Origin of the sequence: Halomonas sp. MCCC 1A11062, assembly GCF_021404355.1 — a bacterium.
Taxonomy (GTDB): domain Bacteria; phylum Pseudomonadota; class Gammaproteobacteria; order Pseudomonadales; family Halomonadaceae; genus Halomonas; species Halomonas aerodenitrificans.
In genome coordinates this window covers 1-112,033 of the sequence record NZ_JABFTW010000004.1, presented here as the reverse complement: position 1 = coordinate 112,033, position 112,033 = coordinate 1, and the positions used below count along the sequence as shown (strand labels likewise).

Annotated in this window: 112 protein-coding genes, 1 tRNA gene and 1 other RNA gene (1 of these 114 cut by a window edge); 45 read left to right on the top strand and 69 right to left on the bottom strand. The window is 65.2% G+C overall.

Features of this window, described 5'->3' with window-relative positions:
- The 4 genes from prmA to purH form a co-directional block, all read left to right on the top strand.
- Positions 1-272 carry the final stretch of a 50S ribosomal protein L11 methyltransferase gene (prmA, locus tag HOP58_RS05970; protein WP_010629117.1) on the top strand. Its footprint begins 643 nt before the window's first position, so the window shows 272 of its 915 coding nt (coding positions 644-915); the start codon falls outside the window, past its left edge; the stop codon is at positions 270-272.
- A gap of 98 nt (positions 273-370) precedes the next feature.
- Positions 371-1,414, top strand: a complete 1,044-nt coding sequence (dusB, locus tag HOP58_RS05965; RefSeq protein WP_010629118.1) for a tRNA dihydrouridine synthase DusB — start codon at positions 371-373, stop codon at positions 1,412-1,414.
- The gene (fis, locus tag HOP58_RS05960; protein WP_010629119.1) at positions 1,411-1,749 is read left to right on the top strand and encodes a DNA-binding transcriptional regulator Fis; all 339 of its coding nucleotides are present in this window, start codon (positions 1,411-1,413) and stop codon (positions 1,747-1,749) included. Before dusB ends, fis begins: the two co-directional genes overlap by 4 nt.
- A gap of 73 nt (positions 1,750-1,822) precedes the next feature.
- Positions 1,823-3,403: a bifunctional phosphoribosylaminoimidazolecarboxamide formyltransferase/IMP cyclohydrolase gene (gene purH, locus HOP58_RS05955; protein WP_010629120.1), complete on the top strand. Its 1,581-nt coding sequence runs from the start codon at positions 1,823-1,825 to the stop codon at positions 3,401-3,403.
- Between the two features lie 108 nt (positions 3,404-3,511).
- Here purH and HOP58_RS05950 read toward each other — a convergent pair whose 3' ends face one another.
- The 6 genes from HOP58_RS05950 to folE form a co-directional block, all read right to left on the bottom strand.
- Positions 3,512-4,195 (bottom strand): penicillin-insensitive murein endopeptidase, encoded by a 684-nt coding sequence (locus tag HOP58_RS05950; RefSeq protein ID WP_202949105.1) that lies wholly within the window; start codon positions 4,193-4,195, stop codon positions 3,512-3,514.
- Positions 4,196-4,281: 86 nt separating this feature from the next.
- Positions 4,282-5,070, bottom strand: a complete 789-nt coding sequence (locus HOP58_RS05945) for a DUF2071 domain-containing protein (protein WP_234259805.1) — start codon at positions 5,068-5,070, stop codon at positions 4,282-4,284.
- Positions 5,071-5,346: 276 nt separating this feature from the next.
- The gene (locus HOP58_RS05940; RefSeq protein WP_010629123.1) at positions 5,347-6,804 is read right to left on the bottom strand and encodes an NAD-dependent succinate-semialdehyde dehydrogenase; all 1,458 of its coding nucleotides are present in this window, start codon (positions 6,802-6,804) and stop codon (positions 5,347-5,349) included.
- Positions 6,805-6,874: 70 nt separating this feature from the next.
- Positions 6,875-7,192, bottom strand: coding sequence for a DUF4190 domain-containing protein (locus HOP58_RS05935; RefSeq protein ID WP_010629124.1), 318 nt, complete (start codon positions 7,190-7,192; stop codon positions 6,875-6,877).
- 96 nt (positions 7,193-7,288) lie between these two features.
- On the bottom strand, positions 7,289-7,699 hold the full coding sequence (folX, locus tag HOP58_RS05930) for a dihydroneopterin triphosphate 2'-epimerase (protein WP_010629125.1): 411 nt from the start codon (positions 7,697-7,699) through the stop codon (positions 7,289-7,291).
- Between the two features lie 46 nt (positions 7,700-7,745).
- Positions 7,746-8,303, bottom strand: coding sequence for a GTP cyclohydrolase I FolE (gene folE, locus HOP58_RS05925; protein WP_010629126.1), 558 nt, complete (start codon positions 8,301-8,303; stop codon positions 7,746-7,748).
- A gap of 271 nt (positions 8,304-8,574) precedes the next feature.
- On the opposite strand from folE, the gene HOP58_RS05920 reads away from it, so the two are divergent.
- Positions 8,575-9,138 carry a hypothetical protein gene (locus tag HOP58_RS05920; protein ID WP_010629127.1) on the top strand — a complete coding sequence of 188 codons (564 nt, stop codon included), beginning with the start codon at positions 8,575-8,577 and terminating at the stop codon, positions 9,136-9,138.
- Between the two features lie 91 nt (positions 9,139-9,229).
- On the opposite strand, the gene HOP58_RS05915 is transcribed toward HOP58_RS05920, so the two are convergent.
- Positions 9,230-10,216: a serine/threonine protein kinase gene (locus tag HOP58_RS05915; protein WP_010629128.1), complete on the bottom strand. Its 987-nt coding sequence runs from the start codon at positions 10,214-10,216 to the stop codon at positions 9,230-9,232.
- Between the two features lie 69 nt (positions 10,217-10,285).
- Positions 10,286-11,023, bottom strand: coding sequence for a ComF family protein (locus HOP58_RS05910; RefSeq protein WP_010629129.1), 738 nt, complete (start codon positions 11,021-11,023; stop codon positions 10,286-10,288).
- Between the two features lie 272 nt (positions 11,024-11,295).
- On the opposite strand from HOP58_RS05910, the gene bioB reads away from it, so the two are divergent.
- From bioB to bioA, 7 genes are all read left to right on the top strand, one after another.
- Positions 11,296-12,411: a biotin synthase BioB gene (bioB, locus tag HOP58_RS05905; protein ID WP_234259804.1), complete on the top strand. Its 1,116-nt coding sequence runs from the start codon at positions 11,296-11,298 to the stop codon at positions 12,409-12,411.
- Positions 12,412-12,415: 4 nt separating this feature from the next.
- Entirely contained in the window at positions 12,416-13,570 is a 1,155-nt protein-coding gene (bioF, locus tag HOP58_RS05900) for an 8-amino-7-oxononanoate synthase (protein ID WP_234259803.1), read from the top strand.
- Positions 13,567-14,298: an alpha/beta fold hydrolase gene (locus HOP58_RS05895; RefSeq protein ID WP_234259802.1), complete on the top strand. Its 732-nt coding sequence runs from the start codon at positions 13,567-13,569 to the stop codon at positions 14,296-14,298. Before bioF ends, HOP58_RS05895 begins: the two co-directional genes overlap by 4 nt.
- Positions 14,295-15,125 carry a methyltransferase domain-containing protein gene (locus HOP58_RS05890; RefSeq protein ID WP_234259801.1) on the top strand — a complete coding sequence of 277 codons (831 nt, stop codon included), beginning with the start codon at positions 14,295-14,297 and terminating at the stop codon, positions 15,123-15,125. Before HOP58_RS05895 ends, HOP58_RS05890 begins: the two co-directional genes overlap by 4 nt.
- Complete coding sequence (bioD, locus tag HOP58_RS05885) at positions 15,107-15,808, top strand: dethiobiotin synthase (RefSeq protein WP_010629134.1); 702 nt, start codon at positions 15,107-15,109, stop codon at positions 15,806-15,808. Before HOP58_RS05890 ends, bioD begins: the two co-directional genes overlap by 19 nt.
- A gap of 44 nt (positions 15,809-15,852) precedes the next feature.
- Positions 15,853-15,937, top strand: a tRNA-Leu gene (locus HOP58_RS05880).
- Positions 15,938-16,144: 207 nt separating this feature from the next.
- Positions 16,145-17,413 (top strand): adenosylmethionine--8-amino-7-oxononanoate transaminase, encoded by a 1,269-nt coding sequence (gene bioA, locus HOP58_RS05875; RefSeq protein WP_234259800.1) that lies wholly within the window; start codon positions 16,145-16,147, stop codon positions 17,411-17,413.
- 109 nt (positions 17,414-17,522) lie between these two features.
- Here bioA and lpxC read toward each other — a convergent pair whose 3' ends face one another.
- The 17 genes from lpxC to rsmI form a co-directional block, all read right to left on the bottom strand.
- The gene (gene lpxC / locus HOP58_RS05870) at positions 17,523-18,434 is read right to left on the bottom strand and encodes a UDP-3-O-acyl-N-acetylglucosamine deacetylase (RefSeq protein ID WP_010629136.1); all 912 of its coding nucleotides are present in this window, start codon (positions 18,432-18,434) and stop codon (positions 17,523-17,525) included.
- Positions 18,435-18,546: 112 nt separating this feature from the next.
- The gene (gene ftsZ / locus HOP58_RS05865; protein ID WP_234259799.1) at positions 18,547-19,716 is read right to left on the bottom strand and encodes a cell division protein FtsZ; all 1,170 of its coding nucleotides are present in this window, start codon (positions 19,714-19,716) and stop codon (positions 18,547-18,549) included.
- A gap of 33 nt (positions 19,717-19,749) precedes the next feature.
- Positions 19,750-21,033, bottom strand: coding sequence for a cell division protein FtsA (gene ftsA, locus HOP58_RS05860; RefSeq protein WP_234259798.1), 1,284 nt, complete (start codon positions 21,031-21,033; stop codon positions 19,750-19,752).
- Positions 21,034-21,227: 194 nt separating this feature from the next.
- Positions 21,228-21,950: a cell division protein FtsQ/DivIB gene (locus HOP58_RS05855; RefSeq protein ID WP_010629139.1), complete on the bottom strand. Its 723-nt coding sequence runs from the start codon at positions 21,948-21,950 to the stop codon at positions 21,228-21,230.
- Positions 21,947-22,876, bottom strand: a complete 930-nt coding sequence (locus HOP58_RS05850; protein ID WP_010629140.1) for a D-alanine--D-alanine ligase — start codon at positions 22,874-22,876, stop codon at positions 21,947-21,949. Before HOP58_RS05850 ends, HOP58_RS05855 begins: the two co-directional genes overlap by 4 nt.
- Positions 22,873-24,285 (bottom strand): UDP-N-acetylmuramate--L-alanine ligase, encoded by a 1,413-nt coding sequence (gene murC / locus HOP58_RS05845; RefSeq protein WP_051004664.1) that lies wholly within the window; start codon positions 24,283-24,285, stop codon positions 22,873-22,875. Before murC ends, HOP58_RS05850 begins: the two co-directional genes overlap by 4 nt.
- A gap of 58 nt (positions 24,286-24,343) precedes the next feature.
- The gene (gene murG, locus HOP58_RS05840) at positions 24,344-25,399 is read right to left on the bottom strand and encodes an undecaprenyldiphospho-muramoylpentapeptide beta-N-acetylglucosaminyltransferase (protein WP_234259903.1); all 1,056 of its coding nucleotides are present in this window, start codon (positions 25,397-25,399) and stop codon (positions 24,344-24,346) included.
- A gap of 29 nt (positions 25,400-25,428) precedes the next feature.
- Entirely contained in the window at positions 25,429-26,688 is a 1,260-nt protein-coding gene (ftsW, locus tag HOP58_RS05835) for a putative lipid II flippase FtsW (protein WP_234259797.1), read from the bottom strand.
- A complete protein-coding gene (gene murD / locus HOP58_RS05830) occupies positions 26,678-28,057 on the bottom strand; it encodes a UDP-N-acetylmuramoyl-L-alanine--D-glutamate ligase (protein WP_234259796.1) in 1,380 nt (459 codons plus the stop codon). Before murD ends, ftsW begins: the two co-directional genes overlap by 11 nt.
- Before the next feature lie 37 nt (positions 28,058-28,094).
- Positions 28,095-29,177 carry a phospho-N-acetylmuramoyl-pentapeptide-transferase gene (mraY, locus tag HOP58_RS05825; protein WP_010629145.1) on the bottom strand — a complete coding sequence of 361 codons (1,083 nt, stop codon included), beginning with the start codon at positions 29,175-29,177 and terminating at the stop codon, positions 28,095-28,097.
- Positions 29,178-29,186: 9 nt separating this feature from the next.
- Positions 29,187-30,569: a UDP-N-acetylmuramoyl-tripeptide--D-alanyl-D-alanine ligase gene (gene murF / locus HOP58_RS05820; protein ID WP_234259795.1), complete on the bottom strand. Its 1,383-nt coding sequence runs from the start codon at positions 30,567-30,569 to the stop codon at positions 29,187-29,189.
- Complete coding sequence (locus HOP58_RS05815) at positions 30,566-32,074, bottom strand: UDP-N-acetylmuramoyl-L-alanyl-D-glutamate--2,6-diaminopimelate ligase (RefSeq protein WP_010629147.1); 1,509 nt, start codon at positions 32,072-32,074, stop codon at positions 30,566-30,568. Before HOP58_RS05815 ends, murF begins: the two co-directional genes overlap by 4 nt.
- 31 nt (positions 32,075-32,105) lie before the next feature.
- Entirely contained in the window at positions 32,106-33,815 is a 1,710-nt protein-coding gene (locus tag HOP58_RS05810) for a penicillin-binding transpeptidase domain-containing protein (protein ID WP_010629148.1), read from the bottom strand.
- Positions 33,812-34,138, bottom strand: a complete 327-nt coding sequence (gene ftsL / locus HOP58_RS05805; RefSeq protein WP_234259794.1) for a cell division protein FtsL — start codon at positions 34,136-34,138, stop codon at positions 33,812-33,814. The genes HOP58_RS05810 and ftsL overlap by 4 nt, the downstream gene beginning before the upstream one ends.
- An 11-nt stretch (positions 34,139-34,149) precedes the next feature.
- The gene (gene rsmH, locus HOP58_RS05800) at positions 34,150-35,106 is read right to left on the bottom strand and encodes a 16S rRNA (cytosine(1402)-N(4))-methyltransferase RsmH (protein ID WP_010629150.1); all 957 of its coding nucleotides are present in this window, start codon (positions 35,104-35,106) and stop codon (positions 34,150-34,152) included.
- 65 nt (positions 35,107-35,171) lie between these two features.
- Positions 35,172-35,534, bottom strand: an RNA gene (gene rnpB / locus HOP58_RS05795) — RNase P RNA component class A.
- A gap of 53 nt (positions 35,535-35,587) precedes the next feature.
- Entirely contained in the window at positions 35,588-36,445 is an 858-nt protein-coding gene (gene rsmI, locus HOP58_RS05790) for a 16S rRNA (cytidine(1402)-2'-O)-methyltransferase (protein WP_026038206.1), read from the bottom strand.
- A gap of 103 nt (positions 36,446-36,548) precedes the next feature.
- On the opposite strand from rsmI, the gene HOP58_RS05785 reads away from it, so the two are divergent.
- The 4 genes from HOP58_RS05785 to HOP58_RS05770 are packed head-to-tail and all read left to right on the top strand — an operon-like array spanning position 36,549 to position 39,889.
- Positions 36,549-38,318 (top strand): penicillin-binding protein activator, encoded by a 1,770-nt coding sequence (locus HOP58_RS05785; RefSeq protein ID WP_010629152.1) that lies wholly within the window; start codon positions 36,549-36,551, stop codon positions 38,316-38,318.
- Positions 38,302-38,670, top strand: a complete 369-nt coding sequence (locus HOP58_RS05780; RefSeq protein ID WP_234259793.1) for a YraN family protein — start codon at positions 38,302-38,304, stop codon at positions 38,668-38,670. The genes HOP58_RS05785 and HOP58_RS05780 overlap by 17 nt, the downstream gene beginning before the upstream one ends.
- A 42-nt stretch (positions 38,671-38,712) precedes the next feature.
- Positions 38,713-39,306 carry a phosphoheptose isomerase gene (locus tag HOP58_RS05775; RefSeq protein WP_010629154.1) on the top strand — a complete coding sequence of 198 codons (594 nt, stop codon included), beginning with the start codon at positions 38,713-38,715 and terminating at the stop codon, positions 39,304-39,306.
- Between the two features lie 4 nt (positions 39,307-39,310).
- Positions 39,311-39,889, top strand: coding sequence for a BON domain-containing protein (locus HOP58_RS05770; RefSeq protein WP_010629155.1), 579 nt, complete (start codon positions 39,311-39,313; stop codon positions 39,887-39,889).
- A 105-nt stretch (positions 39,890-39,994) separates the two neighbouring features.
- On the opposite strand, the gene HOP58_RS05765 is transcribed toward HOP58_RS05770, so the two are convergent.
- The 8 genes from HOP58_RS05765 to zapE all read right to left on the bottom strand — a co-directional run bounded on the left by HOP58_RS05765 (position 39,995) and on the right by zapE (position 46,322).
- Complete coding sequence (locus HOP58_RS05765) at positions 39,995-40,465, bottom strand: ClpXP protease specificity-enhancing factor (RefSeq protein ID WP_234253131.1); 471 nt, start codon at positions 40,463-40,465, stop codon at positions 39,995-39,997.
- 50 nt (positions 40,466-40,515) lie between these two features.
- The gene (sspA, locus tag HOP58_RS05760) at positions 40,516-41,142 is read right to left on the bottom strand and encodes a stringent starvation protein SspA (protein ID WP_010629157.1); all 627 of its coding nucleotides are present in this window, start codon (positions 41,140-41,142) and stop codon (positions 40,516-40,518) included.
- Positions 41,143-41,295: 153 nt separating this feature from the next.
- The gene (locus tag HOP58_RS05755; RefSeq protein ID WP_234253130.1) at positions 41,296-42,063 is read right to left on the bottom strand and encodes a cytochrome c1; all 768 of its coding nucleotides are present in this window, start codon (positions 42,061-42,063) and stop codon (positions 41,296-41,298) included.
- Positions 42,063-43,322 (bottom strand): cytochrome bc complex cytochrome b subunit, encoded by a 1,260-nt coding sequence (locus HOP58_RS05750; protein ID WP_010629159.1) that lies wholly within the window; start codon positions 43,320-43,322, stop codon positions 42,063-42,065. The genes HOP58_RS05755 and HOP58_RS05750 overlap by 1 nt, the downstream gene beginning before the upstream one ends.
- Entirely contained in the window at positions 43,322-43,915 is a 594-nt protein-coding gene (petA, locus tag HOP58_RS05745; protein WP_010629160.1) for a ubiquinol-cytochrome c reductase iron-sulfur subunit, read from the bottom strand. The genes HOP58_RS05750 and petA overlap by 1 nt, the downstream gene beginning before the upstream one ends.
- 217 nt (positions 43,916-44,132) lie before the next feature.
- Entirely contained in the window at positions 44,133-44,522 is a 390-nt protein-coding gene (gene rpsI / locus HOP58_RS05740; protein WP_010629161.1) for a 30S ribosomal protein S9, read from the bottom strand.
- Positions 44,523-44,535: 13 nt separating this feature from the next.
- Positions 44,536-44,964, bottom strand: coding sequence for a 50S ribosomal protein L13 (gene rplM / locus HOP58_RS05735; protein ID WP_010629162.1), 429 nt, complete (start codon positions 44,962-44,964; stop codon positions 44,536-44,538).
- Between the two features lie 173 nt (positions 44,965-45,137).
- Complete coding sequence (gene zapE / locus HOP58_RS05730; protein ID WP_234259792.1) at positions 45,138-46,322, bottom strand: cell division protein ZapE; 1,185 nt, start codon at positions 46,320-46,322, stop codon at positions 45,138-45,140.
- A gap of 215 nt (positions 46,323-46,537) precedes the next feature.
- Between zapE and HOP58_RS05725 the strand changes: the two genes are divergently transcribed.
- The gene (locus HOP58_RS05725) at positions 46,538-46,990 is read left to right on the top strand and encodes a DUF1043 family protein (protein ID WP_010629164.1); all 453 of its coding nucleotides are present in this window, start codon (positions 46,538-46,540) and stop codon (positions 46,988-46,990) included.
- Between the two features lie 29 nt (positions 46,991-47,019).
- Here the strand turns inward: HOP58_RS05725 and HOP58_RS05720 are convergent, their stop codons facing one another.
- The gene (locus HOP58_RS05720) at positions 47,020-47,781 is read right to left on the bottom strand and encodes a Nif3-like dinuclear metal center hexameric protein (RefSeq protein WP_234253128.1); all 762 of its coding nucleotides are present in this window, start codon (positions 47,779-47,781) and stop codon (positions 47,020-47,022) included.
- 98 nt (positions 47,782-47,879) lie between these two features.
- Between HOP58_RS05720 and HOP58_RS05715 the strand changes: the two genes are divergently transcribed.
- Positions 47,880-49,088: a Do family serine endopeptidase gene (locus HOP58_RS05715; protein WP_010629166.1), complete on the top strand. Its 1,209-nt coding sequence runs from the start codon at positions 47,880-47,882 to the stop codon at positions 49,086-49,088.
- A gap of 59 nt (positions 49,089-49,147) precedes the next feature.
- On the opposite strand, the gene hisD is transcribed toward HOP58_RS05715, so the two are convergent.
- From hisD to HOP58_RS05670, 9 genes are all read right to left on the bottom strand, one after another.
- A complete protein-coding gene (hisD, locus tag HOP58_RS05710; RefSeq protein ID WP_234259791.1) occupies positions 49,148-50,473 on the bottom strand; it encodes a histidinol dehydrogenase in 1,326 nt (441 codons plus the stop codon).
- A 43-nt stretch (positions 50,474-50,516) separates the two neighbouring features.
- The gene (hisG, locus tag HOP58_RS05705) at positions 50,517-51,179 is read right to left on the bottom strand and encodes an ATP phosphoribosyltransferase (RefSeq protein WP_010629168.1); all 663 of its coding nucleotides are present in this window, start codon (positions 51,177-51,179) and stop codon (positions 50,517-50,519) included.
- Positions 51,180-51,220: 41 nt separating this feature from the next.
- Complete coding sequence (gene murA, locus HOP58_RS05700) at positions 51,221-52,483, bottom strand: UDP-N-acetylglucosamine 1-carboxyvinyltransferase (protein WP_234259790.1); 1,263 nt, start codon at positions 52,481-52,483, stop codon at positions 51,221-51,223.
- A 12-nt stretch (positions 52,484-52,495) separates the two neighbouring features.
- Positions 52,496-52,765 carry a BolA family protein gene (locus tag HOP58_RS05695; protein WP_010629170.1) on the bottom strand — a complete coding sequence of 90 codons (270 nt, stop codon included), beginning with the start codon at positions 52,763-52,765 and terminating at the stop codon, positions 52,496-52,498.
- 142 nt (positions 52,766-52,907) lie between these two features.
- A complete protein-coding gene (locus HOP58_RS05690; RefSeq protein WP_010629171.1) occupies positions 52,908-53,234 on the bottom strand; it encodes an STAS domain-containing protein in 327 nt (108 codons plus the stop codon).
- Complete coding sequence (locus HOP58_RS05685) at positions 53,231-53,833, bottom strand: ABC transporter substrate-binding protein (RefSeq protein WP_234259902.1); 603 nt, start codon at positions 53,831-53,833, stop codon at positions 53,231-53,233. The genes HOP58_RS05690 and HOP58_RS05685 overlap by 4 nt, the downstream gene beginning before the upstream one ends.
- A gap of 82 nt (positions 53,834-53,915) precedes the next feature.
- On the bottom strand, positions 53,916-54,380 hold the full coding sequence (gene mlaD, locus HOP58_RS05680) for an outer membrane lipid asymmetry maintenance protein MlaD (RefSeq protein ID WP_010629173.1): 465 nt from the start codon (positions 54,378-54,380) through the stop codon (positions 53,916-53,918).
- Positions 54,381-54,417: 37 nt separating this feature from the next.
- Entirely contained in the window at positions 54,418-55,200 is a 783-nt protein-coding gene (mlaE, locus tag HOP58_RS05675) for a lipid asymmetry maintenance ABC transporter permease subunit MlaE (RefSeq protein WP_010629174.1), read from the bottom strand.
- Positions 55,197-56,009, bottom strand: coding sequence for an ATP-binding cassette domain-containing protein (locus HOP58_RS05670; RefSeq protein WP_010629175.1), 813 nt, complete (start codon positions 56,007-56,009; stop codon positions 55,197-55,199). Before HOP58_RS05670 ends, mlaE begins: the two co-directional genes overlap by 4 nt.
- Positions 56,010-56,150: 141 nt before the next feature.
- Here HOP58_RS05670 and HOP58_RS05665 point away from each other — a divergent pair, with 141 nt between their 5' ends.
- From HOP58_RS05665 to HOP58_RS05615, 11 genes are all read left to right on the top strand, one after another.
- A complete protein-coding gene (locus HOP58_RS05665) occupies positions 56,151-57,098 on the top strand; it encodes a calcium/sodium antiporter (protein ID WP_234259789.1) in 948 nt (315 codons plus the stop codon).
- Positions 57,099-57,189: 91 nt separating this feature from the next.
- The gene (locus HOP58_RS05660; protein WP_234259901.1) at positions 57,190-58,146 is read left to right on the top strand and encodes a KpsF/GutQ family sugar-phosphate isomerase; all 957 of its coding nucleotides are present in this window, start codon (positions 57,190-57,192) and stop codon (positions 58,144-58,146) included.
- Positions 58,147-58,169: 23 nt separating this feature from the next.
- Positions 58,170-58,727: an HAD hydrolase family protein gene (locus tag HOP58_RS05655; protein WP_234259788.1), complete on the top strand. Its 558-nt coding sequence runs from the start codon at positions 58,170-58,172 to the stop codon at positions 58,725-58,727.
- A gap of 13 nt (positions 58,728-58,740) precedes the next feature.
- Positions 58,741-59,361 carry an LPS export ABC transporter periplasmic protein LptC gene (gene lptC, locus HOP58_RS05650; RefSeq protein ID WP_234253126.1) on the top strand — a complete coding sequence of 207 codons (621 nt, stop codon included), beginning with the start codon at positions 58,741-58,743 and terminating at the stop codon, positions 59,359-59,361.
- A 77-nt stretch (positions 59,362-59,438) separates the two neighbouring features.
- Positions 59,439-59,885, top strand: coding sequence for a lipopolysaccharide transport periplasmic protein LptA (lptA, locus tag HOP58_RS05645; RefSeq protein ID WP_234253202.1), 447 nt, complete (start codon positions 59,439-59,441; stop codon positions 59,883-59,885).
- Positions 59,886-59,892: 7 nt separating this feature from the next.
- The gene (gene lptB / locus HOP58_RS05640; RefSeq protein WP_010629181.1) at positions 59,893-60,618 is read left to right on the top strand and encodes an LPS export ABC transporter ATP-binding protein; all 726 of its coding nucleotides are present in this window, start codon (positions 59,893-59,895) and stop codon (positions 60,616-60,618) included.
- A 176-nt stretch (positions 60,619-60,794) separates the two neighbouring features.
- Positions 60,795-62,216 carry an RNA polymerase factor sigma-54 gene (locus HOP58_RS05635; protein ID WP_234259787.1) on the top strand — a complete coding sequence of 474 codons (1,422 nt, stop codon included), beginning with the start codon at positions 60,795-60,797 and terminating at the stop codon, positions 62,214-62,216.
- A gap of 108 nt (positions 62,217-62,324) precedes the next feature.
- Complete coding sequence (gene raiA / locus HOP58_RS05630) at positions 62,325-62,633, top strand: ribosome-associated translation inhibitor RaiA (protein WP_234259786.1); 309 nt, start codon at positions 62,325-62,327, stop codon at positions 62,631-62,633.
- A gap of 6 nt (positions 62,634-62,639) precedes the next feature.
- Positions 62,640-63,110 carry a PTS IIA-like nitrogen regulatory protein PtsN gene (gene ptsN / locus HOP58_RS05625; RefSeq protein ID WP_010629184.1) on the top strand — a complete coding sequence of 157 codons (471 nt, stop codon included), beginning with the start codon at positions 62,640-62,642 and terminating at the stop codon, positions 63,108-63,110.
- A 46-nt stretch (positions 63,111-63,156) separates the two neighbouring features.
- Positions 63,157-64,077: an RNase adapter RapZ gene (gene rapZ, locus HOP58_RS05620; protein ID WP_234259785.1), complete on the top strand. Its 921-nt coding sequence runs from the start codon at positions 63,157-63,159 to the stop codon at positions 64,075-64,077.
- Positions 64,078-64,079: 2 nt separating this feature from the next.
- The gene (locus HOP58_RS05615; protein WP_010629186.1) at positions 64,080-64,349 is read left to right on the top strand and encodes an HPr family phosphocarrier protein; all 270 of its coding nucleotides are present in this window, start codon (positions 64,080-64,082) and stop codon (positions 64,347-64,349) included.
- An 18-nt stretch (positions 64,350-64,367) separates the two neighbouring features.
- Here the strand turns inward: HOP58_RS05615 and pmbA are convergent, their stop codons facing one another.
- Entirely contained in the window at positions 64,368-65,708 is a 1,341-nt protein-coding gene (gene pmbA / locus HOP58_RS05610; protein ID WP_234259784.1) for a metalloprotease PmbA, read from the bottom strand.
- Between the two features lie 148 nt (positions 65,709-65,856).
- Between pmbA and yjgA the strand changes: the two genes are divergently transcribed.
- Complete coding sequence (gene yjgA / locus HOP58_RS05605; protein ID WP_234259783.1) at positions 65,857-66,375, top strand: ribosome biogenesis factor YjgA; 519 nt, start codon at positions 65,857-65,859, stop codon at positions 66,373-66,375.
- 43 nt (positions 66,376-66,418) lie between these two features.
- Here yjgA and tldD read toward each other — a convergent pair whose 3' ends face one another.
- The 7 genes from tldD to HOP58_RS05570 all read right to left on the bottom strand — a co-directional run bounded on the left by tldD (position 66,419) and on the right by HOP58_RS05570 (position 76,343).
- Positions 66,419-67,873 (bottom strand): metalloprotease TldD, encoded by a 1,455-nt coding sequence (gene tldD, locus HOP58_RS05600; protein ID WP_010629189.1) that lies wholly within the window; start codon positions 67,871-67,873, stop codon positions 66,419-66,421.
- Positions 67,870-71,700, bottom strand: a complete 3,831-nt coding sequence (locus HOP58_RS05595; protein ID WP_234259782.1) for an AsmA-like C-terminal region-containing protein — start codon at positions 71,698-71,700, stop codon at positions 67,870-67,872. The genes tldD and HOP58_RS05595 overlap by 4 nt, the downstream gene beginning before the upstream one ends.
- A gap of 7 nt (positions 71,701-71,707) precedes the next feature.
- Positions 71,708-73,171, bottom strand: coding sequence for a ribonuclease G (rng, locus tag HOP58_RS05590; RefSeq protein ID WP_010629191.1), 1,464 nt, complete (start codon positions 73,169-73,171; stop codon positions 71,708-71,710).
- Between the two features lie 50 nt (positions 73,172-73,221).
- Entirely contained in the window at positions 73,222-73,833 is a 612-nt protein-coding gene (locus tag HOP58_RS05585; RefSeq protein WP_051004665.1) for a Maf family protein, read from the bottom strand.
- Entirely contained in the window at positions 73,826-74,317 is a 492-nt protein-coding gene (gene mreD / locus HOP58_RS05580; RefSeq protein WP_010629193.1) for a rod shape-determining protein MreD, read from the bottom strand. The genes HOP58_RS05585 and mreD overlap by 8 nt, the downstream gene beginning before the upstream one ends.
- On the bottom strand, positions 74,317-75,195 hold the full coding sequence (mreC, locus tag HOP58_RS05575; RefSeq protein WP_035591499.1) for a rod shape-determining protein MreC: 879 nt from the start codon (positions 75,193-75,195) through the stop codon (positions 74,317-74,319). Before mreC ends, mreD begins: the two co-directional genes overlap by 1 nt.
- A gap of 110 nt (positions 75,196-75,305) precedes the next feature.
- Positions 75,306-76,343, bottom strand: a complete 1,038-nt coding sequence (locus tag HOP58_RS05570; protein ID WP_010629195.1) for a rod shape-determining protein — start codon at positions 76,341-76,343, stop codon at positions 75,306-75,308.
- Between the two features lie 177 nt (positions 76,344-76,520).
- Here HOP58_RS05570 and gatC point away from each other — a divergent pair, with 177 nt between their 5' ends.
- The 4 genes from gatC (at position 76,521) to HOP58_RS05550 (ending at position 80,405) form a co-directional block, all read left to right on the top strand.
- Positions 76,521-76,808: an Asp-tRNA(Asn)/Glu-tRNA(Gln) amidotransferase subunit GatC gene (gene gatC / locus HOP58_RS05565; protein WP_010629196.1), complete on the top strand. Its 288-nt coding sequence runs from the start codon at positions 76,521-76,523 to the stop codon at positions 76,806-76,808.
- Positions 76,809-76,889: 81 nt separating this feature from the next.
- Positions 76,890-78,350, top strand: coding sequence for an Asp-tRNA(Asn)/Glu-tRNA(Gln) amidotransferase subunit GatA (gene gatA / locus HOP58_RS05560; RefSeq protein WP_234259781.1), 1,461 nt, complete (start codon positions 76,890-76,892; stop codon positions 78,348-78,350).
- Complete coding sequence (gatB, locus tag HOP58_RS05555; RefSeq protein ID WP_234259780.1) at positions 78,350-79,804, top strand: Asp-tRNA(Asn)/Glu-tRNA(Gln) amidotransferase subunit GatB; 1,455 nt, start codon at positions 78,350-78,352, stop codon at positions 79,802-79,804. The genes gatA and gatB overlap by 1 nt, the downstream gene beginning before the upstream one ends.
- 49 nt (positions 79,805-79,853) lie before the next feature.
- The gene (locus HOP58_RS05550; RefSeq protein WP_010629199.1) at positions 79,854-80,405 is read left to right on the top strand and encodes a cupin domain-containing protein; all 552 of its coding nucleotides are present in this window, start codon (positions 79,854-79,856) and stop codon (positions 80,403-80,405) included.
- 1 nt (position 80,406) lies between these two features.
- On the opposite strand, the gene HOP58_RS05545 is transcribed toward HOP58_RS05550, so the two are convergent.
- Positions 80,407-80,577: a DUF6435 family protein gene (locus HOP58_RS05545; RefSeq protein ID WP_010629200.1), complete on the bottom strand. Its 171-nt coding sequence runs from the start codon at positions 80,575-80,577 to the stop codon at positions 80,407-80,409.
- A 241-nt stretch (positions 80,578-80,818) separates the two neighbouring features.
- Here HOP58_RS05545 and HOP58_RS05540 point away from each other — a divergent pair, with 241 nt between their 5' ends.
- Positions 80,819-82,513 carry a methyl-accepting chemotaxis protein gene (locus HOP58_RS05540; protein ID WP_234259779.1) on the top strand — a complete coding sequence of 565 codons (1,695 nt, stop codon included), beginning with the start codon at positions 80,819-80,821 and terminating at the stop codon, positions 82,511-82,513.
- 22 nt (positions 82,514-82,535) lie between these two features.
- On the opposite strand, the gene rmuC is transcribed toward HOP58_RS05540, so the two are convergent.
- Complete coding sequence (rmuC, locus tag HOP58_RS05535; protein WP_234259778.1) at positions 82,536-83,912, bottom strand: DNA recombination protein RmuC; 1,377 nt, start codon at positions 83,910-83,912, stop codon at positions 82,536-82,538.
- 167 nt (positions 83,913-84,079) lie between these two features.
- On the opposite strand from rmuC, the gene HOP58_RS05530 reads away from it, so the two are divergent.
- Positions 84,080-84,898 (top strand): helix-turn-helix transcriptional regulator, encoded by an 819-nt coding sequence (locus HOP58_RS05530; protein ID WP_234259777.1) that lies wholly within the window; start codon positions 84,080-84,082, stop codon positions 84,896-84,898.
- 107 nt (positions 84,899-85,005) lie between these two features.
- On the opposite strand, the gene HOP58_RS05525 is transcribed toward HOP58_RS05530, so the two are convergent.
- The 3 genes from HOP58_RS05525 to HOP58_RS05515 are packed head-to-tail and all read right to left on the bottom strand — an operon-like array spanning position 85,006 to position 88,690.
- Positions 85,006-86,511, bottom strand: coding sequence for an aldehyde dehydrogenase (locus tag HOP58_RS05525; RefSeq protein ID WP_234259900.1), 1,506 nt, complete (start codon positions 86,509-86,511; stop codon positions 85,006-85,008).
- Positions 86,505-87,917, bottom strand: a complete 1,413-nt coding sequence (locus HOP58_RS05520) for an aspartate aminotransferase family protein (RefSeq protein WP_234259776.1) — start codon at positions 87,915-87,917, stop codon at positions 86,505-86,507. Before HOP58_RS05520 ends, HOP58_RS05525 begins: the two co-directional genes overlap by 7 nt.
- 11 nt (positions 87,918-87,928) lie before the next feature.
- Positions 87,929-88,690 (bottom strand): gamma-glutamyl-gamma-aminobutyrate hydrolase family protein, encoded by a 762-nt coding sequence (locus tag HOP58_RS05515; RefSeq protein WP_234259775.1) that lies wholly within the window; start codon positions 88,688-88,690, stop codon positions 87,929-87,931.
- Positions 88,691-88,927: 237 nt separating this feature from the next.
- On the opposite strand from HOP58_RS05515, the gene HOP58_RS05510 reads away from it, so the two are divergent.
- Positions 88,928-90,304: a glutamine synthetase family protein gene (locus HOP58_RS05510; RefSeq protein ID WP_234259774.1), complete on the top strand. Its 1,377-nt coding sequence runs from the start codon at positions 88,928-88,930 to the stop codon at positions 90,302-90,304.
- Between the two features lie 88 nt (positions 90,305-90,392).
- Here HOP58_RS05510 and HOP58_RS05505 read toward each other — a convergent pair whose 3' ends face one another.
- The 13 genes from HOP58_RS05505 to hemA all read right to left on the bottom strand — a co-directional run bounded on the left by HOP58_RS05505 (position 90,393) and on the right by hemA (position 104,298).
- Positions 90,393-90,974, bottom strand: a complete 582-nt coding sequence (locus HOP58_RS05505; RefSeq protein WP_010629213.1) for a glycine zipper 2TM domain-containing protein — start codon at positions 90,972-90,974, stop codon at positions 90,393-90,395.
- Positions 90,975-91,166: 192 nt separating this feature from the next.
- On the bottom strand, positions 91,167-92,459 hold the full coding sequence (locus HOP58_RS05500) for an FAD-binding oxidoreductase (RefSeq protein WP_010629214.1): 1,293 nt from the start codon (positions 92,457-92,459) through the stop codon (positions 91,167-91,169).
- Positions 92,460-92,485: 26 nt separating this feature from the next.
- The gene (locus HOP58_RS05495; protein ID WP_234259773.1) at positions 92,486-93,328 is read right to left on the bottom strand and encodes an ABC transporter permease subunit; all 843 of its coding nucleotides are present in this window, start codon (positions 93,326-93,328) and stop codon (positions 92,486-92,488) included.
- Complete coding sequence (locus tag HOP58_RS05490) at positions 93,328-94,236, bottom strand: ABC transporter permease subunit (protein ID WP_010629216.1); 909 nt, start codon at positions 94,234-94,236, stop codon at positions 93,328-93,330. Before HOP58_RS05490 ends, HOP58_RS05495 begins: the two co-directional genes overlap by 1 nt.
- A gap of 27 nt (positions 94,237-94,263) precedes the next feature.
- Positions 94,264-95,340 carry a polyamine ABC transporter ATP-binding protein gene (potA, locus tag HOP58_RS05485; protein WP_141638656.1) on the bottom strand — a complete coding sequence of 359 codons (1,077 nt, stop codon included), beginning with the start codon at positions 95,338-95,340 and terminating at the stop codon, positions 94,264-94,266.
- Positions 95,341-95,510: 170 nt separating this feature from the next.
- The gene (locus HOP58_RS05480; protein ID WP_234259772.1) at positions 95,511-96,614 is read right to left on the bottom strand and encodes a polyamine ABC transporter substrate-binding protein; all 1,104 of its coding nucleotides are present in this window, start codon (positions 96,612-96,614) and stop codon (positions 95,511-95,513) included.
- A gap of 80 nt (positions 96,615-96,694) precedes the next feature.
- On the bottom strand, positions 96,695-98,041 hold the full coding sequence (locus tag HOP58_RS05475; RefSeq protein WP_234253107.1) for a glutamine synthetase family protein: 1,347 nt from the start codon (positions 98,039-98,041) through the stop codon (positions 96,695-96,697).
- A gap of 37 nt (positions 98,042-98,078) precedes the next feature.
- Positions 98,079-99,374 carry an FAD-binding oxidoreductase gene (locus HOP58_RS05470; protein ID WP_234259771.1) on the bottom strand — a complete coding sequence of 432 codons (1,296 nt, stop codon included), beginning with the start codon at positions 99,372-99,374 and terminating at the stop codon, positions 98,079-98,081.
- 221 nt (positions 99,375-99,595) lie between these two features.
- Entirely contained in the window at positions 99,596-100,357 is a 762-nt protein-coding gene (moeB, locus tag HOP58_RS05465) for a molybdopterin-synthase adenylyltransferase MoeB (protein ID WP_234259899.1), read from the bottom strand.
- Positions 100,358-100,362: 5 nt separating this feature from the next.
- Complete coding sequence (locus HOP58_RS05460) at positions 100,363-100,863, bottom strand: Lrp/AsnC ligand binding domain-containing protein (RefSeq protein WP_010629222.1); 501 nt, start codon at positions 100,861-100,863, stop codon at positions 100,363-100,365.
- A gap of 186 nt (positions 100,864-101,049) precedes the next feature.
- Positions 101,050-101,931 (bottom strand): peptide chain release factor N(5)-glutamine methyltransferase, encoded by an 882-nt coding sequence (gene prmC / locus HOP58_RS05455; protein WP_346657451.1) that lies wholly within the window; start codon positions 101,929-101,931, stop codon positions 101,050-101,052.
- A 1-nt stretch (position 101,932) separates the two neighbouring features.
- The gene (prfA, locus tag HOP58_RS05450; RefSeq protein ID WP_234259770.1) at positions 101,933-103,021 is read right to left on the bottom strand and encodes a peptide chain release factor 1; all 1,089 of its coding nucleotides are present in this window, start codon (positions 103,019-103,021) and stop codon (positions 101,933-101,935) included.
- A gap of 11 nt (positions 103,022-103,032) precedes the next feature.
- Positions 103,033-104,298: a glutamyl-tRNA reductase gene (gene hemA / locus HOP58_RS05445; RefSeq protein ID WP_010629225.1), complete on the bottom strand. Its 1,266-nt coding sequence runs from the start codon at positions 104,296-104,298 to the stop codon at positions 103,033-103,035.
- A 234-nt stretch (positions 104,299-104,532) separates the two neighbouring features.
- On the opposite strand from hemA, the gene HOP58_RS05440 reads away from it, so the two are divergent.
- The 8 genes from HOP58_RS05440 to HOP58_RS05405 all read left to right on the top strand — a co-directional run bounded on the left by HOP58_RS05440 (position 104,533) and on the right by HOP58_RS05405 (position 111,962).
- Complete coding sequence (locus HOP58_RS05440) at positions 104,533-106,287, top strand: tetratricopeptide repeat protein (RefSeq protein WP_051004667.1); 1,755 nt, start codon at positions 104,533-104,535, stop codon at positions 106,285-106,287.
- Positions 106,288-106,328: 41 nt separating this feature from the next.
- On the top strand, positions 106,329-106,931 hold the full coding sequence (lolB, locus tag HOP58_RS05435; protein ID WP_234253101.1) for a lipoprotein insertase outer membrane protein LolB: 603 nt from the start codon (positions 106,329-106,331) through the stop codon (positions 106,929-106,931).
- A 28-nt stretch (positions 106,932-106,959) separates the two neighbouring features.
- A complete protein-coding gene (gene ispE, locus HOP58_RS05430) occupies positions 106,960-107,826 on the top strand; it encodes a 4-(cytidine 5'-diphospho)-2-C-methyl-D-erythritol kinase (RefSeq protein WP_234259769.1) in 867 nt (288 codons plus the stop codon).
- A gap of 87 nt (positions 107,827-107,913) precedes the next feature.
- Positions 107,914-108,855, top strand: a complete 942-nt coding sequence (locus HOP58_RS05425) for a ribose-phosphate pyrophosphokinase (protein ID WP_010629229.1) — start codon at positions 107,914-107,916, stop codon at positions 108,853-108,855.
- 121 nt (positions 108,856-108,976) lie between these two features.
- The gene (locus HOP58_RS05420) at positions 108,977-109,615 is read left to right on the top strand and encodes a 50S ribosomal protein L25/general stress protein Ctc (RefSeq protein ID WP_234259768.1); all 639 of its coding nucleotides are present in this window, start codon (positions 108,977-108,979) and stop codon (positions 109,613-109,615) included.
- A gap of 84 nt (positions 109,616-109,699) precedes the next feature.
- Positions 109,700-110,281 (top strand): aminoacyl-tRNA hydrolase, encoded by a 582-nt coding sequence (gene pth / locus HOP58_RS05415; RefSeq protein ID WP_010629231.1) that lies wholly within the window; start codon positions 109,700-109,702, stop codon positions 110,279-110,281.
- Between the two features lie 72 nt (positions 110,282-110,353).
- Complete coding sequence (gene ychF, locus HOP58_RS05410; RefSeq protein WP_234259767.1) at positions 110,354-111,445, top strand: redox-regulated ATPase YchF; 1,092 nt, start codon at positions 110,354-110,356, stop codon at positions 111,443-111,445.
- 289 nt (positions 111,446-111,734) lie between these two features.
- Complete coding sequence (locus HOP58_RS05405; protein ID WP_234259766.1) at positions 111,735-111,962, top strand: hypothetical protein; 228 nt, start codon at positions 111,735-111,737, stop codon at positions 111,960-111,962.
- Positions 111,963-112,033: the final 71 nt, after the last annotated feature.

Sequence of the window (112,033 nt, the reverse complement as noted above, 5' to 3'; positions counted from 1 at the left end):
CCGAGCACGAGCTGACGCTCTGCTATCCCGAGCAGCTCGACGTCAAACGCCGCTTCCCACTGGTGGTGGCCAACATCCTGGCCGGCCCGCTGGTGGAGCTGGCGCCGACCATCGCCGGGCACGTCGCGCCCGGCGGTCGTCTGGCGCTGTCGGGGATTCTCGCAGGCCAGGCCGATGAGGTGCTCGACGCCTATCGCGAGCAGGGGTTGGTGATGGATGAGCCGCAGGTTCGCGAGGGCTGGGTGCGCCTCAGCGGTCGACGTCCGGCTTGAGCCCGTTGACCGCCAACCTCACTTGGCCACCATCGTGACCTTCACCCTGCCCCTTCGGGGGCGTATCATATGCAGCCCCTGGTTCACTGAGCCGCCCCATGCCCGATAGTCGCCCACTGCCACAGATCGGTCGCCACCGCCTGCCCAACCGGGTCATCCTGGCCCCCATGGCCGGCGTCACCGACCGCCCTTTCCGCCAGCTCTGCCGCCGTCTGGGGGCCGGACTGGTGGTGGGCGAGATGGTCACCTCCGACCCGGCACTGTGGAATACGCGCAAGTCGCGCCAGCGTATGGACCATACGGGCGAGCCGGGGCCGCGTGCGGTGCAGATCGCTGGCGGCGACGCCGCCATGCTGGCCGAGGCCGCGCGACTGAACGCCGCACAGGGCGCCGAGATCATTGACATCAACATGGGCTGTCCGGCGAAGAAGGTCTGCAACAAGGCCGCCGGCTCGGCCCTGCTGCGCGACGAAGCGCTGGTGGCGGAGATCCTCGACGCCGTGGTTGCCGCGGTCGAGGTGCCGGTGACGCTCAAGATCCGCACCGGCTGGTGCGCCGACAGCAACAACGGCGTGCGCGTGGCACGGCTGGCCGAAAGCGCCGGTATTCAGGCGCTGGCGGTACATGGCCGTCATCGTCAGCAGCGCTACCAGGGTGAAGCGGAATACGACACCATCGCCGCCATCAAGCAGGCGGTGAGCATCCCGGTCTTCGCCAACGGCGATATCGACTCTCCACGCAAGGCGGCCGAAGTTCTGGACTATACTGGTGCGGATGCGGTGATGATCGGCCGCGGCGCCCAGGGCAACCCCTGGATTTTTCGCGAGATCGACCATTACCTGCGCTACGGGCGCACTTGCCCGCCTCCCGACATGAACGAGCGCGCCGATGCCCTGCTGGGCCATGTCCGTGCCCTGCACGACTTCTACGGCCACTACATGGGGGTGCGCATTGCACGCAAGCACCTGGGTTGGTATCTCGCTGCCGACCGCCGCTTCGACAGCGACCGGCAGCGCGAGCTGCGGGCAGCCTTCAATGCCCTGGAGCAGCCGAACGAACAGTATGACTTCATCGACGATCTGTTTTCCCTCGAGGGCGCAACCGGCCTTTCGTGGGCAACGAATGGAATCAGTGCCGCATGAACCGTGAAGTTTTCGACCCCAATGCCAATCTGCCAGGCCTGGAGGCTAGCGCCTTGACCGGCCTGCCCGAGCTCGGCAGCCTCACCACGCCGCCCAGTACGCTGGGCGAACAGCCCCTGCGCGAAGCCGTTGACGCCGCCATGCGACGCTACTTCGACCACCTGGACGGCGGTACCGTGACCGACCTCTACGCCATGGTCATGGCCGAGGTCGAGGCGCCGCTGCTGGCCAGCGTGCTGGAATACACCCAGGGCAACCAGACCCGCGCCGCCGAAATGCTCGGCCTCAACCGCGGCACCCTGCGCAAGAAGCTCAAGCAGCACGACCTGATCTGACACCGCCGGGCGACGCTCCCTGAACGGCCCGGCCCCTTACACATCCACTTCCGACAGAGAGTTGCACCGCACCATGGCCCAAGCCTCCCCCACCCCGGTACGCCGCGCCCTGATCAGCGTCTCCGACAAGACCGGCATCGTCGACTTCGCCCGCGGCCTGAGCGAACGCGGTGTCGAGCTGCTTTCGACCGGCGGCACCTTCCGCCTGCTGCAGGAGAACGGCATCGCCGTTACCGAGGTGTCTGAGCACACCGGCTTCCCCGAGATCATGGACGGCCGCGTCAAGACCCTGCACCCGAAGATCCATGGCGGCATCCTGGGTCGCCGCGGTCAGGACGACGCGGTGATGGTCGAACACGGCATCGCGCCCATCGACATGGTGGTGGTCAACCTCTACCCCTTCGCCCAGACCGTCGCCAAGCCGGACTGCACCCTGGAAGACGCCATCGAGAACATCGACATCGGCGGCCCGACCATGGTCCGCGCCTGCGCCAAGAACCACGCCCACACCACCATCGTGGTGGATGCCGGCGACTATGAGCGCGTGCTGGCCGAGATCGACTCCCAGAGTGGCGCAGTAAGCCATGCCACCCGCTTCGACCTGGCAGTGAAGGCCTTCGAACACACCGCCGGCTACGATGCCGCCATCGCCGACTACCTGGGCCAGCGTGTGCCCGGCGGCGAGGATGGCTTCCCGCGTACCTACAACGTGCAGTTCGTCAAGAAGCAGGCCATGCGCTACGGCGAGAACCCGCACCAGAGCGCGGCCTTCTACGTCGAAGCCGACGCCCGCGAGGCAAGCGTCGCCACCGCTCGTCAGCTGCAGGGCAAGGAGCTCTCGTTCAACAACGTGGCCGACACCGACGCCGCCTTCGAGTGCGTCAAGAGCTTCACCGACATCGCCTGCGTGATCGTCAAGCACGCCAATCCCTGCGGCGTAGCGGTAGGCGCCTCGCCCCGTGAAGCCTACGACAAGGCCTTCGCCACCGACCCCACCAGCGCCTTTGGCGGCATCATCGCCTTCAACCGCCCGCTCGACGCCGAGACCGCCCGCGCCATCATCGACCGCCAGTTCGTCGAGGTGATCATCGCCCCCGGGGTCGAGGAAGCCGCCCGTGCCATCGTCGCCGAGAAGCAGAACGTGCGCCTGCTCGACGTCGGCGACAACTGGCCCGGCGAGCGCGAGCACGCCCACGACTTCAAGCGCGTCACCGGCGGGCTGCTGGTCCAGGACCGCGACCTCGGCATGGTCGGCCGCGACGAGCTGACCGTGGTCAGCGAGCGGGTGCCCAGCGAGCAGGAGATGCGCGACCTGGCCTTCGCCTGGAAGGTGGCCAAGTACGTCAAGTCCAACGCCATCGTCTACGCCAAGGACGGCCAGACCATCGGCGTCGGCGCCGGCCAGATGAGCCGCGTCTACTCGGCCAAGATCGCCGGCATCAAGGCAGCCGACGAGGGCCTCTCCGTGCCCGGCTCGGTGATGGCCTCGGACGCCTTCTTCCCCTTCCGCGACGGCATCGACGCCGCCGCAGCGGCCGGCATCACCGCGGTGATCCAGCCCGGCGGCTCCATGCGCGACCAGGAGGTGATCGACGCCGCCAACGAAGCGGGAATCGCCATGGTGTTTACCGGCATGCGCCACTTCAAGCACTGACTACCAGCGCAAGCCGGCAGTCCCACGCCAGACGCAGAAGCCCCCATCGGTGCAGTTCAAACCGATGGGGGCTTCTACCGTCCGGTGGCTGACTTATCAACGTGAGAACTACTCGGCGACCCCACCAGTCAGCTCGAAATCCACGTGGTAATGATCGTCATGCCGGACCCAGGACGGATTGACGTTGAAAGTCAGACGATGCCTAAGCGTGGTGCCGAGTTCGGTTTCGTACAGCCTCCGCTGCAGGTCCGGAGCAAAAACCACCAGTGCAATACGAAGACCGTGCTGCTGTGCGGCGACATCCAGCGCATCCAGGTGTGCCGCCATCGCTTCGAAATCGATCCTGAGATCACCAGACTGCCCTTCTTGATCGAATTGCAGGGCATAACCGAACTTGTTGAAAGGCGTCGTGGGCAACGCGGTTGAGGTACCGTTACGTGTTACCGGCACCATGAAGTCCACCGAGAGCCCGTTCTGGTGGGTACGATGCGGTCTGAACCTCCCACCCCATGGCCATCCCGTCTCCCCATACACGTACCGGACCTCGGGTGTGATTTCCTCAAGTGCCATATATGAGTCTAGCATCGTGTCGCGCACACGGTCGTTGACGGCAGTTCTGCCTAGCGTCGAGCCCAGCCTCGAATACGTTCGGTAATTCGGCCCTGCAGAAGGAAGGCGCTTGCCATGAAGCAATCGGCCGTCATTCGTCGGTCCTATACTCACGCTCGGCGTTTCAGGCTCAATCCAACGAAGCAAGTCATTGCCCCAATAAGCACATGCCGACAAGAGCATGACGGCTACTACTGTGGAAATCATGGCTCTTTTCATTTTTAATCTTTGCTTCGCCTCACACCTAAACCAGGTGACTTGACAACACCTCAATCGACAATTTTCGGAGGTAAATAGATGGTAAACTCATTGAGAGGCTCAATCAGGACACTGTAAGGATAATTCTGCTCCAACTCATTGACAATGCCAAGATCAGACAAAAGCTTGAATTTCGCCGACTGCAACCTGGCCGGCTTTACCTCGAGCTCTTTATGCCAGACCCGATACGTGCCCAGCTTTTTGTCTCTGCGATGATAAAAGCCAGCCAAAGGGTGTGTAAGATAGACTAAAGCCGACTCGACATCTGGGAAACCAGGGAACTCGAGTGAATCGGCTTCTGACTGAGCCAATTCGACTGAGGCCTCAGCCCAGGCAGACCGGGTCTCCATTTGGTAGCTATCGTACAATCCGGTCTCTTCATTCAAAGTGCAATCGAACCTCACCTTTCCTGCATGCCACGGAAGATTCCATAAATACCTGGGAACGACCAAGGCCCAAGAATCCAAGACCGTACCAAGAAACCATACACAACGCTCACCCGTTTCAGCATCGATAATGTAAATACGATAGTTCGTTTGCCCCATAGTAAACTTAGGAAACGGAAAAACCGCCGAAGTGAAATCTACGTCAACGAACGGAACGACCGATATCAGTCCCATCACCTGACCATCGACTTCTATGGTGTCCAATTTAAACCGATCCGGAAAAATACCCTGAAATCGCTCTGCCGGAACAGCGTAGGTGATGATTGCAAAATGCTGTAAACCACAAAGCACATCAATACCCTTTGGAGCAGGGCGCTCCAATAAATAATCTTCCATTTTTCTTGACAGTTGCACGACCGCTCCTTGAAATCTAATACCCGCTCCGAAAACCAGCCACGCTACCGCCCCTACCCTGCAAGCCGTGATGACTCTTCGCCATCCACGCGGTAGCCCCTGCGTTCCATCGATGTCATTCGTCATCTAGCCATCTGGGCGACTTTTAATAAGCCGTAACAATATGCAAATTGACTGATAGATGCAAAGAGGCGGCTTGGGTAGGCTGAGGTGGGTATGGAAAGGCCGGCATTGCGCCGGCCTTGATGGTTACCGTGGAGTGGCTTGTGCTTCGGCTCAACCCAGGTCGATGCAGAGGTACTTGGTCTCGAGAAACTCCTCGATTCCCTGGTGACCGCCTTCGCGGCCGAGGCCTGAAGCCTTGACGCCGCCGAACGGTGCCGCAGTGTTGGAGATGAGCCCGGTGTTGATACCCACCATGCCGTACTCCAGCGCATCGGCAACGCGCCATACCCGGCCCAGATCCCGCGAGTAGAAGTAGGAGGCCAAGCCGTATTGGGTGTCGTTGGCCATCTGCACGGCGTCTTCCTCGTCCTCGAAGGGGAACACCGCTGCCAGCGGGCCGAAGGTCTCCTCATGGGCGACCTTCATGTCGGCGTTGGCGAAGCTGATCAAGGTCGGTGAGAAGAAGTTGCCACCCAGCGGATGGGGATTGCCGCCCAGCAGCAGCTCCGCGCCTTTGTCGACGGCGTCGTGCACGTGCTCGCTGACCTTGGCCACCGCCTTGTCATCGATCAGCGGGCCGATGTTGATGTCCGGCTCGGTGCCATCACCCACCTTGAGCTCGCTGTTCATGGCCACCGCCAGCTTTTCGCAGAAGGCGTTGATCACGCTCGACTGCACCAGGAAGCGGTTGGTGCAGATGCAGGTCTGGCCGGCATTGCGGAACTTGGCCGCCATGGCTCCCTCGACGGCGGCATCCAGGTCGGCATCCTCGAAGACGATGAACGGTGCATTGCCACCCAGCTCCAGCGAGATCTTCTGAATGTGGCGAGAGGCTTGCGCCATCAGTTCGCGGCCCACCTCGGTGGAGCCGGTGAAGGTGATCTTGCGCACCAGCGGCGACTCGGTCATTGCCGAGGCGATCTCGCTGGCCCGGCCCGGCACCACGTTGAAGACGCCGCGCGGGATGCCGGCACGCTCGGCCAGCAGCGCCAGGGCAGTGGCCGAGAACGGGGTCTGGCTGGCCGGCTTGATCACGATGGTACAGCCTGCCGCCAGCGCCGCGCCGGCCTTGCGCGTGATCATCGCCGCCGGGAAGTTCCACGGCGTGATGGCACCGACCACCCCCACCGGCTGCTTGGTCACCACGATACGCTGATTGGGCTTCGACGCCGGGATGGTCTCGCCGTAGATGCGCCGCGCCTCTTCGGCGAACCAACGCAGGAAACTCGCCGCATAGGCGATCTCACCGGCGGCCTCCTTGAGCGGCTTGCCCTGCTCGTGGGTCATGATCATTGCCAGGTCGTCCTGATGCTCCATCATCAGGTCGTGCCATTTCATGATGATGTCGGCCCGCTCCTGGGCGGTGAGGGCACGCCAACCGACCAGCGCCGCATCCGCTGCGGCGATGGCGCGCTCGGTCTCTGCCCGGCCCAGCCTCGGTACGGTACCGAAGGTCTCGCCGGTCGCCGGGTTGACCACTTCGATCTGCTCACCGCTGTCGGCAGCGACCCAACTGCCGTCGATATAGGCGAACGGACAGTAGAGCTGCGTTTCCTTCAGAGCTTCCATGTCGTTTCTCCTGGCCTCTACGGGCCTTGCTTCACTTGGCGTGTATGAATTCGTGCCGCGCCCTGTTTCGTCATTCCACCTCGATAGTGCGCGGCTCGGGGGCAGTGGCGGGAGCATCGTCCAGCACCGGGGGCTGGAGCATCGCCGTCAGTATGGCAAGTATCAGCACCAGCGCGATGGCCAGCCAGCAAAAAGCTCGGCCAATGTAGCGGTCGGGGCGGCGGCGGATCTGGCGCAGTCCCATCAATGCGAAGATGGCGGCGGCAATGTTCAGTGGTGGCAGGCTGCCCTGGAACAGCAGGGCAACGAGTGCCGTCACGATGGCGGTCATGGCCCAGGGGGCATAACGCCGCCGCGGCGACTCCGGGGCGGAGATGTCACGTTCCAACGTTGCGTCTCTCTCTTTCGGCTCAGCGGTACTGCCCCATGCTAAGCGCAAAGACCCGCTGCCACCAACCCGAGGCAGATTGAGGAGAGGTATCGATCAGTGCCGGCGACGCGGTTCCCGGCTGGCGGAGAGCGTAATGGAGACGGAATCGGCAAAGCGCAGCGCATGGGGCTTGTCGATCTCCACCTGAGCGGTGAGCACCTCCTCGTGGGACATGATCAGATCCAGCACCTCGCGGGTCATGCGCTCCAGCAGTTGGAAGCGGCCTTCCTCCACCAGAGCGATGAGCTCCTTGGTGATGGTGCGATAGTTCAGCGCTTGCTCGATACGATTGAACGCCATCGCCTTGTCGGCCCGGTAGCGGATCACGGCATTGATCACCACGTCCTGCCGATTGAGGATCTCCTCGTCCTTGATGCCGATGTAGGTACGCAAACGCAGGTTCTTGATGCGGATGGTCGCCAGGTCATGGTCGAGATGCTGATCATCCAGAGCGTGCAGGGGCATGGCGTTGGCTCCTATGAAGGAAGACCGCTAGGCCGGCGCGGCGCGTTCAGCGCCCAGCGACCAGCATGAGAAACTCCTGACGTGTCGTCGGGTTGTCGCGGAACGCACCCAGCATCACCGAAGAGGACATGCTGGAATTCTGCTTCTCCACGCCGCGCATCATCATGCACAGATGGCGCGCCTCGACCACCACGCCGACCCCCCGTGCACCGGTGACCTGCTGCACGGCTTCGGCCACCTGTCGGGTCAGATTCTCCTGGATCTGCATGCGACGGGCATACATGTCGACGATACGTGCAAACTTGGACAGACCCAGCACCTTGCCCCTCGGCAGGTAGGCGATGTGGCACTTGCCGATGAACGGCAGCAGGTGGTGCTCGCACATCGAATAGAGTTCGATGTCCTTGATCAGCACCATCTCGTCGGTCTCGCTTTCGAACACGGCGCCGTTGACCAGCTCCTCGAGCGTCTGTGAGTAACCGCGGGTGAGAAACTGCATCGCCTTGGCGGCACGCTTGGGCGTATCGCGCAGCCCCTCACGCTCAGGGTCCTCCCCCAATTCGAGAATGATCTGGCGATAGAAGTTGGCAAGCTCTTCGTTCATGGTCAGGCCCTGCGACTGCTGGATGGTACCGCTCGTTTCGCGATGGCCCGGCCATCGTCGCTGCTAGTCAAAAAATATACAAAAATTATACTTTGTACAACTTTTTCCAATCCTGCCGTCATTCTACCGTAACCCACAGTATCTCGCAGGCAGGTCGTCTGAAATTGCTCCGCTGCGACATTCGTGCCACTGCTGCGTAGCGCCAGCTATGGTAAAATGCCATGTATCGAAACTGCCGAAACGCGCAGACTTGTCCCCGCGAGAGCACGCTATGATCAAGATTTCGGATGCGATACTGACGGCCAGCGGAGTGGCCCTACTTCTGATGCCTCTGCATGCCTCGGCAGGCACCCTCTCTCTACCCAAGGATGCCACCGTCGCGGTGCAGGCGGTCGACAGCCTGATACTGTCAGGCGGAGAGACGCGACTGGACGACATTCTGCTACGTCCCGCCGGCGCAGCTGCCGAAGCCAGCCATGAGCTGCCGGAGTATTGCGTTCTCGTCGGCGATGCCCGTCAGGACGGCGATCGTCTTCGTATCACCACCAAGTCGTTGACCTGCATCGAGACGGATGGCGGCGACAGCGATATCTACAGCGGCAGCCTCTCTGCCGCCGGCTACGAGCTGGATGGCAGCTACGGGATCGTGGCGTGTGACGGTGAGCGCTGCGAGCTGGACGCCGATCATGTGTTTCATCTCAAGCTGGCCAGCACGCTGGAGATCGAGGAGCAGGACAATCCTTCTGCCCGTATCAACGAGCAGCGCCGCCAGGCCAACGGCGCGGGCATCGCCAACCCGATTCCCGCCGAGCGTCCCGAGCCCGACGATCAGTGACCTTCTCTCGGCGCACTCCAGCGGAGTGCGCCGGGCTTCCCTTCGCAGCGCTAGCACCTAACTCTCAAACCAGTCTCTCTCGTGCCAATCGTCAGGCCAGCCAGCGCGGCGCCCGCTCCAACGCCAGCCGCTGCTGCTCCAACTGACGAATGTGCGCATCCCAATAGCCGGCGTCGGACACCCAGGGGAAGGCCGGGGGAAAGGCCGGATCGTCCCAGCGTGCGACCACCCAGGCACTGTGACGCATCAGGCGCAACGTTCGCAGCGGCTCGATCAGCTTCAATTCACTGCGGTCGAACTCGCGCTGCTGCTCGTAGCCCTCCAGCACCTCAGAGAGCTGCATCTGCCACTCCACCTCGTGCTCGGCGGTGAACAGCATCCAGAGATCCTGAATGGCCGGGGCCATCAGGCAGTCGTCGAAGTCCACCAGCGCGAAGTGGTCGTCGCGGCCCAGCATGTTGCCGATATGGCAGTCGCCCTGTACCCGTATCGTCATCTCCGGCTTCCAGGCGTAGGCCTGCAGCTCGGCGTATAACGCGTTGCTGATCCGCTCGTAAGCCTGGCGCTGGCGACGGTCGAGCCAAGGGGCGCCGAGCACCCGCTGCTGGGCTTCGCGCACCATGCCATCCAGATCGAGACTCACGCGATGGCGAAAGGTAGAGCGCTCGCCAATGGCGTGCACGGCGCCGATCAGCTCGCCCAGCGCAAACAGATGGGTGGGATTCTCCAGCTCCGGCGCCTGCCCCGACAGCTGCGGGAACAGCGCCAGCCGAAAGCCCTCGGCATGATGCAGGCTCTGCCCCGCCGCGTTGCGCCAGGGCGCCGCCACGGCCACTCCCTCTGCTACCAGCTCATCCAGGAAGTCGTGCTCTTCCTGGATCTGGGCGTCCTGCCAACGCTCGGGGCGATAGAACTTGGCCACCCAGCGCCGCCCCTCGTCGTCATGCAGCAGATACACCCGGTTCTCATAGCTGTTCAGCGCGAAGGGCTCGCCGGGCAGCCAGAAGCCGAGCGACTCGACGGCGGCCACGACGCGGGCGGGAGAAAGGCTGGCAAAAGGATGCGGCGTGCTCTGCATGATCGTCACCGGTTGAAAAGAACCCCCTATCTTATCAGCCGGAGCCGAGCCTGTGAGCCGGCCTGCCGCTTATAACGGAGTGCGCGCCAACGCCCAGGCCTCCACCTCGCGGGCGCCAGCGGCCAGGCAGGCCCGGGCCAGTGCATCCAGAGTAGCGCCGGTGGTCATGACGTCGTCAAGCAGCGCCACGCGCTCGGGGAGTGCTTCGGTAATCACGAACGCATCGCGCAGATTACCAAAGCGCTCGGTGCGGTCCAGGCCGCGCTGCGAGGGGGTGTGATGGCGCCGCTGCGCCCTGTAGAGCCGCAGACCATGGCGCGCCGCCAGGCGCCTGGCCAGCCAGTCGGCCTGGTCGAAGCCGCGCTCCCGGGCACGCTTGGGGTGCAGCGGCACCGGAATCAGCGCCTCGGGCCAGCCCAACTTCTGCTGCCCCTGCCCCAGCTCGAAGAGTTCAAGCAGCACGGTGCCGGCCCGCGGCGAGGCATGAAACTTGAAGCGCTGCATCAACTGGGCCACTTCATCTTGATAACGCAACGGCACATGCGAACGGACGAAGGCCGGCGGTCGGCTCAGGCAGTGGCCGCAACGTTTTTCAGCCAGCGACCCCGAGGGCTGCGGTTCGGCGCAACTGGGACAGGCCGGCAGGTTCCACGGCAGAGCCTCGAAGCAGGCCTGGCACCAGGGGCGGTCCCGCTCCGCCGGCGCCAGGCAGAAGCCGCAGCGGCCCGGCAGTGCACGGCGCAGGCCGAGATCGAGGCCGTGCCAGCGCGAACGCAGCCAGCCGACCGTCGTCTTGCGACCGATCACTGCTTCTTCACTCGCCGCCTTATCTGAGCCTGCTGCTTCTGGCGACGCTTCCGGTGCGCATTGGGGCTCGATGTTTTCCTGCACGGCCTGGGTCCTTGTGCCATGGCTGACAAACGCCGAGCTTATCACTTTACGACGTAGAAACAGGCCAAGCGGTGCGCAACCAGACGGTAGTCAACCCTGTCACAATAGCGGGTTGACAGCCCCTCAGTTTCACGTACGCTTCATGGTCAACATCATGACTTTTCAAAGTTGACCAAGGCGAGTCCATCATGACCGATGCCCTGCACACCAGTCCCAGCGGCCTGTCCGATTCCCATGCCAATGCGCAGCCGCGCCACGACTGGTCGCTGGCCGAGATCGAGGCGCTCTTCGCCCTGCCCTTCAACGATCTGCTGTTCCGCGCCCAGCAGGTGCATCGCGCCCACTTCGACCCCAACGCCGTGCAGGTTTCCACCCTGCTCTCGATCAAGACCGGCGCCTGTCCGGAAGATTGCAAGTACTGCCCCCAGTCGGGCCACTACACCACCGGGCTGGACAAGGAGAAGTTGCTGGAGATCGAGAAGGTGGTGGCCCAGGCCAAGGCCGCCCAGGAGGCCGGTGCCAGCCGCTTCTGCATGGGCGCGGCCTGGCGCAGCCCGCGTGAAAAGGATCTCGCCGTGGTGCTGGAGATGGTCAGCCGGGTCAAGGCCCTGGGGCTCGAGACCTGCATGACCCTGGGCATGGTGGATGGCGATCAGGCCCGCCGCCTGGCCGAGGCCGGTCTCGACTACTACAACCACAATCTGGATACCTCGCCGGAGTTCTACGGCGAGATCATCACCACCCGCACCTACTCCGACCGCCTGGAAACCCTGTCCAACGTACGCGATGCGGGCATGAAGGTGTGCTCCGGTGGCATTCTCGGCATGGGCGAGGCGCCTCGCGACCGTGCCGCGCTGCTGCAGCAGTTGGCCCGGCTCGAGCCGCATCCCGAGTCGGTGCCGATCAACATGCTGGTCAAGGTGCCGGGCACACCGCTGGAGCAGGTGGAGGATCTCGATCCCATCGAGTTCATACGTGCCATTGCCGTGGCCCGCATCCTGATGCCGGCCAGCCACGTGCGCCTGTCGGCCGGTCGTGAGCAGATGGACGAGTCGACCCAGGCGCTGGCCTTCCTTGCCGGAGCCAACTCCATCTTCTACGGCGACAGGCTGCTGACCACCGGCAACCCCCAGGTAGAGCGCGACCGCGCCTTGTTCGCCAAGCTCGGCCTGCATCCCGAGCGGCGCGAAACCTGCCAGGACGACACTCGCCAGCAGGCCTCGCTGGAAGGCGCCCTGGCCCGCCAGATGACCCAGGCCCAGGCGGCCAGCGCCGCCCTGGCCTACGACGCCACGCAGGTCTGAGGTCATGTCATCGGGTTCCGCCGTCTGGGCTGAGCGACTCGAAGCGGCCGCAGCCTGGCGCCGTACCCAGGGGCTCTGGCGTGAGCGCGACACGCTCCAGCCGGGACTGCTCGATTTTGCCGGCAACGATTACCTCGGCCTGAAGGACGATCCGCGCCTGGCCGAGACCCAGGCGACGGCAGTGCGCAGGTTCGGCGCCGGCGCCGGCGCCTCGCACCTGGTCAGCGGCCATCTGGAGGTCCATGAAGCGCTCGAACGGCGCCTGGCGACACTCGTCGGGCGGCCCCGGGCGCTGCTGTTCTCCACCGGCTACATGGCCAACCTGGGCACCCTTCAGGCTCTCTGCGACAGCGACACCCTGGTCTTCCAGGATCGACTCAACCACGCCTCCCTGCTGGACGGCGCCGCCCTCGCCGGGGCACGCTCGCGGCGCTTTCATCATCGCGACCTCGATGATCTCGAACGTCTGCTCAGCCGTGCGCCGGCCGAGGCCGCCAAGCTGGTAGTCAGCGACGGCGTGTTCAGCATGGACGGCGACGTGGCAGACATCGGCGGCCTGGCCACGGTCAGCGCCCGCCACGGCGCCTGGCTGATGATCGACGATGCCCATGGCATCGGTATTCTCGGCGCTCACGGCGACGGCTGTGTGGGACACACCCACGGGATCGAGCACGTTCCGGTCCTGGTCGGCACGCTGGGCAAGGCGCTGGGTACCGGCGGTGCCTTCGTGGCCGGTAGCGAAGCGCTGATAGAACATCTCATCCAGTTCGCCCGCGCCTACGTCTACACCACCGCCCAGCCGCCCGGCGTGGCCGCCGCCAGCCTGGCGGCACTCGACGTTCTGGCCGCCGAGCCGGAGCGCCGTCAGCAACTGCGCGACAACATCCACTACTTCCGCCACGAAGCGGCGCTGCTTGGCCTGCCCCTGGGCGACTCCTTCACTCCCATTCAACCCCTGGTTCTGGGCGAGGGTCGGCAGGTCATGCACTGGGCGACGCGCCTGCGTGAGGCAGGCCTGCTGGTTGGCGCCATTCGGCCGCCCACCGTACCCAACGGAGAAGCCCGGCTGCGTATCACCCTGCGCGCCAGCCACCCGCGGGAAAGCCTGAACCGGCTGCTCGAAGCGTTGGCCCGCCTGCACGTGGAGGACGCGGCATGACGGCCATGGTGCTGCTCTCAGGCTGGGGCATCGATGCACGCATCTGGCAGCCCCTCGCCCCCTACTGGCCGGCCGGCATGGAGGTGCACGCTCCCGACTGGCCCGGTTACGGCGAACGCCGTGCAGAGAGCCATCCTGCTTCACTGCCCGAACTTGCGGCGCTGATGCGCGATGCGCTGCCCGCCAATGCCGTCTGGGTCGGCTGGTCGCTCGGCGGCTTACTCGCCGGCGCGCTGCTGGCCCATCTGCCGCCGCCTCGGGCACTGGTATTGATCGGCACCGCGGCGCGCTTCTGTCAGGCGGGCGGCGTCTCGGCCACGGAACTCGACACCTTCCGCCGCGCCTTCGAGCGCCAGCCCCAGGCTACCTGGCAGCATTTTCTGCGTTGGCAGCTGCAGGGCGAGCCCACTCCGCGCACGGCGCATCGGCGGCTGCTGGACCTGATTGGGCCCCGGCCCAGCGCCTCGCCGCACACCTTGAAAACCGGGCTCGACCAGTTGGCCAACATCGACCTCACACTCCAGTTCACCGCGCCCCCCTGCCCGATTCGTCGAGTGGCGGGCGCCCACGACGGCTTGCTGGGCGAGGCGACACGTCACTCGGCCGATCTGCTACTGGCCGATACCGGACACTGTCCCATGCTGTCATGTCCGACGGCGCTCGCCGCCTATCTGACGCAACTGAGGAAAGAAGTGACAGCCGACGACAAGCACGAGGCGGCAACATGAGCGGGAGTCTTGGTCACGCCAATGTCCGGCCACTGCCGGACGATCCAAGCGACTGGCGCCGGCAGGTTGCCCAGGCCTTTTCCCGGGCCTCAGGCCGCTATACGCAGTTGGCACAGGCCCAGCAGCAGATGGGCGCGGCGCTGTGGGAGCATCTGCCGGCCCAAGCCGAGGTCGTGTTGGACCTGGGCTGCGGCCCTGGGCACTGGAGCCGGCGCCTGGCGGCGCATTTCGGCCCGCACTGCCAGGTAGTCGGGCTCGATCTTGCCCCGGGCATGCTGCAGGTGGCCCGCGAGACCGAGGGTGAAGGCATCGCCTGGCTCTGTGCCGATGCCGCCGAGCTGCCCCTGGCCGCCCGCCAGGTGGATCTGGTGTTCTCCAACCTGGCGATCCAGTGGTGTACCGATCTCGATGCGTTGATGGCCGAGCTGTTTCGCGTGCTGCGCCCCGGCGGACGGGCCGTGATCAATACCTTGGGGCCCGGTACGCTGCGCGAGGTGGCGCATGTCTGGTCCACTCCGGACACCCTGCTATCCTTCCGTTCGCGGCTGGAGCATCTGGCCAGCGCGCGACTGGCGGGTTTTACCCGGGTTCGCTGCAGCGAGACCGCCGAGCGCTTCTTCTACCCTGACCTGACGGCCGTCATGGCCTCGATCAGAGGAGTCGGCGCCCAGGCCACACGCTCTGCCGCGCGCCGCACCCGCCACGATCTACGCCGTGCCGAGCGGCGCTACGAGTCGCTGCGCGAGCCCGCGGGTCTGCCGCTGAGCTATCAGCGTCTTACCCTCGTTCTCGACAAGGAGCCGGCTTCATGTCCGTCTACTTCGTGACCGGCACCGATACCGATGCCGGCAAGACCCTCGTCGCCGCCGGCCTGCTGGCCCTGGCACGCGCCAGGGGGCTCACCACGCTGGGGCTCAAGCCCGTCGCCTCGGGCTGTGCCAACACTCCCGACGGCCTGCGCAACGACGATGCCCTGGCCCTACTGGCCCGCAGCGTGCCGGCGGTGAGCTATGACACGATCAACCCCTTCGCCTTCGAGCCCGCCATCGCCCCGCACCTGGCCGCCCAGCGCGCCGGCGTCCAGCTCGATCTGACCGGGCTGAGCGAACAGATTGCCGCCCGGCTGCAGACCCCACGCGATTTCACCCTGGTGGAGGGCGCCGGAGGCTGGCGGGTGCCGCTCAATGACAGCGAAGACCTGGCCGGGTTGGCGACGCGCCTCGATCTGCCGGTCGTCCTGGTAGTCGGCCTCAAGCTCGGCTGCCTCAACCATGCCTGCCTGACGGCGGAAGCGATACGTGCCGACGGCGCTCGTCTGGCCGGCTGGGTGGGCAACCTGCTGGATGCTGATTTCGCCCGCGACGAATCGCTCTATGCCGACAACCTGGCGACCCTGCAACGCACCCTCGACGCTCCCTGCCTGGGCGTGATACCGCGACTGAGCCGTGTGGCCCCGGCCAGGCGCCCCGAAGCCGCCATCGCGCACCTCGAGCTGCCTCATGGCAATTGACTTGCCCCCCGGGGTCCGTACAATGTGGACGCCTGCCCAACCGTGCGGATGTGGTGGAATTGGTAGACACGCCAGATTTAGGTTCTGGTGCCTTCGGGCGTGGGAGTTCAAGTCTCCCCATCCGCACCATCTCGGCTCACCCTCTTCGAGCCGTGTGACACTCCTCGTTTTTGCCCTTGCCGTTTTTGCCCTTGCCGTTTTTGTCGTTGCAAGGTACGCCGCAACCTGCGTGGCTGCCGTTACGGCACGCTTGACGCTGCCGATTCGCTGCGCCCGCTCCATGCTCAGGCGTCAGCTCACTGCTCAACTTACCGCCCAACCTTCCCGGAGGCGCTGATGGCTTCCCCCGTCTGGCATCCCTATGCCCATCTGCTCACCCAGGCTGCTGCGCCCAAGGTCGTCGGCGGCGAGGGGCCGCGCTTCTTCCTCGAAGGCGGCGAAACGCTGCTCGACGCCACCTGCTCCTGGTGGTGCATGATCCATGGCTACTCGCATCCGCGCCTGGTGGCCGCCATCAAGGAACAGGCGGATAGCCTGTGCCACGTGATGCTGGGCGGGCTCACCCACGAGCCCGCCGACAGGCTGGCCCGCGAGCTGGTGAGGATCACGCCGCCCGGGCTCGAGCACGTGTTCTTCTCCGACAGCGGCTCGGTGGGCATGGAAGTGGCGATGAAGATGGCCGTGCAGTATCACCACCTGCGTGGCAAACCCGAAAAGCACCGCATGCTGTCGTTGATGCAGGCCTACCACGGCGATACCAGCGGCTGCATGGCGGTGTGTGACCCCGAGGAGGGCATGCACAGCCTGTTTTCCGGCTACCTGCCCCGCCACCACTTCGCACCCGCGCCACAAGCCCCTTACGACGCCGACCCCGACGAGGTGGCGAGGGACCTGGCCGCCCTGCGCAGCGTACTCGAGCGGCATCACGGAGAGATCGCCGCGCTGCTGATGGAGCCGCTGCTGCAAGCCGCCGGTGGCCTCAACATGACCTCGCCGCTCTACCTGACCGGCGCACGGCAGCTGTGCGACGAGTTCGACGTGCTGCTGGTGTTCGACGAGGTGGCCACCGGCTTCGGCCGCACCGGCAAGCTGTTTGCCGCCGACCATGCCGGGGTGACGCCGGACATCATGGTGCTCTCCAAGGGCCTGACCGGCGGCTATCTGGGCCATGCGGCCACTCTGGCCACCGACCGGGTGCACGACGCCTTCATCGGCGAGTCGCCGCTGCACGCCTTCATGCACGGCCCCACCTTCATGGGCAACCCGCTGGCCTGCCGCATCGCCCTGGAGAGCCTCGCCGTGTTCGAGGAGGAGCGCTACCTGGACAAGATCGCCGAGCTCAATCGCGTACTGCGCGAGGAGCTGCTGGAGGACGAAACACTACGCCGGCATCCCGACGTCGACGATGTCCGCGTGCTCGGCGCCACCGCCGTCATCGAGGTGAAGGATGCCAGCCGACTGCAGGGCGTTGCGGCATTCGCCCGCCGCCAAGGGGTCTGGCTGCGCCCGTTCGGACGCTGGCTCTACACCATGCCCGCCTATGTCACGCCCGAGGTGGACATGCGCCAGATCACGGGCACGATGAAGGGCTGGTTTCTGAAGTGACGGCGTCTCCGGGCTGAAAGGCGTTCCTGAGCTGAGAGACGCTGCACCGAAAACGACGGCGCCGCCCGAAGGCGGCGCCGTTGCCATGAGCGGTGCGGCAGGCTGAGAATCAGGCCATGGCCGGCTGCGCATAGGAGATGGGCGCCAGCTCGCGCTCCTTCTCGAAGGTGACGATCTCGTAGGCATCGGGCTGGGCCAGCAGGGCGCGGCACAGCTGGTTGTTCAGCGCGTGGCCCGACTTCACGCCACGGAACTCGCCGATCAGGCTATAGCCCAGCAGGTAGAGGTCGCCGATGGCGTCGAGCACCTTGTGCTTGACGAACTCGTCCTCATAGCGCAGCCCACCCTCGTTCACGATGCGGTAGTCGTCGACCACGATGGCGTTGTCGAGGCTGCCGCCCAGGGCGAGATTGTTCGAGCGCAGATATTCGAGATCGCGCATGAAGCCGAAGGTCCTGGCCCGGGAGACTTCCTTGACGAAGGAGGTCGTGGAGAAGTCCACCACCGCGGTCTGCTTCTGGTCCTCGAAGACCGGGTGATCGAACTCGATGGCGAAGGAGACCTTGAAGCCCTGGTGCGGCAGGAAGCGCGCTTCCTTGCCGTTCTCCTGGACCACCACCTCCCGCTTGATGCGGATGAATTTCTTCGGCGCTTCCTGCTCGGCGATACCGGCCGACTGGATCAGGAACACGAAGGGACCGGCACTGCCGTCCATGATCGGCACTTCAGGAGCGCTGATATCGACATAGGCGTTGTCGATGCCCAGGCCGGCAAGCGCCGACATGAGATGCTCCACGGTAGCGACCTTGACCTCGTCGCGCGAGAGCGCAGTGCACAGGGTGGTGTCGGTAACCAGAGTGGCGCTGGCCGGCACCTGGACTTCGGGATCCAGGTCCGTACGCACGAACACGATACCCGTGTTTACCGGTGCAGGGCGCAAGGTCAGGTAGACCTTCTTGCCTGAATGGAGGCCGACGCCGGTGGCGCGGATAGTGTTCTGCAGGGTGCGTTGTCTGATCATGGGCAGTAGCCAGGCCGTTGTTAGGTTATCAAACACCGTTCACTATAACACCGAACGATTGTTTCAACAAAAAAACATCTCCTGGCCCTGCCTAAGCCTGCAATAGCTTTTCTCAATCGGCCTGTCGACGCAGGAAGGCCGGAATGTCCAGGTAATCGTCCAGCTCCTGAGGGGAGCGCCTCCGCTCCGGCTGCGGCTTGGCGGCCTCCTGGGGCTCGGCCTTGGCCACGGCGCTCTGCTGACGCATGGCCGGCTGCGCACGCTGACGATACTCGCTGCCTTCGTTGCGCTTGGCAGCCTGTGCCGCTGCCGCCTTGACCTGACGGCCTTCCAGCCCGGCAGCCACCACGGTGACCCGCAGCTCGTCGGTCATGTCCATGTCGATGGAAGTGCCCACGACGATGGTGGCGTCCTGAGAAGCGAACTCCTGCACCGTGGCACCGACATCGTTGAACTCACCGATCGACAGATCGGGGCCGGCGGTGATGTTGACCAGGATACCGCGTGCACCGTGGAGATCGATGTCCTCCAGAAGCGGGCTGCGGATGGCCTTCTCGGCCGCCTCACGGGCACGGTTCTCGCCGGTGGCGCCACCGGTACCCATCATCGCCATGCCCATTTCCGACATCACGGTACGCACGTCTGCGAAGTCGACGTTGATGATGCCGGGGCTGGTGATCAGCTCGGCAATGCCCTGAACGGCACCCAGCAGCACGTCGTTGGCAGCGCTGAAAGCGGTCAGCAGGCTGGCGTTCTTGCCCAGCACGGAGAGCAGCTTCTCGTTGGGAATGGTGATCAGCGAGTCGACGTGCTCCGACAGCTCCTTCATGCCCTCTTCGGCCACGCGCATGCGCTTCGGCCCCTCGAAGGGGAACGGGCGGGTGACCACGGCCACGGTGAGGATGCCCAGCTCCTTGGCCACCTGAGCCACCACAGGCGCGCCGCCGGTACCGGTACCACCACCCATGCCGGCGGTGATGAAGACCATATCGGCGCCGTTGAGGAGTTCGGCGATACGCTCGCGATCCTCCATCGCCGCCTGACGGCCGACGTCCGGATTGGCACCGGCACCCAGCCCCTTGGTGATCTCGTTGCCGAGCTGGAGCACGGTCTTGGCGGCCACCCGCTTGAGCGCCTGAGCGTCAGTATTGGCGCAGATGAACTCGACGCCTTCGATGTTGCTCTCGACCATGTGATTGACGGCGTTACCGCCGCCACCGCCAACGCCCACGACCTTGATGACCGCACTGCTCGAGGGTGCGCTATCTACCAGTTCGAACATAAGCCCCGTCTCCTGGACCGCGCCGCGGCCCTGTCAGAAATTTCCTTTCAACCAGCCCTTGAGTTTTGCCAGCGCCGGAATCCCTTCCCATCCTCCACGCTGAGAGACGTCATCACGCCTGGGTGGCGCAGCCACCACCTTGCCCTCGCGGCCATGCCCGTGCCTGGCCTCCTGAAGGGCGTAATGTAGCAAACCAACACCGGTGGAATAAATCGGATTGCGCACGACATCAGCGAGACCGCGCACATTGTGCGGGCAGGCGATGCGAACCGGCATGTGGAATATCTCCTCGGCCAGCTCGACGACCCCCTCCATGCGCGACGTGCCACCGGTGAGTACCACGCCAGCCGCCACCAGGTCTTCGTAGCCGCTGCGCCGCAGTTCATCGCGAATCAGCGTGAACAGCTCTTCGTAGCGAGGCTCCACGACTTCGGCCAGGGCCTGGCGCGACAGATCGCGGGAAGGACGATCGCCCACGCTCGGCACCTTGATCATTTCGTCGCTGGCAGCCAGTTGGGTGAGTGCGCAGGCGTACTTGACCTTGATCTCTTCGGCATATTGGGTCGGCGTACGCAGTGCCATGGCAATGTCGTTGGTCACCTGGTCGCCGGCAATGGGGATCACCGCCGTGTGGCGAATGGCGCCTTCGGTGAAAACGGCAATATCGGTGGTACCACCGCCGATATCGACCATGCAAACGCCGAGCTCACGCTCGTCCTCGGTCAGTACCGCCATGCTCGAAGCAAGCTGCTCGAGGATGATGGCATCGACTTCGAGGCCGCAGCGCCGCACGCATTTATCGATGTTCTGCACCGCATTGAGCGCCGCCGTGACGAGATGAACGCGCGCTTCGAGGCGTACACCGGACATGCCCAGCGGCTCACGAATGCCACCCTGGGTGTCGATGGAGAACTCCTGCGGCAGCACGTGCAGCACACGCTGTCCCTCGGAGATGGCCCGTGCTCGCGCTGAATCGATGACGCGCTCGATATCGGCGGGCATCACTTCGCGCTCTTTAATCGCCACCACACCATCGGAATTCATCGAGCTGATATGACTGCCCGCCACCCCCACATACACCGAATGGATGTCGCACCCGGCCATCAACTCGGCCTCTTCCACGGCGCGCTGGATCGACTGAACCGTCGACTCGATGTTGATCACCACACCTTTTTTCATGCCGCGCGAAGGGTGCGACCCGATGCCAGCGATCTCGATGCCGCCGTCATCGGTAGGCTGTCCGACGATGGCCACTACCTTGGATGTTCCGATATCCAGCCCGACTACCATGTTGGATGAATTGGAAGTGACTGCCATGTGCCGGAGTGTCTCCTGAAACTTGACTCGCTGGGTATCCCATTATTCTGATAAATGGTCATTGCGCCCATTATAGAAACAACTGGCGTTAAACCACCAGTCCATTGCAAAAAACATGCTTCACGATACGGGTTATTGACGACAAAGAAAACACCGCAACGCTGCAAGACGAGCCCGAAAGGTGAATAAAGGTCTCAGCCGGCCCCGTCGTCGTCGTCCTGCAGGTCGGTTTCGCCATGCCAGGCCACGGCAACTCCATTGGGATAACGCAAATCGATATAACGAATATGCGCTGCATGAGGTCCCAACTGCCGCTCCCATGCTGCAGCCAACCTGGCCAGACGTGCGTCTCGATCGCTACGTCCCAGCATGACCCAGACCCCGTCGTCGAGCTGCAGCCGCCAGGCGCCGCGCGGCTCCAGCCGCAGTTGCGAGATGGTGATTCCCATGCGGTCAAAGCGCGAACTCAAGCGATTGTGATAGGCCAGCACCTCGGCACCGCTGCCCACCGGACCGGCAAGATCGGGCAAGCCTTCAGGCGGCTCTATCGGCTCGAAGGCGAAGGGTTCGCCATCGGGATTGAGCAGATAATCATCGTTCCAGCGCGCCACCGGCACCTGCTCGACCAGCTCGAACGCCAGCGTATAAGGCCACTCACGCGACAGCCGAACTTCAGCCAGCCAATCAATATTGCGCGCCGCGCGGCGCAATGCCGGCAAGTCGGCCGAGAGCCAGGTCTGGCCCTGCAGCAGCGGCGCCAGCTGCGAGCGCAGATAATCGGCGCTGACGTGCTGCAATTCGCCGCGGATCGCCACCCGCTCGATGGGGCGATCGAGCCAGGTCCACAGGGCGCGACCGCCTGCTCCCAGCAGGATCAGCAGCAGCAATACCCCCAGCGTCGAGCCACGACTGCTCATGCCTGACGCGGCTCCAGCGTGGTACGCAGAATACGCAGCACCAGTTCATCGAAGCCCATTCCGGCATGGGCGGCCGCCTGGGGCACCAGACTGTGGTCGGTCATGCCCGGCGAGGTGTTGACCTCGATGAGCCAGAATCGCCCTTGGGCGTCGCGCATCACGTCGACGCGTCCCCAGCCCTCGCCGCCAACCGCCTCGAAGGCCTGACGGCACAGCACTCCCAGCACCGCCTCCTGCTCGGCATCGAGACCGCAGGGAAGGTGGTAGCGGGTGTCATTCGAGTTGTACTTGGCTTCGTAGTCGTAGAAGCCGCTCGGCACCTCGACGCGAATGGCCGGCAACACGCGGTCGCCCAGGAGCGATACCGTATATTCTTCACCGCTGATAAAGCGCTCGGCCATGACCCGGGCGTCGTAGCGAGCCGCTTCAAGGTAAGCCGCCTCGAGAGTCTCCCGGCTGTCGACGATGGTGATGCCGAGGGTCGAACCCTCGTGCACCGGCTTGACGATCAGCGGCAGCCCCAGGGTGGCGACGATCTCGTCCCAGTTGCTGTCGGCCGCCAACATCAACGACTCCGGCGTGGGCAGCCCCAGGGCCTGCCACACGAGCTTGGTGCGCTGCTTGTCCATGCCCAGCGCCGAAGCCAGCACGCCGCTGCCGGTGTAAGGGATGCCCAGCAGCTCGAGCGCGCCCTGCAGCGTTCCGTCCTCGCCGCCACGCCCATGCAGGGCGATGAACACGCGGTCGGGGGCCAGTGCTTCGAGGCCGACCAGGCCGCCATCGGCGGGGTCGTAGCCGATGACGTCGACACCGCTGCGCTCGAGCGCCGCCAAGACCGCCGTTCCGCTCCTCAGCGATACCTCGCGTTCAGCGGAATTCCCGCCGAACAGCACTACTACCCGGCCGAGCCCTTGCGTCTGCATCATAGCGTCACCTCGTCGAGATTCAGTCGGCTCTCGGCCAACCCAAGGGCGATGCCGCCCACGTCACCCGCTCCCTGAGTGATCAGAATGTCGTCATCTCTCAGCACCCTGGCCAGCAGGTCCGGCAGCTCGGACTTATGCTGCACGAAGATCGGATCGAGCGGACCGCGCTGGCGAATGGAGCCTGCCAGCGTCTTGCCATCGGCGCCGGGAATGGGCGCCTCGCCGGCGCTGTAGACATCTAGCAGCAGCAGCACGTCGACCCCCGCCAGCACCCTGACGAAATCCTCATAGAGGTCGCGGGTACGGGTGTAACGATGAGGCTGATAGACCATCACCAGCCGACGCTGGGGCCAGCCGGCCCGCACCGCCTTGATCACCATCTCCACTTCACGGGGATGGTGGCCGTAGTCGTCCACCAGCATGACCTCGCCAGTGCCGGACGGGGGCGGAAAGTGACCGTGCACCTGGAAGCGCCTGCCCACGCCGGCAAAACCGGCCAGGCCGCGCAGGATGGCAGCATCGTCGACGCCGGCATCGGTGGCCACGGCGATAGCCGCCAGCGCGTTCAATGCATTGTGCCGCCCCGGCATGCCCAGGCGCACCTCGAGGGGCGCCAGCCCATCGGGGCGTAGCGCGGTGAAGCGGATCTCGCCGCCCTGCTGCACGAAATCGGTAATACGGTAGTCGGCGTCCTCGCTGAAGCCATAGGTGACGAACTGGCGATGAACGCGGTCGAGCAGGCTACGCACGTGCTCGTCGTCGATGCACAGGATGGCCAGCCCGTAGAACGGCAGGTTGTGCAGAAACTCGATGAAGGTGCCCTTGAGCCGCTCGAAGTCGCCGCCGTAGGTGCTCATGTGGTCGGCGTCGATATTGGTGACGATGGAGACCATCGGCTGCAGGTGCAGGAACGAGGCATCGGATTCGTCGGCCTCGGCCACCAGGTAATCGCCTTCGCCCAAGCGCGCGTTGGTACCGGCGCTGGTCAGCTTGCCACCGATGACGAAGGTCGGATCGAGGCCGCCTTCGGCGAGCAGCGTGGCGGTCAGGCTGGTGGTCGTGGTCTTGCCGTGGGTACCGGCCACGGCGATACCGTGGCGGAAGCGCATCAGCTCGGCGAGCATCTCGGCCCGGCGCACCACCGGCACGCGGTGCTCCTGGGCCCAGCGAATCTCGGGATTCGATGCGTCCACGGCGGTGGAGACGACGACCACGTCGGCGCCCGCCACGTTGCCCTCGGCATGGCCGATGGCCACGCGAATGCCGCGCTCACGCAGCCGGGCCACCACCGTCGAGGCCTTCAGGTCGCTGCCGCTGACCTGATAGCCCTGGTTGGCGAGCACTTCGGCGATGCCGCACATGCCGGCGCCGCCGATTCCCACGAAATGGATGTGCCGAATACGGCGCATGCCCAGGCCCCGCCCGTGGCGGGGCAGCGTTGCCTGACCGGGAACCGGCCTCAAAGTGCTATCGCTCAAGCGCTGTCTCCATGCAACCGGCCACCAGGCGCTCGACGGCATCGAGGTGCGCGCAGCGGCGCGCTTGCCGGGCCATGGTGGCGAGAGTGTCGGGGTCGAGCAGCGTCGTCAGGCTCTTGGCCAGCGCCGCCGTCGTCATCTCATGCTGCGGCATCAACTGCGCCGCACCCGCCGCCACCAGGGCGCGGGCATTGGCCGTCTGGTGATCGTCTACCGCGTGGGGCAGCGGAACGAACAGGGCCGGCTTGGCCGCGGCAGCCACTTCGGATACGGTAAGCGCCCCGGCCCGGCAGACGACCAGATCGGCCCAGTCGTAGGCCGCCGCCATGTCGTCGATAAAAGCGCTCACCTCCGCCTCGACGCCCTGCGCCATATAGGCGTCACGGGTCGCCGTATCCTTGTCGCGGCCGGCCTGGTGCCGTACTTCGGGACGGCTCGCTTCGGGCAGCGTGGCAAGCGCCTCGGGCAGGCGCTGGTTGAGCGGCAATGCCCCCAGCGAGCCGCCGACGATCAACAGTCGCAGGCGCCGGCCGCGCATGGTCTGCGCCTCGCGGGGCGACTCGCCCAGAGCGGCAATCTCCTCGCGTACTGGATTGCCGACCACCTCTCCCCGCGAGCCGAAGGCCTGGGGAAAGGCGGCATAGACGCGGCGGGCCAGCCGCGCCAGAGCGCGGTTGGTCAACCCGGCCACGGCGTTCTGTTCGTGGATCACCAGCGGTCGGCGCAGCAGCCAGGCCGCCAGCCCACCGGGCCCGCTGGCGAAACCGCCAAGGCCCACCACCAGCGCCGGCTCGAGCCGGCGAATGATGCGTACCGCCTGCCATACGCTGCGAACCAGATTGAAAGGCGCCTTGAGCCAGCCGCCCAGGCCGTTGCCGCGCAGGCCGGCCACCGCAATGCGATGCAGCGGCAGTTCGGCCGCCGGCACCAGCCGGTTCTCGATTCCTCGCGGGCTGCCCAGCCAGTGCACCTCCAGCCCCTGGGCCTGCAGCCCGCGAGCCAGCGATAGCGCCGGAATGACATGGCCACCGGTGCCGCCCGCCATGATCAGTACCCTTCGCTGCCCGACTTGCGTCACTTCATGACTCCCTGTCCATGGATCCTGGGTTCACGACGCCCGACGGCTTCCCGTGGTGCGGTCGGGCTGGCCCGCCGCAACGCCTGACGAGTATCGATGTCGACCCGCAGCAGCAGCGCCATCATGGCGGCGCTGACCAGCAGGCTGGAGCCGCCGTAACTGAGCAGCGGCAGGGTCAAGCCCTTGGTCGGCAGCATGCCGGTGCTCACGGCGATGTTGATGAAAGCCTGGGCGCCGATCACCAGGGCGATGCCATAGCTGACATAGGCGGCAAAGGCCATCCCGGCCAACTCGGCACGCCGCCCTACCGCCAGCGACCGCCAGATCAGCAAGGCGAACAGCCCGACCACGGCAATGGCACCGAACAGCCCCAGCTCTTCGGCGATCACGGCAAAGACGAAGTCGGTGTGGGCTTCGGGCAGGTAGAACAGCTTCTGCACGCTGTTGCCGAGGCCCATGCCCAGCCAGTGGCCGCGACCGAAGGCGATCAGCGCCTGGGTGAGCTGATAACCGCTGGCGAACTGATCGGCCCAGGGGTCGGAGAAACTGGTCAGTCGTGCCAGGCGGTATGGCTCCGCAATGGCCACGTAGAAACCGAGCACGCCGACGCCGATCAGGATGAAAACGAAGCGGCCCCAGGGCGCGCCGGCCAGCAGCAGCATGCCCATCACGCAGCCGGTCATCACCACCACCGCACCGTAATCGGGCTCGAGAATCAGCAGGACGGCAATCACCCCCATCACCAGCAGCGGGCGCAGAAAGGCACCCCAGCTACGACGGACCTCCGGCAGGAAACGCTCGAGGTAACCGGCCAGGTAGACGATCAGGCACAGCTTGGCTACCTCGGACACCTGCAAATTGAAAGGAAGCAGGGGTATCGACAGCCAGCGCCGGCTGCCGTTGACCTCACGCCCGATCAGCAGCACCAGGAACAGCAAGGCAATGCTGATCAGCAGCAGCAGTGGCCCGTTGGCGCGCCACCAGGCCAGCGGGGAGCGCAGCGTCACGACGCCAACCCCGAGCGCCATGAGCACGAACAGCGCATGGCGCTGGCTGAAGTACCAGGGGTTTCCGGTGAGGCTGGCCGCCACTTCGGTCGACGCCGAGGTGACCATGACCCAACCGGTCAGGATCAAGGTCAGGGCGGCAAACAGCAGCCAGCCGTCGAACGGTTGATCGCGGGTCGACAGCCGCTCGCGCAGGCGCCGCAGCCGCGCGAACCGCACCTTGCTCGCCTGCTTCGTCTTAGTCGACATGTCCCGCCTCCTTCACGAACCGCTCGACGCCTCGGCGAAACGCCTCTCCGCGTGCCGGGTAACCGGAAAACTGATCGAGGCTGGCACAGGCTGGCGAGAGCAATACGCAGTCGCCCGGCGCGGCAATGTCCCGCGCTCTGACCATCGCCGCCGATAGATCGTCGACCCGGGTCACTGTCACGCGGCCCTGCAGCGCCGCAGCGATCCGCTCGGCATCGGCACCGAACAGAATCGCCTCACGTGCGTAGCGGGCCAGCGGCTCGGCCAGCGGCGAAAAATCCGCCCCCTTGCCCTGCCCCCCGGCCAGCAGCACGAGGCGTCCGGGCAGGGTGGGCCCCAGCCCGGCGATGGCCGCCAGGGTGGCGCCGACGTTGGTTCCCTTGGAGTCGTTGATCCAGCACACGCCGTCCACTTCGGCCACCAGCTCGCTGCGATGAGGCAGGCCCTTGAACTGGCGCAGCACGCGACTCATGGCCTCCAGCGAAAAGCCGAGATGCGACCCCATGGCCAGCGCCGCCAGGGCATTGGCCTGGTTGTGACGCCCCGCCACCCCCAGCTCGTCGGCCGCCATCAGCGCAGTGCCACCATGCATCAGCCAGTCGCGACCGTCCAATTGGGCGATACCCCACTCGTCCGCCTGCGGCGGCTGAGTGGTAAAGCGCTCCATGGGGAGCGGGTCGAGGGGCCAGGTCATCGGGTCTTCGGCATTGACCACGGCATGACGAGCGCCGCGGAAGATGCCCAGCTTGGCTGCGCGATACCCCACCATGTCGTCGTGGCGATCCAGATGATCTTCGGAGAGATTGAGAAAAGCGGCCGTCTCGGCGCCCAGCCGGGGGGTCGTCTCGAGCTGAAAGCTCGACAGTTCCAGCACGTAGAGCTCCGCCTCGGGGGCTTCGGCCAGCAGATCCAGCGCCGGCGTGCCCAGGTTGCCGCCTACCGCCACCCGCCGACCGGCGGCCTGAGCCATCTCGCCCAGCAGCGTGGTCACGGTGGACTTGGCGTTGGAGCCGGTAATGGCGGCGATGGGGGCACTTGCGGCGCGTACGAACAGGGCGATCTCGCCCACCACCAGCGGCTCTCCCGAATCGCGCCGACGCCCCACCCACTCGGCCAGGCCCGGCGTACGCAGGTCGACGCCGGGGCTCACCACGATCTCCGCCGCTTCACTCATGTCGAGCGCCGTGAGCACTCCGCAGTGAAGCTCCACCTGGGGGTGGGCGCGACGAAAATCGTCGAGCCCCGGCGGCACTTCACGGGTATCGGCGACCATGAAAGGCACGCCCGCTCTGGCCAGGTGCCGGCAGATGGCCCGGCCGGAGATACCCAGCCCGACCACCAGCGTCACTCCCTTCGGCACCTTGCGCATTCCACTCTCCTCGCCCGACAGGATGGGCGCACTCGAATCAGCGAATCTTGAGCGTCGCCAGACCGACCAGAACCAGCACCACGGTGATGATCCAGAAGCGCACGATGACCCGCGGCTCCGGCCAGCCCTTGAGCTCATAATGGTGGTGCAACGGCGCCATGCGGAAGATGCGACGCCCGGTCAGCTTGTAGGAGCCCACCTGGAGGATCACCGAGATGGTCTCGAGCACGAAGATGCCGCCCATGATGAACAGCACGATCTCCTGGCGCACGATGACCGCCACCACGCCGAGAGCCGCACCCAGTGCCAGCGCCCCGACATCGCCCATGAACACCTGGGCCGGATAGGTGTTGAACCACAGAAAGCCCAGCCCGGCGCCAGCAATGGTGGCGCAGAAGACAGCCAGCTCGCCGGCACCGGCAATGCTCGGGATCTGCAGATAGTTGGCGAATACCGCGTTGCCGCTGGCGTAGGCGAAGATCGCCAGGCCCATGGCCACCATGACAGTGGGCATGATGGCCAGGCCATCCAGGCCGTCGGTGAGGTTGACGGCGTTGGAGCTGCCCACGATCACCAGATAGGTGAGCACGATGTAGAAAACGCCCAGCGGGATGACGATGTCCTTGAACAGCGGCACGATGAGGCTGGTTTCCACCGCACTGGTGGCGGTCAGATAGAGCACCAGTGCCGTTGCCAGGCCGATCACCGACTGCCAGAAATACTTCCAGCGCGCCGGCAGCCCGCGGGGGTTCTTCTCCACCACCTTGCGATAGTCGTCGACCCAGCCGATTGCACCGAAGCCCAACGTCACCACCAGCACGATCCACACGAAGCGGTTGGTGAGATCGGCCCACAGCAGGGTGCTGACGGCGATCGCCATCAGGATCATGGCCCCGCCCATGGTCGGCGTGCCCGCCTTGGACAGATGCGACTGAGGGCCGTCGTCGCGCACTGCCTGACCGATCTGGCGCTCTACCAATCGCCGAATCATCCACGGCCCCAGCCACAGGCAGAGCAGAAGAGCCGTCATGGTGCCCAGGATCATGCGCAGGGTCAGATAATTGAAAACATTGAAGGCGCTCTGGTACTGCGCCAGAAAATCAGCCAGAAAAAGCAGCATGTGTTGCGTTCACCTTGATGCGTCAGCTCGTAGCGCCGCCACGACCCGTTCCATGCCAGCGCTGCGCGATCCCTTGATCAGAACGCTGGCACCGGTGGGCAGATGGTCCAGGACATGACGCGTCAGCGCCTCGTGGTCATTGAAATGAATTCCGCCGTCGCCGAAAGCCTGGCTTGCGGCCTGTGCCAGCTCGCCGCAGGTCATCAGCACGTCGATCCCCAGTTTGCGTGCGTAGTGGCCGACCTCTGCATGCAGCCGGTCCGAATCCCTCCCCAGTTCTCCCATGGCGCCAAGCAGGCACCACCTGGGGCCGGGCAGCTCGGTCAGCAGCGCCAGCGCCGCCTTGACCGCTCCCGGGTTGGCGTTATAGCTGTCGTCCAACAGACGGCTCTGCCGTATACCGCCCAGCGGGCTCAGGCGCCCCGGCATCGGTATGCAAGCCGCTAGCCCTGCCAGCACCTGCTCGCTGTCGACACCCAGCGCCAGCGCACCCGCCGCTGCCGCCAGCGCATTGGCGACGCTGTGCCGTCCCAACAGGGCAAGCTGCACCCGGCCCAGCCTGCGTCCGTCCATGACAAGCGTGAAAGCATAGCGCCCCAGAGCGTCGCAGGCCAGCTCGTCGGCCCGCACTCGGCTGCCTTCGGCGAATCCGAAATCCAGCACTTCACGCGGTGCGGCAAGTTGCGCCCAGAAAGGGTAATAGACATCGTCGCGGTTGAGCACCGCCACACCATCGGCGCCGAGCCCGGCCAATATCTCGCCCTTGGCCTGGGCGATCTGGCCCATGCCGCCGAACTCGCCGACATGCGCTCCGGTGACGTTGGTGATGATGGCCACCTGTGGCTCGGCGAGACTGGTGGTCCAGGCGATCTCGCCAAGGTGGTTGGCGCCCAGCTCTACCACCGCCAGACGATGCGCGTCGGTCAACCCCAGCAGAGTCAATGGTGCGCCGATATCGTTGTTGAGATTGCCTCGTGTGGCCAGGGTCATGCCGCCCAGACCAAGCAGTTGGGCCAGCAGCTCCTTGACGCTGGTCTTGCCGCTGTTTCCCGTTACCGCCACCAGCGGGCCGCCCCAGGCCCGACGCCGGGCACGCCCGAGCAGACCGAGCGCCAAGCGTGTATCGGGCACCACCAGCTGAGGCAGCGGGTCCGCGACGGGCCGCTCGACCAGAGCTGCCGCAGCGCCGGCTTCGCGGGCCTGGGCAATGAAGTCGTGGGCATCGAAGCGCTCGCCGCGCAGTGCCACGAACAGGCTACCCGGCGACAGGCTGCGCGTATCGCTGACGATATCGCCCAGTGCAACATCTCCCAGTGCAACGTCACCCTGGGGCGCATTCACACCCAGCGCGGCGGCCACCTCGGCAAGCGTCTTGAGACCTGATCCGCTCATTGTCCTGCCTCGCGCCTGGCCAATGCCGACTCGGTCTCGGCGACATCACTGAAGGGATGACGCACGCCGGCGACCTCCTGATAGGTTTCGTGGCCTTTGCCGGCGATCAGTACCACATCGCTGGCGTCGGCCTGTGCGATGGTGCGGGCAATGGCTTCGCTACGCCCCGCCACGACCTCGCTACGCTGGCTGGCCTCGGCCGACACGCCGGCAAATATCTGCTGACGTATCTCGGCGGGGTCTTCACTGCGGGGGTTGTCGTCGGTGATCACCAGCCGGTCGGCATGACGCTCCGCCGCCGCTCCCATCAGCGGGCGCTTGCCGCTGTCGCGATCACCGCCGCAGCCGAACAGACACCACAACTTACCGTTGCCGGGCAGATGCTGGCGCAGCGCGCCCAGCGCATTCTCCAGCGCTCCGGGAGTATGGGCGTAGTCGACGATCACGGTCGGCATGCCATCGCTGCCAAAGCGCTGCATGCGTCCGGGTACGGGCGTCAGCCCGGATGCCGCGGCGAACAGCGCTTCCAGGCTTTCCCCGAGACCATAGAGCGTGGCAATGGCAAGCAGCACGTTGTCGAGATTGAACCGCCCCATCAGCGGCAGCTCGAGGCTATGCTCCCCCTCCGGCGTCGCCACCAGCGCCAGCTGGCCGGACGTGCTTGGCTTCCAGTCGACGACGCGCAGCGTCGCCGCCGGATCGTCGCCGACGGCCAGCACGCGCACCCCGCCCTTGAGACCCGCCAGCATCAGACCGGAAAGGGAGTCGTCGGCATTGACCACCGCCAACTCCAGCTCGGAGCGACGAAACAGGCGTGCCTTGGCCGCCGCATAGGCGGCCATGCTGCCGTGATAATCCAGGTGATCACGAGTGAGATTGGTGAACACCGCGGCCATGACCCGACAGCCCTCGAGGCGGTCCTGCTCAAGCGCATGGGAAGACACCTCCATGGCCACCCGCCCGATACCGCCTGCGGCCATCTCACCGAGAGCCGCCTGCAGCATCAGCGGCCCCGGCGTCGTCAGCCCGGTATCCGTGAGCTGCCCGGGACGCCCGACGCCCAGCGTGCCGATGAGCCCGGCCGCCCGACCAAGGGCCGCACTCAGTTCGGCCAGATAGTGAGTCACGGAGCTCTTGCCATTGGTCCCGGTAACACCGATCAGCTCCAGCGTCTCCGGCACTTCGTACAGCCACTGCCCCAGCTCGCCCAGGCGCTGGCGCAGAAACGGCAGTCCCAGCACCGGCTGCCCTTCGGCCGAGTCAGGGAGCGATTCGCCCGGTTCGAGATGGTAGAGCACCTGCACGGCGCCCGCCTGCAGCGCCTGGCCCAGATACCTACGGCCGTCTCCGCTCACACCGGGCACGGCCACGAAGACATCGCCCGGTTCGACCAGACGGCTGTCGAGCACCAGACGCAACGCAGCATCGCCGGTCGACTCCGGCATCGTCAGATTGGGCCAGCAGCGGCGCAGAGCCAACTGTAGACGGGAAGCACTCACCTGCATCGACGCACCTCTGTCGTAGGAAAGGCAGCTGTCATTGTGTTCGTTGATCCGGCGGCACGTCGAGCAGGCGCAGAGCGCTGCCCGTGACACGCGAGAAGACCGGCGCCGCCACGGCACCGCCGAAGAAATCTCCAGCCCGGGGGTGGTCGATCATGACGACAGTGACGATGCGCGGATCGGACACCGGGGCAACGCCGGCAAACAGGCTGCGATAGGCGTTCTCTTCATAGCCTGTCACCGAGGTCTTGCGTACCGTACCGGTCTTGCCCGCCACGCGATAGCCCGGCACCGCCGCCCGCCGCCCGCCGGTGGTCGGCTGCACGGACTGCTCCATGATGCGCAGCAGCTCGTGGGCCACCTGAGGATCGATGGCCGGCTCTCCCATCGGTGCCTCGTTCAGCTTGAGCAGCGAAGGCGGCATGCGCACCCCGCCGTTGGCCAGGGCGGTATAGGCGCTGGCCAGCTGCAGGGCGGAGACCGATAGGCCATAACCGTACGAGAGCGCTGCCCACTGGCTGCGTGACCAGCGAACAGGCGCCGGCATATGGCCTACGGCCTCGCCGGGAAAGCCGGTATCGGTGCTCTGACCAAAGCCCAGCCGACGGTAGAGGTCGGGCACCAGCGGATCGTCCAGTTGCAGCACCAGCTTCGACATGCCGATGTTCGACGACTTTTCGAGAATGCCGGCCAGATCCAATCTGCCGTAGTTGCGTATGTCGCGAATGGTGAAGCGGTCGATGCGCATCCACCCCGGCGAGGTATCGACCACGATGTCGCTGTCGAAGCGTCCGCTCTCCATGATGGCCGCCATGGCCAGAGGCTTCACCACCGAGCCGGGTTCGAAGACGTCGACAATGGCCTGGTTGCGCAATCCCCGCGGGTCCAGCCCGGCACGGTTGTTGGGGTTGTAGGAGGGCTGATTGGCCATGGCCAGCACTTCGCCGGTGCGAGCATCCATCATCACGACCACACCGCCATCGGCATCGTGCTCGGCCACGGCTGCCTTGAGCTCGCGATAGGCCATGTACTGCAGCCGTTGATCGATGGCAAGGGTCAGCTCACCTCCCGGCTGGGCCTCGCGCAGAACGGCCAGATCCCGCACCAGGCGGCCACGGCGGTCCTTGATCACCCTGCGCTGCCCGGGGGTGCCGGCCAGGTAGGGCTGATAGGCAAGCTCAACCCCCTCCTGGCCCATATCGTCCACGTTGGTCACACCCAGCAACTGGGCAATCACTTCGCCGGCGGGATAATAGCGCTTGTATTCATGCTGGGCATAGACGCCGGGAACGCGCAGATCCAGGACCCGCTGTGCGGCAACCGGGGTGAGCTGGCGACGCAGGTACATGAACTCCCGCGCCGCGAAACGTTCCAGCCTGGCATCCAGATCGTCGGGTGGCATGCCCAGCGCCTGGGAGAGCATCAGCCGCTGGATACGGTCCTCGGGGACCTCCTGGGGATTGGCCCACAGCGTCACCACCGGAGTGGAGATGGCCAGCGGCTCGCCGTTGCGATCGGTAATCATGCCGCGGTGTGCGGTGAGCGACTCGGTGCGCAGAATCCGCGCATCGCCCTGCCCCTGCAGGAACGGTCGGTCGAAGACGTGCAGGGTCACGATACGTCCGGCCAGCAGCAACAGGCCGATGAACACCACTCCCAGCACGACGCCGTACCGCAGCCCACCCATGGGCGCCATGGGCGGGCGCCGACGCGGTGTCACTCCATTGCGCACATCCGTACTCATGGCCGGATGACCTCGACTTCGTTGACATGGGGAAGCCGCATCTCGAGCCGCTCGACAGCCAGACGCTCGATGCGCGCCGGCGACGACCAGGCACTCTCCTCCAACAGCAGTTGTCCCCACTCCGTCTGCAACTGGTCGCGCTCGCGCTCGAGCTGCTGCAGACGCGCGTACTGGGCGCGTGTCTGATGGCTGGTATTGACCACCGCCATGGCGGTGATCAGGCACGCCAGGACCAGGCCGATGACCAGCAGCAGCAGCCAACTGGGGCGCCTGTTCGCTGGCCAGGCGGCTCGCAGCATGCGTGGTGACAGGCGTCCTTGCATCATGCCGCTCCTCAGGCCAGCTTGCGTGCAGCGCGCATCACAGCGCTGCGCGCGCGCGGATTGGCGTCGACTTCAGCCGCCGACGGGCGCTGCGCCTTGCCCAGCATCTCCAACCGCCTGCGCAGCTGGTCCTCCCGTACCGGCACGCCCCGCGGCAGGTCGCTGTCGCCACGCACGTGTTCGCGGATGAAGCGCTTGACCCGCCGATCCTCCAGCGAATGGAAACTGATCACCACCAGATGACCACCGGGAGCCAGCGCCTCCAGCGCCCCAGCCAGGGCGGCATCCAACTGTTCGAGCTCGGCGTTGATGTGAATACGCAGCGCCTGAAAGGCCCGCGTGGCAGGATGCTTGCCTTTCTCCCAGGCAGGGTGGGCCGTCTTGAGCACCTCGGCCAGATCGCCGGTGCGCAGAAAGGGCTTTTCGAGACGCCGCGTCACGACGGCTCGGGCCAGACGTTTGGCGAACCGCTCCTCGCCGTAGCTCTTGAACACCTGCGCGATATCGGCTTCGCTGGCCCGCGCCAGCCAGTCGGCGGCACTCTCGCCACGGGTCGGGTCCATGCGCATGTCGAGGGGGCCGTCACGCAGGAAGCTGAAGCCCCGTTCGGGGTCGTCCAACTGCGGCGAGGAGACGCCAACGTCCAGCAGCACGCCATTCAGCTTGCCGAAGAGGTCGTGGCGGCGTGCGATCTCGGCCAGATTGGCGAACTCGCCCTGCTCGATGGCGAAGCGCGAATCCGTCAGCGTGTGCGCCTCGGCAATGGCCTGGGGGTCGCGGTCGATGGCCAGCAGGCGGCCCTCTGGACTCAAGCGCTCGAGGATGGCTCGGGAGTGGCCGCCGCGCCCGAAGGTGCCATCCAGATAGACACCCTCGGGATCGTGCACGAGAGCATCCACGGCCCCATCCAGTAGCACGCTGGCATGACGAAAGCCATGACGGCTCGGTTCAGCTGCGGATGGCGGCATGCGCTTTCCTGATGTCTCGGACTCGTAGGGACGCATCCGGTAGCCCGGATGCGCTAGCTGTGAATCGGGGGAGTCGGCCGATAAGCCGGGTTCTGTCGTGGACAGTCATTCATCTAGGAGCCGCGTCACCGCGACCCTCCAGCAACCTACCCGAACCCGACGCGGGCCACGTCATAGGGTTCCTATTTGGTCTTGCTCCGGGTGGGGTTTACCATGCCACGCACTGTTACCAGGCGCGCGGTGCGCTCTTACCGCACCCTTTCACCCTTGCCGGCCTCCCGAAGGAGACGTAGGCGGTCTGCTCTCTGCTGCACTTTCCGTCGGCTCGCGCCGCCCAGGCGTTACCTGGCACCCTGCCCTGTGGAGCCCGGACTTTCCTCCCCCGCACCGACCAGGGCCGATGCGGCGGCGACCGTCTGGCCGACTCCGAGCGCAAGAATACCAGCGTGCCGGTGGCCTCTCAATGTCTTTCCGCCCCGTATCAACGGGCTTCCTTCAGCGCCTGGGCCTGGCCATACCAGGTTTTCTTCGCCCCGCCCAACAGCCTTGCCGCTACGGCCGCAGCCTGTTTCACCCCCACGCCCTCGTCCAGCAACGCTGCAAGCAGAGTCTGCGCCTCCACGCTTGCCGCATCGGCGCTCTCTCTCGGCTCGGCCCCCGCCACCATGACCACGAACTCGCCCCGCGCCTGATCCGGGTCGGCCTCCATCCGGGCCAGCAGTGTCTCGGCGTCGCCTTCCAGAAAGGTTTCGAAGGATTTAGTCAGCTCCCGTGCCAGGACCAGCCGGCGCGCACCGAGCTCGGCGGCAATGTCGGTCAGCGTGTCGCGAATCCGGTGCGGCGACTCGTAGAAGACCAGCGTCTCCTCCCGCGTCGCCAGGTCCTTCAGGCGCTGGCGACGAGCCCCGCCCTTGGCCGGCAGGAACCCCTGGAACAGGAAGCGGTCGGTTGGCAAGCCGGACGCACACAACGCCGCCACCAGCGCACAGGCGCCGGGAACCGGCACGATGCGACGCCCCCGCGTCCGCAACTCGCGCACCAGCACAAAACCCGGATCGCTGATCAGCGGCGTTCCCGCGTCGCTCACCAGAGCGATACTTTCACCGCCCAGGAGGCGCTGGTCGATCTGCTCGACCCGGGCCGCCTCGTTGTGCTCATGCAGCGAGAGCATGGCCACCGACAATCCCAGGTGACGCAACAGCCGCGACGTATGACGGGTATCCTCGGCGGCAACCAGCGCCACCTCGCCCAGTATCCTCGCCGCCCTGGGGCTCAGGTCCTCCAGATTCCCAATCGGCGTGGCGACCACGTACAATGTACCAAGATGTATATCTGACATGGCGACTCCTCAGGGGGATTTTTCGGCCTTGGCCCGTGCGAGATGAAGGGTCGACTCCCGAGGCAGACGAACGCCGCTCCGAGCCCGAGACAAGGAAGGATTCATGCTAAAGATGCCCCGCGGCCTGCTGGCCACCGCGCTCCTCGCCCTCCTGGTGGCTGGCTGCGCTCCTCCCGGCATCGTCGAGCGAGCTCCCGTCGACGACCCCGAGCAGCTCCTGCGGCAGGCACAGCAGCAGGCACCCGAAGAGGCCGCGCGCAGCCGACTCGAAGCGGCCGACATCCTAGCACGCCAGGGGCAGCGCACCCAGGCACTGCAGATCTCCAGCGAGATCGACGACAGCCAGTTGCCCGCCGAATACCGGCTGCAGTGGGCCATGCTGCTGTCGGAGCTTGGCAACGAGCTCAACGAGCCCTGGGCGGTGATCCAGGCCGGGCAACTGCTCGACGAGATCGACTTCCCCCGCGATGCCGGCCTGATCCTGCGCGAGCGTCTGGGGCTGGCGCTTGGCCAGGTCGACGAACATCGCGCCGCCGCCGACATGCTGATGTACGTTCAGGCCCGCACCGAGCGTGAAGTACTCAACGATCCCATCTGGAACTCGCTCTCCCGGCTCGACGCCAGCGAACTGGCCAGCCTGCGCGAAGGCGCCGACGAACTGACCCTGGGCTGGCTGAGTCTTGCCAGCCTGGTGCGTGAAAGCGATGGCGACATCGAGCGCCTGCTGTCGAATCTGGAAACCTGGCGCGAGCGCAATGCCCGACACCCGGCAGCCCGCGACGTGCCCTCGGAGCTGCTCGCCCTGCGCGAACTGCGCGGCCGGGAAGTTCGCCACATTGCCGTCTTCCTTCCCGAATCGGGCCCGCTGAGCAGCGTCGCCGAGTCGATCCGCGCCGGCATGCGCATGCACCACATGCACAGCTCGGAGCGCAACGGCGGCCTGCGCCTCTCGTTCATCGACGCCAGTCACGGCAACCTCGATGCTCTCTACGCCGAAGCGCGCGACATCGGTGCCCAGGTGGTCATCGGCCCTCTCGACAAGGATGAGGTCACCGAACTCGAGAATCGCGACCGCGTACCGCTGCCGACACTGGCGCTCAATTACGGCCACGGCGACATGAACCAGGCGCAAGGCCTGTTTCAGTACGGATTGTCGGCAGAGGACGAAGCGCGCCAGGTAGCCCGTCGCGCCCGTGAGGACGGCCACCGTCGCGCTGCCATGATGGTACCCGACAACGAGTGGGGCACCCGGGTCGGCCGCGCCTTCCAGCAGGAGTGGAGCCGACTCGACGGCATCGTCACCAACGCCGTCACCTACGACCCCCGCGGCTCCGCCACCGAAAGCACTCGTCGGGCACTTTCCGGCGGCCGTCCGGACATGCTGTTCCTGCTGGCCTTGCCCAGCTACGCCCGCCAGGTTCCGCCGAATCTCGACTATATCGACGCCGCCAACCTGCCCATCTACGCCACCTCGCACCTGTACGAGGGGCGCCCGCAGCCGCTGCTGGACCACGACCTCGATGACGTCTTCTTCGTCGACATTCCCTGGCAGATCCCCGATGCAGCGGTCGGCGGCGTCGAGGCGCTACCTTACCTGGCCAGCTTCCAGGATCTGCGCGAAGACTCCGACCCCTCCACCTTCCGCCTGATGGCAATGGGCGTCGATGCCTATGAGCTGGCACGCAGGCTGCCCCAGTTCCAGTTGCTGCCAGAGAGCGAGCTGTTCGGCGCTACCGGCTTGCTGCTGCCAGGGCGTGACGGTCGCATCGAGCGCCGGCTGCCATGGGCACGCTTCGAGCGTGGCGTACCGCGCCCGATCCTGAGCTTCGAACTACTCGACGGCGACCTTCTCGACAATGGCCAGCTCAACTGATGCCCGGGCCCGCGGCGCTCGTGTCGAGCGCCTGGGTGCCGAATGGCTTGTGGGCAGAGGGCTCAAGCTCATCGCCAGCAACCAGCAGTTCAAGGGCGGTGAGCTCGATCTGGTGATGAGCGACGGCGAGACACTGGTCTTCGTGGAGGTGCGTCATCGCGCCGACACCCGCCACGGCCATCCTCTCGAGACCGTCACCCGGGCCAAGCAGCGCAGGCTGGTCCATGCCGCGCGTTTTTATCTGGCCCGCAACCGGCTATCATGTCCCTGCCGTTTCGACGTGCTGGCAGTGACCGGCACCCCGCCCTTGCTTGATTTCGAATGGGTGCAGGGCGCTTTCGAAGCGTTCTGACCACCAGCTCGTACCATGTCCCGCGACCAGGACTTTGACAGAATGGACTATCAGCAACGCATACTCGGCCACTTCAACGCCAGCATCGATACCAAGACCTATGCCAGCGAGGTGCTACCTCCCTTCATCGAGGTAGCCAGCCAGATGATGGTTCAATGCCTGGTCAACGAAGGCAAGATCCTGGCCTGCGGCAATGGCGGCAGCGCCGGTGACAGCCAGCACTTCTCCTCCGAGCTGCTCAACCGCTTCGAGCGTGAGCGGCCCAGCCTGCCGGCCCTGGCATTGACTACCGATACTTCGACGCTGACCTCCATCGCCAACGACTATAGCTACAGCGAAGTCTTCTCCAAGCAGGTGAGAGCCTTGGGGCAGCCCGGCGACATCCTGCTCGCCATCTCCACCAGCGGCAACTCGGGTAACGTCATCCAGGCCATACAGGCCGCCCACGACCGCGACATGGCCGTCGTCGCCCTCACCGGTCGCGACGGCGGCGACATGGCTTCCCTGCTGGGTCAGGACGACTGCGAAATCCGCGTTCCTGCCACTTCAACGGCACGCATCCAGGAAGTTCATCTCTTGGTGATACACTGCCTGTGCGACCTCATCGATGAACAACTCTTCGGTACCAGCGAGTAATCCCATGACCTCGACAAGACTGATCGCCACCCTTCTGACCGCACTGGCCATTACCCTTGCCGGTTGCACCACCGTCACCGGCGTCGCCAACCCCGGCACCATCGACGAGAACTACGGCAAGCGCACCCTGGGCGCCCAGGTGGAAGACGAGAGCATCGAGACCAAGATCGCTCACAACCTGCGCCGCACCGATGCACGGCTCGGCGATGCGCGCATCAACGTCGACAGCTACAACGGCATCGTACTGCTCACCGGCCAGGTGCCCAGCGAAGAGCTGAAACAGCGCGCCAGCGAAGTGGCCCTCGAGGTCCGAAACGTGCGCGACGTGCACAACGAGCTGTCGGTGTCTGCCAACCTGCCGGCAAGCCAGCGTCTGTCCGATACCTGGATCAATACCCGTATCCGCACCACCCTGGCCGCCGATCAGAGCATCGACACCAGCCGACTGCGCTTCGTGACCGAGAACGCCACGGTCTACATCATGGGCATCGTCAGAAGAGCCGAATCAGACCGCATCGTCAACGCCGTTGCCGATGTCGGCGGCATCCAGCGCATCGTCAAGGTCTTCGACTACCTCGATTGATACCACACGCTGCTCGCATCGAAACGCAGAACGGCAGGCCCATGGCCTGCCGTTCTGCGTTTCTGCTCATTCGCGTCACATCGACGTGTGACGCATGTCACGCAATCACTTGATCACGCGCAGCGACGGACGCTTGCGAGAAGGCTTCTTGCCTGCAGGACCGGACTCAGAGGTGGAGCCTTCGCCCTCCCTTTCGGGTGTGTCGATGCCGCTGAGCTCGGGCTTGGCGTCGGTGGCCGACTCCTCCCCCTGCGGCATCGGCATGGCGGGCTCGTGACCGAAGACCATCCCCACGCCATTCTCCTTGGCGTAGATCGCCACCAGCGCCGGCATCGGCACCACCACTTGCATTGGCTGCCCGCCAAAGCGTGCATGAAAGCGGATGGCATCGTTCTCGATGTGCAGGTCACGTACGGCGGTCGGCCCGACATTCAGCACGATCTGACCGTTCTGCACGAACTGACGAGGTACGCTGACGCCCGGCTGCTCGGCATCCACCACGATGTAGGGCGTTTGCTCATTGTCCAGAAGCCACTCATAGAGCCCTCTGGCAAGATAGGGACGGCTCGACAACATGGGTTCTGCCCTCCTCCATTGTGGCGGCGTCGGCCAGGCCGACGCCTGGTTCAGGTGCGCATTTCGCGCTCGTTCTCGCTCAATGACGATACGAAGGAGTCACGCTCGAACAGGCGTTCCATGTAGGTCACGAGCGGCTTCACCTGCTTTTCCGGCAGCTCGATACCAAGCACGGGGAGACGCCAGAGGATCGGTGCAATACAGCAGTCCACCAGCGAGAACTCCTCGCTCATGAAGAACGGAACGTCCTCGAAGATCGGCGAAATGCCGACCAGGCTTTCGCGCAGCTCCTTGCGCGCCTTTTCCACGTCCTTCTTGGCGCCGCTCTCGATCTGTTCGACGAGCGGGCACCACTCACGCTCGATGCGATGCATCCAGAGACGACTTTGTGCCCGCGCGACGGGATAGACCGGCAGCAACGGCGGATGAGGAAAGCGCTCGTCAAGGTACTCCATCATGACCTTGGATTCGTAGAGCACCAGATCGCGATCGACCAGGGTCGGCACGCTATTGTAGGGATTCATGTCGGCGAGCTCCTCGGGGCGCTGATCGCCGCTAACCTCGAGAATATCGACCGCCACGCCCTTCTCGGCGAGCACAATGCGCACGCGATGACTGAAGTGGTCATCGCTTCCCGAATAGAAGATCATCGATGACCGCTTGGCCACTACACCCATGTAACAATCCTCGCATCAATTCGAACCCGCATGATAGCACGACACCCCGAGCTCGGGGGCGTGCCATGCAATGCGGACTCAGAAGAACACACAGGGGGCGCATGACCCGATAGCCATACGCCCCCTGCGGCACAACCTGCCGATTCAATCGAATCAGTGAATGTCGCGCCAGTACTCACGCTTGAGCAGGTACGCCAGCACACCGAAGATGAAGATGAAGATCAGCACCTTCGGACCCAGCACCTGCGCCTGCAGCTTGGAGGGCTCGCCCACGTAAGCCAGGAAGTTGGTCAGATCGTAGACCGCCTCTCTGAACTCGTCCGGCTCCATGCTGCCGGGGCGAGTCACCTGGAGCACGTCGCAGGACTGATACTTGCCGGTCAGCGGATCGAGCTCGGCGCCTTCGATGGGACGATCGGTCTGAGCGCAGACCTTCTCCTGAACGCCCTGCAGCGGCTCGAGCACGTTGGGCATGGCCACCATGTCGAAGACCTCGTTGTTGACCCCGTTGGGACGGTCAGGGTCGCGATAGAAGGTCAGCAGGTAGGAGTAGATCCAGTCGGCCCCGCGCAGACGGCCGTGCAGCGTCAGATCCGGCGCTGCCGCACCGAACCAGCTGTCGCCGTCGGCACGGGTCATGGCCGTGAGCATCTGGTCGTTGTAGGCCAGATCGGCAGAGAAGATCAGATTCTCTTCGACCAGGTCCTGAGGCATGCCGAAGTCTTCGGCGGCACGCGCGAAGCGCTGATGCTCCAGAGAGTGACAGCCCATGCAGTAGTTGACGTAGAGCTGCATGCCACGCTGCAGTGACGCCTCGTTACGCAGATCCGGCGTCATCGAATACGGCACGTCGGGCATCGGCGCCGCCATGGCAGCGAAGGGCACCAGCGCGAAGAGCAGTGCGAACAGTTGCTTTTTCATTAGCCAGTCACCCTCTCCGGAACGGGTTTGGTCTTCTCCATCCTGGTGTAGAACGGCATCAGCAGGAAGAAGGCGAAGTAGATCACCGTGCACAACTGCGCCACGATCGTACGCAGCTGCGTGGCCGGCAGCGCGCCGAGAACGCCCAGGACCACGAAGCTGATGGCGAACAGCGCCAGCGCGATGCGCGACAGCCAGCCCTTGTAGCGCATGGAGTTCACCGGGCTACGATCGAGCCACGGCAGGACGAACAGCACGGCGATGGCGCCACCCATGAAGACCACACCGAGGAACTCGGCCTGCAGAGGCCCAATGTCGAAGGTGATGGCTCGCAGAATCGCGTAGAAGGGCGTGAAGTACCACACCGGCGCGATATGGTCTGGCGTCACCATCGGGTTGGCCGGCTCGAAGTTCGGCCGCTCGAGGAAGTAACCGCCACCCTCGGGGAAGTAGAAGATCACCGCCGCGAAGACGAACAGGAACACGGCCACGCCGAACACGTCCTTGACGGTGTAGTACGGATGGAACGGAATACCGTCCAGCGGCTTGCCGCTCTCGTCCTTCTTGGCCTTGATGTCGATGCCGTCGGGGTTGTTCGAACCCACCTCGTGCAGGGCGATCAGGTGCAGCACCACCAATGCCAGAATCACGATGGGCAACGCCACCACGTGCAGGGCGAAGAAGCGGTTGAGCGTGATACCGGAGATGAGATAATCGCCACGAATCCACTGGGCCAGGTCGGGACCGACGAAGGGTATGGTGGCAAACAGCGAGATGATGACCTGAGCACCCCAGTAGGACATCTGACCCCAGGGCAGCAGGTAACCCATGAAGGCTTCCGCCATCAGCAGCAGATAGATGGCCATGCCGAAGATCCACACCAGCTCGCGCGGCGCCTTGTAGGATCCGTACAGCAGGGCGCGGAACATGTGCAGGTAGATCACCACGAAGAAGGCCGAAGCCCCGGTGGAGTGCATGTAGCGGATCAGCCAGCCATACTCCACGTCGCGCATGATGTACTCGACGGAAGCGAAGGCCCCCTCACCGGAAGGGTTGTAGCTCATGGTGAGCCAGACACCGGTGAGAATCTGGTTGACCAGCACCAGCAGTGCCAGCGAACCGAAGAAGTACCAGAAGTTGAAATTCCTGGGCGCGTAATATTGACTCAGATGATCTTGCCACATTTGCGTGGCGGGAAAGCGATCGTCCACCCAGCGCATGAAGCCGCTTTCCGCCTTGACCCGATTCGGATTACCCATCACGCAGTCTCCTGATCTTCGCCGATGATAATGATATCGTCGGTTTCAAAGCGGTATGGCGGCACCTCGAGATTGGCCGGCGCCGGCACGTTGCGGAATACCCGGCCCGCGAGGTCGAAGTAGGAGCCGTGGCAGGGGCAGAAGTAACCGCCCGGCCAGGCTGTCATGTCGACATCGTCCGGACTGGGGCGGAAAAGCGGCGAGCAGCCCAGATGGGTACAGATGCCGATCAATACGGAAATCTCGGGCCTGATGGAGCGCAGCGGCCCTGATACGTACGCAGGCTGCTGCTGCACTTGAGAATCGGGGTCGGCCAGGCGTGCAGGATCGAAGTTCTCGGTGCGCTCGATCATGTCGGGGGTGCGCATGACGATCCATACCGGACGTCCACGCCACTCCACGGTCATGCGCTGCCCAGGCTCGAGCTTGGAAATGTCCGCTTGAACCGGCGCACCGGCCGCCCTTGCCCTGGCACTCGGCTGCCAGGAAGCCACAAAGGGAACCGCCACTCCCACGGCACCCACCGCCCCTACGACGGTGGTGGCACCCAGGAGCAGTCGGCGCCGCCCTTTGTTCACGCCGTTGTCTGCCATCTTCTGGTTTCTCCCATCAGCTTACCCGTTGATACCGCACGGATTGAATTCCGCTACCACGGATACTAAAAATCCGATACATATTAAGGAATCGGGCCGCTTCGCACAAGACGAAGCGGCCCTGACCAAGGTGGAATTCTTTTTGCAATCTCTTGAATTAAAAAATAAAAAAACCCGGGCATTGGCCCGGGCTTTTTCGCCAGCGACTGAGTAAAAATCAGCGCTTGGAGAACTGCGGACGACGGCGCGCCTTGCGCAGGCCGACCTTCTTACGCTCCACCTGGCGAGCGTCACGAGTGACGTAGCCGGCGGCACGCAGAGCCGGACGGAAGTCCTCGTTGTACTCCATCAGAGCACGGGTGATGCCGTGACGAATGGCGCCGGCCTGAGCGGAACCGCCGCCACCCTTGACGGTGACGAAGACATCGAACTGACCGGTGGTCTCGGTCAGCTCGAGGGGCTGACGCACCACCATGCGGCCGGTAACGCGACCGAAATACTGATCCAGCTCACGATCGTTGACGGTGATCTTGCCGGTGCCCGGCTTGAGGAAAACACGGGCTGTGGAAGTCTTGCGGCGCCCGGTACCGTAATACTGCTGTGCCATGGTGATGATCCCCTCAGATGTTCAGTTCTTGCGGCTGCTGGGCGGCGTGCGGGTGCTCGGCGCCGGCGTAGACCTTGAGCTTGGTGTACATGGCGCGCCCCAGCGGACCCTTCGGCAGCATGCCCTTGACGGCAGACTCGATCACGCGCTCGGGAGCGTGCGCAATCATCTTCTCGAAGTTCATGGAGCGCAGGCCACCCGGGTAACCGGTGTGACGGTAATAAGTCTTGGCCTTGGCCTTGTTGCCGGTGACCTTCACCTTCTCGGCGTTGATCACGACGATATAGTCGCCGGTATCCACGTGAGGGGTGAACTCGGGCTTGTGCTTGCCGCGCAGGCGACGAGCGATTTCGGTAGCCAGACGGCCGAGCGTCTTGTCCGCCGCGTCGACGACATACCAGTCGCGCTGCACGGACTGCGGCTTAGCAGTGAACGTTTTCATGGAGAAATCACCACAAAATCAAACAAGTGTATTGGACCCAGCGCAACGAAGTGCGGACAGGATCATCCCTATTTTTCTTGGTTGTCGCCTCGTTAGGAAGCGACAACGGTCGAGGAGCGCGTATTCTACATGAACTGCGCCCCCTGTTTAAAGCACTATCGCCACCATGGAGCTCACGGCTTGTGCGCCAGGGCCAGGTATTCGTGGGACTGCATCTCCTGCAGCCGCGACAGGGTACGCTGGAACTCGAATTCCAGGCGTCCGTCGGCATACAGTGCCTCGGCGGGCACCTCGGCCGACATCAGCAGCTTGACCCCACGGTCGTAGAACTCGTCCACCATGTTGATGAAGCGTCGTGCCTGGTCGTCGGTGGCCGCACTCATGCGCGTCACGTTGGAAACCAGCACGGTATGAAATTCGCGAGCCAGCTCGATGTAGTCGTTCTGGCTGCGCGGCCCGTCGCACAGCTCACGGAACTCGAACCAGACCACATCCTCATGCAGCCGGCGGGCGCGCAGAATACGATGATTGACTTCGATCGGCACGTCGGTTTCGCCGGCATGCCCGGCAACCTCACGAAAGCTGCGAGCGAGCTCACTCTCTGCCGCCTCGTCCAGGGGCGCATGGAAAATCTCGGCGCGCTTCAGGGCGCGCAGACGGTAATCGATGCCCGAGTCGACGTTGACCACCCGGCAGTGCCGCTTGATCAGGTCGATGGCCGGCAGGAAGCGTGCGCGCTGCAATCCATCCTTGTACAGCTCGTCGGGCACGATGTTGGACGTCGCCACCAGCACCACGCCGCGCTCGAACAGCGCCTCGAGCAGATTGGCCAGGATCATGGCGTCGGTGATGTCCTTGACGAAGAACTCGTCGAAGCAGATCACCCTGGCCTCGGCGGCGAACTTGCCGGCAATCAGGGTCAGCGGATTCTTCTCCCCCTTGTAGTGCTCGAGCTCGTTGTGCACCCGCTGCATGAAGCGGTGAAAATGGGTGCGCATCTTGTCGGGAAACGGCAGGGAGGCATGAAAGGTATCGACGAGATAGGTCTTGCCGCGCCCGACCCCACCCCAGAAGTAGAGCCCCTGGATGGCCGGCAGCGCCGGCTGTGGCGACACCTTGTCGCGCTTGCCGAACAGGCCGGCCATCTTGGACTTCAGCCCGCGACCGGTGGTCACCGAGAGCGGCTCGGTCCTGGGCGAAGCCACCAGCTGGTCGTATAGCCGCTGCAGATGCTCTACCGCCTGCTCCTGAGCCGGGTCGAAGTGGAAGTCATCGCGCTCGAGGTCGGCCCGGTAACGCGCCAGCGGCGTGCCGGCAGCAGCCGAGCGGTTCTCCGTTTGAGGCACGGTCGCGCACATGGAAGTTTCCTTGGTGATCTCTGCTCATGGCGTTTCAGGCAACGCATTATACGCATCGCCGCCAGCGTGCGAAGCAAAAACGCCCGCTCGCGGCAGACCGATGATCGTTGACCCGCCAACAGCCAACGCTTCTATAATGGGCCAGCCAGACAAGTCTCGTGCGCCGAACCGGTCAGACCTCTGGCAGCGGCGTGTATCAGCATCAGGAGAATTTCGTGGATTACGGCAATGTGAACTGGATCGTGGCTATCGTCAGCCTGCTGGCCGGCCTCGGCATCGGCGCCTTTGGCTATCGCATGCTCGCCACCTCATCGACCCAGCTGCAGGAGCTGCGACGCCAGCTGGCCGAACGTGAGCGCGAGCTGGGCGTGGTGCGGGAGGGCCTGGACGAGCACTTCAGCCAGGTGAGCATGATGGTGAGCAACATCCAGCGCGAGATGCGCACCCTCGAGCATCGCCTGACCGAAGATGCCAGCACGCTGAACTGCGAGCCGGTGAAGAGCCGGCAGCTCAAGGCTGCCGACCAGCCGGCCCTGACCGGCGCAGAGAGCGACGAGATACCGGCCCCCCGCGACTATGCCGACGGCTCCGGCGGCACCCTGTCGGAAGATTTCGGCCTGAAATCCAACCAGGACAAGAGCGAGCTGCCTCAGCCGCCCCGCTACTGACCGCCGCCACCGGGGTTAGCGTTATCCCGTCAGGCGGGGTTGTCGATATCGACGAAGCGATGCTCGACCCCGAACTCCCGAGCGATCCAGGCTCCCAGTGCCTGGACGCCATAGCGCTCGGTGGCGTGATGGCCAGCTGCCAGATAGTGGATCCCGAGTTCACGCGCGAGATGCGTGGTGCGCTCGGAGATCTCGCCGGAGACGAAGGCATCGGCCCCGGCTTCCCAGGCCTGGGTGATCATGTCCTGCGCCCCGCCGGTGCACCAGGCCACACGCCGAATCGCATGCCCACCGGGCGCCTCGATGAGCAGCGGCTCGCGCCCCAACCGCTCTCCGACTTGGCGCGCCAGCGCAGCCGGCGTCGCGGCTTGCGGCAAGCCGCCAAGCCACACCAACCCCTGCCCCAGCTCACCGTCGGCGCAGCCGTCCACCTGAAAGCCGAGCAGCCGGCCCAGCTCGGCGTTGTTGCCGAGCTCGGCATGGGCATCGAGCGGCAGGTGGTAAGCCAGCAGGTTGATGTCGTTGAGCAGCAGCGTGCGGATGCGCTGCTGCTTGATACCGGTGATCGGCACCGGTTCGTTCTTCCAGAAATAGCCGTGATGCACCAGCAGCAGATCGGCACCCCACGCCACCGCCTCGTCGAGCAGCGCCTGACAGGCCGTGACGCCACTCATCACACGCCGCACCTCTTCACGCCCCGCCACCTGGAGTCCGTTGACGGTGTAATCCTTGAAGGCGGCCGCAGCGAGCAAGGTATCGCAGGCCCGCACCAGGTCGTTACGCAAAATCATCGTGCCTCCCGGACAGCGCTTCGAAGTCGATGTTACAATTACGTCATTGTAACGACTGAGCGGGGTACCATCGACCACCGCCGACCAGGAAACGCCGCATGCGACGTTCTCTCATAGCCTACGCCCTACCCGTTCTCATCGGTGTGCTGCTGGCCATCGTGCTGCTGAATACCTTTCCCCAGCTACTCCAAGGCCCCTCGGCACCGCAAACGCCTGCCCAGCCAAGCCAACCCGCGGCAGTACAACCGCAGACACGCCCGGCCCCCGAGCTGCAGCAAGCCGCCCCGCTTTCGCGCCAGCAGGGCCCGGTGAGCTATTCAGAGGCCGTGGAGAAGGCGGCCCCGGCCGTGGTCAACATCTACTCTACGCGGGTGGTGGCGCGCGAGGAGCATCCGCTGATGTCGGACCCGTTCTTCCGTCAGTTCTTCGGCGACGACCTGCCCACCCAACAGCGCCTGCTGTCGAGCCTCGGTTCGGGCGTCATCGTCAGCGAGGACGGCTATGTGCTGACCAACCATCACGTCATCGACGGCGCCGACGAGATTCAGGTGGCTCTGCGCGACGGCAGGGAAACCCTGGCGGAGGTGATCGGCACCGACCCCGAGAGCGACCTGGCCGTGTTGCGTATCGAGCTGGACAACCTGCCGGTGATCGAGATCTCCGATACCAACGACGTGGCGGTGGGCGACATCGCCATGGCTATCGGCAACCCCTTCGGCGTGGGCCAGACGGTGACCATGGGCATCATCAGTGCCACGGGGCGCAGCCACCTCGGCCTGAGCGCCTACGAGGACTTCATCCAGACCGATGCCGCCATCAACCCGGGCAACTCGGGCGGCGCACTGGTCAATGCCGAAGGCGCGCTGGTCGGTATCAATACCGCCATCTTCTCGCGCACGGGCGGCTCCCAGGGGGTCGGCTTCGCCATCCCCATGCGGCTGGCCAGCACCATCCTGGACGATCTGGTGACACAGGGGCGGGTCATCCGCGGCTGGCTGGGCGTCGAAGCCCAGGAAATGACCCAGGACCTGGCCGCCTCCTTCGGCCTGGTGGCGCCGCGCGGCGTGGTCATCTCCGGCGTCGTTCCCGAGGGGCCCGCGGCGGAGGCCGGCCTGCGGCCCGGCGACGTCCTGCTCGAGGTCGATGGACGCCCCATCCTCGATGCGCGTGCCGCCATGAGCGATATCGCCGCCATACAGCCAGGCGCGACCCTGCCGCTGACGCTGGTGCGCAGCGGCGAGACCTTCACCGTCGATCTGGAGGTGGGCGAGCGCCCGCTCCCGCCGAGCCGGCGCCCCGAGCGCTGAGGGGTCGCGGCTGATGCGATGCCCCAGCGCCCTTGGACTGGGACGCGCCAGGCTCCTTGCTAGCGACCCTTGATGCGATACTCGGCAGAGCGTGCATGGGCCGTCAGCGACTCACCCCGCGCCAGCACCGACGCCACGCGACCCAGCGTCGACGCCCCCGCCTCCGAGCAGTGAATGATCGAAGAGCGCTTCTGGAAATCGTAGACTCCCAGCGGCGAGGAGAAGCGCGCCGTACCGGAGGTCGGCAGCACGTGGTTGGGGCCGGCGCAGTAGTCGCCCAGCGCCTCGGCCGTGTAGCGCCCCATGAAGATGGCACCGGCGTGGCGCACCTGCGGCAGCATTGCCTCGGGGTCGGCCAGGGAGAGCTCCAGGTGCTCCGGGGCGATGCGATTGATCAGTTGCACGGCCTCGTCGCGGTCACGACAGTGAATCAACGCACCACGCCGCGCCAGCGACTCGCGCACGATCGCCTCACGCTCCAGGGTCGGCAGCAGGCGCGCGATGGCCGCCTCGACCTGATCCAGATGGGACTCGTCCCAGCTCACCAGCAGCGCCTGGGCGTCCTCGTCATGCTCGGCCTGGGAGAACAGGTCCATGGCCAACCAGTCGGGATCGGTGCCACCGTCGGAGACGACCAGGATCTCCGACGGCCCGGCGATCATGTCGATACCCACCTGGCCGAACACCGCCCGCTTGGCGGTAGCCACGTAGATGTTGCCCGGCCCCACGATCTTGTCGACCCGCGGCACGCTCTCGGTGCCGTAGGCCAGCGCCGCCACCGCCTGGGCGCCGCCGATGGTGAAGACGTGGTCCACGCCGGCGAGGTGGGCTGCCGCCAGCACCAGCTCATTGAGCACGCCGTCGGGGGTCGGCACCACCATGACGATTTCACGCACCCCTGCCACGTGAGCCGGAATGGCGTTCATCAATACCGACGAGGGATAGGCTGCCTTGCCCCCAGGCACGTAGATACCGGCACGATCGAGCGGCGTCACCTGCTGGCCCAGCACGCTACCGTCGGCTTCGGTGTAAGACCAGGAGCTCGGTTTCTGGCGCTCGTGATACACGCGAATGCGCTCGGCGGCCTGGGCCAGGGCGTCGCGCTGCGCATCCGGCAGTCCGCGATAGGCCTGCTCCAGCCTGTCGGCCCCCAGGGTAAGCTCGGCCATGCTGCCCACCGACAGACGATCGAAGCGCTGGGTGTACTCCACCAATGCCGCATCGCCACGCTCCTTCACCGCGGCGATGATCTCTGCCACCCGCCCCTGAACCTCGGCATCGGACACGCCCTCCCAGGCCAGCAGCGCGTCGAGACGGGCGTCGAAGTCGCCGTCGCGGGTGGAAAGGCGGGCCAGGTCGACGGATCCTGCCAGGGTTTCGCTCATGTTCGCATTCGCCTCCTAGAAGAGATGTGGTCTTGTTCGCGGCTCAGCCGGCGGGAAGCTCTGCCGCCGGACGGCGCCGCTCCACCGCCTGGGAGAGGCGTGCAAGCAACGGCTTGAGGCGTTCGTGCTTCATGGTCATGGCGGCCTTGTTGACGACCAGCCGCGTGCTGATCGGCGCGATCAGCTCCCGTGGCGACATGCCGTTGGCGCGCAGGGTATTGCCGGTATCGACGATGTCGACGATCTCGTCGGCCAGATTCATCAGCGGTGCCAGCTCCATCGCCCCGTAGAGTTTGATGACCTCCGCCTGGATGCCCTGCTCGGCGTAGTAGCGGCGCGCCACGTTGACGAACTTGGTCGCCACCCGCCGGCGCGCGCGGGCCGGCTTGGCACCGTCGATGCCGGCGGTCATCAGCTTGCACTTGGCGATTTCCAGATCGAGCGGCTCGTAGAGCCCTTCGGCACCGTGCTCGAGCAGCACGTCCTTGCCCGCCACGCCGAGATCGGCGGCCCCCATCTGCACGTAGGTCGGCACGTCGGTGGCGCGGATGATCACCAGCTTGACGTCGTCGAGGTTGGTGTCGAACAGCAGCTTGCGGCTCTTGCTCAGGTCCTCGGCCGGCACGATGCCGGCATCCGCCAGCAGCGGCAGGGTCTCGTCGAGAATACGGCCCTTCGACAGGGCCAGAATCAGTTGCTTGCTCATGCTCTCGCCTATGGTCAACGCTGGTCGAATCGCCTGCCCGCTCAGCCGGGGATACGACGAATCCGGGCGCCCAGCAGCTGCAGCTTCTCTTCGATGCACTCGTAGCCGCGATCGATGTGGTAGATGCGATCGACCAGGGTCTCGCCCTCGGCCATCATGGCTGCGATCACCAGCGAGGCCGACGCCCGCAGGTCGGTCGCCATCACCGGTGCGCCGGAGAGGTGCTCGACCCCGGTGATCATGGCGGTATTGCCCTCGAGCGCGATCTTCGCCCCCATGCGGTTCAGTTCCTGAACGTGCATGAAGCGATTCTCGAAGATGGTCTCGACCACGCGTGAGGTGCCGTCGGCAACCGCATTGAGCGCGACGAACTGAGCCTGCATGTCGGTCGGGAAGCCCGGGTACGGCGCGGTACGAATGTTAACCGGCCGTGGGCGGCGCCCTTCCATGTCGAGCTCGATCCAGCCGTCGCCGTGAGCGATCTTCGCCCCGGCCTCCTCCAGCTTGGCCAGCACCGAATCGAGAATGTCGGCGCGGGTGTTGCGCACCCGTACCCGCCCTCGCGACAGGGCGGCGGCGACCAGGAAGGTGCCGGTCTCGATACGGTCGGGCATGACGTCATGATAGGCGCCATGCAAGCGCTCGACGCCTTCGATGACGATGTTGTTGCTGCCATGGCCGCTGATCTTGGCGCCCATCTTGATCAGACACTCGGCCAGATCCACCACCTCGGGCTCGCGGGCCGCGTTCTCCAGCACCGTGGTGCCCTCGGCCAGCGTTGCGGCCATCAGCAGGTTCTCGGTGCCGGTGACGGTCACGGTATCGAAGAAGATGGTGGCGCCCTTGAGCCGGCCGTCGACGCGGGCGCGCACGTAACCGCCTTCGACACGGATCTCCGCCCCCATCGCCTCGAGGCCGCGGATGTGCAGGTCTACCGGACGCGAGCCGATGGCACAGCCGCCCGGCAGCGAGACGTCGGCGTGACCGAAGTGCGCCAGCAGAGGCCCGAGCACCAAGATGGAAGCGCGCATCTTCTTGACCAGCTCATAGGGAGCATGGCAATCGCGCACCTGGGAGCCGTCAAGCTGAATGGTCATCTTCTCGCCCATCACCGGCTCGACGCCCATGCGCCCGAGCAGCTCGAGGGTGGTGGTGATGTCCTGAAGATGCGGCAGGTTACCGATGGTCACTGGCTCGTCGGCCAGCAGGGTAGCGCAAAGGATAGGCAGCGCCGCGTTCTTGGCACCGCTGGCCCAGACCTCGCCGTCGACGGGCCCGTTGCCGGTAATGATCAGCTTGTCCATGTATCTCGACCGTCAGGCACCCTGGCCGGGTGAAGCCACGTTCTCAGGCGCACTAGCCCACTGCGCCGGCGTATAGGTCTTGATGCTTACGGCATGTACGGCACCGGAGGCGATCTCTTCGGAGAGCGCTCCATAGATCAGCTGCTGGCGCTTGACCGGGGACAGGCCAGCGAAGACCTCGCCCACGGCGATGACCTGGAAATTGCAGCCCTCGCCCTGGATGTAAAAATCGCAATCCTCGAGGCGCGCCTCGAGCAGCGCCTTGATGTCACTGGGTTGCATGAAAAGCGAAACTCCTGTGGGACGAATGGAGCGGCACGCGGCCCCAAACGGGGCCACGGCCAGGAACAAGAATCCCTACATGGTAAAGAAAAGCATCGCGCTTGGCGATGCCGGGTACAGACCCTGCAGGCCGAGCCCAGCTTTAGGGGGCCAGCGGCAGGAGCTCGTCGAGCCCCGCCACCCGGGTGAGCCGGGCCAGCGGAGCGGAAAGCCGAACCTCGCGAATCTTGACGCCGGCACGGCGAGATTGGCGCGTCCACTCGAGCAGCACGCTCACGGCCGCGCTGCTCACCCGCTCGACGCCGCTCAGATCGAGCACGATGCGGGTTCCTGCGGGCTGCCCAGCGATCCAGGCGCTACCGGCCTCGGCCAGCGGTGCGGCAATGTCGAAATCGACGTCGCCGCTGACGGCCAGCCCTTCCGGGCCAGCCTCGAGCTCAATACCGCCGCGCTCGAGCAGACGGCTCATGCATCACCACCCTGCTCCAGCTCCTCGGTGGCGATTTCCGGCGACCAGGAAGCGATCACCGCATCGTAATCTCGGCCGTGATCACGCATGGCCTGATCGAACTGATTGCGGAAGGTCAGGCCCAGATTGATGCCGTTGACGATGACGTTGACCACCTTCCACTGGCCGTCGGTCAGGCGCAGCGTGTAGCTGACCGGATAGACGGTGCCATCCATCGCCACCACTTCCATGGAGACCGACGCCTGATCCTCGTGGCGCGGCGGACGCTGGCTGTCGAGCACGCGCAGCTCACGATAGTCGAAGGTCACCAGGCCCTTGGTATAGGTATCGATCAGGGTCTGACGAAATACGTTGGCGAAGCGCGAACGCTGCTGAGGGGTGGCATTCTGGAAATAGCGACCCATCACGCTGGCACCGATGTAGCGAAAATCGGCGATGTCATCGAGATTCTCGTCCACCAGCGCCTTCAGCTCGTCCATGTTGTTGGCGTAGTAGTCCCGACGCCCCTCGATCTGCCCCATCAGGTCGTCGACGCTGTAGCGGATGACCTGCTCGGGGCTGCGCTCGGGTGCCGCCGCTGCGGCCAGGCTGGTGAGCATCAGGCACAGGCCCAGCAATACGCGGTGAAAAAGAGTGAAAGGGGATGTCATCTGAGTCATGGCTGGACCTCATCAAATAAAATCAATCGCTGACCATATTGGACACGAACTGCTGAATCAGTTCCTCCAGTACCAGAGCCGATTGCGTATCGCGGATGGTGTCGCCATCGACGAGCATCTCCGGGTCACCGCCGACGGTGAGTCCGATGTACTGCTCGCCCAGCAGGCCCGCCGTCAGGATGGCTGCCGTGGTATCCCGCGCCAGCCTCCCTTCCAGCTCGGCGTCGAGCTCGAGAATGACCCGGGCATCGTACCAGTCGCGGTCGAGTTCGATGGCAGTGACCCGCCCTACCGTCACCCCCGACATGGTGACTCGTGCACGTGGCTTAAGGCTGCCGATGTTGGCAAAGTTGGCCTCCAGCCGGAAGGTGTCGCCCGGCATGTTGAAGGTCAGCCCGCTGACCCTCAGCCCCAGGAACAGCAACCCCAGGATACCGGCCAGCATGAACAGGCCAACCCCCAGCTCCATTGTCTTGCTGCGCTTCATCCTGCCTCTCCATCGCGCGATAGACGCCGCTCAACCATCAGGAAAATCCTCCGAACATCACCGCCGTAAGAACGAAATCGAGGCCCAATACGGCCAGGGACGAGTAGACCACCGTGCGCGTGGTGGCGCGGGATATGCCTTCTGCGGTCGGCACCAGGTCGTAGCCTTGGAACACCGCGATCCAGGTCACCACCAGGGCGAACACCATGCTTTTGATCATGCCGTTGCCGACATCGCCGATGAAGGCGACGCTGGACTGCATGCCGCCCCAGTAGGAGCCCTCGAACACGCCCAGCCACTCGACCCCGACCAGATAGCCGCCGTAGATGCCGATCACGCTGAAACCGATGGTCAGCAGCGGCAGGGCCACGAAGCCGGCCCACAGCCGGGGCGCCACCACCCGGCGCAGCGGATCGACGCCGATCATCTCCATGCTGGTGAGCTGCTCGGTGGCTTTCATCAGGCCGATCTCGGCGGTCAGCGCCGAGCCGGCACGACCGGCGAATAGCAGGGCCGCCACCACCGGTGACAGCTCGCGCAGCAGCGACAGCGCCACCATCTGGCCCAGTGCCTGCTCGGCTCCGAAGTCGACCAGGATGGTATAGCCCTGCAGCGCCAGCACCATGCCGATGAACAGACCGGAAACCAGCACGATGGCGATCGACAGCACGCCGACGAAGTGCATCTGCCGCAACCAGAGATACCAACCCTCGCGGGAAGGGACGCCGACCGCCGACTGGGCCAGGAACAGCCCTGAGCGACCCAGCGCCTCGAGCACGTCGCAGCCGCGACGCCCCAGATTCAAGATGTGTGCGATCACGGCCGCCCCTCCAGGTCGAGGATATCGCGGAAGTACTCGGGGGCCGGATAGTGGAAGGGCACGGGGCCGTCCGGCTCGCCGTGCACGAACTGACTGACCCGCCGGTCCTCGTCCACATCCAGGCTGGCGGGAGTACCCTGCGCCATCACCTGACCGTCGGCGATGACATAGACATAGTCGGCGATGGAAAGTGCCTCGGGAATGTCGTGGGACACCACCACGGAGGTCAGCCCCAGCGCGTCGTTGAGGGTCTTGATCAGCTGCACCAGCACGCCCTTGGAGATCGGGTCCTGCCCGACGAAGGGCTCGTCGTAAAGCACCAGGTCGGGGTCCAGCGCAATGGCGCGGGCCAGGGCGACACGGCGGGCCATGCCGCCCGACAGCTCGGAGGGCATCAGCTCACGCGCCCCACGCAGCCCGACGGCCTGCAGCTTCATCAGCACCAGGTCGCGGATCATCGCTTCGGGCAGCTCGGTGTGCACGCGCAGCGGAAACGCCACGTTCTCGAAAACGCTGAGATCGGAGAACAGCGCACCGCTCTGAAACAGCATGCCCATGCGACGGCGCAGGGTGAACAGCGCCTTGCGCGACAGCCCATGCACGTCCTGTCCGTCGATCAGGACGCGACCGACATCGGGCGTGAGCTGGCCGCCGATCAGCTTGAGCAGCGTGGTCTTGCCGGTGCCGCTGGGCCCCATGATGGCGGTGATCCTGCCGCGAGGAATCTGCAGTTCGACGCCGCTGAAGATGGTCTTTTCACCGCGGGAAAAGTGCAGGCCCTTCACCTCCACGAGGGGGGATTCGATCATGCTGCAAGATCCAAGAAAGAATTATCGAACATCGTATCCTAATCATGCCGCCCGGCGCCAGCCTGCACGTCCTGTCGCTTGCACCCGAGCCACCGAAGACGTCTAATGTGCCACCTCGTATCCTAGCTGCGACCCTTCATCATGCTGCTGCCTGCCATCGCGATCGCCCTGGGCCTTGCCGTGCTCGTATGGAGCGCCGACCGCTTCGTCAATGCCGCTGCCGCCACGGCAAGCCGTACCGGGCTGAGCGCCATGCTGATCGGCATGACCGTGGTGGCGTTGGGCACCTCGGCCCCCGAGATGGTGGTGGCGATCTTTGCCGCCCTGGATGGCCTGCCCGATCTGGCCACGGGCAACGCCCTGGGCTCCAACATTGCCAATATCGGTCTGGTACTGGGCATGACCGCCCTGATTCGCCCGATCCCGATACGCTTTTCCATGGTCCGGCGTGAATTGCCCCTGCTACTGGGTGCTACCGGCCTGGCCGGCTATGCCCTGGCCAACGGTATCCTGGGGCGCTTCGACGCGCTGTTCCTGGGCCTGCTGCTGATCTTCAGCCTGTGGTGGCTGCTGCGTGCCGATACCCCCGACGCTCCGGCTGACGACGGCATCCCCGAAATGACCCTCAGGCGCGCCTTGCTGTGGCTGGCTTTCACTCTCATCCTGCTGGCACTCGGCTCGCGCACCCTGGTGTGGGGTGCTAGCGAGCTGGCCCGCGGCCTGGGTATCAGCGAACTGATCATCGGCCTCACCGTGGTGGCAATAGGCACCAGCCTGCCTGAACTCGCGGCCTGCATTGCCAGTGCCATCAAGCGACATCACGACCTGGCCATCGGCAACGTGATCGGCTCCAACCTGTTCAACCTGTTGGCCGTGCTGCCGATTCCCGGCCTGTTGGCGCCTGGCCCGATCGACCCCGCCGCCGCCAACCGAGACTTTCCGATCATGCTGCTGCTGACCCTCGGCATGGGCATGCTCCTGCTGTGGTTCCGCCACGGCCGGCTCGGGCGGCTACCCGGCATGCTCTTCCTGGGCATCTATCTGGTCTATCTGACCTGGCTGGCCGCGGCAACCAGCGGTGCCACTTGAGCGATTCCCCGCAAAGGACAACAATCAGCGCATGACCAACGACACCTCAACGCCGACAATCGAGAACGTCCCAGCGGAAGGGGACTCGCCCATGCGGGCTAGCGCCCGTCGCACCCTGCAGATCGAGGAGCAGGCCATTGCCGCGCTGGCCGGACGGCTCGACAGCCACTTCGACCGCGCCTGCGAGCTGATGCTCGCCTGCCAGGGCCGCGTCGTGGTAACCGGCATGGGCAAATCCGGTCACATTGCCGGCAAGATTGCCGCCACCCTGGCCAGCACTGGAACCCCCGCCTTCTTCGTACACCCCGGCGAAGCCAGCCATGGCGACCTGGGCATGATCACCCCGGGCGACGTGGTGCTGGCCCTGTCGAATTCCGGTGAGACGGCGGAAGTCACCGCCCTGCTACCACTGCTCAAGCGCATCGGCACACCGCTGGTGAGCATGACGGGACGCCCCGACTCGACCCTGGCCCGCCACGCCGATGCCCACCTCCACGCCGGGGTCGAACGCGAGGCATGCCCGCTCGACCTGGCACCGACCGCCTCCACCACCGCCGCCCTGGCACTGGGCGATGCGCTGGCGGTGGCGCTGCTCGAGGCACGCGGTTTCACCGCCGAGGACTTCGCCCTCTCCCACCCCGGCGGCAGCCTGGGCAAGCGCCTGCTGCTGCGGGTTGGCGATCTGATGCATCAGGGCGACCGGCTGCCCCGCGTGCCGCTGGGCAGCCCGCTGCGCGACGCCCTGCTCGAGATCACCCGCCAGGGACTCGGCTTCACCTGCGTCGTCGACGAGCAGAATCGTCTGATCGGTGTCTATACCGACGGCGATCTGCGCCGCACCCTCGATCAGCACCAGGATCTCAGCCGGCTGACGGTGGACGACGTCATGACCCGTCCCGGCAAGCGCATCAGCGCCGACCTACTGGCGGCCGAAGCGGTGCGCATGATGGAAGACAACCTGATCACGGCGCTGGCCGTGGTCGATGACGATGGTCACCCGATCGGTGCCCTGCACATGCACGACCTGCTGCGAAGCGGCGTGATCTGAATTCACTCTGACAAGGAGAGCCCATGGCGCTCGCCACCTCGACCCTCGACCCGCGTCTGCTCGACCGCTTGCGCAAGATCCGCCTGCTCGCCCTGGACGTGGATGGCGTGCTCACCGACGGTCGGCTTTATTTCCAGGCCGACGGCGTGGAGATCAAGGCGTTCCACACTCAGGACGGCCTGGGCATCAAGCTGCTGCGCCGCGCCGGGCTACAGGTCGCCTTCATCACTGGCAGGGAGTCACCCATGGTCAGCCATCGCGCCGCCGCACTGGGCGTCGATCATGTCTTTCAGGGCTGCGAAGACAAGCTCACCACTCTCCGCGAACTCTGCAATCGCAAAGGCATCGAGCTCGAGCAGGTCGCCTTCTGCGGCGATGACCTGCCCGACCTGGCGCCCATCCAGCGCGCAGGTGTCGGCATTACCGTGCCCGGCGCCCCGCCCTACATCCGCGCCCTAGCCGATCACGTGACCGAGCGCAGCGGCGGCCATGGCGCAGTGCGCGAGATCTGCGACCTGCTGCTCGAGGCGCAGGGACATCGCGACGCCCTGATCGACACCTACCTGCACGGCAAGCGCTGAGGTCGCCCCGCCGATGCTGCGTCGTCTGCCGCGCCCCTCGTTCCGTATCTGGCTGTTTCTGCTGCTGCTGGCTCTGGGCGGCCTGATCACCTGGCTGGACCCATGGCGGCCCCCACCCCCCGGCCCGGTACCCACCGACGAAGCCGGCGAGCCCGACTACTTCCTGGAGCAGGCCCGCCTGACACGCTTCGATTTCGAAGGCCGCGCTCATCAGCGGCTGGAGAGCCCGCGCCTGGTACACACCCCCCACGACGACGTGACACGTGCCGTCACGCCGCTGGCGCACCTGATCGACCGCGAAGGACGACAGTGGGTGGCGAACAGCCAGGAGGGGCGGCTCGGCCCGGGCGGCAACCCGCTGACCTTGACCGGCGACGCACGGCTCTTCGCCCCCGAGGAGCGCTGGCAACTCGATACCGAGGTGCTGCACTACGACGCCAATGTCGGACACGCCTGGAGCGATACGCCGGCGCTGCTGCAGCAACCGCCGCAGCACATGCGCGGCGAACGCTTCGACGTCTGGATCCATGACAACCGGGCACGATTGACCGACAATGTGCGCGGCTATCATCCCCCGGAAGGCGCTCAGCCGGGACAGGCCGACCCCGTCACCCTGGAGGAACTCACGCCATGAAGCGACGCAAGCTTCCAACGCCACGCATGCTGCTCACCCTGGCATTGATCGGCCTGGCATGGAGCCCTGCCGCGAGCATGGCCCAGCAGCGCGACGCCGACCAGCCCATCCATATCGAGGCCGACCGGCTCGATCTCGACGATGTCGCCGGCACGGCGGTCTACACCGGCGACGTGGACATTCGCCAGGGCACCATGCGTATCACCGGCGACCGCGTCGAGCTCCGGCGCAACGCGGCCGGAGAGTTGTCACGCGCCACGGCCCGCGGCGAGCGCGCCTACCTCGAACAGCAGCCCGACCCCGATCAGCCCGTGGTCCGCGGCTGGGGACGTACCGTCATCTATCACGCGGCCGAACGCCGCGTCGAACTGATCGACCGCGCCGAGCTGCACCAGGGTGGGGACACCTTCGATGGCGGCTATCTCGAGTACTTCCTCGACCGTCGCGTGGTTCAGGCCCGCGCCGAGAGCGAAGGCGTCGAAGGACGCCAACGCATTCGCATGACCCTGCAGCCGGAGCGCTGAGATGGCGATGAAGACCCTGCACGCCCGTCACCTGGCGAAAAGCTACAAGCGCCGGCGCGTGGTGCACGACATCAGTCTCTCCATCGAACAGGGCTGCGTGGTGGGGCTGCTCGGCCCCAACGGAGCCGGCAAGACCACCTCGTTCTACATGATCGTGGGGCTGGTCAAGGCCGATGCCGGCAACGTCTGCATCGACGATCTAGATCTTTCGAAGAGTGCCATGCACGAGCGCGCCAAGGCGGGCATCGGCTACCTGCCTCAGGAAGCTTCGATCTTCCGCAAGCTCTCGGTGGCCGACAACATCATGGCAATCCTGGAAACACGCAAGGACCTGGATCGTCAGGGGCGTCAGCAGCGCCTGGAGCAGCTGCTGGAGGACTTTCACGTCACGCACATCCGCGACAACCTGGGCATGAGCCTGTCCGGGGGTGAGCGGCGGCGAGTGGAAATCGCTCGGGCGCTGGCCACCGAGCCGGCCTTCATTCTGCTGGACGAGCCCTTTGCCGGGGTCGACCCGATCTCGGTGGGCGAGATCAAGGGCATCATCCGCCAGCTGAAGGCCCGCGACATCGGCGTGCTGATCACCGATCACAACGTTCGCGAGACGCTGGACATCTGCGATTCGGCCTATATCGTCGGCGACGGCCAGATCATCGCGGAAGGTGACGCCGAAGCCATCCTGGCCAACCGGCGCGTGCGCGAAGTCTATCTCGGCGAGGACTTCCGGCTATAGCGCTCTCGCGCCCATAACGCATTCTTCGCCGACAAGCAAGAATCTGATCTTAAATTAAAAGCTTCTAACAGGCATGAATATTGCCGATGGCATGCTTATTGCAGCCTCGAGCTCTTGCAAGTGATCCTCGGCCAGTCTAGGGTAGAGTCTTTCCGGCAAATGAGCCCATTATTCTCATGGCCATGAAAGCATCATTGCAACTGCGAGTCGGCACTCAGCTGACCATGACACCACAGCTACAGCAGGCCATCGCGCTGCTGCAGCTCTCCACCCTGGACTTGCGCCAGGAGATCCAGCAAGCTCTCGAGTCCAATCCCATGCTGGAGCTCGACGACGGCTTCGGCGAACAGGCCGTCAGCGAACCCCAGAGCGACGACTGGGCCAGCGAAATTCCCGGTGAGCTCTCCACCGACAGCGACTGGACGGATACCTATCCCGATCATGGCAGCGGCGCCGCCGGCGCCACCGGTGAAGGCCCCGACTTCGAACGCCAGGCCTCTGGGCAGACGCTGGCCGGCCACCTGATGTGGCAGTTGGCGATGATCGATGTGAACGAGCGTCAGCGCCAGATTGCCGAGAGCCTGATCGATGCCGTGGACGGCACCGGCTACCTGACCCAGCCGCTGGAAGAGATCCGCGACGGCCTGCGGCGCCAGGGCCTCGAGGGGTTGCCCACCCGCGAGGTCGAGCAGGTGCTGCTGCGCCTGCAGCAGTTCGAACCCACCGGTGTCTTCGCCCGGGATCTACGCGAATGCCTGATGCTGCAGCTCGCCACCCTGCCTGACGACACTCCCCTGCTGCCCCAGGCACGCCGCCTGGTGCGCCAGTTTCTCGAGGCCTTGGCCGCCGACGACCGCCGCCTGCTCAAGCGCCGCCTGAGCCTGGACGACGAGGCCCTCGACGACGCCATTGCCCTGGTACGCTCCCTGAACCCCCGCCCCGGCAGCGACTATGCCGAGGTCGGCAGCAACTACATCACCCCCGACCTGGTCGCCTATCACGACGAGTCCGGCTGGCGCGTAGAGCTCAATGCCGAAGCGCTGCCACGGCTGCGCATCCAGCCCGACTACGTCGCCCTGGTGCGGCGCGCCGACAAGAGCCAGGACAACCAGTTTCTCAAGGACCACCTTCAGGAAGCTCGCTGGCTGATGAAGAGCCTGGCCAGCCGTAACGACACCCTGCTGCGGGTGGGGCGCGAGATCATGGCCCGCCAGATCGACTTCCTGGAGCAGGGCGAGGAGGCGATGAAGCCCCTGGTGCTGGCCGACATCGCCCAGGCCGTGGAGATGCACGAGTCGACCATATCGCGGGTGACGACGCAGAAGTTCATCCACACGCCGCGCGGCGTATTCGAACTGAAGTATTTCTTCTCCAGCCATGTCGGCGGCAACGGCGAGGGGGACGCTCACTCCAGCACCGCGATTCGCGCCCGCATTCGCAAGCTGATCGCCGACGAGCCACCGCGCAAGCCGCTCTCGGACAGCCGCCTGGTGGAGCTGCTGGCCGACGACGGCATTCAGGTGGCGCGCCGCACCGTGGCCAAGTATCGTGAAGCGCTGGGGATACCCTCCTCGAGCGAACGCAAGCGCTTTCGTTGAAGTCGAAACGCAGCGTTGACAGCGGACAAGAGCGTCGTTCGGAGGGGTTTGCAAGGAGGCAAAAAGGGTTACAATCAAACCACCACTCGAAGGACGAAGGAGCTTGTCATGCAAGTCAACATCACCGGCCATCATGTTGAACTGACCGATTCCCTGCGTGACTACGTGAGCGAGAAGCTTAGCCGCGTCCAACGGCACTACGACAACATCACCAACGTCCAGGTCACCCTGTCCATCGAGAAGGAGCGCCAACAGGCCGCCTGCACGCTGCATGCCGCCGGTGCCGACCTGCATGCCGAAGCCTCCGACCCGGACATGTACGCCGCCATCGATGCGCTGACCGACAAGCTCGACCGCCAATTGGTCAAGCACAAGGAAAAGGCCCAGGCCCGCGCCCAGGGCGCCGGCATTCGCTGAGTTGCCATGACACTGGAAACCATACTGCCCCCTGAACGCGCGCTGTTCGACGTTCCCGGGGGCAGCAAGAAGAGGGTGCTGGAGTTTTTCAGCACCTTCATTGCGCAGAACACCCCGAGCCTCGATAGCCAGGAGGTCTTCGGCCGATTGATCGGCCGTGAGCGACTGGGCAGCACCGGCATCGGCAACGGCGTCGCCATTCCGCATGCGCGAAGCCCGCACTGCCACAGCCCAGTCGCCGCCTTCCTCAAGCTGGCCGAGCCCATCGATTTCGACGCCATCGACGGCGAACCGGTCGACTTGGTCTTCGTGCTGCTGGTACCCGAGGAGGCCGACGATACGCATCTGTCGCTGCTGAGCCAGGTAGCCGGCGTGATGAACGATGCCGAGACCCGTTCACGGCTGCGCAAGTGCGAAAGCCAGCGCGAACTTCACGAGCGTCTGATCGACGCCATCCGACGACAGTCTTCGGCCTGACCGCTACCCCTTGCCGCTCGGCCAGCCCCTGATCAGGAGAAACGTAATGCAGCTTGTGATCATCAGCGGCCGCTCAGGCTCCGGCAAGTCGATCGCACTGCAGGCGCTCGAAGACATCGGCTACTACGCCATCGACAACCTTCCGGCGATGCTGCTCGGCTCGCTGGTCGACGAACTGCGCGGCTCACCCACGGTACAGCAGTGCATCGCCGTGAGCATCGATGCACGCAATCTTCCTCACGCGCTGGAACGGTTCCCCAGGCTGCTGGAGGAGCTGCGCGCCAAGCAGGTCGACTGTCAGATCGTCTACCTAACCACCGATGCGCGGATCCTGATCGAGCGCTACTCCGCCACCCGGCGCCGGCACCCGCTGACCCGCGACAGGGACATGACCCTGAGCGAAGCCATCGAAACGGAAGACACGACACTGAGCGAGATTCGCAACCTCGCCGACCTGATCATCGATACGTCGCGGCTTTCGGTGCACGATCTGCGCGGGCGCATCACCGAGCAGGTGGCCAGCCATCGTGCCGACCAGCTGACCCTCACGGTGGAGTCGTTCGGTTTCAAGGGTGGCGTACCGCTCGACGCTGACATCGTGTTCGACGCCCGCTGTCTGCCCAATCCGTACTGGGACCCGCGCTTGCGTGCGGCGACCGGTCGCGAAGCGAGTATCGTGGAGTTCCTCGAACAGTATCCGCTGGTTCACCAGATGCACGAGGACATCGTCGCCTGGGTAGAACGCTGGCTGCCGGCCTATCGCGACAGCCATCGTAGCTACCTCACGGTGGCCATCGGCTGCACCGGCGGCCAGCATCGCTCGGTGTATCTGGCCGAACGTCTCGCCCGACACCTCGCCCAGCAGCAGCCCGACGTGCGTCTGCGCCACCGCGAACTCGGCATTCATATACCGGTCACTGCCACGCAGGAGACGACCGCAGCGCCATCCGAACGCAAGGAAACCTGAGCGTGCCCAGCCGCAAGCTGACCCTGACCAACAAACGCGGCCTCCATGCACGTGCTGCCACCAAGCTGGTTCAGTGCTGCCAGCCCTTCGATGCACGCGTGTTCGTCTGCCGGGGAGCCCAGCAGGCCGACGCCACCAACATCATGGCCCTGCTGATGCTTGGCGCTCCCTGCGGCACTGAACTCGATATCAGCGCCGAGGGAACGGATGCGGAAGCGGTACTCGAAGCCATCGAGGCTCTATTCGAGGCCCGCTTCGATGAGGATCTTTAGGAATGGCCTATAGGCGGCTCAGCCTCCGGCAACGGTCATCTCGTCGATCAGCCAGCTACCGGTGTGAATGCTGCCGCGGGTGTCGATGTCGCTGCCCACGGCCTGCAAGCCCTTGAACATCGCCTCGAGATTGCCGGCGATGGTGAACTCCTCGACCGGGTATTGGATCTCGCCGTTCTCGACCCAGAAGCCGGCCGCGCCGCGGGAGTAATCACCGGTCACGCCGTTCACCCCCTGCCCCATCAGCTCGGTCACCAGCACCCCACGTCCCATGCGGGCGAGCAGCTCCTCACGCGACGCCAACGGTGCCGCGATTCGCAGATTGCGGGCGCCTCCCGCATTGCCCGTGGTCTGCAGGCCCAGGCGCCGTGCGCTGTAGGCCGACAGCATGTAGCTGGCCAGACGCCCCTCTTCGATGAAAACGTTGTCGCGGGTCTGCACGCCGTCGTTGTCGAACGGGGAACTGGCCATGGCACCGCGCTCCATGGGCCGCTCGCCCAGCGTGAACCAGTCGGGAAACAGCCTGTCTCCCAACCGATCGCACAAAAACGACGCCTGACGATAGAGCGAACCGCCGGCGATGGAGCTCATCAAATGACCGACGAGACCGCTGGCGACGGTGGCATCGAACATCACCGGCAGGCGCCCGGTGGCGGGTCGACGCGCCCCCAGTCGCTGCAGGGTGCGCTCGGCCGCCTTCCTGCCCACTGCCCCGGCGTCCCGCAGCTCATGCGGATTGCGCGCACTGGTGTAGTCGTAGTCGCGCTGCATGCCGTTCGCGTCCTCGGCGATCAACATGCAGGAGAGCGAGTGACGGCTACCGCGCTGGCTGCCGAGAAAACCATGACTGTTGGCGTAGACCCTTACTCCTTCGCCACTGGAGAGCGAGGCGCCCTCCGATTGGCGTATGCCCGCCTCGGCGCAACCCGCTGCTTCGCAGGCCAGCGCCAGCTCGATAGCCTGTTCGGTGGTGAGCGGCCAGGGGTGGTGCACGTCCAGGTCGGGCAGCTCGGTAGCCATCAGCTCGGCGTCGGCCAGCCCTGCCGCGGGGTCCTCACCGGTGTAGAGGGCAATGGCCATGGCCTTCTCCACGACCTCGCGGATCGACGCCTCGCCGGCATCGGTGGAGGAAGCGCTGCCCTTGTGGCCACGCAGGTAGACGGTAACGGCGATACCCTGGTCGCGGGAAAGTTCGACGGATTCCACCTCGCCTTCGCGCACGCTGATGCCGATACCCTGGTCGACGCTGGCCCCCACCTCGCAGGCATCGGCTCCCAGGTGTCGCGCCAGCGCCAGCGCCTGCTCGGCACGCGACTCCAGCAGCGCCTGCTGGGCGGCGGCATCGAAAGCCTTGCTCATGTTCATCTCCCTCATCCACCGGCAGCGCCGGTATCCGTTCGTGTCTGTTCCCGCCGCGGCGCGACGGGCTGATATACTGCGGTCATTCGACCCTATTCATCACCCGATGGCCAGCCCGAGGCCGGCCCTCTCATCACTTGGATACGGCATGACCCAGGACATTCCCACTCTCTCCGGCGAAAGCTCCGACGAACGGCCCAGCAAGTCCCAGCTCAAGCGCGAAATGCATGCGCTGCAGGCCTTGGGCGAACAGATCATCGCCATGACGCCGACCGAGCGCGCCCGCTTCCCGCTGTCCGAGGACATGCTTGCCGCCGTCGAGGAAACCTCCCGCATCCGCTCTCACGAAGGACGCCGGCGCCACATGCAGTACGTCGGCAAGCTGATGCGGCGCGAAGACCTCGAGGCGATCCAGGCGGTGTTCGACCAGATCGAACAGGAGCAACGTCATCGCGACCTGGCCTTCCATCGCCTCGAGAAGTGGCGCGACCGCCTCATCGAGGAGGGCGACGATGCCGTCGAGGCTTTCATCGAGGAGCATCCCGACGTCGACCGTCAGGCCCTGCGCCAACTGATCCGCAACGCCAAGAGCGAGCGTGAGCGGGGCAAGCCCCCGGCCAATGCGCGCAAGCTGTTCCGACTCATCCGCGAGACAGCGGGGCTTTAAACCACTCGCCGCTCGGGACTGGTCAGGCGGCAGGCACGTTCTTTCATGAAGCGGTGCCGCCGACGGTGAGCTCATCAAGCTTCAAGGTGGGCTGACCCACGCCCACCGGCACGCCCTGCCCCTCCTTGCCGCATACCCCGATGCCGGTGTCGAGTTCCAGATCGTGTCCGATCATCGATACCCGCCCCATCGCCTCCGGCCCGTTGCCGATCAGGGTCGCCCCCTTGACCGGCGCGGTGATTTTGCCGTCCTCGATCAGGTAGGCCTCGCTCGCCGAGAACACGAACTTGCCCGAGGTGATGTCCACCTGGCCACCGCCGAAGCTGACCGCGTAGATACCGCGGCGGACGCTGGCGATGATCTCCGCCGGGTCGTCCTGACCGGCCAGCATGTAGGTGTTGGTCATACGCGGCATCGGCATGTGCGCGAACGACTCGCGACGGGCGTTGCCGGTGGGCTGCATGCCCATCAGTCGGGCGTTGAGCTTGTCCTGCATGTAGCCGGTGAGGATGCCGTCTTCGATCAGCGGGGTGTACTGACCCGGCGTGCCTTCGTCGTCCACGCTCATGGAACCGCGGCGGTCGGCCAGGGTGGCATCGTCCACCACCGTGACCCCGGGGGCTGCCACACGCTGACCCAAGCGCCCGGCGAACGCCGAGCTGCCCTTGCGGTTGAAGTCACCCTCGAGGCCATGGCCTACCGCTTCGTGCAACAGGATGCCGGGCCAGCCGGGTGCGAGCACCACCGGCATCTGTCCGGCGGGGGCGTCCACCGCCTCCAGATTCACCAAGGCCTGGCGTACCGCCTCCTTGGCAAAGCGTTCGGCGGCGCTATCGTCACGCAGACGGGACATGGCGTAGCGCCCACCGCCACCGGCGCTGCCGCGCTCGCGTCGGCCGTTCTTGACGGCGATGACGCTGACGTTGAAGCGCACCAGCGGGCGCACGTCCGCCGCCAGGGTGCCGTCGCTGGCACGTACCAGCACGACCTCGTGAACGCCGGTCAAGGAAGCGCTGACCTGGGTAATGGCAGGGTCGGCGGCGCGCGCCACACGGTCGGCCTGCTTGAGCAGCGCGATCTTGTCCTCGGCGGAGAGGCCCGCCAGCGGATCGACCGTGGCATAGCGCAGCTCTGCGCCGGTCGCGATGCGCGGCGCGAGCGACAGGCTGGCACCGCTGCGCACGATGCCGGACGCCGTGCGGCCAGTTTCCGCCAAGGCATCGGCGGTAATCTGGTTGGAATAGGCGAAGCCGGTCTTCTCGCCGGCCATGGCGCGCACGCCCACGCCGCCGTCGATGTTGTAGCTCGCTTCCTTGACTTCACCATCCTCGAGCACCCAGCTTTCGTGCCAGCTGCGCTGAAAGTAGAGGTCGGCATAGTCGACGCCCGGCGTCAGCACATGGCCAAGGCCTGCGTCGAGCGCCTCGACGTCCAGTCCGCCGGGGTGCAACAGGATCTCCGCGGCGGTATCGAGCAGAGCGGATGAGGATGTCGTCATTCTGCGGTTTCCAAGGTGATGTCGGGCGAGGTCCAGGGACCACGCACGCGATAGTGAATTCGGGTGACTCGGTCGATGGCGCTGCCGAAGAGTCGGTCGGCGATGAAGAGCGCACCACCCACCACCGGCGCGCCGGCGATCACCGCCGCAAGCGGCAAACTGCTGCTGACGGGTACTGTGACGCCCAGGCGCTGGTCCAGTTCCCGACGCGAGAGGTCGACGGTACCCTCCAGCGTGAAGGAAGTGGCCGGGCCGTCGATCCTGATTGGGCCGGTCGTCTCCAGTACGCCTCCATACAGGGTAGCAGCCCCGATAACGTGATCGAAGGCCGTGCCCTGGCCAGTCACGTCGGAAAAGTCCATGCGCAGCCGTCGTACCAGGTTGTCGACGTTGAGCAGGCCCACCACTCGCGCCGTGGGAGACTCCAGGTTGACGAAGCGTCCATTACGCAGCTCCGCCTCGACGCTGCCACGCGAGCGAGCCAGGGCGAACTGCCAAGGCGGCCCCGGCCAGGCCAGTTGACTGCGTACGCGTGTCTCGTTGCTGCGAATCGAAACCGGCTGACCGAGCCGCTCCAGCGCCGTACCCAGGTCGCGCCCATCGAGATCGAGTCGTGAGCGGGTCAGGCTGTCGCCCGGACCGGCGGACTCCCAGACCACTTCTCCCCGCGCCGTGATCTGCCCCAAGGTGAGCCCCAGTGGCGCCACTCTGAGCCGCTGCGGCGAGCCCTCCCAATGAGCCGTGAGCGGGCCGATCACCCGTCCTTGATAGAGAATCTCCGCCAGTCGCAGGCGGCCGTTGGGCACCTCGCCGACCCAGCCAGGCAAAGGCGTCGGATCCGGCGGCACGTCCAGCTCCGCGAGAAGATTGCCGGCCTCTTGCGTCTCGGCGGGCAGCAGGCCGTCCAGCGTCAAGCGGTCGAGCGCGATATCCAGCGGTTCGGCAAGAGCGGGGCGATAATCGAGAGAGCCCTCGAGCAGATCCCCCCGCAGGGCGACACGCCAACCGCCCCCGGTATGCGGACGTGCATCGGCCGTCATCACGCCCAGGCAATCCTCCGGACCGACAAGACAGGCGGTCTCCACCCGCAGGCGGCGCAGCGGCCCGGGGCCTTCACCGCCCCCTGGCGCTCCCCCATCGAGCAGCGGTGCCAGCGCCGTACCCCACTCCACCAGGTCGAGACGGGATTGGTATATCGTGCCCGACCAGCCCTCCTGATCGGGCCAACTGGGTGCGTCGGGCAGTCGCCCAAGCCAGAACTGCCCCTGGCCCAGATCCGACCACGGCAGGCCGCGCCAGCGCAGGCGGGCATCGCCACCCATTTCGGCCTCAACTCGCTGTTGATCGAGATCGGCTTCGATCCACAGCGTACGACTCTCGCCGGCCGCCTTGCCCAGCGGCGCCGGCAGGTCGATGGCGACACCCTGCAGGTTGCTGTCGAAGCGGAAGGTATTGCGCGTTTCGCCAAGCGTAAACCTTGCCCGCCAAGGCAGGCGCCCCGACACCCCATCAGCCAGGGCAGTGACATCGAAACGCTGCAGTATCCGGTCCACCTCGACGCCACCGTCTAGTGCGACGTAGCCTGCCAGCGTATCGATATCGGCATTGATCGGCCCGCCGAACAGGCGCCCTTCCAGGCGACCCTCGAGCCCACCCTCGTCGTCGCGCTGACGCCAGGCAAGCGGCCCCTTCACATCGCTGAGGGGCACTTCCAGCGGCAGGTAGACCAGCCGCTGCATGTCGACGTCGGTTTCGAGATCGAGTTGAAAGCCCTCCTCTTCGCCCAGCCTGGTGCTGAGCTCGATCCTACCGCTGGCGCTCCCCTCCCCGCGCCAATCGTCGACCTGCTCGATGCCATCGACGGGAATGGCGCGCAGGTAGCGGCGCACGCCGTCGGCATCGGAGGTGAGGTCGCCGATCACATGCAGCACGTCGTCCTCTATGGTGACCCGCCCATTGTGGCCCAGGACTCCCAGGCTCTCAGCGTGATAGACCTCGGCATCGAGAGTGCCGATACCCGCGGTGAGCCGTCCTTCGAGGCCCTCGATAACAGGCCAGCGAGGGTCGAAGGGCAGCCGGCCCTCCTCTATCTCGAGATCCAGCTGCAAGCGCGGTTCGACACCGCTGCCGCCACGCCGGAGCGGCAGATGCAGCTTGAGCTCACCGGACGGTACACGGCCGGCCACCCCGGCAGCGAGCCAGGCATCGAGTTCTTCGCCCAGCACATCGGCGGGCAGCCAGTCCATCAGCGGACGCTCCAGGGCATCCGCATTGCGGAAGCGCAGGTCGAGCCCAAGGCCACCATGCACGCCACCGCCGATTGCCAGGCCGAAGCCGCCCTCCACTTCGGCTCCCTGCCAGCCGGCCTTGAGATCGCGACCGCTGACAAAAGTGCGTGGCCCTTCGTAGGTCCAGCGCACCTCGCCACTGGCATGGGAGAGCTCCATCGGCGCCGGATAGAGCTCTGGCACCTTGAACGTGGGGTCGCCGACACCGACGAACTCGATTCGCCCCGAGAGGTCCCGCGCTTCCACCCAGGCGTCGAGAGGCCCACCGCCCGGCACATCGTCCCAGGGCTCCACCTCAACCTGATGCAGCGCTGCCTGCGCCAGCCACTGCCCGTTACGCCGGCCCACGCCCAGTCCTGAGATCAGCCCGCGAGGCTCCAGGGCGTCGATGGTGCGCACCAGCCCCTCGGGCAACAGAACGCGCTCCTGCCAGGCGGCAAGCGACGCCAGCTCGAACTGACTGGTGGTCAGCCACCAGCCGTCACCATCGTGGCGTATGTGCCAGAAGTGCGGCAGCGCCGGCTGTTGCTCGTCTTCGAGCTCACGCGGCTCCGCCCAGTCGGCGGCTGAAGCGTCACCCTGCAGCCACGCCTCCCAGCCCTCGTCGTTGCGCAGCCACTGGCCGCGGGCCTTGAGCGGTTCCAGAACGATCGGTTCGTCGTCACGCCGCAGCACCAAACGCGGCACATCGATATCCAGCCTCGCATCGGCCAGCGCGCCACGATGCCAACGCCCCCAGAGGGTGACGTCGCCGCTGGCATCCTCCAGGCGCAGGGGATCGTCGAGGGTGAACACCTCGACCAGATCGATCAACGTGTCGAGCTTCATGTCGGCCTGGAGGGCGGCACTGAAATCGCGGAACCCGGTGGGTCCGGGAAATACTTCGAGCACGGCCTGCAGGGTGGCCTCTTCCTGCCCCTCGAGATGCACTTCGCCCTCGAGATGGGCACGTCGCTCGTCGCCGGTGAGCAGCAAGCGCGGCGCGAACATGTCGACCCGTCGCTCGCGACCGTGCAACACCAGCCGCACGTCTTCCACCCAGGCGCGCTGGCGCAACAACAGCCCGACCCAGAAATCGAGCCGCTCGAGGTCGAACTCGCCTTCGAGGAGCTCAGGGGGGATCCTGGCCGGATCCGGCCAGTGCCAGCCGCCCTGCTCGTCCTGATAGAGATGAAGGGTAAGTCCGCTGAGGCGTGCATCCTCTACCACGGGTACGCCGGTACGCAGGCTGGCGGCCGTGTTAAGACGTAGCTGCGCCTGATCGACCTCAAGCAGCGGCAGGCCGGCCTCCCCCGGCTGTGTGCTCATGGTGAGACCGCCGCCCGTCACCATGGGATCGAGCCGGGCCAGGGCAGCGTCGAACTCGCGCAGCTGTACCGTCGCTCCCGTGCGCGCCTCGAGCAGCCGCTCGACGCGTGGCGCCAGTTGGTCGACCTGGGAAAGCGCCAGCCGCAGCGCTACCAACAGCACCGCGACCAAGGCCAGCAGCACGGCCAGCAGAGTGAGACTCCAGCGGGCTACCTGACGTAAGGGATGCATCCGCCGCTCACATCAGCACGATGTCGTACTGCTCCTGGGAATAGTGCGCCTCGACCTGGAAACGAATCGTCTTGCCTATGAAGGCCTCCAGGTCGGCAACCGCCGCCGACTCCTCATCGAGCAGCCGATCCACCACCGGCTGAGATGCCAGCACCATGTAGGTTTCGGCGTTGTAGGCACGCTCCTCGCGCAGGATCTCGCGAAAGATTTCGTAGCACACCGTCTCGGCTGTCTTCAGGGTGCCCCGCCCACCGCAGGTGGGACACGACTCGCACAGGGTCTGCTCGAGGCTCTCCCGGGTGCGCTTGCGGGTCAACTGCACCAGCCCCAGTTCGGTGACCCCGGTGCACTTGGTCTTGGCGTGATCGCGCTCCAGCGCCTTCTCCAGTACCCGCAGCACCTGGCGCTGATGCTCCGGGTCCTCCATGTCGATGAAGTCGATGATGATGATGCCGCCCAGGTTGCGCAGCCGCAGCTGACGGGCGATGGCGTTGGCCGCCTCGAGATTGGTCTTGAAGATGGTCTCTTCGAGATTGCGATGCCCCACGTAGCCGCCGGTATTGACGTCGATGGTGGTCATCGCCTCGGTCGGGTCGATCACCAGGTAGCCGCCCGATTTCAGCTGTACCTTGCGGCCCAGCGCCTTCTGGATCTCGTCCTCGACGCTATAGAGGTCGAAGATGGGCCGCTCCCCGGGGTAGTACTCGATGCGTGCCGTGGAGTCGGGCATGAACTCCTCGGCAAACTCCAGCAGCTTGAGGTAATTCTCCCGCGAATCGATGCGCACCTTCTCGATCTCGTCGCGCATCAGGTCGCGCAGAGTGCGAATGAACAGCGGCAGATCGTCGTAGATCACGCTGGGTGCCGGTGCGGTCACCTTGCGCTCGCTGACCTTGCGCCACAGCCTCAGCAGGAAGTGCATGTCGGAGAAGAGCTCCTCCTTGCCCACGTTCTCCGCCGCCGTTCGCACGATGAAGCCGCCGGTGATCTCGATCTCCTGCTCCTGCTGGCAGAGTTCGAGCAGCTCGCGCAGGCGCTCCCGTTCACGCTCGTCCTCGATGCGCTGCGACACGCCGTGGTGCGGGGAGTCGGGCATATAGACCAGGTAGCGCGAAGGAACCGACAGATGGGTGGTAAGGCGTGCACCCTTGGAGCCGATGGGGTCCTTGGTGACCTGAACGACCAGCGCCTGCCCCTCGTGGAGCAACTGGCCAATCGTGGCCTGCTCCTCCGGTGGGGTGCCGGGGGGCATCACTTCATGGGCATGAATGAAGGCCGCACGGTCGAGGCCGATGTCGACGAAGGCCGCCTGCATGCCGGGGAGCACCCGCACCACGCGTCCCTTGTAGATGTTGCCGACGATGCCACGTCGGCGCGTACGCTCGATCAGCGCCTCCTGCAGCACGCCGTTTTCCACCACCGCCACGCGGGTTTCCATCGGCGTCAGGTTGATCAGTACTTCGCCGCTCATGCGGAAATCCTTGTCCAGTTCAATAGCCGCATTATGACATAGTGATACGGCTAGACAGCACCACACCAAAGCGGCACGTCCTGTCGTACCAGCAACTGTGCCGTTTCATAAAGGGGCAGCCCCACCACCGCAGAGTGGCTGCCTTCGATGCGCTCGACGAAGATCGACGCCAAGCCCTGAATGGCATAGCCGCCCGCCTTGTCGGCAGGTTCACCGGTCGCCCAGTAGGCCGCCATCTCGCTGTCGCCAATCTCGCGCATGAAAACCCGCGTCGCCACGCAGATCTCGAGCAATCCGGCCGGCCCCGTCACGGCCACGGCGGTGAGTACCTCGTGGGCGCGCCCCGATAGCAGACGCAGCATGGCCGCCGCCTCGGCCCTGTCGGCTGGCTTGCCGAGTATTCGCCCGTCGCAGACCACGGCGGTATCCGAACCCAGCGTCGGCAGTCGCGACTGCCGCCCGCCCGCCAATGCCTTCTCTCGGGCCAGGCGTGCCACATAGGCTTCGGCGAGCTCGCCAGGCAGCGGCGTCTCATCGATATCCACCGGCCGCACCTCGACGCCGACGCCGATGCTGGCTAGCAGTTCGCGGCGGCGCGGCGAGGCCGATGCCAGGCACAGCACGGCCGCTGCCTCGTGCCCTCCGGTCCGGTCCTCAGTCATGCCTGGCCAACCGGCGCTCGAAGGCCTGGAACATGGTGGCCAGCCATGGCCACAATGCCGCCCCGATGAGCGACGGAAGCAGGAAGGCCAAGTGCATCGAGAAGGGACCGAACAGGGTACGCAACCACTGCTCGACCAGTTGCACGAGCCCCAGCAGCACCAGGATCAGCAGCGCCTGCTGGACCAGGGAGTAGGTGCGGAACCGTGGATAGACCAGTGCAGCGAGGAAGGCCAGCAGCGACAGGGTCAGGGCGTTCTGGCCCAGCGGGGCGCCTTCGATGAGATCGAGCAGAATGCCGAGCACGAAGCCGTGAAAGACCCCGACTCGGGCGGGGGCGGCCATGCACCAATAGATCAGCATCAGCCCCAGCCAGTCCGGTCGCCAGATCTGCCAGCCCTCGGCCAGCGGCATCACCTGAAGGCACAGCGCCAGCAGCAGGGTGAGCCAAATCCAGGGCAGCGCCGTGGTCGATCCGCTCGCCATCAGTTCGACTCCTCCGGCATGGCTTCGTCATCCAGCTCATCGGGCAGTTCGAGATCCCACATTTCGTCGTCAGGCACCGGCGCCGGATCGGGTGGGAACACCAGCAGGAAGTGGCGGGAGCGCTGCAGACGAGCGACCGGCTCGGCCGTCACCCGGGCAAAGGGCTGCCCCGGGTCGTGGACCACCTCGGTGACCCTGGCCACGGGATAGCCCGGCGGGAAGCGGTCCGCCAGCCCGGAGGTCACCAACAGGTCGCCCTCGCGGATGTCGGCCGTATCCGGCACGTGTATCACTCTCAGGGCATCGTACTGGCCGCTGCCCTGCAGCACGAAGCGCAGGCCGTTACGGTTGATCTGGATCGGCAGCGCATGGCTGGCGTCGGCCACCATCAGCACCCGGCTGGAATAGGCCGACACCGCCGTCACCTGCCCCACCAGCCCCGAGGCATCCAATACCGGCTGCCCCACGTAGACCCCGTTGCGACGCCCGCGGTCGATCACCATCTGATGCGTGAACGGGTCGGAGTCGAGAGAGAGCAGTTCGGCGGTGATATAGGGAGCCTCCAGGCGAGCGGCGGCCCCCAGCAGCTCGCGCAGGCGCACGTTTTCGGCCGTCAGGCTCGACATGTGCTGGACCCGATGGGACAGATGCAGGATCTGCTCACGCAGGCGGCGGTTCTCCTCCACCAGCGCGCGCTGCTCGGAGAGCGCCAGCGAGCCCCAGGTGAGCACGTCGCTGGGCAGCGCGACGAGCCAATGAATTGGCGCCACGACGGTGGTGAGCTGAGCGCGCACCTCTTCCATGCGGGTGAAACGATGATCGACGAACATCAAGGCAGACGCGGCTACCACACACAGCAGCATGCGGTAGCCAGGCACATGACCGTGCGAGAACAGCGGTTTAATAGACGTTCCCCCCGCACCGGGCGCGGCACGTCCGGCCGCACCTGTTCATACGTCGATTCGCACTGGAAAACGGCCTTGCGGCGTCAGTCGCTCGAGAGCAGCTCGAAGGTGTGTCGGTCGATCATCTCGAGCGCCTTGCCGCCCCCGCGTGCCACGCAGGTCAGCGGATCCTCGGCGACGATGACCGGCAGCCCGGTCTCCTCGGAGATCAGCTTGTCCAGATCGCGCAGCAGGGCACCACCCCCGGTCAGCACCAGACCGCGCTCGGCGATATCGGAGGCGAGCTCGGGCGGCGACTGCTCCAGCGCGCTCTTGACCGCGGCGACGATCGAGGAGAGCGTTTCCTGCAGGGCATCGAGGATCTCGTGGGAGTTCAGCGTGAAGCTGCGCGGGATACCCTCGGCCAGGTTGCGGCCGCGCACATCGATCTCGCGCAGCTCGCCGCCGGGGTAGGCGCAACCGATCTCTTCCTTGATACGCTCGGCGGTCGCCTCGCCGATCAGGCTGCCGTAGTGGCGGCGCACGTAGGCGGAGATCGCCTCGTCGAAGCGGTCGCCACCGACACGGATCGACTCGGAGTAGACCACGCCGTTCAGCGAAATGATGGCGATCTCGGTGGTACCGCCACCGATGTCCACCACCATCGAGCCCTGGGCATCGTCCACCGGCAGGCCGGCGCCGATGGCAGCGGCCATGGGTTCCTCGATCAGGAACACTTCACGGGCACCGGCCCCTTCCGCAGACTCCTTGATCGCCCGGCGCTCGACCTGGGTCGACATGCAGGGTACGCAGACCAGCACCCTCGGGCTCGGCGTCAGGAAAGTGCTCTGGTGCACCTTGCGAATGAAGTGCTGGAGCATCTGCTCGGTAACGGTGAAGTCGGCAATCACGCCGTCCTTCATCGGGCGAATCGCAGTGATGTTGCCCGGCGTGCGGCCCAACATGCGCTTGGCATCGGCACCCACCGCGGCCACGCTGCGCATGTTACCGGATTGGCGAATGGCCACTACGGACGGCTCATCGAGCACGATGCCGCGACCGCGAACGTAAATCAGTGTATTGGCCGTACCCAGATCGATGGAAAGATCGCTGGAGAACAGCCCCCTCAAGCGTTTGAACATGGACGTCGTTACCTAGTGCAGACCGGGACCAGTGCGGATGCAAACGGTATCATCGCCGCCTCAGTGCAGCAAGCGACATAGGCCGCTCCAGATGCGAGAAGAGTGCCCGCCATGGCTCGAATATGGTACCTTTTCCCGCTGTTCATAACACTCCATCCGTGCGAGGACACTCAGCTCATGGCGCTTGAACACGCAGACGTGCAGCGGGCCGCTCATCTGGCCCGGCTCGGCCTGACCGACGACGAGGCCGCCCGCTACGTGGACGACCTAGGCCGTATTCTCGAGATGGTCGACATGCTCCAGGCACTCGACACCGAAGGGGTCGCCCCGCTGGCCCATCCGCTCGACGTCACTCAGCGCCTGCGCGCCGACGAAGTCACCGAGCGCGACCAGCGCAGCCGCTTCCAGCAGTGCGCTCCGGCCGTGGAAAACGGGCTCTACCTGGTTCCTCGCGTCGTCGAGTGATCCCGGCCGCCATTCAGGCAGCGCCCATCGGCGCAGCATTCGCCTCTCTTTCAACGGCACGCTTTCATGGAGCCATGCCGCATGCATGACAAGACCCTTGCCGAACTGACCCGTTCGCTCGACGCCGGCGACTTTTCCAGCCGCGAACTGACTCAGCACCTGCTCGGCCGTATCGACCGTCTCGACGGCGAGCTGAACAGCTTCATCACCGTCACCCACGAGCAGGCCCTGGCCGCCGCCGATGCCGCCGACGCCGCCCGTGCCGCGGGCAAGGCCGGTACGCTCACCGGCCTGCCGCTGGCGCTGAAGGACATCTTCTGCACCCAGGACGTGAAGACCACCGCCGGCTCGCGGATGCTCGACAGCTTCATCGCCCCCTACGACGCCACCGTGGTCGAGAAGCTCAAAGCCGCCGGAACCGTCAGCCTGGGCAAGACCAACATGGATGAGTTCGCCATGGGCTCCTCCAACGAGAACAGCCACTACGGCCCGGTGAAGAACCCCTGGGACTTCACCGCCGTGCCGGGCGGATCGTCCGGCGGCAGCGCCGCTGCTGTGGCGGCGGGCTTGGTGCCGGCCGCGATCGGCACCGATACCGGCGGCTCGATTCGTCAGCCCGCGGCCTTCTGCGGCATCACCGGGCTCAAGCCCACCTACGGCCGGGTGTCGCGCTACGGCATGATCGCCTACGCCTCGAGCCTCGACCAGGCCGGCCCCATGGCCCGTAGCGCCGAGGACTGCGCCCTGTTGCTCAACGCCATGGCCGGCCACGACCTGCGCGACTCCACCTGCGTGCAGCGCGGCGTGCCCGACTACACCGAAGAGCTCGGCACTGCGCTTTCCGGCCTCAAGATCGGCCTGCCCAGCGAGTACTTCGGCGACGGCCTCGATCCGCAGGTGGAAGCTGCCGTGCGCGAGGCGATCAAGGTCTTCGAAGCGCTCGGCGCCAGCGTGCGCGAGGTGAGCCTGCCGCACACCCACTACGCGATTCCGGCCTACTACGTCATCGCCCCGGCGGAAGCCTCGTCGAACCTGTCGCGTTACGACGGCGTACGCTTCGGCCATCGCTGCGCCAACCCAGTGGATCTGATCGATCTGTACAAGCGCAGCCGCGCCGAGGGCTTCGGCGACGAGGTCAAGCGCCGCATCCTGATCGGCACCCACACCCTCTCCGAGGGTTTCTTCGACGCCTACTACAAGAAGGCCCAGCAAGTGCGCCGGCTGATCCGTCAGGACTTCCTCGACGCCTTCGAGGAGGTCGACGTCCTGATGGGCCCCGCCTCGCCCACCCCTGCCTTCGATCTCGGCGCCAACAAGGACCCGGTGTCGATGTACCTGCAGGACATCTACACCATCGCCATCAACCTCGCCGGGATCCCCGGCATGAGCGTGCCGGCCGGCTTCGCCGGCAAGCGCCCGGTGGGGCTGCAGATCCTCGGCAGCCATTTCACCGAGTCGCGGCTGCTCAACGTCGCCCACCAGTTCCAGCTGGCCACCGACTGGCACCGTCAACGCCCCGCGCTCGCCGAGGAGAACACCTGATGCAATGGGAAACCGTGATCGGGCTGGAGGTTCACGTCCAGCTCGCCACTCGCTCGAAGATCTTTTCCGGCGCCTCCACTGCCTTCGGCGCCGAGCCCAACACCCAGGCCTGCGCCGTCGACCTGGGACTGCCGGGCGTGCTGCCGGTGCTCAACGAGGCAGCCGTGGCCATGGCGGTCAAGTTCGGCCTGGCGATTCACGCCGAGATCCCCGAAGTGTCGGTGTTCGACCGCAAGAACTACTTCTACCCCGACCTGCCCAAGGGCTACCAGACCAGCCAGATGTACCAGCCCATCGTCGGCGCCGGAGAGGTCGAGATCACCCTCGAGGACGGCACCACCAAGCCGATTCGCGTGCACCACGCACACCTGGAGGAGGATGCCGGCAAGTCGCTGCACGAGGACTTCCACGGCATGACCGGCGTTGACCTCAACCGCGCCGGCACGCCGCTGCTGGAAATCGTCTCCGAGCCTGACATGCGTTCGGCGAAAGAGGCCGCCGCCTATCTCAAGGCGATCCACTCCATCGTCACCTACCTCGGCATCTCCGACGGCAACATGGCCGAGGGCTCGATGCGCTGCGACGTCAACGTCTCGGTTCGGCCCAAGGGCCAGGAAGCCTTCGGCACCCGGGCCGAGATCAAGAACGTCAACTCGTTCCGCTTCGTCGAGCGCGCCATCGCCTTCGAGGTGGAGCGGCAGATCGAGCTGCTCGAGGATGGCGGCAAGGTGGTGCAGGAGACGCGCCTGTTCGACCCCGAGCGTGACGAGACCCGCAGCATGCGCACCAAGGAGGAAGCCAACGACTATCGCTACTTCCCCTGCCCCGACCTGCTGCCGGTAGTGCTCGACAAGGCCTATATCGACCATCTGCGCGACAACCTGCCGGAGCTGCCGGCCGAGAAGCGCGCCCGCTTCGAGAACGAGCTGGGCCTCTCGGCCTACGATGCCAGCGTGCTTTCCGCCACCCGCGAGATGGCGGACTATTTCGAAGAAGTGAAAGACGTCTGCCGGGATGCCAAGCAGGCCGCCAACTGGGTGCAGGGTGAGCTTGCAGGTGCCTTGAATCGTGAGAATCTCTCGATCGCCAATAGCCCCGTATCGGCTCGTCAGCTAGGTGAACTGGTAGCTCGCGTGATCGACGACACCATCAACGGCAAGGCCGCCAAGCAGGTATTCCAGGCACTGTGGAACGGCCAGGGCGCCAGTGCCGACGACATCATCGAGGCCCAGGGGCTCAAGCAGGTCACCGACACCGGCGCCATCGAGGCGATGATCGATCAGGTGATCGCCGACAGCCCGGCCCAGGTGGCCCAGTATCGCGACGCCGAGCCGGACAAGCGCGGCAAGATGATCGGTTACTTCGTCGGCCAGGTGATGAAGGCCTCGCGCGGGACCGCCAATCCGCAACAGGTCAACGAGCTGCTCAGGCAGAGGCTCGACGCCCTCTGCTGAGGCATGGCGGGCGGCGCCTCGGCGCCGCCCGCGGGATTAGGAGATCGGCATGTCGGACGACGTCGGCGCACGCCTGCGCGCCCTGCGCACCCTGCGCGGCATTTCCCAGCGCGAGCTGGCCAAGCGCTGCGGAGTCACCCATTCCAGCCTGTCGCTGATCGAACAGGGCAAGGTGAGCCCTTCGGTCAGCTCGCTGAAGAAGATCCTCGATGCCATCCCCATCAGCGTGGGCGACTTCTTCACCATGGACATGGAGAGCCGCGACCAGGTCTTCTACGGCGCCGACGAGCTGGCCGACGTGGGCAGCGGCGAGGTCGTCTACAAGCTGGTCGGCGCCAACCGAGCCAGTCGGGCGCTGGCGTTCATGATCGAGACCTACCCGCCCGGCGCCGATACCGGGCGCGAGATGATCGCCCACCAGGGCGAGGAAGCCGGCGTGGTGCTGGAGGGCACGATAGAGATCACCATCGGCCCCGAAACCCGCCTGCTCGGCCCGGGCGAAGCCTATTACTTCGACACCAACGTGCCCCACCGCTTCCGCAATCCCGGCAGCGAGCCCTGTCGTCTGGTGAGCTGCTGCACCCCGGCCCGGACCTTCTGAATCAACCGCGCTTCAAACGCTCGATCTCCAAGCGCAGGGCCTCGGCCTGCTCCGTCAGCGCCGCGTTGGCGCGCATGTCACCGTTGCGGGACGCCAGCATCGCCTCCTCGAGCTTGCGCTCATAGGCCTTTTGCAGTCGTTTGGTGGGATCTCGCCGAAAGATATCGAACATAGGGTTTCTCCTTCCTCAGGGTTTTGTACAACTTTTCGCGGCCGAAACGCGACCTCACGCTCCCAAATCCTGCTTTCTACACGCCACAGCTAGCAGATCGGTAGCCCAAGCAGTGCTTTTTTCGACGGCAGGCTAAAATTAAATTCATTTGTACAGTCATTGTACAAGTTTTAAGATTCGCATGTCTTCCACTCTCGCTTCCACCGGGAGTGGCTCAAAACCAGAATAAGGAATGCATGCCATGGGACTCTCGGCCAGCCTCGCCCGCCTGGGGATACGTAGTCGCCTGTTCGTTGGATTCTCCGCCGTGCTCGCCTTGATCGTACTGCTCACCGCCATCGGTATCGTGCAGGTGAACCGTATCGATCACAGCCTCACCACCATCAACGACGTCAATGGCACCAAGCAGCGCCACGCCATCGACTGGCGCGGCAGCGTGCATGACCGCGCGATCCTGCTGCGCGACATGACCCTGGTCGAATCACCCGCCGCACTGGCAACCCTCGAGCGCGACTACCGTACGCTGGCCGACGACTACCAGCGCGCCGCCAGCGGCATGACGACCGCCATTCAGCTCAGCGCCTCCTCCCGCGAACGCGAGCTGCTGGCGGCCATCGAGCGCCAGGCCGATACGACGCAACGACTGGCGGCCCAGGTAATGGAGCGTCGCGCACAGAGTGACATCGTCGGCGCACGGGAAATCCTGCTGAGCGAGGCCGGCCCGGCCTTCTTTTCCTGGCTCGACCGCATCAACGACTTCATCGACCACCAGGAAGCCGAGAGCGCAGCCGATACTGCACTGGCCCGCGACACCGCCTCCGGCTTCCAGATGCTGATGCTGGCCCTGTGCCTGGCGGCCTTGGCGGCAGGGGGCACCATCGCCTACCTGCTGGCTCGCCAGCTACTGCGCGAGCTCGGCGCCGAGCCCCACGAGGTGAAAGCCTTCGCCGAGGCGATCGGCCGCGGCGAACTGGCCACCAGCGGCCGACTGCGCAGCGGTGACCGCAACAGCATCATGGCATCGCAGGTGGAAATGGCGCGTCAGCTGCAGGCCATCGTGACCCAGGTTCGCGGCGCTGCCGAAGCCGTGGCCAGCAACAGCGAGCAGATCGCCGAGGGCAACACCGACCTCGCCTCGCGCACCCAGCAGCAGGCCAGCGCCCTGACCCAGACCGCCTCGGCGATGGAAGAGTTGAACGGCACCGTGGTGCAGAACAGCGAGAATGCAGGTCAGGCCAGCCGTGAGGCCGAGAATGCCTCGCACACGGCACGCCAGGGTGGCGTGGCGGTAGAACAGATGACGGCTACCATGAACGAGCTCGACAAGAGCGCCGGAGAGATCGCCAGCATCATCTCGACCATCGACGACATCGCGTTTCAAACCAACATCCTGGCGCTCAACGCCTCGGTGGAGGCGGCACGCGCCGGCGAGCATGGCCGCGGCTTCGCCGTGGTCGCCGCCGAGGTCCGCAAGCTGGCTCAGAAGAGCGCCGACGCCGCCAGCGAGATCAACGAACTCATCACCAGTAACGTGGAACGCGTGAAGAGCGGTAACGCTCGAGCTGCCGAGGCGCGTCAGGCCACCGAAGAGATCGTCGAAGCCATCGCGAGAGTCAGCCAGTTGATGCGGGAAATCAGTCAAGCCAGCGTCGAGCAGAGTGCCGGCGTGCAGGAAGCCGGCACGGCCGTGGCCGAGATGGACAGGGTCACCCAGCAGAACGCCACGCTGGTGGGAGAGAGCGCCACGGCAGCCGACAATCTGCGCCAGCATGCCCGTCAGCTGATGAACGCCATGGCCGCCTTCCAACTGCCGAGCACTGCTCGCGCCGATGGCCAAAGTGTGCCGCACGGCGAGATGCTTACGGCGCCCCGGCCCATCATGCGCCAGCTGCAGCTTGCCACCGCGGAGCGCCAGCCGGAGTGGGCCAACTTCTAGGCCCCCACTTGGCTGGGAACCCCTAGCCTCGTCCGCCCCCGTCCGGCAGCGCCTGGCGGGGGCGCGCAGTCTCGAGCTCGAGGCCGGCCCGCTCGACCAGCTCGGCGGGCAGCTCCTTCTTCACCGCCACTCCCAGCTCCTGGAATTCGGCAGCCTGCTTGATCAAGTTGCCGCGTCCGTTGACCAGTTGCCCCATGGCACGATCGTAACTGTCGCGAGCGCCGTCGAGCTTCGCCTGCACCTCCTGCATGCTTTCGAGAAACAGCCGCAGCTTGTTGTAGAAGCGCTCGGCGCGATTGGCCAGCTCAGCGCTGTGGCGGCTCTGGTCCTCGAAGCGCCACAACTGACGCACCACGTTGAGGCTGGTCAGCAGCGTGGTGGGAGTGGCCACCAGCACATTGTGCTCGATGGCCCGCTGGTAAAGGGTCTCGTCGTGCTTGAGCGCTTCTACGTAAGCCGACTCCACCGGGATGAACATGATCACCACATCCGGCGAGTTGAGGCCCGGCAGGTCGTAGTACTGCTTGTCGGCCAACTCGGCGATGCGCTCACCCACTGCCTTGGCATGAGCCGCCAGGGCCTGCCCTCTCTCCACCTCGTCCTCGGCGTTGACGTAGCGCACATAAGCGGCAAGCGAGGTCTTGGCATCGATCACCAGGTGGCGTCCCTGAGGCAGATAGACCACCGCGTCGGGCCGGCGCCGACCCTCCGCCGTGGTAAAGCTCACCTCGCGCTGGTAATCCTTGCCGGGACGCAGCCCGGAACCCTCCAGCACGTTCTCCAGCATCAGCTCGCCCCAGTTGCCCTGCACCTTCTTCTGCCCCTGCAACGCCTGTGTCAGGCGCTCGGCCTGATCGGTGATCTCGCGGTTGAGCGTCTGCAGGTGGCGCAGCTCGGTACGCAGCCCGGCACGCTGCTCGGTGTCGTGGCGGTGAATTGTCTCGACCTTCTCGCGAAAGCCCTTCATCTCGGCCTGGATCGGCTGTAGCAGACCGCTGATGCGCTGCTGGGAAAGCTCGGAGAAGGCACGCCCCTTGCGCTCGAGAATCTCGTTGGCCAGGTTCTCGAACTCCTGGCGCAGCTGCTCGCGACTGTCGCGCAACAAAGCAAGCTGGGCTTCGAAGTGCTGCTGTTTCTGCTCCAGGGTAGTGGCCAGCCGTGCTTCGCTCACCTGCACCTCGCCGAGCCTGTGTTTTGCGTCATCGAGCTGCTTCTCACGCTCGGCCAGTCGCTCGCGAAAGTCGGTCAAAGCGGTTTCGTGCCGCACCGCCTCGACACGCTGGCGCCGGGCGGCGAGCCAGCCGGCCAGACCGAAGGCGAGCAGGAACGTCACCAGCGCCGTGAGCGCCATGGCGTAGCCAAGGGGCAGCGAGGCCAGCAGCGTGACGAGGTCGGTCAAAGGGTATTCTCCTGCTGCAGCATCAAGGGGATAGACCCGAAGTCTCCCCAAAACCGTGCGCCTTGTCACGGCTTGCGCTCATATCGGTTTCTTGCAACTGCCGACATGCAGGTATCAACGCAGGGTCATGCTATCGTGAAAGCTCGGCACTACTGACGCACCTACCCATGCTCGACTTCCTTGCCCGCCCCGAAAGCCATGCCTGGCATCAACAGCTGGCTCGCCTGCTGCGTACGGCAGCGGCCCCCGATTTCCCTGCCAGGCTCGACCAAGCGCTGCGCGAGCAGGTGGGTCACGATACGGTGCTTATCAATGCCTATCGCGGCCGTCGACGACCGCTGCTGATCCATGACAACTACCCACCGCATCGCCATGAGCAGGGCATCGAGCGCTACCTGAGCAAGGCCTATCTGCTCGACCCCTTCTTCACGGCGGTGAGCGATGGCCTGGATCATGGCGCCCATCGCCTGCGCGAACTCGCCCCGGATCGCTTCGAAGCCAGCGAGTACTATGACCACTACTACCGCGCTCTCGGCCTGGCGGATGAAGTCGGCATCTTCTGCCGAGTCGACGCGGAGGTGGTGATCGCCGTGTCGCTGGGCTTCGGCACGAAGTCGCCGCCGTTGACCCGCCGCGCCCTGCAGGCCTTGCGCCACCTCTCTCCCATGCTGGAAGCGCTGCTGAACGAGTACTGGAAATGGCAGGGAGGCAAATTCCAGCAGCGCCTGGCGGAGCAGGAGCCGGTGGAAGCCGCACTTGCCAGCTTCGGCGCTGCGGTGCTGACCGCAAGGGAGCAGGAGATCGTGCGCCTGCTGCTGGCCGGCCATTCGACGAAATCGGCCGCCCGGGAGCTCGATATCAGCGACGGCACGGTCAAGGTACACCGAAAGCACATCTACCAGCGCTTGGAGGTGTCCAGCCAGTCGCAGCTGTTCCGCCTGTTCCTCGATCACGTGGCCCTGGTGTCCCGCCAGCAGTCGATTTGACACGCATAAATATGAGACGCGAAAAAAAGCCGGCGCCCCAGGCATGGGGAGCCGGCAAGTCGAGGATTCTCTAAAAGGTGGTGTCGAGGCCCTCTCGTAGTGAGCCCTCAAAATGAAAGCGACATCCACACACTCTTCAATTCGGAATACTCCTCCAGGCTGTGCAGCGACTTGTCACGGCCGTTGCCCGACTGCTTGACCCCACCGAAGGGCATGGTCTGGTCGCCCCCGGCCCAGTTGTTGACGAACACCTGACCCGACTGCAGCCGCCGCGTCACGCGCATGATGCGGTCGATGTCCTGGCTCCACAGCCCCGCCGCCAGGCCGTAGGGCGTGTCGTTGGCCATGGCCACCGCCTCCTCTTCCGTGTCGAAGCCGAACACCGCCAGCACCGGGCCGAAGATCTCCTCGCGGCCGATGGTCATCTGCGGGGTAACGCCGTCGAACACCGTGGGCGGGATGAACAGCCCCGGGCCGTCGATGGCCTTGCCGCCGGTGCGCAGCCGCGCGCCCTCTTCCACGCCCTGGCGGATGTAGTCGAGGATGCGGCGATGCTGGGCCTCGTCGACGATGGCGCCCATGAAGCTCTCGGGATCGAGCGGGTCGCCGGGCTGCATGTTCTCGGCGGCTTTCAATACGCGCTCGACGAAGTCGTCGCGAATCGTGTTCTCCACCAGCAGCCGGGAGCCGGCGATGCACACTTCGCCCTGGTTGTGGAAGATCGCCGCGGCGGCGTGGCTGGCCACCTGGTCGAGGTCCTTGCAGTCAGCGAAGACGATGTTGGGCGACTTGCCGCCGCACTCGAGATAAACCCGCTTGAGGTTGGACTGCCCGGCGTACTGCATCAGCTGCTTGCCCACCGCGGTGGAGCCGGTGAAGGCCAGGCAGTCGACCTCCATGGAGAGCGCCAGAGCCTTGCCCACGGTGTGGCCGAAGCCCGGCAGCACCTGGAACACCCCGCGCGGGATGCCCGCCTCCTTGGCCAACTGCGCCAGGCGCAGCGCCGACAGCGGCGACTTCTCCGAGGGCTTGAGGATCACGCTGTTGCCGGCGGCCAGCGCCGGGGCGATCTTCCAGGCGGTCATCATCAGCGGGAAGTTCCACGGCACGATGGCCGCCACCACGCCGATGGGCTCGCGCAGCACCAGGGCCAGGGTCTCATCGCCGGTGGGCGCCACCTCGCCGTAGAGCTTGTCGATGCACTCGGCCTGGTAGCGGATGCAGGCGATGGCACCATTCATGTCGCCCAACGAGCTCGAGATGGGCTTGCCCATGTCGAGGGTGTCGATCAGCGCCAGTTCGTGCTTGTTGGCCTCCATCAGATCGGCCAGGCGCAGCAAGGTCTTCTTGCGCTTGCCCGGCGCCAGGCGCGACCAGGCGCCGTCGGCAAAGGCCCGGCGCGCCACCGCCGCGGCACGCGCGGCATCGGGCTCGTCGCAGCTGGCCACCTGAGCGAGGAGCTCGCCGGTGGCCGGGTTGCGCGATTCGAAGGTGTCACCGCTCTCGGCAGCGACGAAGGTGTCGTCGATAAAGGCGCGGGCCTCGAAAGAAAGCTCGGCGGCCCGGGCCTGCCAGTCGGCCAGGGTGCGGGGGGTTGGCGTACGGCTCACGATCGGGACTCCTCTATTGATGGCTGGATCATGATGGCTGGACCATCCGCCTGTTCGCGTGCGGCCAGTCGCCTCGCGGTCTCGTCCAGCGCCTCCCAGGCCAGGCGGACCAGCTCATCGATCTCGGCGCGGGTAATGACCAGCGGCGGCGAAATGATCATCGTATCACCCACCGAGCGCATCACCAGGCCATGATCGAAGCAGATGTCGCGGCACAGGGTGCCGGCAGCGAGCGACTTGGGAAAACGCTCGCCGGTGGCCGGGTCGATCAGCTCCAGCGCACCGATCAACCCCAGCGAACGCACCTCGCCCACCAGGGGGTGATCGGCCAGGGTGGCCCAGCGCTCGGCGAGATAGGGGCCCACGTCGTCACGCACCCGCTCGACGATGCCCTCGGCCTGCATCAGCTCGAGATTCTTCAGCGCCACGGCAGCGCACACCGGATGCCCCGAGTAGGTGAAACCGTGGAAGAACTCGCCGCCGCGCTCGATCAGGGTCTCGGCGACGCGGTCGCCCACCAGCACGCCGCCGATCGGCAGGTAGCCGGACGAGAGCCCCTTGGCGATGGGCATCAGATCGGGTTTCAAATCGTAGTGGATGCTGGCGAACCACTCCCCCAGCCGGCCGAAGCCGCAGATCACCTCGTCCACTACCAGCAGGATGTCGTACCTGGCCAGCACCTCCTTGACGGCCGGCCAGTAGCTTTGCGGCGGGATGATGGCGCCACCCGCGCCCTGCACCGGCTCGGCGATGAAGGCGGCGACGTTCTCCTCGCCGAGTTCCAGAATCTTCGCCTCCAGGGCCGCGGCGCACTCGCGGCCGAACGCTTCCGGGCTGGTATCGCGCCCCTCACCAAACCAATAGGGCTGCCGCACATGGGCGATCTTGGGTACCAGGGGGCCGCCCTGGGCATGCATCGGCGCCATGCCGCCGAGGCTCAGGCCGGCTACGGTGGAGCCGTGGTAGGCGTTCTCGCGGGCGATGACCCATTGCTTGTCGGGCTTGCCTTCCAGCGCCCAGTAGCGGCGTACCATGCGCAATACCGTGTCGTTGGCCTCGGAGCCCGAGCCGGTGAAGAACACCCGGTTCATGTGCGCCGGCGCCAACCGGCACAGCATCTCGGCCAGCTTCACCGCCGGCGGATGAGTGCTCTTGAAGAAGTTGTTGTAGTAAGGCAGCTCACGCAGCTGCGCGGTGGCCGCCGCGACCAGCTCCTCGCGGCCGTAGCCCAGATTGACACACCACAGCCCGGCCATGGCGTCGAGGATGCGGTTGCCCTCGCTGTCATGGATATAAACACCCTCGGCGTGGGTGACGATGCGACTGCCCTCTTCCCCCAGCGCCTTGAAGTCGGTGAAGGGGTGCAGATGGTGGTCCCGATCCAACTGACGGTAGGTCTCGGTATACATGGCTCCCCCGATTAGCTCGTCAGTGCCAGAGAGCGCGTGCCGCAGTGTTCGCGGCAGGCGGCGGCAAGGCCCGTGAACAGGGCGTCGTACAGCGGATGTTCCCGCGGCTGCCATTCGGGATGCCACTGTACGGCCAGGGCAAACCCCGGCGCCGCGGCCACCGACACCGCTTCGATCAGGCCGTCCGGTGCACGGGCCTCCACGGCAAGCCCGTCGCCCAAGCGATCGATGCCCTGCTGGTGCAGTGAATTGACCCGCGCATGGGGCTCGGGATGCAGCGCTGCCAGGCGGCCGCCAGGCACGATCTCGATGTCGTGGGCCGGTGCGTAGCGAGTGGCGTAGTCGGCTTCCGGCTCGCGGTGGTCGGCAAGGCCGGGCACGTTCTGCACCGCCTGATGCAGAGTGCCGCCATAGGCCACGTTGATCTCCTGAAATCCTCGACAGATGCCCAGCAGCGGCAGGCCCCGCGCCACGGCGGCGGGTATCCAGGCCAGGGCGGCGGCGTCGCGATGCAGGTCGTCGTGGGTGTTTTCCGGCGCCCGCTTGGCGCCATAGCGCGCGGGCTCGACGTTGGAGTAGCTGCCGGTGAGCAGCAAGCCATCCAAGTGGCCGAGCAGATCGCCGTCGACAGCGTCCTGCCACACCGGCAGCACTACCGGCGCCATGCCGTATGCGCGCAGCGCACTCAGGTACTTGTCGGTCACCACATGGGCGGGATGCCCTTCGACATCGCGACGACAGGCGATGACCCCCACCAAGGGACGGCTCGGCATGACAGCCTCCTCGAATCAGACGATGAAAAACCATGAGTGTTGATTAAACTTTCCACCAAGCTGGAGTAAAAATCCACCCCGCCAGCAAAATCTTCGGAAGAAACCCAAGCAAACCCTAGTGGAAAAGCTAATAACCGTTATCTGCAGCCGAACACAAGCGTAAAGGATTTGACAACAACGACACAGCATCGAAAGATAGAGCAAAACCGGACAACTCAACACACAACAGGTGCTGCCATGCCGTCGCCAAGTGCAGATCAGGCCCGCGAGTTCCTAGCCCGCCACACCGACATCGACAGCATCGATCTGCTGATCAGCGACCTCAACGGCGTGATGCGCGGCAAGCGTATCCCCCGAGAGAATCTCGACAAGGTGTTCCATCAGGGTATCAACCTGCCGGCCTCGGTCTTCGCGCTGGACATCAACGGCCATACCATCGAGGCCACCGGCCTGGGCCTCGCCATCGGCGACAGCGACCGAGTCTGCCAGCCGGTAGCGGGAACGCTGATGCCGACCCCATGGCTGCGCGGCGGGCGCCAGGCGCAGCTGCTGATGACCATGATCGAGCGCGATGAGAGCCCCTTCTTTGCCGACCCGCGCCAGGTCCTGTCACGACAGTTGGAGCGGCTGAGAGAGCGTGGCCTGGCACCGGTGGCCGCGGTGGAAATGGAGTTCTACCTGCTGGACAGAGAGCGCACCGACGAAGGGCGGATCCAGCCGCCACGCTCGCCCCGCAGCGGCGAACGCGCCACCCAGAGCCAGCTCTACTCCATCGGGGAACTAGACGAGTACGCCGACTTTCTCGACGACGTGCGCCAAGCCGCCGAATGCCAGGGCCTGCCGCTGGACACCACGCTCAAGGAGTGTGCGCCGGGTCAATTCGAGATCACCCTCGGCCACTGCGACGATGCGCTCAAAGCCTGCGACAGCGCCGTGCTGCTCAAGCGGCTGATCAAGGGGGTGGCACTCAATCACGGCTTCGAGGCCACCTTCATGGCCAAGCCCTACGGCCTCGAGGCCGGCAACGGCACCCACGTGCATCTCAGCCTGCTGGATGCCCATGGGCGCAACGTCTTCGCCGCCGAAAACGGCGACCCGCTGGGCAGCGAAACGCTGCACCGGGCAATCGCCGGGCTACTCGAACTGATGCCAGCCAGCATGGCGATCTGCGCCCCCAACCTCAACTCGTTCCGGCGTTTCCAGCCAGGGCTCTACGTGCCCATGACCCCGACCTGGGGCTTCGACAACCGCTCGGTGGCCCTGCGCATTCCCTCCGGCTGCAACGACGCCAGACGCATCGAGCATCGCGTCGCCGGCGCCGACGTCAACCCCTACCTGCTGATGGCGGTACTGCTAGCCGGCATCGACTACGGCATCGACCGTCAGCTGACGCCGCCCGCCCCGGTGGAAGGCAACGCCTACGAACAGTTCGAGCCCACGCTGACCAACAGCTGGCAGCAGGCGCTCGACCTGCTCGAGGCGAGCGAACCACTCAAGGCCGCCTTGGGCGCCAACTTCGTCCACGTCTTCCTGGCCAACCGTCGGGCCGAGCGCGAACAGGCCATGCAGGAGGTGAGCCAGCTGGAATACGCCTGGTACCTGCGTCACGTTTGACGCAGCAGGCCTGACCGGGAGAGACGGCAAGCCGCCAAACGGCGCCCCGGCCCGAGCCGGGGCAATGCAGGAAAGATAACGAAAAGAATCAACCGTCCGCGCTGGCCAGCGGCAGGTCCCAGCGCGGCTGGCCCTCGTCGAGCAGCACGCGGTTGCCCTGGGGCCGGTGATCCAGCCGCGACACCTCGGTCAACTCACCGTGGCGCCAGGTCACGTCGTAACCGACGGTCTCCTCGGAGCTGTCCATGACGGTATGGCACTGTCGCTGCGTAGTGGTGTAGGTCTGGGTCTGGTTGGCCTCGATACGCCCCTGAATCTCGCGCCCGGCGTAGCCGCCACCGACCGCACCCGCCACGGTGGCCAGGGTCTTGCCACTGCCACCGCCGACCTGATTGCCGAGCAGGCCACCCACCACGGCCCCCGCCGCGGTGCCGGCGATACGATGCGGATCACGGCTGGGCGCCTGTGCCTGCTGGTGTACCACCACGTCCTCGCATACCTCACGGGGGGTCTCGACGCTGCGCGTCACCGGCTGTATCGCCACGACCTCGGCGAACTGGGGGCCGCGCTCCTGCGGCTCCTGTTCCTGCTGCACCTGCCACGCACCCAGGGCCAAACCACCCAGGCCGAGCACGCTCAGCGTGGTTCCGATCACGATCGATTTATTCATGACACTCCTCCTGCGGGACGCGATGCGCCCCGGGCTGACAAGGCTCGGCTAGATACGATGTGGAGGAGAGACGCAGGGCGGCGATTCCATGCCGCCCGTGGGATAACTTCAGTATACGGCGTCGAGAAAAGTCGATAAGCGTAGCGCAGCGGCTTTCACTTTTTTTGTCCCAGTGTCAGTCCTTGGCGACATTCACCAGCCGAGCCGGTCCCGCGTCGCGTAGTACCAGGCCCCCAGCGCCGAGAGCGGCACCCGCAGCAGCCGCCCGCCGGGGAATGGCAAGTGAGGCAGGCCGGCGAAGGCATCGAAACGCCCGCTGTCGCCGCGCATCACCTCGGCGATCAGCCGACCCGCCAGGTGCGAGCAGGTTACCCCATGGCCCGAGTAGCCCTGAGCGTAGTAGACATTGTCGTTGAGCCGACCGAACTGAGGCAGGCGATTCAACGTCATCAAAAAGTTGCCGCTCCAGGCGAAGTCGATGCGCACATCGGCAAGCTGAGGAAAGGTTTTGAGCATCTTGGGTCGGATCACCGCGGCGATGTCCGCCGGGTCCTGCCCGCCGTAGTTGACCCCGCCGCCGTAGAGCAGGCGGCCGTCGGCGGTGAAGCGGTAGTAGTCGAGCAGGTAGTTGCAGTCCTCCACCGCCATGTCGTTGGGAATCAGCTCACGGCGCAGCGCTTCCGGCAACGGCTCGGTGGTGACGATCTGGGTGCCGCAGGGCATCGACTTGCTCTCCAGTTCCGGCAGCACCCCTTGCAGGTAGGCGTTACCGGCCATCACTACACGCCGGGCGCGTATGCTGCCGCGCGGGGTGGTCAGCGTCACCATCTCGCCGTGACGCACCCCGGTTACCGGGGTGCGTTCGTGAATGACGCCGCCCAGCGACTCGAAGGCGGCTGCCTGGCCCAGCACCAGGTTGAGCGGGTGCAGGTGGCCGCCGGAGTGGTCCACCAGGGCACCGGTGTAGCGCTCGCTGCCGACCTCACGCTTGTAGGCCTCGCCTTCCAGCAACTCGAGCTCGTGGTTGCCGAACCGCTCCCACAGCGCCTTGTGCTCGCGTAGCCCCTCGAGCTGCTTGCTGTTGCAGGCGGCGAACAGATTGCCGTTTTTGAGATCGCAGGCGATGGCGTACTGACGGATACGCTCGCGAATGATGCGATTGCCCTCGAAGGCCATGTCGCCCAGGGCACGGGCGGTCTCGGTGCCGTACTTGGCCTCGATCACGTCCATGTCGCGGCTGTAGCTGTTGACGATCTGGCCGCCGTTACGCCCCGAGGCGCCGAAGCCGACCCGGGCGGCTTCGAGCACCACCACTGCGTGCCTCTGCTCGGCAAGATGCAGCGCCGAGGAGATCCCGGTGAAGCCCGCCCCCACCACGCACACGTCGCACTCGATGTCGCCTTCGAGTGCAGGGCGCTCGGGCGCAGGGTTGGCCGTGGCGGCATAGTAGGACGCCACATGCTCGGCGTTGGCACTGCTCGACATAACTACCTCACACTAAGAGAGAAATATCACCTACCGGTGGTCATATCCTGCAGCATCGCCTGCCTGCGCTTGGCCTCGCTGCGCCGCATCAGGTACCAGGTGATGAAGGTGGCCAGCGATACCGCCAGGATAATCAACGTGGCCAGGGCGTTGATCTTCGGCGAGACGCCGAGGCGCACCGAGGAGAACACCACCATTGGCAGCGTGGTGGCACCGGGGCCGGAAACGAAACTGGCGATCACCAGATCGTCCAGCGACAGGGTGAAGGCCAGCAGCCAGCCCGCCGCCACGGCCGGCGCGATCATCGGCAGCGTGATCTGAAAGAAGGTACGCACCGGCCGCGAGCCGAGGTCCATGGCGGCCTCCTCGATGGAGAGGTCCAGCTCACGCAGGCGCGACGCCACCACTACCGCCACGTAGGCACTGCAGAAGGTGGTGTGGGCGATCCAAATGGTGACCATGCCGCGATCCGCCGGCCAGCCGATGGTCTGCGCCATGTGCACGAACAGCAGCAGCAGAGACAGGCCGGTGATCACCTCGGGCATCACCAGCGGTGCGGTGACCATGCTGGAAAGCGCCGTCTTGCCGCGAAAGCGGGTGAAGCGCACCATCACGAAGGCGGCCAGGGTGCCCAGGCACACCGCCATGGAAGCCGAGAAGAAGGCGATGCGCAGGCTGGTCCATACCGCCGAGAGGATCTGCTGGTCGCGAAACAGCTCCAGGTACCAGCGGGTTGAGAACCCTGCCCACACCGTCACCAGGCGTGACGCGTTGAACGAGTAGATGACCAGCACGACCATCGGTAGATAGAGAAACAGCAGGCCGACGATCAGCATCACGGTAGTGAAGGATGGCTTGCGCATGGTCATCACTCCTGAAGCTCACGGGACTGATAGCGATGGAACAGGGCGATGGGCACGATCAGGATCGCCAGCATCACCATCGCCAGCGCCGAGGCCACCGGCCAGTCGCGGTTGTGGAAGAACTCCTCCCACAGCACCTTGCCGATCATCACCGTGTTGGGGCCGCCCAGCAGCTCCGGTATCACGTACTCCCCCACCGCCGGGATGAATACCAGCATCGAGCCGGCGATGATGCCGCCCTTCGATAGTGGCAGGGTCACCTTCAGGAAGGTGTTGAACTTACGCGAACCGAGGTCCGATGCCGCTTCCAGCAGCGAGCCATCCAGACGCGTCAGATTGGCGTAAAGCGGCAGCACCATGAAGGGCAGGTAGGCATAGACGATGCCCAATATCACCGCAAAGTTGGTGTTGAGCATGCGAATCGGCGAGTCGATCAACCCCACCCAGATCAGCAGGTTGTTGATCAGGCCGTTGTTGCTGAGGATGCCCATCCAGGCGTAGACGCGAATCAGAAACGAGGTCCAGGAGGGCAGCATCACCAGCAGCAGCAGCACCAACTGCCAATGGATCGGCGCCCGGGCCATGGCATAGGCCATGGGATAGCCGAGCAGCAGACAGAGTACGGTGGCCAGCAGCGCGATCTTGACCGAGCCCCAGTAGGCCGCGACGTACAGCGAGTCGGTGGCCAGGAAGAGATAGTTGCTGAAGGTGACGACCACGTTCAGCGTTTCGTGGGCATAGTCGAAGATGGGGCTGAAGGGCGGTACCGCAATGGCGGCCTCGGAGAGGCTAATCTTGAGCACGATGCCAAACGGCAGCAGAAAGAACAGCGTGAGCCACAGCAGCGGCACGGCGATGACCCAGCCGCGACCGGGCTTGAGCCACCGTCGCAGTCGAACGATACGGTTGGTCATGAGTTTTCCCCTGGCTCCGGCAATGGCTCAGTCGTGCAGGATGACGGCGCTATGCTCGTCCCAGTACACGAAGACCGGCTCGTCCCAGCGCGGCCTGTCGCCGCGGCGCTCGGTATTGGCCATGCTGGCCTTGATCAGCTGACCGCTCTCGAGCCGCACGAAGTAGACCGACAGGCCGCCCAGGTAGGCAATGTCCTCGACCACCCCGGCCTCCCAGTTGCACTCGCCCGGCGGTCGCTCGCGGGTGAGACCTGTCTTCTCCGGACGCAGCGCGACCCATACCCGACGCTCGTCGGCCTGGGTACTGACCCCATGGCCGATACGGATCGGGCGGCCCAGGGCCGGGCTTTCGATCACGCAGTGATCGACCTCGTCGACCACGATGTCACCCTCGAACAGGTTCACCGAACCGACGAACTCCGCCACCATGCGGTTGGCCGGGCTCTCGTAGACGTCCACTGGCGTGCCCACCTGGGCGATCCAGCCATCCGACATGATCGCTACCCGGTCGGCCATGGTCATGGCCTCCTCCTGATCATGGGTGACCATGATGCAGGTCACGCCGACCCGCTCCAGGATCTGCACCACCTCGAGCTGCATCTCGGTACGCAGCTTCTTGTCCAGCGCCCCCATGGGCTCGTCGAGCAGCAGCAGCTTGGGCCGCTTGGCCAGCGAGCGTGCCAGCGCCACGCGCTGACGCTGGCCGCCGGAAAGCTGGTGCGGCTTGCGCCGGGCGTAGGCCTCCATGTGCACCAGCTTGAGCATCTCGGCCACACGCTCCTCGATCTCACGCCGCGGCAGCTTGTCCTGCTTGAGACCGAAGGCAATGTTCTGCGCCACCGTCATGTGCGGGAACAGCGCATAGGACTGGAACATCATGTTGATCGGCCGCTCATAGGGCGGCATGGCGGTGATGTCCTCGCCGTCGAGCACGACCTGCCCTTCGCTGGGCTTCTCGAAGCCGGCCAGCATGCGCAGCAGCGTCGACTTGCCCGAGCCCGAACCGCCCAGCAGCGCGAAGATCTCGCCGCGGCGGATCGACAGGCTGACGTCATCCACCGCCAGCACGCCGTCGAAGCGCTTGCTGACGCGACGGATCTCCATCAGCCCCTCTTCCCTTACCGGTCGCGGCTTGCCGGGTGCGGCAGCGCTTTCGACCGCTCCTTCGGTGGCTCGCCGCACAGGCTCCGAAACGTGTGTCTGGGTCTGCGGCATCGCAGCGCCTCCTCTAGCCAGACCAGAACCAGCCGGCCCCGAAGGGCCGGCATGAAGCCTCACATGCCGGACTTGACCCGGTTCCATACGCGGGTGCGTACCCGCTGCACGGCCAGCGGCTTCTCCTCGGCCACGTAGAGGTTGTCCATCACCTCCTGGTCCGGGTAGATGGCCGGATCGTTGAGGATATCGGGGTCGAGATACTCGTTGGCGGCGATGTTGGGGTTGGCATAGACCACGTACTCGGTGATCGCAGCGGCGACCTCGGGCTCGAGAATGAAGTTGATGAAGGCATGAGCGTTGTCGGGGTTCGGCGCATCGGCGGGAATCGCCATCATGTCGAACCACAGCGCCGCGCCTTCCTTGGGAATGATGTAGTCGATGGTGAAATCGCGGCCGGCCTCCTCGGCGCGGTCGGCGGCCTGGAAGATGTCGCCTGAGTAGCCCGCCGCCACGCAGATGTCGCCGTTGGCTAGGTCCGAGATATAACGCGAGGAGTGGAAGTAGGTGATGTTGTCGCGCACGGCCGCAATCAGGTCGCCGGCCGCCTCGAGATCGGCCGTCTCTTCGGAGAGCGGAGAGAGACCGAGATAGGCCATGGCCGGCGAGAGCATCTCGTCGCCCGAGTCGAGCATCGAGATACCGCAACCGCCCTGGCGCAGCGCCGTGGTGATCTCGGGGTCGAAGAGCAGCGCCCAGGAGTCGAGCGGCGCGTCGTCACCGAGAATCTCGGTGACCCGCTCGACGTTGTAGCCGATGCCGTTGGTGCCCCACATGTAGGGAATGGAGTAGCGGCTGCCGGGGTCGATGAACTCCAGATCGTCCAGCAACTCCGGGTTGAGGTTGGCCATGTTGGGCAGCTTGTCGTGATCGAGCTCCTGGTACACGCCGGCGCTGATCTGACGGGTCAGATAATGGTTGGATGGCACCACCACGTCATAGCCCGAGCGGCCCGCGAGCATCGCCGCATCGAGTACCTCGTTGCTGTCGTAGACGTCATAGATGACCCGGATCCCGGTGGCCTCGGTGAACTTCTGCAGGGTATCCGGCGCGATGTAATCCGACCAGTTGTAGACCCGCACCTCGTTGGCCTGGACAGCCGCAGCGGCCAGAGTCAGGGAGCCCAGCGCAACGGCCAGGGACAGCTTAAGTTGACAAGACATGATGGCACCTCTTGTTTGCATTGTTTTATCTGCACGGTTTTCGTGAGCCCGGCCATGTCACCGCCGGACATTTTTCTCCACTAGACGCTCAGCAGGAGAAATTCTCTCTCCCACGAACTGATCACCTTCTTGAAATTCTCGTTCTCCACCCGCTTGACCGCCACGTAGCCGGTCACGAAGCGATGGCCCATGTACTGCTCGAGCTCGCTGCAGTTCTCCATGCGCTCCAATGCCTGTTCCAGGGTGAACGGCAGGCGCAGGTTACGACGCTCGAACGCCCGCCCCTGCACCGGCGCGGAAGGGTTGAGCTGCTGCACCATGCCCAGGTAGCCGCACAGCAGACTGGCCGCAATGGCCAGATAAGCGTTGGCGTCGGCCCCCGGCAGACGGTTCTCGATGCGCCGATTCTGCGGGGACGAATCGGGTACGCGCAGGCCGCAGGTGCGATTCTCCACGCCCCACTCCACGTTGACCGGCGCCGACGTGTCGGGCAGGAAGCGACGGAAGGAGTTGACGTTGGGCGCCATCAGCGGCAGCGCCTCGGGGATGAAACGCTGCATGCCGCCGATATGGTGCAGGAACAGCTGGCTCATGGAGCCATCCTCGTTGGCGAACACGCTCTTGCCGGTAGCCGCATCCAGCACGCTCTGATGAATGTGCATGGCGCTGCCAGGCTCGTTGGTGATCGGCTTGGCCATGAAGGTGGCTACCACGTCGTGCTTGAGCGCGGCCTCGCGCAGGGTGCGCTTGAACACGAACACCTGGTCGGCCAGCATCAAGGGGTCGCCGTGACGGAAGTTGATCTCCATCTGGGCGGTGCCCTCTTCATGGATCAGAGTGTCGATATCGAGCCCCTGGACCTCGCACCAGTCGTACATGTCCTCGAACAATGGATCGAACTCGTTGGCCGCATCGATGGAGAACGACTGCCGCCCGGTCTCCTGGCGCCCGCTGCGTCCGATGGGCGGCAGCAACGGCAGATCGGGATCCTCGCAGCGCTTGGTCAGATAGAACTCCATTTCCGGTGCTACCACCGGCTTCCAGCCCTGCTCCGCATAGAGCGCCAATACCTTCTTGAGCTGATTGCGACAGGAGAGTTCGATGGGGTTGCCCATCTTGTCGTAGCAGTCGTGAATCACCTGGGCGGTAGGCTCGAGTGCCCAGGGCACCGGGTAGACCGCCGAGCTGTCGGGCCGGCACAGCATGTCGATATCGGCCGGGTCGAGCAATGAGTAGTAGAGCTCGTCCTCGACGTAATCGCCGGTGACGGTCTGCAGAAGCACGCTTTCGGGCAGGCGCATGCCCTTCTCGGCCATGAACTTCGATACGGGAGTGATCTTGCCGCGGGCGATACCAGTGATGTCGCTGACCAGACACTCCACCTCGGTGATGCGTCGTTCCTTCAGCCAGCTTTCCAGGTCTTTCATGGGAACCTCGTTGCGGCTCTAGCCGAACCTTTCGTCGTTATAGTCGGTCACGCAGTTTGTAGAACGTGGTCGCCAGCACCAGCAGCGGCGTGCGCAGGCGCTCGCCGCCCGGGAAGCGGCGGTGTGGCATGGCGGCAAAGAGATCGAAGCGTTCGCTCTGACCGGAGATGGCTTCGGCCAGGAGCTTTCCGGCCAGCCCAGCCAGCGCCATGCCGTGCCCCGAGTAGCCCTGGGCATAGTAGACGTTGGCGCCGAGCCGGCCGAAGTCCGGCGCTCGATTGAGCGTGATGGCCACGTCCCCTCCCCAGCGGTAGTCGATGCGAACGCCCTCGAGCACCGGGAAGAGGCGCGCGATCTTGGCATCCATGCGCCGCTGCAGGCCACGCGGCTCGCGTCCATCGTAGCTGACCTCTCCACCATAGATCAGTCGCTTATCGGCCGACAGGCGATAGTAGTCGAGCACGAAGTTGGCATCGGACAGAGCATCGTTGCGCGGCAGCACTTGGCTGGCCCGCGCCTCACCCAAAGGCTCGGTGGCGACGATGTAGTTGGCCGCACGCATGACGCGCCCATCCAGCTCCGGCAGTAGCTGGCCCAGGTAGGCGTTGGCCCCCACCACCACGAAATCGGCGCTGATCTCGCCGTGCTCGGTCACCACGGTAGCCGGCTGGCCGCGGCGAACGTCCAGGGCCGGGCTATGCTCGTGGATCGCCACCCCCGCCTGCTGGGCAGCACGCGCCAAACCCAAGGTGTAATTGAGCGGATGCAGGTGACCGCCTTCGCTCTCGAACAGCGCCCCGGGGTAGGCATCGGTGGCCACACGCTCGCGCAGCACCCCGCCTTCGAGCCAGGCGAGCGCCTCGTAGCCGTAGTCGCGTGCCATGCGCTCCTGAAACTGCCGCAGTTCGCGTACGTGACGCGGCTTCACCGCGGCATGCAGATAGCCCCAGGAGAGATCGCAGGGAATGGCGTGACGTTCGATCAATGCCGTCGTCAGGCGCACGGCCTCGCGGCTCATCTCCCACACCTGGCGGGCCCGTTCACGGCCCAGCGCCTGCTCCACGGTGGTGATGTCGGTGCCCAGGCCGGGCAGGATCTGGCCGCCGCTGCGCCCGGAAGCTCCGAATCCGATCTCATGAGCTTCGAGCAAGGCCACCGAGTAGCCGCGCTCGGCTAGATGCAGCGCCGCGGAGCAGCCGGTGATGCCGCCACCGATGACGCAGACATCGACGCGCTGATACCCACGCTGCGGCGGGCACGCCTGCTCGAGACGCACCGCCACCGAATCTCGGTAGTAGGAGGCGGGGTTTGCAATCTGTGCGGCATCGGCCATGCAACGATTCCTGGAATGATCCAGCTTGTGGTTGCTTTAGTCTGGCATCATACCAATGGGGAGTGTCAAGTATCCAACAACGATATTTTCCAGGCGAGCTTCTTGAACGAACCTTCAAACCCAAGAAAATACTATAAAAATCAATCAATTAAAAAATAGAAATCGTGACATAACGTAATGCCACGGTTTCGCTTCACGAAAAACCTGTCAAATAATAACCATCACCCAGCCTTCTCGGTGCCGGCACAGACTGGACAGGCGGGATCTCGTGGAACCTGGAAATGGCGCCACTGCCCCGTCATGCCGTCGAAGGTGGAGAGCCCACGGTGCGGGGTACCGGCACCGCTAAGCAGTTTGACCGCCTCCAGCGCTTGAAAGCAGCCGATCAATCCCACCAGCGGCGCCACGACGCCGTTCTCGGCACAGCGCAGCTCTTCGTCGCCCCCCTCTCCCGGCGGGTAGAGGCAGGCATAACAGGGGGCGGCCGGATCGCGCGGATCGAATACGGCGAACTGTCCCGAGAAACGGATGGCCGCCCCCGATACCAGCGGTACACCGGCTCGGCGGCAGGCGGCATTGATGGCATAGCGACTGGAGAAACGGTCGGTACAGTCGAGCACCAGATCGACTTCGGCAACCACCGCGTCGAGCGCGGCCTCGTCGAGATGCGCCTCGATTGCACGAATGTCGCAGCCCGGGTTGAGCGCCAGCGCCGAGTCGCGTGCAGAGCACGCCTTGTTACGCTGGAGATCGGCCATGCCGTGAGCGATCTGACGCTGCAGGTTGGAAAGCTCCACTACGTCGGCATCGGCCAGGGTCAGCTGGCCGACACCGGCAGCGGCCAGGTAGAGCGCTACCGGCGAGCCCAGCCCACCGGCGCCTACCACCAATACCCGCGAGGCCAGCAGGCGCTCCTGTCCCTCGATGTCGATCGCCTCCAGCATGATCTGCCGGCTGTAGCGCAGCAGCGCCTCGTCGTTCATGGCCATTACTTGTCTTCGAGCTCCTCGATATCGGGAACGTAGAGCGAGAACTCCTCCTTGACCTCCTCCATCACCACGTAGCTCTTCGATTCCTTGACCCCGGGAAGGGTCAATACCACATCGCCGAGCAATTGACGGTAGGCGGCCATTTCAGGAATTCGGCACTTGAGAATGTAGTCGAACTGCCCCGAGACCAGATGACACTCCTGGATCTGCGGCAGACGGGAGACTGCACGGCGGAACTCGTCGAACACCGCCGGCGACTGAGTCTCCAGGCTGATCTCGACGAACACCAGCAGGTTGGCCTTGAGCGAGCGCGGATCGAGCACAGCCTTGTAGCCGCGGATGACCCCGGACTTTTCGAGACGCTTGACGCGTTCCAGGCAAGGCGTGGTGGAAAGGCCTACCTGGGCGGCCAGGTCGACGTAGGAGATACGGGCGTTCTCCTGCAGACAGCGCAGGATCTTGAGGTCGATACGGTCCAGTGAGCGGGTCTTGGTTTTCATTGTCGTGTCGAGCGGTGCCGATTCAGGGTGAATGAAGCGTCGCCATGACAGCAAATCAACCTGAAAAAGCGCGGCAATCAGGCACAGTGCTGGTGTTCAGTGTCACAAACATGACGACATTTGGAATTATTTCCTGAACAGGTGTACCACAGCCCCCGCTCCCTCTCCAGTACCGATCCCTCAACGCTATGACGACAAACGACCGAAGGTGACGCGCTCCCGCCCCCCCAGGTCCCGCCGGCTGTCCACTTGCACGTAGCCACAGCTTTGCAGTAGGCCACGCACGGCTGCCGCCTGCTCGTGACCATGCTCGAGGACGATCCAGCCAGCGGGCTCGAGATGATCGACGGCCTGCTCGACGATATGACGCAGATCCGCCAGCCCCGAGTCGGCCGCTACCAGCGCGCTCATGGGCTCGAAGCGCACGTCGCCCTGACTCAGGTGAGGGTCTTCGGCGTCGATGTAAGGTGGATTGGCCGCGATCAGCGTGAAGCGCTGCTCCGACACGGCCGCAAACCAGTCGCTCGGCAGAAAGCTCGCATTGGCGATGCCCAGCCGTCGGGCATTGGCTTCGGCCAGCGCCACGGCCTCGGGCACCCGGTCGACGCCGAGAGCCTGCCAGCCGGGTCGCTCGCTGGCGAAGGCCAACGCAATGGCACCGGTACCGCTGCCCAGATCGAGTAGCCGTCCCGATGGCTCCGCCGCCAGTTCGAGCAGCACCTCCACCAGGGTTTCGGTATCGGGACGCGGGATCAGGGTGTGCGGCGAGGTAGCCAGCGGCAGCCCCCAGAACTCGCGCATACCGGTGAGATAAGCCACTGGGCGCCCCGCCGCCCGGGCGGCGACGAGCGCCTCGTAGCGCGCGCACTGGAAGGTGGTCGCCGGCCTATCACCCCAGGTATAGAGCCAGGTGCGATCCACCTCGAGCACATGGCAAAGCAGCACTTCGGCATCGAGCCTGGGACTGGGCGAACCCGAACGCGCCAGACGCTCGCTCGCCCGCACCAGCAGCGCGTCGAGTCGGACGGCTCCTCCGCTTACCGCCCCGCCCTGCCCCTCGGGCGCCACCTCAGGCCTCCTGCTGCAGCGCCGCGAGCTGCTCGGCCTGGTGCTCGTGCACCAGGGGGTCGAGTACCTCGTCGAGTTCGCCGGCCATGACTTCGCCCAGCTTGTAGAGGGTGAGGTTGATGCGATGGTCGGTGAGCCGCCCCTGGGGGAAGTTGTAGGTGCGGATTCGCTCGCTGCGATCCCCGGAGCCCACCAGGCTGCGACGGGTATCGGCCTGCTCGCGCTGACGGCTCTCCATGGCACTCTGTTTGAGGCGGGCGGCCAGCAGCGACATCGCCTTGGCCCGGTTCTTGTGCTGACTGCGCTCCTCCTGGCACTCCACCACCACGCCGGTAGGCAGGTGGGTGATGCGAATGGCCGAGTCGGTGGTGTTGACGTGCTGACCGCCGGCGCCGCTGGAGCGGAAGGTGTCCACCCGCAGATCGGCGGGATTGATGTCGACGTCACCGACCTCGTCGGCCTCCGGCATCACCGCCACGGTACAGGCGGAGGTGTGGATGCGGCCCTGGGACTCCGTGGCCGGCACGCGCTGCACGCGGTGAGCGCCCGATTCGAACTTGAGCCTGGCATAGACCCCGTCGCCCTTCACCCGCGAGATGATCTCCTTGTAGCCGCCCTGCTCGCCGTGACTGGCGCTGATCACCTCGACCTTCCAGCCCTGTTTCTCGGCGTAGCGGGAGTACATGCGGAACAGATCGCCGGCGAACAGCGCCGCCTCGTCGCCGCCGGTACCGGCGCGAACCTCGAGAAAGACGTTGCGTCCATCGTCGGGATCGCGCGGCACCAGCAGCTGCTTGAGCCGCACCTCCAGCCCTTCTAGCCGCTCCCGACCCTCTTCCAGTTCCAGTTGGGCCAGCTCGCGCATCTCGGCATCGCTGTCCTCGGCCAGTTGCGCAGCATCGTCGAGGTCGCCCTCGGTGGCACGGTAGTCGCGCCAGGCTTCGACCAGGGGCTCGAGCTCGGCATACTCGCGGGAATAGTCGCGGAACCGGGGCTGATCGCCGATCACCTCGGGCTCCGCCAGCAGGGCGGCGAGCTCCTCGAAGCGCTCGACGAAGCCATCGAGACGCTGGCGCAGGGTCGCTTTCATGACGTGTCCTGTCAGATTTTCGTGGTTGGGGAGTTCAGCAGTAGCGCCTCGGCAGCGCTGAGCAGATCGCGCCGCTCGCTCCCGGACGCCTCGCGCAACGCTACCGTGGGCTGGTGTAGCAGCCGGTTGGTGAGCTGATGAGCGAGCAGGCGAATCACCTCTTCGGGATCCTCGCCGCGGGCCAGTCGGGCCAGTGCCTGGCGCTCCGAGAGTTCCCGCAGCTCGGCCGCCCGGTCACGGTAGCGGCGAATCAGTTCGCCGCCGCCACGAATGCGCCGCTCATGCAGCCAGACGTGCACGCCATGCTCGATCAGCGACTCCGCCTGGTCGGCAGCTGCCTGACGGTGACGTCGGTTCTCCTGGATCACCTCGTTGAGGTCATCGACCGTATACAGGAAGATGTCGTCCAGGTCGCCCACCTCGGGCTCGATGTCACGCGGAACGGCGATGTCGACCATGAAGATCGGTCGATGGCGACGCTTCTTCAGTGCCCGCTCGGCCATGCCCTTGCCCAGGATCGGCAGCGGTGCGGCAGTGGAAGAGATGACGATGTCGGAGCGTGCCAGGGCGTCGGGTATCTCGTTTAGCGAAATCGCTTCGGCATTGAACTCGCCGGCCAGCAGCTCGGCACGCTCCCGCGTACGGTTGGCCACGATCATGTCGCGCACGCCGGCCTCGCGCAGATGCCGGGCTACCAGCTCGATGGTCTCCCCGGCACCGATCAACAGCGCCCGGGCGCGACCGAAGTCCTCGAAGATGCGGCTGGCCAGGCTCACTGCCGCATAGGCCACCGACACCGGGTTCTGGCCTATACCGGTGCGCGTACGCACCTGCTTGGCCACCGCAAAGGTGTGCTGAAACAGTAGCTCGAGCTCACCGCCGAGGCCGCTCGCCTGACGCGCAGACTGATACGCCTCCTTGAGCTGGCCGAGAATCTGTGGCTCGCCCAGCACCATCGAATCGAGCCCGACGGCAACGCGCATGAGATGACGTGCGGCATCGTTGTCCAGATAGTGATAGGCGCAGGGAGTCAGCTCATCGAGCTGCAACCCATGGAAGTGACTCAGCCAGTCGAGAATGGCTCGCTCGCCGCTCGGCTCGGTGACGCAATAAAGCTCCGTGCGATTACAGGTCGACAGCACCGCCGCCTCGTGCACCTGGGGCATATGGCGCAGTTGGGTCAGCGCCGACTCCAGTTGCGCGGGAGTGAAGGCGACCCGCTCGCGCACCGCGACCGTGGCCGTCCTGTGGTTGATTCCAAGGGCAAGAAGCGTCATGCGTTAAGCGTCTTCGGTGATGTCGGCCGGCGGCAGCGTAAATGAAAAAAACGTATCTGCGGCGCTGCATTCTATCACAGCCTTGCGCGCTCGGCGCCAGCCACACCAAGCGCGCAATTGACACACGACAAGGCAAGCCGCTTTCATGGCTTGGCCGCCCCGATCGCAGCGATCCCTTTGCCACTGCGCGGCTAGCCGTTATGCTGACACCTCGGGACACCGGATGAGACACGCATGCCCTCGACGTTGAAGCGCTCTTCGCGCCAAGGATTGGCAGTGCTTGGCCTGGCTGCACTGCTGAGCGGCTGCCAAGGCCTGGCCACCTCGCCATTCGCCACCGCTACAGACGACCCCCTGGCCACGGCCCCGCCCATCGAGCGCGGCCTGGACGCCGAAGGACTGGCCACGCTGCTGACAGCGGAGTTTGCCGGACAGCGCGGCGACTACCGCCGCGCCACCCTGGGTTACCTGGCCATGGCCGAGCGCTACCAGGCCGCACCGCTGGCGGAGCGCGGCACGCTGGCGGCGCGTTTCAGCAATGACATTCTGCTGCTCGACCAGGCGGTGAGTACCTGGCATGCACTCGCTCCGGATGCCGAAGCGCCATTGCGCCTGCTCTCCGGGCTGGCACTGCAGCGCGGCGACTGGACGACGGCCCTGGAGTGGCGCCTGGCACTGGCACAACAGGGCCAGCATGCCGAATTGGCACTTCTCGCCGAGCTGGCCCTGGAGGCCGGCACCGACCCACTGCCTCTGCGTGAGCGCCTGCGTGCGTATCTCGAACGTCCCGGAGCCGCCGCGCACCCGCACCATCACGATGCCGTGCTGGCCACGGCCATCCTGGAGGCAGCCACCGGGCAGTCGTTGCAGGCCGAGCGGCGGCTGGACCAGCTCGCCCGCGACCACGCCGAACTGCCCGCCCTGTGGCTGACCCGGGCGCAGCTGGCCCTGGAGGCGGACAACCCGCGCCAGGCCCGCGAGGCCGCAAGCCGCGGCCTCGCGGTGTCTCCCGGCGACCCGCGCTTTCTGCTGCTGCTGGCACAAGCCGAGCTGATGCTAGGCAATGTCGACGCCGCCGAGCGCCACACCTCGACCCTGCTCGACGAGCACATCGGCAACCAGGAGCTGCGCATCTCTCTCGCCGGCCTCTACCTGGAAGACGGTTACCTGGATGCCGCACGGCGCCTGCTGCTGCCCCTGGTGAGCAGCGACGAGCCCCCACCCGCCGCCTTTTACCTGATGGGCATCATCGCCGAGGAAGAGGACGAGGTGGACAACGCCCTGCTCTACTACCGTCAGGTGGCGCCCGGCAGCGACTTCCTGCGCGCTCGGCTGCGCGCGGCACGCATGCTGATAGAGGACGATCGGCTGCTCGACGCCCGCGCCTTTCTCCGTATCGAGCGCCTGCGCCACGAGGCCCGCTTCAGCGAGCTGGTAGCGCTGGAAGTGGAACTGCTCGGCGAAGCCGGTCTGGAAGCGGAAGCCGACGCGCTGCTGAACCGCGAACTCTCGCGCACCCCCAACGATGAGACCCTGCTCTATCTTCGCGGCATGCGCTCCTGGGAGCGTGGCGACATCGAAGCCATGGAGCGCGATCTCGGGCGCATCATCGAAGCCAACCCGTACAACGCCACCGCCCTGAACGCCCTGGGCTACACCCTGGCGGACCTCAATGTCGAGGATCGCCTGGAAGAAGCCCGCGAGCTGATCGAGCGAGCCCATGAGCTCGAACCCGGCAACCCTGCCATCATGGATAGCCTGGGCTGGGTGTATTACCGTCTGGGCGACCCCGAGCGCGCCCTGCCATGGCTGGAGCGCGCCTATGCCGGCATGCCCGACCAGGAGATTGCCGCCCACCTGGCCGAGGTACTATGGGTACTGGAAAGGCACGACGATGCTCGCAAGGTGGTCGAACAGGCGTTGCAACGCTTCGATGAACGCCCGCTCATCGACGAGCTGCTCGAACGCATTCCCGAGCTGGCACCCTGACCCAACCCACTGCCCCACGAGACGACGTCATGAACCACCGAATGACCACGATACGATGCCTGGCGGCGGGCCTGACACTTGCCCTGCTGGCCGGCTGCGCCGCCCCGACGACCGCGCCCGACATGCGCGCCGACCGCTGGGAAGCGCAGCAGGAACGCCTCGCCGAGCTGGACACCTGGATCCTGGTCGGCAAGGCCGGCCTGCGCACGCCCCAGGAGTCGACCAGCGCCAATCTCGACTGGAGTCAGCATCCGCACTACTACCGCATGCTGATCAGTGGCCCCTTCGGCAGCGGCCGCAACCTGCTCGAAGGCCGTGAGGGGCGCTTCTCGCTGACCAACGCCGATGGCCGCTTCGTCGCCGAGACCCCGGAAGCGCTGATGCAGCAGCAGCTCGGCTGGTCGCTGCCGGTCAGCTCGCTGGCCGACTGGATCCGCGGCCTGCCCGCCGACCACAGCCAGTACCGGCTCGAACACGACGACACGGGCTTTCCTCAGCGTCTGGAGCAGGACGGCTGGCAGATCGACTATCGCGACTGGGTCGAGGTGGAGTCGCTGTGGCTGCCGCGTCGCCTGATCATGGAGTACGACGACCTGCGCGTGACCCTGGTGGTCACCGAGTGGCGCCCCGTCCTCGATGACTGAGTCGCTGCCTGGGTCGACGATCGATCCGATGAGCGACGGCGCGACCGCAACCGAGCTCACCCTGCCGGCGCCGGCCAAGCTCAACCGCATGCTGCACATCGTCGGCCGCCGTGCCGATGGCTATCACGAGCTGCAGACGCTGTTTCAGTTCCTCGATCACGGCGACACGCTGCACCTGCGCCGGCGCGACGATGAGCAGATCCGCCTGATACCAGCCCTGCCGGGTGTGCCCGACAGCGACAACCTGATCGTGCGGGCGGCCCGGCTGCTGCAAGCCGAGAGCGGCTGTCGTCTGGGCGCCGACATCCACCTGACCAAGCGCCTGCCGCTGGGTGGCGGCCTGGGTGGCGGCAGCAGCGATGCCGCCACCGCGCTGCTCGGCCTCGACCGCCTGTGGCGTCTCGACCTCCCGCTCGATCGGCTGGCCGAACTCGGCCTGCGCCTCGGCGCCGACGTGCCGGTGTTCGTCCGCGGCCAAGCCGCCTGGGCCGAAGGAGTGGGCGAAAGGCTCACTCCGGTAGCGCTGGACACCCCTTGGTTCGTGGTCGTGCACCCCGGCATCGAAGTCGCCACAGCCGCGGTGTTCGGGGCAGCGCAATTGACACGTGACACTGCCACGATTACCATGGCGCGCGCACTGCAGGGGGGAGCGCCCAGCTGGAGCAACGACTGCGAACCGACGGTCCGGTCACTCTATCCGCAGGTCGCCGAGGCACTCGACTGGCTAGGCTGCCGGGCACCCGCCATGCTGACGGGAACCGGTGCCTGCATCTTCGCCCGGCTCGACTCGCAGACCGAAGCGCGGCACATCATGGCCGAGCTACCGAGCCACTATACTGCTTTCATGGCTCGCGGCCTGAACCTCTCCCCGCTACATGCTGCTCTTGGCCGATGAACGTGCTGTCAGCAAGCGCCGAATCGCCGTGCTTGCGGTATCCTGTATCGCCAACTGAGCTCCCCAACACTGCATAGGTGGATGCGCGTGTCAAAATTGATGGTTTTTGCCGGGAATGCCAACCCCGAACTCGCCCAGAAAATCGCCGAGAGTCTCGATACTCGTATGGGGAACGCCACGGTCGGGCAGTTCAGCGATGGCGAGATCGCGGTCGAGATCAACGAGAACGTTCGCGGCAAGGACGTCTTCATTCTGCAGTCCACCTGCGCACCGACCAATGACAACCTGATGGAACTGATCCTGATGGTTGACGCCCTGCGCCGTGCCTCGGCCACCCGTATCACCGCCGTGGTGCCCTACTTCGGCTACGCGCGTCAGGATCGCCGGGTACGCTCCGCCCGAGTGCCGATCTCGGCCAAGGTGGTGGCCGACATGATGGTCAAGGCCGGCGTCGATCGGGTCATGACCATGGACCTGCATGCCGACCAGATTCAGGGCTTCTTCGACGTCCCGGTGGACAACGTCTACGGTTCGCCGATCCTGCTCGACGACATCGAACGTCAGAACTACGATGACCTGGTGGTAGTCTCGCCCGACGTGGGCGGCGTGGTCCGGGCCCGCGCCATCGCCAAGCAGCTCAATGCCGACCTCGCCATCATCGACAAGCGTCGCCCCCAGGCCAACCAGGCCCAGGTGATGCACATCATCGGCGAGATCGAGAACCGCACCTGCGTGGTGGTCGACGACATGATCGATACCGCCGGCACCCTGTGCAAGGCCGGCGACGCGCTGAAGGACCACGGCGCGCGCCGCGTGGTGGCCTATGCCACCCACCCGATCCTCTCCGGGCCGGCGGTGGAAAACATCACCGGTTCGGTACTCGACGAAGTAGTGGTGACCGACACCATCCCGCTGTCCGACGTCGCCCGTCGCAGCGGCAAGATTCGTCAGCTCAGCGTGGCCGGCCTGATCGCCGAGGCGATCCGCCGCGTCAGCAACGAAGAATCCGTCAGCGCCATGTTCCACTGAGATTCTCGAAGACTCTCGGCAAGAACAAGGCAGCGGAGTAGCGCCCCACGGGGGCTTTCGGGAACGTCGCGATCAGGTCGCGGGTCGCACGTCTCCCTTACATTCAGCAAGAGGCAACAACATGTCCGATTTCACACTCAATGCCAGCGTTCGTAACGACCTGGGGAAAGGTGCGAGCCGCCGCCTGCGTCGTGCGAACCTCGAAGTTCCCGCCATCGTCTACGGCGGCGACAAGGCTCCGCAGCCGATCTCCCTCGAGAAGGCCCCGTTCTACAAGGCCATCGAGGACGAGACCTTCTTCTCCTCCGTGCTCAATCTCGTCATCGACGGCAAGAAAGAGCAGGTGGTTGTGCGTGATCTGCAGCGCCATCCGTACAAGCCGCTGGTCACCCACGCCGACTTCATGCGCGTGGACGCCACTCACGCCATCACCATCAATGTGCCGCTGCACGTGGTGGGCGAAGAGAAGTCCAAGGGCATCAAGGATCAGGGCGGCGAGCTGCACATTCTCTCCAACGAGATCCAGATCAGCTGTCTGCCCAAGGACCTGCCGGACTTCCTGGAAGTCGACATCACCAACGTCGAGCTGGGCACCACCCTGCACCTCTCCGACCTCGAGCTGCCGGCTGGCGTGACCCTGGTCGAACTGTCCCACGGTGCCGACCATGACAACGCCGTGCTGAGCATCACCAAGCCCAAGACCCGCGGTGAAGCGGCCGAGGGTGAGGAAGGCGAGGAAGGCGAAGGCAGCGCCGAATAAGCCATGCCGTCGGGGGCCGCCTTTGGCGGCCCCTTTCCTTCTCGATCAAGCGCTGCGGCGCTTGTTTTTGTTTGGAGACCCCGCATGCCGCAGATCAAGGCGATCATCGGACTGGGCAATCCCGGTGACAACTACGCTGCCACACGCCACAACGCCGGCGCCTGGCTGGTGGAGATCCTGGCGCGCCAGGCCGGCACCGAGCTGCGTCAGGAGAAGAAGTTCCTCGGCCTCTATGCCAAGGTGCTGCTGAATGACCAGGAGCTGCATCTGCTCGAGCCCACCACCTTCATGAACCGCAGCGGCGGCGCCGTCGCGGCCCTGTGCCAGTTCTACAAGATCGCACCCGAAGAACTGCTGGTGGCCCACGATGAGCTGGACATTCCCCCCGGCGCGGCCCGTTACAAGCAGGGCGGCGGCCACGGTGGGCACAACGGCCTGCGCGACATCATCAGCGCGCTGGGCGAAAAAGGCTTCAACCGTCTGCGCATCGGCATCGGCCATCCCGGCGATTCGCGCCAGGTCACCAACTACGTGCTCGGGCGCCCCGGCAAGGCGGAGCTCGAGGCCATCGGCGGTGCCCTCAACGAGTGCCTGGCCACGCTGCCACTGGTCGTGTCGGGCGACTGGGCCAAGGCCATGAGTCGACTGCACAGCTTCTCGGGCTGAACCGGCGCCAAGACTGAGCTAGAATAGCGCCCGTTCGCGAGCACCACTCGCCATCTTATTCAGGACATCATCATGGGTTTCAACTGCGGTATCGTCGGTCTGCCCAACGTGGGCAAATCGACCCTCTTCAACGCCCTGACCAAGTCCGGCATCGATGCCGAGAACTTCCCCTTCTGTACCATCGAGCCCAACGTCGGTATCGTGCCGATGCCCGATCCGCGCCTCGACAAGCTGGCCGAGATCGTGGGTCCGCAGAAGGTGATTCCCACCACCATGGAGTTCGTCGACATCGCCGGCCTGGTGGCGGGAGCTTCCAAGGGCGAGGGACTCGGCAACCAGTTCCTGGCCAACATTCGCGAGACCCAGGCCATCGCCCACGTGGTGCGCTGCTTCGACAACGACAACGTCATCCACGTGGCCAACCAGGTCGATCCGCGCTCGGATATCGAGACCATCAACCTGGAGCTGGCGCTGGCCGACCTCGACACCGTGGAGCGGGCCATCCAGCGCCTGGTGCGCGTGGCCAAGGGCGGTGACAAGGACGCCATCGCCACCAAGGCGATCCTGGAGCGCGTCCAGCCGCATCTGGCCGAAGGCCAGCCGCTGCGCAGCTTCGGCCTCGACGACGACGAGAAGCGCCAGGTCAAGAGCTTCGGCTTCCTCACGCTCAAGCCGACCATGTATATCGCCAACGTCAACGAAGACGGTTTCGAGAACAACCCTTATCTCGACATCGTCAACGAGATTGCCGCCGAGGAGGGCGCCGTGGTGGTGCCGGTGTGCAACCAGCTCGAAGCCGAGATCGCCGAGCTCGACGACGACGAGCGCGCCATGTTCCTCGGCGAGATGGGCATGGAAGAGCCTGGGCTCGACCGGGTGATCCGCGCCGGTTACCAACTGCTGGGCCTGCAGACCTACTTCACCGCTGGGGTGAAGGAAGTGCGCGCCTGGACCGTCAAGGTGGGTGCCACTGCCCCCGAGGCCGCCGGCGTGATTCACACCGATTTCCAGAAGGGCTTCATCCGCGCCGAAGTGATCGGCTATGACGACTTCGTCACCCTGGGTGGCGAACAGGGCGCCAAGGATGCCGGCAAGTGGCGCCTCGAGGGCAAAGAATACGTGGTCAAGGACGGCGACGTGATCCACTTCCGCTTCAATGTGTAGCCGCTTTAACCATAAAGTATCAAAGCACCCAAAACGCTGACGGCTCGGCACATAGTGGCTTATACACTCCTGAGGCAGACGTCAGGCGCCAGTAGCTGCCAAGGATGGCGGCTATAGTGTGGAACACTCGACATAATCTTGATATTCACACTGCATTTCACTGCACCTGGTGGATAGGAATAACGCCCACGCTTGCTTTTTTTCCAGTTCACCAAGGGACTCTACTTTCCCATCCGGAGGATCAAGGGCGGTCTGCAGCGGCATCCGAGCGCGCCCTCGGTGAGCCATCATGAAGCTGGATTTCTTCACGCTTTACATCACTATCGTTCTTCTCTCTTTCGCGCTAGCCGCCATTTGGGCGGCGATCGCCTGGCAGCATCGAACATTCCGCGTAGCACGACTGTGGTTCACCGCCTGCCTGCTGATCGCTGCGGGCGGTATTCTTCTGCCTTTCCAGCACGCTTCCAGAGTTATCGTCAAATCTGGTGGATGGCGATCAGGCCGCATTCCTGTCTGATTGATCAACCACTTGCTCCCCGTCCTGGAACTTGACGTTGCTGACGACCAGTTCCAGCTTCTGGAAGTGCT

What these genes read in the sequence shown, in the direction of transcription:
- potA (WP_141638656.1), bottom strand. Translation starts at nt 95,340, where the DNA reads ATGGAGATCCGTCGCGTCAGCAAGCGCTTCGACGGCGTGCTGGCGGTG.
- rsmI (WP_026038206.1), bottom strand. Translation starts at nt 36,445, where the DNA reads ATGTCAGATATACATCTTGGTACATTGTACGTGGTCGCCACGCCGATT.
- HOP58_RS05495 (WP_234259773.1), bottom strand. Translation starts at nt 93,328, where the DNA reads ATGACCATGCGCAAGCCATCCTTCACTACCGTGATGCTGATCGTCGGC.
- HOP58_RS05815 (WP_010629147.1), bottom strand. Translation starts at nt 32,074, where the DNA reads ATGCAGGTGAGTGCTTCCCGTCTACAGTTGGCTCTGCGCCGCTGCTGG.
- purH (WP_010629120.1), top strand. Translation starts at nt 1,823, where the DNA reads ATGGCCCAAGCCTCCCCCACCCCGGTACGCCGCGCCCTGATCAGCGTC.
- ftsZ (WP_234259799.1), bottom strand. Translation starts at nt 19,716, where the DNA reads ATGTTCGAACTGGTAGATAGCGCACCCTCGAGCAGTGCGGTCATCAAG.
- HOP58_RS05420 (WP_234259768.1), top strand. Translation starts at nt 108,977, where the DNA reads ATGTCCGATTTCACACTCAATGCCAGCGTTCGTAACGACCTGGGGAAA.
- petA (WP_010629160.1), bottom strand. Translation starts at nt 43,915, where the DNA reads ATGGCAGACAACGGCGTGAACAAAGGGCGGCGCCGACTGCTCCTGGGT.
- HOP58_RS05515 (WP_234259775.1), bottom strand. Translation starts at nt 88,690, where the DNA reads ATGCCGAGCCGTCCCTTGGTGGGGGTCATCGCCTGTCGTCGCGATGTC.
- murD (WP_234259796.1), bottom strand. Translation starts at nt 28,057, where the DNA reads ATGCGCAAGGTGCCGAAGGGAGTGACGCTGGTGGTCGGGCTGGGTATC.
- HOP58_RS05660 (WP_234259901.1), top strand. Translation starts at nt 57,190, where the DNA reads ATGCGGGCTAGCGCCCGTCGCACCCTGCAGATCGAGGAGCAGGCCATT.
- HOP58_RS05765 (WP_234253131.1), bottom strand. Translation starts at nt 40,465, where the DNA reads ATGTTGTCGAGCCGTCCCTATCTTGCCAGAGGGCTCTATGAGTGGCTT.
- ftsW (WP_234259797.1), bottom strand. Translation starts at nt 26,688, where the DNA reads ATGTCGACTAAGACGAAGCAGGCGAGCAAGGTGCGGTTCGCGCGGCTG.
- HOP58_RS05545 (WP_010629200.1), bottom strand. Translation starts at nt 80,577, where the DNA reads ATGTTCGATATCTTTCGGCGAGATCCCACCAAACGACTGCAAAAGGCC.
- HOP58_RS05540 (WP_234259779.1), top strand. Translation starts at nt 80,819, where the DNA reads ATGGGACTCTCGGCCAGCCTCGCCCGCCTGGGGATACGTAGTCGCCTG.
- HOP58_RS05695 (WP_010629170.1), bottom strand. Translation starts at nt 52,765, where the DNA reads ATGCAACCCAGTGACATCAAGGCGCTGCTCGAGGCGCGCCTCGAGGAT.
- gatC (WP_010629196.1), top strand. Translation starts at nt 76,521, where the DNA reads ATGGCGCTTGAACACGCAGACGTGCAGCGGGCCGCTCATCTGGCCCGG.
- zapE (WP_234259792.1), bottom strand. Translation starts at nt 46,322, where the DNA reads ATGTGCGCGACCGTGCCTCAAACGGAGAACCGCTCGGCTGCTGCCGGC.
- HOP58_RS05570 (WP_010629195.1), bottom strand. Translation starts at nt 76,343, where the DNA reads ATGTTCAAACGCTTGAGGGGGCTGTTCTCCAGCGATCTTTCCATCGAT.
- pmbA (WP_234259784.1), bottom strand. Translation starts at nt 65,708, where the DNA reads ATGAGCAAGGCTTTCGATGCCGCCGCCCAGCAGGCGCTGCTGGAGTCG.
- HOP58_RS05490 (WP_010629216.1), bottom strand. Translation starts at nt 94,236, where the DNA reads ATGACCAACCGTATCGTTCGACTGCGACGGTGGCTCAAGCCCGGTCGC.
- gatA (WP_234259781.1), top strand. Translation starts at nt 76,890, where the DNA reads ATGCATGACAAGACCCTTGCCGAACTGACCCGTTCGCTCGACGCCGGC.
- HOP58_RS05890 (WP_234259801.1), top strand. Translation starts at nt 14,295, where the DNA reads ATGAGCGGGAGTCTTGGTCACGCCAATGTCCGGCCACTGCCGGACGAT.
- lpxC (WP_010629136.1), bottom strand. Translation starts at nt 18,434, where the DNA reads ATGATCAGACAACGCACCCTGCAGAACACTATCCGCGCCACCGGCGTC.
- ftsA (WP_234259798.1), bottom strand. Translation starts at nt 21,033, where the DNA reads ATGGCAGTCACTTCCAATTCATCCAACATGGTAGTCGGGCTGGATATC.
- HOP58_RS05655 (WP_234259788.1), top strand. Translation starts at nt 58,170, where the DNA reads ATGGCGCTCGCCACCTCGACCCTCGACCCGCGTCTGCTCGACCGCTTG.
- gatB (WP_234259780.1), top strand. Translation starts at nt 78,350, where the DNA reads ATGCAATGGGAAACCGTGATCGGGCTGGAGGTTCACGTCCAGCTCGCC.
- HOP58_RS05510 (WP_234259774.1), top strand. Translation starts at nt 88,928, where the DNA reads ATGCCGTCGCCAAGTGCAGATCAGGCCCGCGAGTTCCTAGCCCGCCAC.
- hemA (WP_010629225.1), bottom strand. Translation starts at nt 104,298, where the DNA reads ATGACGCTTCTTGCCCTTGGAATCAACCACAGGACGGCCACGGTCGCG.
- bioA (WP_234259800.1), top strand. Translation starts at nt 16,145, where the DNA reads ATGGCTTCCCCCGTCTGGCATCCCTATGCCCATCTGCTCACCCAGGCT.
- mlaD (WP_010629173.1), bottom strand. Translation starts at nt 54,380, where the DNA reads ATGAAGCGCAGCAAGACAATGGAGCTGGGGGTTGGCCTGTTCATGCTG.
- HOP58_RS05470 (WP_234259771.1), bottom strand. Translation starts at nt 99,374, where the DNA reads ATGGCCGATGCCGCACAGATTGCAAACCCCGCCTCCTACTACCGAGAT.
- HOP58_RS05940 (WP_010629123.1), bottom strand. Translation starts at nt 6,804, where the DNA reads ATGGAAGCTCTGAAGGAAACGCAGCTCTACTGTCCGTTCGCCTATATC.
- murC (WP_051004664.1), bottom strand. Translation starts at nt 24,285, where the DNA reads ATGCGCCGTATTCGGCACATCCATTTCGTGGGAATCGGCGGCGCCGGC.
- bioB (WP_234259804.1), top strand. Translation starts at nt 11,296, where the DNA reads ATGACCGATGCCCTGCACACCAGTCCCAGCGGCCTGTCCGATTCCCAT.
- HOP58_RS05500 (WP_010629214.1), bottom strand. Translation starts at nt 92,459, where the DNA reads ATGTCGAGCAGTGCCAACGCCGAGCATGTGGCGTCCTACTATGCCGCC.
- tldD (WP_010629189.1), bottom strand. Translation starts at nt 67,873, where the DNA reads ATGACGACATCCTCATCCGCTCTGCTCGATACCGCCGCGGAGATCCTG.
- HOP58_RS05665 (WP_234259789.1), top strand. Translation starts at nt 56,151, where the DNA reads ATGCTGCTGCCTGCCATCGCGATCGCCCTGGGCCTTGCCGTGCTCGTA.
- ispE (WP_234259769.1), top strand. Translation starts at nt 106,960, where the DNA reads ATGAGCGACGGCGCGACCGCAACCGAGCTCACCCTGCCGGCGCCGGCC.
- rplM (WP_010629162.1), bottom strand. Translation starts at nt 44,964, where the DNA reads ATGAAAACGTTCACTGCTAAGCCGCAGTCCGTGCAGCGCGACTGGTAT.
- yjgA (WP_234259783.1), top strand. Translation starts at nt 65,857, where the DNA reads ATGACCCAGGACATTCCCACTCTCTCCGGCGAAAGCTCCGACGAACGG.
- HOP58_RS05785 (WP_010629152.1), top strand. Translation starts at nt 36,549, where the DNA reads ATGCTAAAGATGCCCCGCGGCCTGCTGGCCACCGCGCTCCTCGCCCTC.
- HOP58_RS05855 (WP_010629139.1), bottom strand. Translation starts at nt 21,950, where the DNA reads ATGAGCAGTCGTGGCTCGACGCTGGGGGTATTGCTGCTGCTGATCCTG.
- rapZ (WP_234259785.1), top strand. Translation starts at nt 63,157, where the DNA reads ATGCAGCTTGTGATCATCAGCGGCCGCTCAGGCTCCGGCAAGTCGATC.
- HOP58_RS05690 (WP_010629171.1), bottom strand. Translation starts at nt 53,234, where the DNA reads ATGAGCCGTCTGCTCGAGCGCGGCGGTATTGAGCTCGAGGCTGGCCCG.
- HOP58_RS05850 (WP_010629140.1), bottom strand. Translation starts at nt 22,876, where the DNA reads ATGATGCAGACGCAAGGGCTCGGCCGGGTAGTAGTGCTGTTCGGCGGG.
- HOP58_RS05530 (WP_234259777.1), top strand. Translation starts at nt 84,080, where the DNA reads ATGCTCGACTTCCTTGCCCGCCCCGAAAGCCATGCCTGGCATCAACAG.
- bioF (WP_234259803.1), top strand. Translation starts at nt 12,416, where the DNA reads ATGTCATCGGGTTCCGCCGTCTGGGCTGAGCGACTCGAAGCGGCCGCA.
- ftsL (WP_234259794.1), bottom strand. Translation starts at nt 34,138, where the DNA reads ATGCAAGGACGCCTGTCACCACGCATGCTGCGAGCCGCCTGGCCAGCG.
- HOP58_RS05950 (WP_202949105.1), bottom strand. Translation starts at nt 4,195, where the DNA reads ATGCTCTTGTCGGCATGTGCTTATTGGGGCAATGACTTGCTTCGTTGG.
- raiA (WP_234259786.1), top strand. Translation starts at nt 62,325, where the DNA reads ATGCAAGTCAACATCACCGGCCATCATGTTGAACTGACCGATTCCCTG.
- lptA (WP_234253202.1), top strand. Translation starts at nt 59,439, where the DNA reads ATGGCCCAGCAGCGCGACGCCGACCAGCCCATCCATATCGAGGCCGAC.
- lptB (WP_010629181.1), top strand. Translation starts at nt 59,893, where the DNA reads ATGAAGACCCTGCACGCCCGTCACCTGGCGAAAAGCTACAAGCGCCGG.
- HOP58_RS05405 (WP_234259766.1), top strand. Translation starts at nt 111,735, where the DNA reads ATGAAGCTGGATTTCTTCACGCTTTACATCACTATCGTTCTTCTCTCT.
- ychF (WP_234259767.1), top strand. Translation starts at nt 110,354, where the DNA reads ATGGGTTTCAACTGCGGTATCGTCGGTCTGCCCAACGTGGGCAAATCG.
- HOP58_RS05750 (WP_010629159.1), bottom strand. Translation starts at nt 43,322, where the DNA reads ATGGGTAATCCGAATCGGGTCAAGGCGGAAAGCGGCTTCATGCGCTGG.
- HOP58_RS05440 (WP_051004667.1), top strand. Translation starts at nt 104,533, where the DNA reads ATGCCCTCGACGTTGAAGCGCTCTTCGCGCCAAGGATTGGCAGTGCTT.
- fis (WP_010629119.1), top strand. Translation starts at nt 1,411, where the DNA reads ATGAACCGTGAAGTTTTCGACCCCAATGCCAATCTGCCAGGCCTGGAG.
- hisG (WP_010629168.1), bottom strand. Translation starts at nt 51,179, where the DNA reads ATGAGCAAGCAACTGATTCTGGCCCTGTCGAAGGGCCGTATTCTCGAC.
- HOP58_RS05520 (WP_234259776.1), bottom strand. Translation starts at nt 87,917, where the DNA reads ATGTATACCGAGACCTACCGTCAGTTGGATCGGGACCACCATCTGCAC.
- rpsI (WP_010629161.1), bottom strand. Translation starts at nt 44,522, where the DNA reads ATGGCACAGCAGTATTACGGTACCGGGCGCCGCAAGACTTCCACAGCC.
- folE (WP_010629126.1), bottom strand. Translation starts at nt 8,303, where the DNA reads ATGAACGAAGAGCTTGCCAACTTCTATCGCCAGATCATTCTCGAATTG.
- folX (WP_010629125.1), bottom strand. Translation starts at nt 7,699, where the DNA reads ATGCCCCTGCACGCTCTGGATGATCAGCATCTCGACCATGACCTGGCG.
- HOP58_RS05895 (WP_234259802.1), top strand. Translation starts at nt 13,567, where the DNA reads ATGACGGCCATGGTGCTGCTCTCAGGCTGGGGCATCGATGCACGCATC.
- HOP58_RS05595 (WP_234259782.1), bottom strand. Translation starts at nt 71,700, where the DNA reads ATGCATCCCTTACGTCAGGTAGCCCGCTGGAGTCTCACTCTGCTGGCC.
- mraY (WP_010629145.1), bottom strand. Translation starts at nt 29,177, where the DNA reads ATGCTGCTTTTTCTGGCTGATTTTCTGGCGCAGTACCAGAGCGCCTTC.
- HOP58_RS05685 (WP_234259902.1), bottom strand. Translation starts at nt 53,833, where the DNA reads ATGCTCACCAGCCTGGCCGCAGCGGCGGCACCCGAGCGCAGCCCCGAG.
- HOP58_RS05720 (WP_234253128.1), bottom strand. Translation starts at nt 47,781, where the DNA reads ATGATTTTGCGTAACGACCTGGTGCGGGCCTGCGATACCTTGCTCGCT.
- lptC (WP_234253126.1), top strand. Translation starts at nt 58,741, where the DNA reads ATGCTGCGTCGTCTGCCGCGCCCCTCGTTCCGTATCTGGCTGTTTCTG.
- HOP58_RS05475 (WP_234253107.1), bottom strand. Translation starts at nt 98,041, where the DNA reads ATGAAAGACCTGGAAAGCTGGCTGAAGGAACGACGCATCACCGAGGTG.
- rng (WP_010629191.1), bottom strand. Translation starts at nt 73,171, where the DNA reads ATGAGCGGCGAAGTACTGATCAACCTGACGCCGATGGAAACCCGCGTG.
- dusB (WP_010629118.1), top strand. Translation starts at nt 371, where the DNA reads ATGCCCGATAGTCGCCCACTGCCACAGATCGGTCGCCACCGCCTGCCC.
- HOP58_RS05585 (WP_051004665.1), bottom strand. Translation starts at nt 73,833, where the DNA reads ATGACTGAGGACCGGACCGGAGGGCACGAGGCAGCGGCCGTGCTGTGC.
- bioD (WP_010629134.1), top strand. Translation starts at nt 15,107, where the DNA reads ATGTCCGTCTACTTCGTGACCGGCACCGATACCGATGCCGGCAAGACC.
- HOP58_RS05670 (WP_010629175.1), bottom strand. Translation starts at nt 56,009, where the DNA reads ATGATCGAATCCCCCCTCGTGGAGGTGAAGGGCCTGCACTTTTCCCGC.
- HOP58_RS05480 (WP_234259772.1), bottom strand. Translation starts at nt 96,614, where the DNA reads ATGTCTTGTCAACTTAAGCTGTCCCTGGCCGTTGCGCTGGGCTCCCTG.
- HOP58_RS05635 (WP_234259787.1), top strand. Translation starts at nt 60,795, where the DNA reads ATGGCCATGAAAGCATCATTGCAACTGCGAGTCGGCACTCAGCTGACC.
- prfA (WP_234259770.1), bottom strand. Translation starts at nt 103,021, where the DNA reads ATGAAAGCGACCCTGCGCCAGCGTCTCGATGGCTTCGTCGAGCGCTTC.
- HOP58_RS05780 (WP_234259793.1), top strand. Translation starts at nt 38,302, where the DNA reads ATGGCCAGCTCAACTGATGCCCGGGCCCGCGGCGCTCGTGTCGAGCGC.
- pth (WP_010629231.1), top strand. Translation starts at nt 109,700, where the DNA reads ATGCCGCAGATCAAGGCGATCATCGGACTGGGCAATCCCGGTGACAAC.
- lolB (WP_234253101.1), top strand. Translation starts at nt 106,329, where the DNA reads ATGACCACGATACGATGCCTGGCGGCGGGCCTGACACTTGCCCTGCTG.
- sspA (WP_010629157.1), bottom strand. Translation starts at nt 41,142, where the DNA reads ATGGGTGTAGTGGCCAAGCGGTCATCGATGATCTTCTATTCGGGAAGC.
- HOP58_RS05920 (WP_010629127.1), top strand. Translation starts at nt 8,575, where the DNA reads ATGATCAAGATTTCGGATGCGATACTGACGGCCAGCGGAGTGGCCCTA.
- moeB (WP_234259899.1), bottom strand. Translation starts at nt 100,357, where the DNA reads ATGAACGACGAGGCGCTGCTGCGCTACAGCCGGCAGATCATGCTGGAG.
- HOP58_RS05505 (WP_010629213.1), bottom strand. Translation starts at nt 90,974, where the DNA reads ATGAATAAATCGATCGTGATCGGAACCACGCTGAGCGTGCTCGGCCTG.
- hisD (WP_234259791.1), bottom strand. Translation starts at nt 50,473, where the DNA reads ATGAGCGAAACCCTGGCAGGATCCGTCGACCTGGCCCGCCTTTCCACC.
- HOP58_RS05810 (WP_010629148.1), bottom strand. Translation starts at nt 33,815, where the DNA reads ATGAGTACGGATGTGCGCAATGGAGTGACACCGCGTCGGCGCCCGCCC.
- HOP58_RS05775 (WP_010629154.1), top strand. Translation starts at nt 38,713, where the DNA reads ATGGACTATCAGCAACGCATACTCGGCCACTTCAACGCCAGCATCGAT.
- murA (WP_234259790.1), bottom strand. Translation starts at nt 52,483, where the DNA reads ATGGACAAGCTGATCATTACCGGCAACGGGCCCGTCGACGGCGAGGTC.
- HOP58_RS05915 (WP_010629128.1), bottom strand. Translation starts at nt 10,216, where the DNA reads ATGCAGAGCACGCCGCATCCTTTTGCCAGCCTTTCTCCCGCCCGCGTC.
- murG (WP_234259903.1), bottom strand. Translation starts at nt 25,399, where the DNA reads ATGGCGGGCGGCACCGGTGGCCATGTCATTCCGGCGCTATCGCTGGCT.
- HOP58_RS05460 (WP_010629222.1), bottom strand. Translation starts at nt 100,863, where the DNA reads ATGAAAACCAAGACCCGCTCACTGGACCGTATCGACCTCAAGATCCTG.
- HOP58_RS05550 (WP_010629199.1), top strand. Translation starts at nt 79,854, where the DNA reads ATGTCGGACGACGTCGGCGCACGCCTGCGCGCCCTGCGCACCCTGCGC.
- HOP58_RS05770 (WP_010629155.1), top strand. Translation starts at nt 39,311, where the DNA reads ATGACCTCGACAAGACTGATCGCCACCCTTCTGACCGCACTGGCCATT.
- HOP58_RS05755 (WP_234253130.1), bottom strand. Translation starts at nt 42,063, where the DNA reads ATGAAAAAGCAACTGTTCGCACTGCTCTTCGCGCTGGTGCCCTTCGCT.
- HOP58_RS05715 (WP_010629166.1), top strand. Translation starts at nt 47,880, where the DNA reads ATGCGACGTTCTCTCATAGCCTACGCCCTACCCGTTCTCATCGGTGTG.
- rsmH (WP_010629150.1), bottom strand. Translation starts at nt 35,106, where the DNA reads ATGCCGCCATCCGCAGCTGAACCGAGCCGTCATGGCTTTCGTCATGCC.
- mreD (WP_010629193.1), bottom strand. Translation starts at nt 74,317, where the DNA reads ATGGCGAGCGGATCGACCACGGCGCTGCCCTGGATTTGGCTCACCCTG.
- ptsN (WP_010629184.1), top strand. Translation starts at nt 62,640, where the DNA reads ATGACACTGGAAACCATACTGCCCCCTGAACGCGCGCTGTTCGACGTT.
- murF (WP_234259795.1), bottom strand. Translation starts at nt 30,569, where the DNA reads ATGAGCGGATCAGGTCTCAAGACGCTTGCCGAGGTGGCCGCCGCGCTG.